Annotated in this window: 109 protein-coding genes and 1 tRNA gene (2 of these 110 running past the window's edge); 56 read left to right on the forward strand and 54 right to left on the reverse strand. The window is 34.0% G+C overall.

The genetic code is table 11. The annotated features are described in order from the left end of the window. The 34 genes from HAV12_RS00480 to HAV12_RS00645 all read left to right on the forward strand — a co-directional run. Positions 1-375: the 3' end of a WG repeat-containing protein gene (locus HAV12_RS00480; protein WP_171568005.1), read on the forward strand. The gene continues 837 nt to the left of window position 1, outside the view; the window shows 375 of its 1,212 coding nt (coding positions 838-1,212); the start codon falls outside the window, past its left edge; the stop codon is at positions 373-375. A gap of 75 nt (positions 376-450) precedes the next feature. Next, complete coding sequence (fabG, locus tag HAV12_RS00485; RefSeq protein WP_171568006.1) at positions 451-1,182, forward strand: 3-oxoacyl-ACP reductase FabG; 732 nt, start codon at positions 451-453, stop codon at positions 1,180-1,182. Between the two features lie 17 nt (positions 1,183-1,199). Further along, positions 1,200-2,423: a beta-ketoacyl synthase gene (locus HAV12_RS00490; RefSeq protein WP_171568007.1), complete on the forward strand. Its 1,224-nt coding sequence runs from the start codon at positions 1,200-1,202 to the stop codon at positions 2,421-2,423. Positions 2,424-2,426: 3 nt separating this feature from the next. Next, positions 2,427-2,681, forward strand: coding sequence for an acyl carrier protein (locus tag HAV12_RS00495; RefSeq protein ID WP_132032683.1), 255 nt, complete (start codon positions 2,427-2,429; stop codon positions 2,679-2,681). Next, the gene (locus HAV12_RS00500) at positions 2,681-3,562 is read left to right on the forward strand and encodes a lipid A biosynthesis acyltransferase (RefSeq protein ID WP_171568008.1); all 882 of its coding nucleotides are present in this window, start codon (positions 2,681-2,683) and stop codon (positions 3,560-3,562) included. The genes HAV12_RS00495 and HAV12_RS00500 overlap by 1 nt, the downstream gene beginning before the upstream one ends. 71 nt (positions 3,563-3,633) lie before the next feature. Then, the gene (locus HAV12_RS00505; RefSeq protein WP_171568009.1) at positions 3,634-5,283 is read left to right on the forward strand and encodes an NAD(P)/FAD-dependent oxidoreductase; all 1,650 of its coding nucleotides are present in this window, start codon (positions 3,634-3,636) and stop codon (positions 5,281-5,283) included. A 33-nt stretch (positions 5,284-5,316) separates the two neighbouring features. Next, positions 5,317-6,219 carry a dialkylrecorsinol condensing enzyme DarA gene (locus tag HAV12_RS00510; protein ID WP_171568010.1) on the forward strand — a complete coding sequence of 301 codons (903 nt, stop codon included), beginning with the start codon at positions 5,317-5,319 and terminating at the stop codon, positions 6,217-6,219. A gap of 16 nt (positions 6,220-6,235) precedes the next feature. Then, a complete protein-coding gene (locus tag HAV12_RS00515) occupies positions 6,236-7,369 on the forward strand; it encodes a beta-ketoacyl-ACP synthase III (RefSeq protein ID WP_171568011.1) in 1,134 nt (377 codons plus the stop codon). Next, positions 7,369-7,800, forward strand: a complete 432-nt coding sequence (locus tag HAV12_RS00520; RefSeq protein WP_171568012.1) for a hypothetical protein — start codon at positions 7,369-7,371, stop codon at positions 7,798-7,800. Before HAV12_RS00515 ends, HAV12_RS00520 begins: the two co-directional genes overlap by 1 nt. Positions 7,801-7,807: 7 nt before the next feature. Beyond that, complete coding sequence (locus HAV12_RS00525; protein ID WP_171568013.1) at positions 7,808-8,275, forward strand: ABC transporter permease; 468 nt, start codon at positions 7,808-7,810, stop codon at positions 8,273-8,275. A 23-nt stretch (positions 8,276-8,298) separates the two neighbouring features. Then, entirely contained in the window at positions 8,299-8,703 is a 405-nt protein-coding gene (locus HAV12_RS00530; protein ID WP_171568014.1) for a hypothetical protein, read from the forward strand. Further along, a complete protein-coding gene (locus HAV12_RS00535; protein ID WP_171568015.1) occupies positions 8,703-9,701 on the forward strand; it encodes a BtrH N-terminal domain-containing protein in 999 nt (332 codons plus the stop codon). Before HAV12_RS00530 ends, HAV12_RS00535 begins: the two co-directional genes overlap by 1 nt. Positions 9,702-9,708: 7 nt before the next feature. Continuing rightward, complete coding sequence (locus tag HAV12_RS00540) at positions 9,709-10,461, forward strand: ABC transporter ATP-binding protein (protein WP_171568016.1); 753 nt, start codon at positions 9,709-9,711, stop codon at positions 10,459-10,461. Beyond that, on the forward strand, positions 10,451-11,734 hold the full coding sequence (locus tag HAV12_RS00545; protein WP_171568017.1) for an ABC transporter permease: 1,284 nt from the start codon (positions 10,451-10,453) through the stop codon (positions 11,732-11,734). The genes HAV12_RS00540 and HAV12_RS00545 overlap by 11 nt, the downstream gene beginning before the upstream one ends. Then, complete coding sequence (locus tag HAV12_RS00550; protein ID WP_171568018.1) at positions 11,709-12,158, forward strand: thioesterase family protein; 450 nt, start codon at positions 11,709-11,711, stop codon at positions 12,156-12,158. Before HAV12_RS00545 ends, HAV12_RS00550 begins: the two co-directional genes overlap by 26 nt. Positions 12,159-12,261: 103 nt before the next feature. After that, complete coding sequence (locus HAV12_RS00555; RefSeq protein ID WP_171568019.1) at positions 12,262-13,398, forward strand: beta-ketoacyl synthase; 1,137 nt, start codon at positions 12,262-12,264, stop codon at positions 13,396-13,398. Positions 13,399-13,512: 114 nt separating this feature from the next. Next, a complete protein-coding gene (locus HAV12_RS00560) occupies positions 13,513-13,995 on the forward strand; it encodes a hypothetical protein (protein ID WP_171568020.1) in 483 nt (160 codons plus the stop codon). After that, positions 13,992-14,609: a 3-oxoacyl-ACP synthase gene (locus HAV12_RS00565; RefSeq protein WP_171568021.1), complete on the forward strand. Its 618-nt coding sequence runs from the start codon at positions 13,992-13,994 to the stop codon at positions 14,607-14,609. The genes HAV12_RS00560 and HAV12_RS00565 overlap by 4 nt, the downstream gene beginning before the upstream one ends. A gap of 2 nt (positions 14,610-14,611) precedes the next feature. Continuing rightward, positions 14,612-14,869: a phosphopantetheine-binding protein gene (locus HAV12_RS00570; protein ID WP_132032712.1), complete on the forward strand. Its 258-nt coding sequence runs from the start codon at positions 14,612-14,614 to the stop codon at positions 14,867-14,869. A gap of 112 nt (positions 14,870-14,981) precedes the next feature. Further along, on the forward strand, positions 14,982-16,181 hold the full coding sequence (locus HAV12_RS00575; RefSeq protein ID WP_171568022.1) for a beta-ketoacyl synthase: 1,200 nt from the start codon (positions 14,982-14,984) through the stop codon (positions 16,179-16,181). Continuing rightward, positions 16,178-17,239, forward strand: coding sequence for a beta-ketoacyl synthase N-terminal-like domain-containing protein (locus tag HAV12_RS00580; protein ID WP_171568023.1), 1,062 nt, complete (start codon positions 16,178-16,180; stop codon positions 17,237-17,239). Before HAV12_RS00575 ends, HAV12_RS00580 begins: the two co-directional genes overlap by 4 nt. Continuing rightward, positions 17,236-18,021 (forward strand): polysaccharide deacetylase family protein, encoded by a 786-nt coding sequence (locus tag HAV12_RS00585; RefSeq protein WP_171568024.1) that lies wholly within the window; start codon positions 17,236-17,238, stop codon positions 18,019-18,021. Before HAV12_RS00580 ends, HAV12_RS00585 begins: the two co-directional genes overlap by 4 nt. A 126-nt stretch (positions 18,022-18,147) precedes the next feature. Continuing rightward, positions 18,148-18,774, forward strand: a complete 627-nt coding sequence (locus tag HAV12_RS00590; RefSeq protein WP_171568025.1) for an outer membrane lipoprotein carrier protein LolA — start codon at positions 18,148-18,150, stop codon at positions 18,772-18,774. Then, complete coding sequence (locus HAV12_RS00595; protein WP_171568026.1) at positions 18,740-19,375, forward strand: hypothetical protein; 636 nt, start codon at positions 18,740-18,742, stop codon at positions 19,373-19,375. Before HAV12_RS00590 ends, HAV12_RS00595 begins: the two co-directional genes overlap by 35 nt. A gap of 37 nt (positions 19,376-19,412) precedes the next feature. Then, positions 19,413-20,030 carry a porin family protein gene (locus tag HAV12_RS00600; protein WP_132032724.1) on the forward strand — a complete coding sequence of 206 codons (618 nt, stop codon included), beginning with the start codon at positions 19,413-19,415 and terminating at the stop codon, positions 20,028-20,030. A gap of 6 nt (positions 20,031-20,036) precedes the next feature. Further along, entirely contained in the window at positions 20,037-20,657 is a 621-nt protein-coding gene (locus HAV12_RS00605; RefSeq protein WP_171568027.1) for an outer membrane beta-barrel protein, read from the forward strand. Between the two features lie 20 nt (positions 20,658-20,677). Continuing rightward, complete coding sequence (locus tag HAV12_RS00610; RefSeq protein WP_171568028.1) at positions 20,678-21,307, forward strand: outer membrane beta-barrel protein; 630 nt, start codon at positions 20,678-20,680, stop codon at positions 21,305-21,307. Positions 21,308-21,311: 4 nt separating this feature from the next. Next, positions 21,312-21,683 (forward strand): 3-hydroxyacyl-ACP dehydratase, encoded by a 372-nt coding sequence (locus tag HAV12_RS00615; RefSeq protein ID WP_132032730.1) that lies wholly within the window; start codon positions 21,312-21,314, stop codon positions 21,681-21,683. Positions 21,684-21,685: 2 nt separating this feature from the next. Then, complete coding sequence (locus HAV12_RS00620; protein ID WP_132032732.1) at positions 21,686-22,171, forward strand: hypothetical protein; 486 nt, start codon at positions 21,686-21,688, stop codon at positions 22,169-22,171. Positions 22,172-22,189: 18 nt separating this feature from the next. Then, positions 22,190-23,371 (forward strand): DUF2062 domain-containing protein, encoded by a 1,182-nt coding sequence (locus tag HAV12_RS00625; RefSeq protein ID WP_171568029.1) that lies wholly within the window; start codon positions 22,190-22,192, stop codon positions 23,369-23,371. A 2-nt stretch (positions 23,372-23,373) separates the two neighbouring features. Continuing rightward, entirely contained in the window at positions 23,374-27,054 is a 3,681-nt protein-coding gene (locus tag HAV12_RS00630) for a 1-acyl-sn-glycerol-3-phosphate acyltransferase (RefSeq protein ID WP_171568030.1), read from the forward strand. A gap of 1 nt (position 27,055) precedes the next feature. Then, positions 27,056-28,573 (forward strand): NAD(P)/FAD-dependent oxidoreductase, encoded by a 1,518-nt coding sequence (locus HAV12_RS00635; RefSeq protein WP_171568031.1) that lies wholly within the window; start codon positions 27,056-27,058, stop codon positions 28,571-28,573. 8 nt (positions 28,574-28,581) lie between these two features. Beyond that, positions 28,582-30,243, forward strand: coding sequence for a C45 family peptidase (locus HAV12_RS00640; RefSeq protein WP_171568032.1), 1,662 nt, complete (start codon positions 28,582-28,584; stop codon positions 30,241-30,243). A gap of 2 nt (positions 30,244-30,245) precedes the next feature. Continuing rightward, a complete protein-coding gene (locus HAV12_RS00645) occupies positions 30,246-31,538 on the forward strand; it encodes a phenylacetate--CoA ligase family protein (protein WP_171571607.1) in 1,293 nt (430 codons plus the stop codon). A 90-nt stretch (positions 31,539-31,628) separates the two neighbouring features. Here the strand turns inward: HAV12_RS00645 and HAV12_RS00650 are convergent, their stop codons facing one another. Continuing rightward, positions 31,629-32,738 (reverse strand): hypothetical protein, encoded by a 1,110-nt coding sequence (locus HAV12_RS00650; RefSeq protein ID WP_171568033.1) that lies wholly within the window; start codon positions 32,736-32,738, stop codon positions 31,629-31,631. A gap of 210 nt (positions 32,739-32,948) precedes the next feature. Between HAV12_RS00650 and dusB the strand changes: the two genes are divergently transcribed. Continuing rightward, positions 32,949-33,941 (forward strand): tRNA dihydrouridine synthase DusB, encoded by a 993-nt coding sequence (gene dusB / locus HAV12_RS00655; protein WP_171571608.1) that lies wholly within the window; start codon positions 32,949-32,951, stop codon positions 33,939-33,941. A 136-nt stretch (positions 33,942-34,077) separates the two neighbouring features. Here dusB and HAV12_RS00660 read toward each other — a convergent pair whose 3' ends face one another. From HAV12_RS00660 to rbfA, 3 genes are all read right to left on the reverse strand, one after another. After that, positions 34,078-35,505, reverse strand: a complete 1,428-nt coding sequence (locus HAV12_RS00660) for an MATE family efflux transporter (RefSeq protein ID WP_171568034.1) — start codon at positions 35,503-35,505, stop codon at positions 34,078-34,080. 172 nt (positions 35,506-35,677) lie between these two features. Then, positions 35,678-36,877, reverse strand: coding sequence for an FtsX-like permease family protein (locus HAV12_RS00665; protein WP_171568035.1), 1,200 nt, complete (start codon positions 36,875-36,877; stop codon positions 35,678-35,680). Between the two features lies 1 nt (position 36,878). Next, a complete protein-coding gene (gene rbfA, locus HAV12_RS00670; protein ID WP_047774669.1) occupies positions 36,879-37,271 on the reverse strand; it encodes a 30S ribosome-binding factor RbfA in 393 nt (130 codons plus the stop codon). Between the two features lie 227 nt (positions 37,272-37,498). Between rbfA and HAV12_RS00675 the strand changes: the two genes are divergently transcribed. Further along, positions 37,499-37,912, forward strand: a complete 414-nt coding sequence (locus tag HAV12_RS00675; protein WP_132032752.1) for an HPP family protein — start codon at positions 37,499-37,501, stop codon at positions 37,910-37,912. A gap of 48 nt (positions 37,913-37,960) precedes the next feature. Here the strand turns inward: HAV12_RS00675 and HAV12_RS00680 are convergent, their stop codons facing one another. From HAV12_RS00680 to HAV12_RS00795, 24 genes are all read right to left on the reverse strand, one after another. After that, on the reverse strand, positions 37,961-39,214 hold the full coding sequence (locus HAV12_RS00680; protein WP_171568036.1) for a murein hydrolase activator EnvC: 1,254 nt from the start codon (positions 39,212-39,214) through the stop codon (positions 37,961-37,963). Positions 39,215-39,237: 23 nt separating this feature from the next. After that, positions 39,238-40,017: a DUF4292 domain-containing protein gene (locus HAV12_RS00685; protein WP_171568037.1), complete on the reverse strand. Its 780-nt coding sequence runs from the start codon at positions 40,015-40,017 to the stop codon at positions 39,238-39,240. Positions 40,018-40,031: 14 nt separating this feature from the next. Further along, positions 40,032-41,381: a lipopolysaccharide assembly protein LapB gene (locus tag HAV12_RS00690; protein ID WP_171568038.1), complete on the reverse strand. Its 1,350-nt coding sequence runs from the start codon at positions 41,379-41,381 to the stop codon at positions 40,032-40,034. Between the two features lie 48 nt (positions 41,382-41,429). Further along, a complete protein-coding gene (locus HAV12_RS00695; RefSeq protein ID WP_171568039.1) occupies positions 41,430-42,446 on the reverse strand; it encodes a sugar phosphate nucleotidyltransferase in 1,017 nt (338 codons plus the stop codon). An 89-nt stretch (positions 42,447-42,535) separates the two neighbouring features. Then, the gene (gene dut, locus HAV12_RS00700) at positions 42,536-42,970 is read right to left on the reverse strand and encodes a dUTP diphosphatase (RefSeq protein WP_171568040.1); all 435 of its coding nucleotides are present in this window, start codon (positions 42,968-42,970) and stop codon (positions 42,536-42,538) included. A gap of 44 nt (positions 42,971-43,014) precedes the next feature. Beyond that, positions 43,015-44,475, reverse strand: a complete 1,461-nt coding sequence (locus HAV12_RS00705) for a lipopolysaccharide biosynthesis protein (RefSeq protein ID WP_171568041.1) — start codon at positions 44,473-44,475, stop codon at positions 43,015-43,017. Between the two features lie 94 nt (positions 44,476-44,569). Then, complete coding sequence (locus HAV12_RS00710; protein WP_171568042.1) at positions 44,570-45,016, reverse strand: GNAT family N-acetyltransferase; 447 nt, start codon at positions 45,014-45,016, stop codon at positions 44,570-44,572. 595 nt (positions 45,017-45,611) lie between these two features. Then, positions 45,612-47,135 (reverse strand): AAA family ATPase, encoded by a 1,524-nt coding sequence (locus HAV12_RS00715; RefSeq protein ID WP_171568043.1) that lies wholly within the window; start codon positions 47,133-47,135, stop codon positions 45,612-45,614. A gap of 8 nt (positions 47,136-47,143) precedes the next feature. Beyond that, positions 47,144-47,974, reverse strand: a complete 831-nt coding sequence (locus tag HAV12_RS00720) for an ATP-binding cassette domain-containing protein (protein ID WP_171568044.1) — start codon at positions 47,972-47,974, stop codon at positions 47,144-47,146. 2 nt (positions 47,975-47,976) lie between these two features. After that, complete coding sequence (locus HAV12_RS00725) at positions 47,977-48,747, reverse strand: ABC transporter permease (protein WP_171568045.1); 771 nt, start codon at positions 48,745-48,747, stop codon at positions 47,977-47,979. Between the two features lie 49 nt (positions 48,748-48,796). Further along, on the reverse strand, positions 48,797-50,611 hold the full coding sequence (locus HAV12_RS00730) for a phosphate ABC transporter substrate-binding/OmpA family protein (RefSeq protein WP_171568046.1): 1,815 nt from the start codon (positions 50,609-50,611) through the stop codon (positions 48,797-48,799). A gap of 28 nt (positions 50,612-50,639) precedes the next feature. Further along, entirely contained in the window at positions 50,640-51,761 is a 1,122-nt protein-coding gene (locus tag HAV12_RS00735) for a hypothetical protein (protein ID WP_171568047.1), read from the reverse strand. After that, positions 51,761-52,438, reverse strand: coding sequence for a hypothetical protein (locus HAV12_RS00740; protein WP_171568048.1), 678 nt, complete (start codon positions 52,436-52,438; stop codon positions 51,761-51,763). The genes HAV12_RS00735 and HAV12_RS00740 overlap by 1 nt, the downstream gene beginning before the upstream one ends. A 286-nt stretch (positions 52,439-52,724) precedes the next feature. Next, positions 52,725-53,585 carry an ATP synthase F1 subunit gamma gene (gene atpG, locus HAV12_RS00745; RefSeq protein ID WP_171568049.1) on the reverse strand — a complete coding sequence of 287 codons (861 nt, stop codon included), beginning with the start codon at positions 53,583-53,585 and terminating at the stop codon, positions 52,725-52,727. Positions 53,586-53,675: 90 nt separating this feature from the next. Next, positions 53,676-55,253 (reverse strand): F0F1 ATP synthase subunit alpha, encoded by a 1,578-nt coding sequence (atpA, locus tag HAV12_RS00750; protein WP_072957706.1) that lies wholly within the window; start codon positions 55,251-55,253, stop codon positions 53,676-53,678. Between the two features lie 39 nt (positions 55,254-55,292). Then, positions 55,293-55,826: an ATP synthase F1 subunit delta gene (atpH, locus tag HAV12_RS00755; RefSeq protein ID WP_171568050.1), complete on the reverse strand. Its 534-nt coding sequence runs from the start codon at positions 55,824-55,826 to the stop codon at positions 55,293-55,295. Between the two features lie 4 nt (positions 55,827-55,830). After that, complete coding sequence (locus HAV12_RS00760; protein ID WP_171568051.1) at positions 55,831-56,322, reverse strand: F0F1 ATP synthase subunit B; 492 nt, start codon at positions 56,320-56,322, stop codon at positions 55,831-55,833. An 85-nt stretch (positions 56,323-56,407) separates the two neighbouring features. Then, positions 56,408-56,608: an ATP synthase F0 subunit C gene (gene atpE, locus HAV12_RS00765; protein ID WP_031453874.1), complete on the reverse strand. Its 201-nt coding sequence runs from the start codon at positions 56,606-56,608 to the stop codon at positions 56,408-56,410. Positions 56,609-56,648: 40 nt separating this feature from the next. Then, complete coding sequence (gene atpB, locus HAV12_RS00770) at positions 56,649-57,821, reverse strand: F0F1 ATP synthase subunit A (RefSeq protein ID WP_171571609.1); 1,173 nt, start codon at positions 57,819-57,821, stop codon at positions 56,649-56,651. 517 nt (positions 57,822-58,338) lie between these two features. Then, positions 58,339-58,560: an AtpZ/AtpI family protein gene (locus HAV12_RS00775; protein ID WP_171568052.1), complete on the reverse strand. Its 222-nt coding sequence runs from the start codon at positions 58,558-58,560 to the stop codon at positions 58,339-58,341. Beyond that, positions 58,526-58,936 (reverse strand): polymer-forming cytoskeletal protein, encoded by a 411-nt coding sequence (locus tag HAV12_RS00780; protein ID WP_171568053.1) that lies wholly within the window; start codon positions 58,934-58,936, stop codon positions 58,526-58,528. The genes HAV12_RS00775 and HAV12_RS00780 overlap by 35 nt, the downstream gene beginning before the upstream one ends. 4 nt (positions 58,937-58,940) lie before the next feature. After that, positions 58,941-61,562, reverse strand: a complete 2,622-nt coding sequence (locus HAV12_RS00785) for a lipopolysaccharide assembly protein LapB (RefSeq protein WP_171568054.1) — start codon at positions 61,560-61,562, stop codon at positions 58,941-58,943. Between the two features lie 88 nt (positions 61,563-61,650). After that, positions 61,651-62,346 carry an ABC transporter ATP-binding protein gene (locus HAV12_RS00790; protein WP_171568055.1) on the reverse strand — a complete coding sequence of 232 codons (696 nt, stop codon included), beginning with the start codon at positions 62,344-62,346 and terminating at the stop codon, positions 61,651-61,653. 146 nt (positions 62,347-62,492) lie between these two features. Next, on the reverse strand, positions 62,493-63,953 hold the full coding sequence (locus HAV12_RS00795; RefSeq protein WP_132032784.1) for a DUF5687 family protein: 1,461 nt from the start codon (positions 63,951-63,953) through the stop codon (positions 62,493-62,495). Between the two features lie 128 nt (positions 63,954-64,081). Here HAV12_RS00795 and HAV12_RS23010 point away from each other — a divergent pair, with 128 nt between their 5' ends. Then, positions 64,082-65,134: a ferredoxin--NADP reductase gene (locus tag HAV12_RS23010; protein WP_171568056.1), complete on the forward strand. Its 1,053-nt coding sequence runs from the start codon at positions 64,082-64,084 to the stop codon at positions 65,132-65,134. A 73-nt stretch (positions 65,135-65,207) separates the two neighbouring features. On the opposite strand, the gene HAV12_RS00805 is transcribed toward HAV12_RS23010, so the two are convergent. Both HAV12_RS00805 and HAV12_RS00810 read right to left on the reverse strand, forming a co-directional pair. Further along, positions 65,208-66,215: a glycosyltransferase family 9 protein gene (locus tag HAV12_RS00805; RefSeq protein ID WP_171571611.1), complete on the reverse strand. Its 1,008-nt coding sequence runs from the start codon at positions 66,213-66,215 to the stop codon at positions 65,208-65,210. Between the two features lie 43 nt (positions 66,216-66,258). Next, the gene (locus HAV12_RS00810; RefSeq protein WP_171568057.1) at positions 66,259-66,864 is read right to left on the reverse strand and encodes a DUF4254 domain-containing protein; all 606 of its coding nucleotides are present in this window, start codon (positions 66,862-66,864) and stop codon (positions 66,259-66,261) included. Between the two features lie 113 nt (positions 66,865-66,977). Between HAV12_RS00810 and upp the strand changes: the two genes are divergently transcribed. Then, positions 66,978-67,631 carry a uracil phosphoribosyltransferase gene (upp, locus tag HAV12_RS00815; RefSeq protein ID WP_171568058.1) on the forward strand — a complete coding sequence of 218 codons (654 nt, stop codon included), beginning with the start codon at positions 66,978-66,980 and terminating at the stop codon, positions 67,629-67,631. Here the strand turns inward: upp and HAV12_RS00820 are convergent. Further along, entirely contained in the window at positions 67,626-68,555 is a 930-nt protein-coding gene (locus tag HAV12_RS00820) for a DUF6427 family protein (RefSeq protein ID WP_171568059.1), read from the reverse strand. The genes upp and HAV12_RS00820 overlap by 6 nt on opposite strands. A gap of 140 nt (positions 68,556-68,695) precedes the next feature. Between HAV12_RS00820 and HAV12_RS00825 the strand changes: the two genes are divergently transcribed. Beyond that, positions 68,696-68,926, forward strand: a complete 231-nt coding sequence (locus tag HAV12_RS00825; protein WP_171568060.1) for a uracil phosphoribosyltransferase — start codon at positions 68,696-68,698, stop codon at positions 68,924-68,926. On the opposite strand, the gene purD is transcribed toward HAV12_RS00825, so the two are convergent. After that, positions 68,918-70,192 (reverse strand): phosphoribosylamine--glycine ligase, encoded by a 1,275-nt coding sequence (purD, locus tag HAV12_RS00830; RefSeq protein ID WP_171568061.1) that lies wholly within the window; start codon positions 70,190-70,192, stop codon positions 68,918-68,920. The genes HAV12_RS00825 and purD overlap by 9 nt on opposite strands. A 132-nt stretch (positions 70,193-70,324) precedes the next feature. Between purD and HAV12_RS00835 the strand changes: the two genes are divergently transcribed. Continuing rightward, the gene (locus HAV12_RS00835; protein ID WP_171571612.1) at positions 70,325-71,635 is read left to right on the forward strand and encodes a phenylacetate--CoA ligase family protein; all 1,311 of its coding nucleotides are present in this window, start codon (positions 70,325-70,327) and stop codon (positions 71,633-71,635) included. Positions 71,636-71,676: 41 nt separating this feature from the next. Then, positions 71,677-72,207 (forward strand): ORF6N domain-containing protein, encoded by a 531-nt coding sequence (locus tag HAV12_RS00840; protein ID WP_171568062.1) that lies wholly within the window; start codon positions 71,677-71,679, stop codon positions 72,205-72,207. 2 nt (positions 72,208-72,209) lie between these two features. Here the strand turns inward: HAV12_RS00840 and HAV12_RS00845 are convergent, their stop codons facing one another. From HAV12_RS00845 to HAV12_RS00905, 13 genes are all read right to left on the reverse strand, one after another. Next, complete coding sequence (locus HAV12_RS00845; protein WP_171568063.1) at positions 72,210-72,977, reverse strand: glycosyltransferase family 2 protein; 768 nt, start codon at positions 72,975-72,977, stop codon at positions 72,210-72,212. Between the two features lie 87 nt (positions 72,978-73,064). Then, the gene (locus tag HAV12_RS00850; RefSeq protein WP_171568064.1) at positions 73,065-74,048 is read right to left on the reverse strand and encodes a UDP-glucuronic acid decarboxylase family protein; all 984 of its coding nucleotides are present in this window, start codon (positions 74,046-74,048) and stop codon (positions 73,065-73,067) included. Beyond that, the gene (locus HAV12_RS00855; protein ID WP_171568065.1) at positions 74,048-75,175 is read right to left on the reverse strand and encodes a glycosyltransferase; all 1,128 of its coding nucleotides are present in this window, start codon (positions 75,173-75,175) and stop codon (positions 74,048-74,050) included. Before HAV12_RS00855 ends, HAV12_RS00850 begins: the two co-directional genes overlap by 1 nt. Further along, positions 75,168-76,361 (reverse strand): O-antigen ligase, encoded by a 1,194-nt coding sequence (locus tag HAV12_RS00860; protein WP_171568066.1) that lies wholly within the window; start codon positions 76,359-76,361, stop codon positions 75,168-75,170. Before HAV12_RS00860 ends, HAV12_RS00855 begins: the two co-directional genes overlap by 8 nt. After that, entirely contained in the window at positions 76,358-77,155 is a 798-nt protein-coding gene (locus tag HAV12_RS00865) for a glycosyltransferase (RefSeq protein WP_132032810.1), read from the reverse strand. Before HAV12_RS00865 ends, HAV12_RS00860 begins: the two co-directional genes overlap by 4 nt. Beyond that, positions 77,145-78,155 (reverse strand): O-antigen ligase, encoded by a 1,011-nt coding sequence (locus HAV12_RS00870; protein ID WP_205423343.1) that lies wholly within the window; start codon positions 78,153-78,155, stop codon positions 77,145-77,147. The genes HAV12_RS00865 and HAV12_RS00870 overlap by 11 nt, the downstream gene beginning before the upstream one ends. A 375-nt stretch (positions 78,156-78,530) precedes the next feature. Next, entirely contained in the window at positions 78,531-79,610 is a 1,080-nt protein-coding gene (locus tag HAV12_RS00875) for a glycosyltransferase (RefSeq protein ID WP_171568068.1), read from the reverse strand. Continuing rightward, complete coding sequence (locus HAV12_RS00880) at positions 79,597-80,901, reverse strand: flippase (protein ID WP_171568069.1); 1,305 nt, start codon at positions 80,899-80,901, stop codon at positions 79,597-79,599. The genes HAV12_RS00875 and HAV12_RS00880 overlap by 14 nt, the downstream gene beginning before the upstream one ends. Positions 80,902-80,970: 69 nt before the next feature. Continuing rightward, the gene (locus HAV12_RS00885; RefSeq protein ID WP_171568070.1) at positions 80,971-81,507 is read right to left on the reverse strand and encodes a hypothetical protein; all 537 of its coding nucleotides are present in this window, start codon (positions 81,505-81,507) and stop codon (positions 80,971-80,973) included. A 149-nt stretch (positions 81,508-81,656) separates the two neighbouring features. Beyond that, on the reverse strand, positions 81,657-82,643 hold the full coding sequence (locus HAV12_RS00890; protein ID WP_171568071.1) for a hypothetical protein: 987 nt from the start codon (positions 82,641-82,643) through the stop codon (positions 81,657-81,659). Positions 82,644-82,652: 9 nt separating this feature from the next. Beyond that, positions 82,653-84,332, reverse strand: coding sequence for a hypothetical protein (locus tag HAV12_RS00895; RefSeq protein WP_171568072.1), 1,680 nt, complete (start codon positions 84,330-84,332; stop codon positions 82,653-82,655). Positions 84,333-84,371: 39 nt separating this feature from the next. After that, complete coding sequence (locus tag HAV12_RS00900; RefSeq protein WP_171568073.1) at positions 84,372-85,856, reverse strand: GH3 auxin-responsive promoter family protein; 1,485 nt, start codon at positions 85,854-85,856, stop codon at positions 84,372-84,374. Positions 85,857-85,867: 11 nt separating this feature from the next. Further along, a complete protein-coding gene (locus tag HAV12_RS00905; protein WP_171568074.1) occupies positions 85,868-86,368 on the reverse strand; it encodes a peptidase in 501 nt (166 codons plus the stop codon). 210 nt (positions 86,369-86,578) lie between these two features. Here HAV12_RS00905 and HAV12_RS00910 point away from each other — a divergent pair, with 210 nt between their 5' ends. The 4 genes from HAV12_RS00910 (at position 86,579) to HAV12_RS00920 (ending at position 90,927) form a co-directional block, all read left to right on the forward strand. Beyond that, positions 86,579-86,758 (forward strand): twin-arginine translocase TatA/TatE family subunit, encoded by a 180-nt coding sequence (locus HAV12_RS00910; protein WP_132032828.1) that lies wholly within the window; start codon positions 86,579-86,581, stop codon positions 86,756-86,758. 105 nt (positions 86,759-86,863) lie between these two features. After that, positions 86,864-87,544 carry a glycosyl hydrolase family 8 gene (locus HAV12_RS22965; RefSeq protein ID WP_255539442.1) on the forward strand — a complete coding sequence of 227 codons (681 nt, stop codon included), beginning with the start codon at positions 86,864-86,866 and terminating at the stop codon, positions 87,542-87,544. Then, entirely contained in the window at positions 87,529-88,260 is a 732-nt protein-coding gene (locus tag HAV12_RS22970) for a glycosyl hydrolase family 8 (protein WP_255539590.1), read from the forward strand. Before HAV12_RS22965 ends, HAV12_RS22970 begins: the two co-directional genes overlap by 16 nt. A gap of 111 nt (positions 88,261-88,371) precedes the next feature. Further along, positions 88,372-90,927 carry a T9SS type A sorting domain-containing protein gene (locus HAV12_RS00920; RefSeq protein WP_171568075.1) on the forward strand — a complete coding sequence of 852 codons (2,556 nt, stop codon included), beginning with the start codon at positions 88,372-88,374 and terminating at the stop codon, positions 90,925-90,927. Between the two features lie 95 nt (positions 90,928-91,022). On the opposite strand, the gene HAV12_RS00925 is transcribed toward HAV12_RS00920, so the two are convergent. From HAV12_RS00925 to HAV12_RS00935, 3 genes are read right to left on the reverse strand one after another with little or no spacing between them, the layout of a single operon-like run. Further along, positions 91,023-93,146 (reverse strand): Tex family protein, encoded by a 2,124-nt coding sequence (locus HAV12_RS00925; protein ID WP_171568076.1) that lies wholly within the window; start codon positions 93,144-93,146, stop codon positions 91,023-91,025. Between the two features lies 1 nt (position 93,147). After that, positions 93,148-95,067 carry a DUF3857 domain-containing protein gene (locus HAV12_RS00930; protein WP_132032836.1) on the reverse strand — a complete coding sequence of 640 codons (1,920 nt, stop codon included), beginning with the start codon at positions 95,065-95,067 and terminating at the stop codon, positions 93,148-93,150. Then, the gene (locus tag HAV12_RS00935; protein ID WP_171568078.1) at positions 95,067-96,935 is read right to left on the reverse strand and encodes a DUF3857 domain-containing protein; all 1,869 of its coding nucleotides are present in this window, start codon (positions 96,933-96,935) and stop codon (positions 95,067-95,069) included. Before HAV12_RS00935 ends, HAV12_RS00930 begins: the two co-directional genes overlap by 1 nt. Positions 96,936-97,127: 192 nt before the next feature. Here HAV12_RS00935 and HAV12_RS00940 point away from each other — a divergent pair, with 192 nt between their 5' ends. Then, entirely contained in the window at positions 97,128-97,394 is a 267-nt protein-coding gene (locus HAV12_RS00940) for a DUF1294 domain-containing protein (RefSeq protein WP_171568079.1), read from the forward strand. Positions 97,395-97,538: 144 nt separating this feature from the next. Here HAV12_RS00940 and rpiB read toward each other — a convergent pair whose 3' ends face one another. Together rpiB and HAV12_RS00950 are read right to left on the reverse strand one after the other, a co-directional pair. Next, on the reverse strand, positions 97,539-97,967 hold the full coding sequence (gene rpiB, locus HAV12_RS00945; protein ID WP_171568080.1) for a ribose 5-phosphate isomerase B: 429 nt from the start codon (positions 97,965-97,967) through the stop codon (positions 97,539-97,541). A gap of 775 nt (positions 97,968-98,742) precedes the next feature. Continuing rightward, positions 98,743-98,976, reverse strand: a complete 234-nt coding sequence (locus tag HAV12_RS00950; RefSeq protein ID WP_132032842.1) for a DUF2007 domain-containing protein — start codon at positions 98,974-98,976, stop codon at positions 98,743-98,745. 173 nt (positions 98,977-99,149) lie between these two features. On the opposite strand from HAV12_RS00950, the gene rnr reads away from it, so the two are divergent. From rnr to HAV12_RS00965, 3 genes are read left to right on the forward strand one after another with little or no spacing between them, the layout of a single operon-like run. Continuing rightward, entirely contained in the window at positions 99,150-101,330 is a 2,181-nt protein-coding gene (gene rnr, locus HAV12_RS00955) for a ribonuclease R (RefSeq protein ID WP_132032843.1), read from the forward strand. Positions 101,331-101,354: 24 nt separating this feature from the next. Beyond that, entirely contained in the window at positions 101,355-102,023 is a 669-nt protein-coding gene (locus tag HAV12_RS00960) for a head GIN domain-containing protein (protein WP_171568081.1), read from the forward strand. Positions 102,024-102,037: 14 nt separating this feature from the next. Then, on the forward strand, positions 102,038-102,718 hold the full coding sequence (locus tag HAV12_RS00965; protein WP_171568082.1) for a LysE family translocator: 681 nt from the start codon (positions 102,038-102,040) through the stop codon (positions 102,716-102,718). 801 nt (positions 102,719-103,519) lie between these two features. Here HAV12_RS00965 and HAV12_RS00970 read toward each other — a convergent pair. Together HAV12_RS00970 and folB are read right to left on the reverse strand one after the other, a co-directional pair. Further along, a tRNA-Cys gene (locus HAV12_RS00970) sits at positions 103,520-103,590 on the reverse strand. Positions 103,591-103,683: 93 nt separating this feature from the next. Continuing rightward, on the reverse strand, positions 103,684-104,043 hold the full coding sequence (gene folB, locus HAV12_RS00975) for a dihydroneopterin aldolase (RefSeq protein ID WP_132032846.1): 360 nt from the start codon (positions 104,041-104,043) through the stop codon (positions 103,684-103,686). 118 nt (positions 104,044-104,161) lie between these two features. Here folB and HAV12_RS00980 point away from each other — a divergent pair, with 118 nt between their 5' ends. From HAV12_RS00980 to HAV12_RS01000, 5 genes are all read left to right on the forward strand, one after another. Next, the gene (locus HAV12_RS00980) at positions 104,162-106,279 is read left to right on the forward strand and encodes a glutamine--tRNA ligase/YqeY domain fusion protein (protein ID WP_171568083.1); all 2,118 of its coding nucleotides are present in this window, start codon (positions 104,162-104,164) and stop codon (positions 106,277-106,279) included. Between the two features lie 893 nt (positions 106,280-107,172). Continuing rightward, entirely contained in the window at positions 107,173-107,652 is a 480-nt protein-coding gene (locus HAV12_RS00985) for a hypothetical protein (RefSeq protein ID WP_171568084.1), read from the forward strand. Between the two features lie 91 nt (positions 107,653-107,743). Next, entirely contained in the window at positions 107,744-108,070 is a 327-nt protein-coding gene (locus HAV12_RS00990; protein ID WP_171568085.1) for a YtxH domain-containing protein, read from the forward strand. Between the two features lie 124 nt (positions 108,071-108,194). Beyond that, positions 108,195-108,545 carry a competence protein gene (locus HAV12_RS00995; protein ID WP_127338057.1) on the forward strand — a complete coding sequence of 117 codons (351 nt, stop codon included), beginning with the start codon at positions 108,195-108,197 and terminating at the stop codon, positions 108,543-108,545. A 2-nt stretch (positions 108,546-108,547) separates the two neighbouring features. Beyond that, the gene (locus tag HAV12_RS01000) at positions 108,548-108,802 is read left to right on the forward strand and encodes a DUF6327 family protein (protein ID WP_132032853.1); all 255 of its coding nucleotides are present in this window, start codon (positions 108,548-108,550) and stop codon (positions 108,800-108,802) included. Positions 108,803-108,824: 22 nt separating this feature from the next. Here HAV12_RS01000 and HAV12_RS01005 read toward each other — a convergent pair whose 3' ends face one another. Beyond that, positions 108,825-109,814 carry an SPFH domain-containing protein gene (locus HAV12_RS01005; RefSeq protein ID WP_132032855.1) on the reverse strand — a complete coding sequence of 330 codons (990 nt, stop codon included), beginning with the start codon at positions 109,812-109,814 and terminating at the stop codon, positions 108,825-108,827. 143 nt (positions 109,815-109,957) lie between these two features. Here HAV12_RS01005 and HAV12_RS01010 point away from each other — a divergent pair, with 143 nt between their 5' ends. Continuing rightward, positions 109,958-111,469 carry a hypothetical protein gene (locus tag HAV12_RS01010; RefSeq protein ID WP_171568086.1) on the forward strand — a complete coding sequence of 504 codons (1,512 nt, stop codon included), beginning with the start codon at positions 109,958-109,960 and terminating at the stop codon, positions 111,467-111,469. Positions 111,470-111,502: 33 nt separating this feature from the next. Here HAV12_RS01010 and gltX read toward each other — a convergent pair whose 3' ends face one another. Beyond that, positions 111,503-113,008, reverse strand: coding sequence for a glutamate--tRNA ligase (gene gltX, locus HAV12_RS01015; RefSeq protein WP_171568087.1), 1,506 nt, complete (start codon positions 113,006-113,008; stop codon positions 111,503-111,505). A 161-nt stretch (positions 113,009-113,169) separates the two neighbouring features. On the opposite strand from gltX, the gene HAV12_RS01020 reads away from it, so the two are divergent. After that, on the forward strand, positions 113,170-115,343 hold the 5' portion of the coding sequence (locus HAV12_RS01020) for a DUF4175 family protein (RefSeq protein WP_171568088.1). The gene runs 1,243 nt beyond the window's last position; 2,174 of the gene's 3,417 nt are visible here — the first part of the coding sequence; its start codon is at positions 113,170-113,172; its stop codon lies beyond the right edge, outside the window.

The following is a 115,343-nucleotide window of genomic DNA, read 5'->3' on the forward strand; positions in this document are numbered from 1 at the left end:
CCGCCAACTTACAGTGATGCCGAGGTTTTCAGTTCAAACGGACTGGCCCCCGTAAAAGAAAAAAACTGGGGATTCATCAATGAAAGCGGAAAATTAATAATCCCTACCCAATACGGTATTACTTCAAACGGTCTGATTATTGCTTTGTTCGTACAACAGGACAAAGGATTCATCGATGGTGTAGCAAGAGTGAAAAATGAAGGAAAATGGGGATTTCTTAAACCGGATGGAACGGTATTAGGGAATCAATGGTTTGAAAACGCTGAATTATTTTCAAAAACAACAGAAAAAAACAACACCAGTGAAATCGCTGCTGAGAAGCCAAAAGCAGAAACAAAAGCCGCGACAAAACCAGTGACCAAAAAGAAAAAATAATTTTATTTATGAAAGCGCCAATCCAAATAAAAGGGCGACAACAGGAATAAACTATAAAAAATAAATTTTACCTAAATGAAATGTGTATTAGTAACAGGTGGTTCCAGAGGAATTGGAAGCGCGGTTTGTAAAAAATTAGCCGTTGATGCCAATTATCATATTTTGATTAATTATCATTCTAACAAAACTGCTGCCGAAGAAACACTTCAGGAAATACAAAAATTAGGGGCAACCGGCGAAATTTTAGGTTTCGACGTTTCTAATTTTGAAGAAGTACAAAATACTTTAGCAAAATGGCAGGAAGCAAATCCTGAGGCAATTGTTGAAGCCATTGTTAACAACGCCGGAATTACAAAAGATGGTCTTTTTATGTGGATGACTCCCGAAGACTGGAACGGAGTAATCAATACAAGCGTAAACGGATTTTTTAATGTAACTCAGTTTTTCATTCAGAAAATGCTGCGCAACAAATATGGCCGAATCGTCAATATGGTTTCTGTTTCCGGAGTAAAAGGAACAGCAGGACAAACCAATTATTCGGCTGCAAAAGGAGCAATTGTTGCAGCTACCAAAGCGTTGGCCCAGGAAGTTGCCAAAAGAAATATTACTGTAAATGCAGTGGCACCCGGTTTTATCCGAACAGATATGACCAGTGCCTTAGATGAAAAAGAATTACTAAAACTAATTCCGGTAAATCGTTTTGGCGAAGCCGAAGAGGTTGCAGACCTGGTAAGCTTTTTGATTTCCAAAAAAGCAAGCTACATTACAGGAGAAATTATCAATATAAACGGAGGAATATATTCTTAAAATTACTTTGAAAGACGATGAATAAGAGAGTTGTAATTACTGGAATGGGAATTTATTCCTGTATCGGAACTTCTTTAGACGAAGTAAAGGAATCCCTATACAACGGAAAATCGGGTATTCAGTTTGACCCTGAAAGAAAGGAATTTGGATTTCAATCTGCCTTAACCGGTATGGTTCCTAAAACTGATCTCAAAAATTTACTGTCCCGCAGACAACGTATGAGCATTGGTGAAGAAACCGAATATGCTTATATGGCTACTATCGAAGCCCTGAAAAATGCCAATATCGATGATGCTTTTTTTGACGCCCGCGAAGTTGGAATCATGTACGGAAACGATAGTGTTTCTAAAGCTATTATTGATGCAACAGACATTGTCCGCGAGAAAAAAGATACTGCCCTAATTGGTTCCGGAGCCATTTTTAAATCGATGAATTCTACGGTAACCATGAATTTATCTACAATTTTCAAACTAAGAGGAATCAATCTTACTATAAGTGCAGCCTGTGCCAGTGGTTCACACTCCATTGGACTGGCCTATTTTTTAATCAAAAGCGGTTTTCAGGATATCATTATTTGCGGTGGTGCGCAGGAAATCAACAAATATGCCATGAGCAGTTTTGACGGTTTAGGGGTTTTTTCCTCAAGGGAAAATGAACCTGAAAAAGCGTCAAGACCTTTTGATGCAGACCGTGACGGATTAATTCCGAGTGGCGGAGGGGCAACTTTAATTTTAGAAAGTTACGAATCTGCAATAGCACGCGGCGCTACGATTATTGCCGAAGTAGCGGGTTACGGATTTTCTTCCAACGGAGGTCATATTTCGACTCCAAATGTAGAAGGGCCTGCAACTGCGATGCAGCGAGCACTTGACGATGCAAAATTAAAAGCATCAGATATCGACTACATAAATGCTCATGCCACTTCAACCCCTGTTGGAGATGGTAATGAGGCCAAAGCGATCTTTGAAGTTTTTGGTGAGAAAAATCCTTACGTTAGTTCTACAAAATCAATGACAGGACACGAATGCTGGATGGCCGGGGCAAGTGAGGTAATCTACTCTATAATAATGATGCAGCATGATTTTATCGCACCAAACATCAATTTAGAAAATCCGGATGAAGATGCTTCAAAATTAAATTTAGTTAAAACTACGTTAAACAAAAAATTTGACATATTTTTGTCCAATTCCTTCGGGTTTGGAGGAACCAACTCGGCGTTGGTAGTTAAAAAGTTTAATTGAGTGATGAATAAAGAAGAAATAATAGAAAGAATTAATAGTTTTTTGGTTGAAGAATTTGAAGTTGACGGAGACGATATTGAACCAAACGCTAATTTAAAAGACACATTAGGTTTAGATAGTTTAGATTATGTAGACTTAGTCGTTTCTATTGAATCTAACTTTGGAGTAAAACTGGTAGAAGTCGATTTTGTTGGAATTGCTTCTTTTCAGAATTTTTATGACCTGATTGAAACGAAACTAAAAGCCAAAGCTGTTTAATGAGCAAATGGGATGGTAAATCAAAAGGTACCGTTTTAGGATATAGAATATTTGTTTTTTTAATACAAAAAATGGGTATTCGATCTGCTTACGGACTTTTGTACTTTGTAGCATCTTATTATTTCCTTTTCCTGAAAAAAAGCAACAGTACTATCTTCTACTATTTTAATCAACGATTAGAATATTCCCGTTTTAAATCCAGAAAAATGGTTTTCAGCAGTTATTATACTTTTGGACAAACCATCATTGATAAAATTTCTATTTCGGCAGGAATGCGAAATAAATTCACCTATGAATTTGACGGAATCGATGTTTTAAAAAATCTTTTGGCAGCAAAAAAAGGCGGCGTACTTATTAGTGCACACGTTGGAAATTTTGAAATTGCCGAACATTTTTTAGGCGATATTAATCTTGATTTTAGCATTAATCTTGTTACTACGGATTTAGAACATTCTGCCATTAAAAACTACCTTGAAAGTCTTGCTCAGAAACCTACCGTAAAATTTATCATCATCAAAGACGATTTGTCTCATATTTTTGAGATCAACTCGGCCTTAACCAATAATGAATTGGTTTGTTTTACCGGTGATCGTTATTTTGAAGGAACAAAATCCCTTTCTGAGAAAATGCTGGGCCAGGAAGCTCATTTCCCCGCAGGTCCCTTTTTAATCGCTTCCCGTCTACAAGTCCCTGTTGTTTTCGTTTATGTCATGAAGGAGCCCAACTTACATTATCATTTATACGCAAGAGAAGCCACTGTAAAACATCGTGACGAAAAGGCTTTGCTGAAAGAATATGTACAAAGTGTAGAAACTATTCTACAGAAATACCCTTTGCAATGGTTTAATTATTTTGATTTTTGGAATCAGCTTAAAAAATAAAGATAAAATAAAACAACACGCTGCTTTTGATGGGCATTCTTTTATACTTTTAGGAAATCTTAAAACAAGGCATGAAAGAATACGACACGATTATCATTGGTTCCGGAGTTGGAGGTTTAGCGACAGGTATTTGTCTGGCAAGAGCAGGACAAAAAGTTTTAATTCTGGAGCAGCACTATGTTCCCGGAGGCTGGAGTCACAGTTTTACCCTAAACGGACAACGTTTTAGCCCTGGTGTACATTATGTAGGACTTCTTGAAGAAGGTTCCTCTACCAATGAACTTTATCGCGGTTTGGGAATTGCCAATGATCTGGTTTTTTTCCGAATGAATAAAAATGCCTACGAACATTGCATAATTGGTGATCAGTCTTTTGACCTGCCGGCCGGAATTGATAATCTTAAAAAAACACTTGCTGCCCATTTCCCTGCTGAAGAAAAAAACATTGATGAATATCTTTCCTTAGTCGAAAAAGTAAGTTATGAACTTCAGCTAATTCCAAAATTAAAAGGCTGGTGGCAAAAAATAACGGTGCCGTTCCGAACCAAACATTTTGGAAAATTTGCCTTATTCCCCTTAAAAAAGGTAGTGGCATGGCATGTTAAAGATCCGATGCTGAAAGCCGTTCTTAACATTCAGTGTGGAGATCACGGCCTTCCTCCAAGCAGAGCCTGTTTCCCGGTACATTGTTCTGTAATGAGTCATTATTTTGATGGCGGTTATTATCCGATGGGCGGCGGCGGCGGTATCGTAAAAGCGATGACAAACGGAATAAAAAGACATGGAGGCGAAGTTCGCATACAGCAAAATGTCAGTAAAATTATCATAGAAAATAAAAAAGCCATTGGTGTTGCATTTGAAAATGGCGAAAAAATATTTGCTAAAAATATCGTTTCGAATGCTGATCCTTCGATTACGTATTTAAACCTGATCGAAAAAGAACACCTTAGCAATTCCCTGCTGAAGAAACTTCAGAAAACAAAATACTCGGTTACTTCATTGATTTTATTTCTGACACTGGATATTGATGTTACCCAATTTAAGATTGATTCCGGAAACATCTGGATGATGAAAGATGAAAATGACGATGATAATTTTGAAGATTTAATGAATAATGATATTGCAGAAGGCGATTCGTTTCCTGCTGTTTTTATAAGCTGTACGACCCTTAAAGATCCTGCAAGTTTTAATGGAAGATATCATAATTTCGAAATTGTCACGTATGTCAATTATGAACATTTGGACGATTTTAACGGCCTGGACGATTACCACAATGAAGCGTACAAAATCTTCAAGGAAAAAGTCACCAATAAACTGATGAACAATGTCGAGAAAATAATCCCGAATGCCAAACAACATATTATTCAGGCTGAATTGGGAACGCCAAAAACCAATGAATTTTATATTAATTCGACGAAAGGGAATGTTTACGGAACTGAAAAAACGCTCAATCAGGTAGGCCCTTTTGCTTATAAAAACAAAACCGAGATCGCTAATTTATTTCTTTGTGGGGCCTGTACGCTTTCACATGGTGTCACCGGTGCAACTTATTCCGGGATTGCGGCAGCCGCATTAATTTTAGACCGCACACCGGATGATTTGCTAATTGAAGATCCTGAACAAAAAATACGAATTTATGATGCCGAAGATGCTTCCACATGGCCGCAATGGGTACATACAAAACGGTCGGACAAAATCAGGAAATTCATTCCGAAAAATTAACTACTTTTGCGATAACCAAAGCCAGAAACCGAAATGAAAAACGTTCTTGTCATTTATTATTCCCAATCCGGACAACTGGAATCGATTGCACAAAATATTGCAAAACCATTCCTGAATTCAGAAGAGATCCGGGTAACTTTCCATAAAATACAATTAGAGCAGCCATTTCCGTTTCCATGGGATAAAACTTCTTTTTTTGATGCTTTCCCGGAAACTTTTCTTCAGATACCAACAGCATTAAAACCGGTTCCGGAAGAAATTTTAAATACAAAGTATGACTTGATCCTGTTTCATTATCAGGTTTGGTACTTATCCCCTTCTATTCCCATCAATTCATTTTTGAAAAGTGATTCAGGCAAAAAAATACTGAATAATACGCCTGTCATAACTATCAGCGGTTCCAGAAATATGTGGATCATGGCGCAGGAAAAAATCAAGGTTTTATTGCAGGAAGCAAATGCAGAATTAGTTGGAAATGTAGCTCTGGTAGACCGTGTCGGAAATTTAATCAGCGTGATTACCATTGTAGAATGGATGTTCTCCGGAGTAAAGAAAAAGTATTTGGGGATTTTTCCGTTACCGGGAGTTTCAGACAAAGACATTCAGGAATCAGATAAGTTCGGAGAAGTGATACTTTCCGATTTTAATCAGAATAAACTAAACGAATTGCAGCCCAGACTAGTGGCCATTGGAGGAGTTAAAATTAGCCCGTATCTGGTAACAGTAGATAAAACGGCCAATAAAATTTTCAATAAATGGTCAAACCTGATTTATAAAAATCAAAAAAACAGAAAAAAGCTGCTGAAACTATTTTATGTTTATTTATTCCTCGCGATATGGTTAATCTCACCAATAGTATATATATTGCACCTTATTACCTATCCCGTTAAGTTAAAAAAAATAAAAAAAGAAACTCAATATTATCAGGGAGTTTAGTAGACGAAATTAGATTATGTTTGAAGTATATATTACCAAGGCTGCAAAATATTTGCCAAATGAAGCTGTTTCTAATGACGAAATGGAAGATTACTTAGGACTCATCAATGATGCCGCTTCAAAAGCAAGACGCATTATTTTGCGCAATAATAAAATTACAAGTCGTTATTACGCCATAGATAAAACAGGAAAGAGTACACACAACAATGCCGAATTAACCCGAAACGCTGTTGTGCAATTGTTTGATGAAAACTTCACTGCACAAGATCTTGAAGTGCTTTCCTGCGGAACCTCAACACCTGATGTTTTCCTGCCTTCGCATGCTGCAATGGTACATGGTTTATTAAAAAATAAATCAGTAGAATTAAATTCATCAACCGGTGTTTGCTGCGCGGGAATGAACTCCTTAAAATTTGGTTTCCTTTCCGTACGATCAGGAAATTCCAAAAATGCAATTTGCACAGGATCTGAAAGAGTTTCGACCTGGCTGAATGCCCAAATGTACAATCATGAAGCAGCCAATCTGAAAAGCCTGGAAGAGCAGCCAATTATTGCGTTCAAAAAAGACTTTTTACGCTGGATGTTATCTGACGGAGCCGGAGCTTTTTTACTGGAAAATAAACCAAGAGGACCTATTTCCCTGAAAATCGAATGGATGGAAGCTTTTTCGTATGCATACGAATTAGAAACCTGCATGTATGCCGGAGGTGATAAATTAGAAAATGGCGAAATCAAAGCATGGAGCGATTATGCCCCTGAAGAATGGCTGAAGGAATCTGTTTTTGCCATCAAACAGGATGTGAAAATACTGGACGAATTTATTCTTTCCAAAGGAGCCGAAAGCATGAGAGATGCCATGGTGAAAAATAATATTACAGCAGATCAGGTGGATTATTTTATGCCGCACGTTTCTTCTAACTTTTTTGTGGAAGGATTAAAAAAAGGTCTGACGGAAAAAGGAATCGGAATGGCCGATGATAAATGGTTCATGAATCTTTCACGAGTTGGAAATGTAGGTTCTGCCTCTATTTATTTAGCTTTGGAAGAATTAATGAATTCCGGTAATTTGAAAAAGGGAGACCGTATTCTTTTATCAGTTCCCGAAAGCGGAAGATTTTCTTTTGCATATGCCTATTTAACCGTTTGCTAATGGAAACCATTTTACTTTTAGAAAAAGAAGCTGTCGAGAATTTATTGCCACAAAAGTTTCCTTTTGTAATGGTAGACAAAATGTATTCGTTTACCGAAAACTCGTTGGTTTCCGGACTGAAGATTAAAGATGATAATATATTTGCTGACCATAACTTTTTCCTGGAAGCAGGTTTAATTGAGCACATGGCCCAGTCTGTCGCATTACATACCGGATACGACTTCTTTTTGAAAAACGAAATAGCACCAACAGGTTATATTGGTTCTATAAAAGAAATTAAAATTAAGAAATTACCTAAAGTCAATGATACGATTCAGTCTACGGTAACCATTATACAGGAATTTGCCGGAATTACTCTGGTCGATATCGTAACGACTTTGAACAATGAAGAAATCGCTAACGGACAAATGAAAACCGTTTTAGCTAAATAATATCGGTATGAGAACTGCTGTTGACATCCAGAATTATTTACCGCACCGGGCACCTATGCTCATGGTCGATTTAATTCTGAATGTAGATGCCAGCTACGTAGAAACCGTATTTTTGATAAAAGAAGACAATATATTTGTCAGTAACGATGTTTTTATCGAAGCTGGTCTCATAGAAAATACAGCACAAACCTGTTCTGCTATAGTCGGGAAAAAATATTTTTTTGACGAGAACGGTTCAGAAAATGAAAACATAAATGTAATTGGTTTTATCAGTGCTATAAAAAACCTAAAAATACACGAACTGCCAAAAGCTTACGATACCATTATTACCAGAGCAAATCTGGTTTCTAAATTTGAAGGTGACGATTATACTTTATGTACGATGAGCTGCGAAAGCGTACTGGGAGAAAAAAAACTTTTAGAGTGCGAAATTAATTTATTCATTCAAAAATCAATTTCGACTGTAGTATCCTAATTTCAATAGAAAACTAAACTGTCATGGAAAAAGAAAAAGTACCACAGGACAAAGGCAATTTAACCAAAAACAACCTGAAAGAATTGTTATACGCGACCGACGAAAACGGTGATTATACAACGACTTTAAGTACCGGCTGGGAACCAAAAACAATTGCACTTTCCAATTCTATTGATGATATTAACGAAAGGATTGCCGAAGCAAAAATGCAGGTCGAGACTGGTAAAGCAAGTCCGATTTGTTATTATATGGAACGCAATAAAATGGATCTGACCATTTTGGCAAGTTATGTCGGAATGTGGAAATGGCGTGTGAAAAGACATTTTAAACCCTCCGTTTTTGCTAAATTAAACGATACTATTTTACAGAAATATGCCGACGCTTTTGAAATATCAATAGCCGAACTAAAAAATATCAAAAAAGACTAATGCAAACTAATTTCACACATCATCAATCTGCCCATTGCGAGAATGGAGTAGCTTCGAATTTGTTAAAAAACAACGGACTGAGCATCAGTGAACCGATGGTTTTTGGGATTGGTTCCGGGCTTTTTTTCGTATACCTCCCTTTTATAAAAGTCAATCACGCCCCGGCAATTAGTTACAGAACATTGCCCGGACAGATTTTTAATAAGGTGGCAAGCCGTTTGAATCTAAAAATTAAAAGACAAAAATTTTCTTCCGTAGCAACTGCCAATGCAGCATTGGATGCGAATTTAAAAAACAATATTCCAACCGGATTACAAGTTGGTGTGTATCATTTGAGTTATTTTCCTGATGAATACCGCTTTCATTTTAACGCGCACAATTTAGTTGTTTATGGCAAAACTGATACCGATTATTTAGTAAGCGATCCTGTAATGGAAACCGTTACTACTTTAACGCATGACGAATTAGACAAGGTGCGTTTTGCCAAAGGTGCGTTTGCGCCACGCGGACAAATGTACTATCCGATTCAGGTTCCAAAAGAGGTAGATTTAAAGAGTGCCATCCTCAAAGGCATCAAAAATACCTGTCGCGACATGCTGGCTCCCATGCCCATTATTGGTGTCCGCGGAATTAAATTTGTATCCAGGCAAATTAGAAAATGGCCACTAAAACACGGCACTAAAAAAGCCAATCATTACCTGGCGCAAATGGTACGCATGCAGGAAGAAATTGGTACCGGAGGCGGTGGTTTCCGTTTTATTTATGCTGCTTTTTTACAGGAAGCTTCAGTGATTCTGAATAATGAAGAATTAAAAGTGCTTTCTAAGGAAATGACCCTAATTGGCGATTCATGGCGTGATTTTGCCGTAGAAGCATCGCGCATTTATAAAAACAGAAGTGCCAAAGAAGATGCCTACAATACTATTGCCGATGAACTTCTGGACATTGCCAACAGAGAAGAACTCTTTTTCAAAAAATTAAAAAAAGCAATTAGCTAAACATATTTTGCATCCCATTATAAAAATAGAATCCCTTTCGAAAAAGTACAAAAATGCAGAACTGTATTCTTTGAACGATTTCTCGCTGAACATATACGAAGGCCAGATTTTCGGATTATTAGGTCCGAACGGAGCCGGAAAAACCACTTTGATTTCCATGCTTTGCGGATTAGTAAAACCAACCTCAGGTCATTTTACTATTCATGATCTGAACTACACCAGTCATGCTTCAAAAATTAAAAAAATCATAGGCGTTGTACCGCAGGAATATGCGTTATACCCAACTTTAACCGCCAGGGAAAACCTCCATTATTTTGGAAGCATGTACGCTCTGAAAGGTTCCTATCTGAAAGATAAAGTAATCGAAACGTTAGATCTTTTAGGGCTTTTGAAATTCGCTGATAAACGCATCGAAACCTTTTCGGGCGGGATGAAACGAAGAGTAAACCTGATTGCCGGAATTCTGCACAATCCGAAAGTTTTGTTTTTAGATGAACCAACCGTAGGCGTTGACGTTCAATCCAAAAATGCGATTATAGATTATTTGAAACTCTTAAATCAAAACGGAACTACCATTATTTATACTTCGCATCATTTAGCCGAAGCGGAAGATTTCTGTACCAATATTGCTATTCTGGATCAGGGAAGTATTTATGCGCAGGGAACTCCTTCCGGTTTGATTGCTGCTACTGCCGGAGCCAGAAATCTCGAAGAAGTTTTTATTTCATTAACCGGTAAAAACTTAAGAGATGGTCTATAAAATCTGGATGTCAGTCGTAAAAGAATTTTTACTGCTCAAACGCGATTTAGGCGGTTTGATTATTTTGTTTATCATGCCCTTGGTACTTGTCATCACGGTAACTTTAATACAGGACAGTACTTTTAAAACCATTAGCGATACTAAAATTCCGATTTTACTGGTCGACAATGACAAAGGTTCTGTTTCTAAAACTGTTTTTGATAATCTCGAAAAAAGCAATTTGTTTAGCGTTGTCACTCAGATTGACAACAAACCCATTACGGAAGAAGTTGCCAAAGAAGCCGTTTACAAAGGAAAATTTCAATTGGCGATTGTAATTCCGAAAAACCTGAGTGTCGATTTACAAACCAAAATTGATCAGAATGTAGCCAAAATTGTCAGCAGTATGGGTTTAACCGACAGCACGGCAACGGCGGAACCTTCTAAAATAATCAAGGAAAAAGAAGTGAAATTGTATTTTGATCCGGCGGTTCAGATGAGTTTCAAAAATGCGGTCATGAGTTCTATTGATAAAATGATTTCACAAATCGAGACTAAATCAATTTACACCACTTTTCAGAATCAGTTAGGAGAAGGCACTGCTTCATTCGAACAAAAGAGTTTTATTACGTTTAAAGAAATCATTCCGAAAATAAACAACAAAGAAATTCGTCCCAATTCGGTGCAGCATAACGTTCCGGCCTGGACGCTTTTTGCCATATTCTTTATTGTAATTCCGTTGTCTATCAATATCGTAAAAGAAAAATCACAAGGAACATTCGTACGATTGTTAACCAATCCGGTTTCCAATCTGATTGTCATCATCGGAAAAACCATTACGTATTCTGTGATCTGTATGATTCAGTTTTATATGATGGTTGCGGTTGCGATTTTTCTGTTTCCGCATATTGGCCTGCCTCCTTTAAATATCGAAGGGCATTTGCTTTTAATGAGTGTCGTGGCGCTATTTTCAGGATTTGCCGCCATCGGATTCGGAATTTTATTAGGAACTGTTGCCAGCACCCAGGAACAATCTGCGCCGTTTGGTGCAACGAGTGTACTCATATTAGCAGCGATTGGCGGAGTCTGGGTTCCTGTTTTCGCCATGCCGAAAATCATGCAGGTCATAGCCAAATCGTCTCCTATGAATTGGGGACTGGAAGCCTTTTACGATGTCCTGCTGCGCAACGTAACGTTATTAGAAATCATTCCAAAAATAAGTTTATTGTTTTTGTTTTTTATCATCACAACCTCCATCGCATTATTTTATGACAAAAAGAAAAGAACAGTTTAACGAAGCAACTGACCTGACGGTAACGCACGAAATCAGAATTCGTTTTAACGAAACTGATCCGCTTGGCATTGTCTGGCATGGAAATTATATTACCTATTTTGAGGACGGACGGGAAGCGTTTGGCCGTCAGCACGGACTTACCTACCTGGATATTGGCAACACAGGTTACACGACCCCGATTGTAAAATCAAAATGCGAGCATAAATTATCCCTTCGTTACGGCGATGTGGTAACGATAGAAACAACCGTAGTAGATACTCCGGCTGCTAAAATGATTTACCGTTTTAAAATAATCGATGCAAAAGGCGAAGTAGCCTGCACCGGAGAAACCGTTCAGGTATTTTTAGACGGCGACGGAAATTTAATGCTGACCAATCCTCCTTTCTACGAAGAATGGAAAAGAAAAGTAGGGTTGTTGAAGTAACACGAATTTCACGAATTAGCACAAATTAAAAAAATAAAATAATCGGTGTAAATCCGCTTGATCTGCAAAATCCGTGTGCAGTTTTGCATTACAAAAATTAGAAATGAAAGAAGTATTTATCACCGAAACCAATTGCATAACACCTCTAGGATTTGATGTTCAATCGAATGTCGAGGCAATTCTTCGTGGTGATTCCGGTATTCAGTTGCATGAAGATGCGTCTTTGATGCCGATGCCGTTTTATGCTTCAATTATAAACTATGAAAAACTAAACAGTGCTTTTGAAAAAATCAGCACTGATACAAAATATTCCCGTCTGGAGAAAATGATGATTCTGGCTTTAGAACCTATTATCAAAAATTCAGAAATTGAATTAAATTCCAAAACAGCATTTATCCTTTCGACTACAAAAGGAAATGTTACAGCGCTAAAAAAGGATTCAGACGACAGTTTTAACAATGCACATTTAGATGTCCTGGCAAAAAATATTGCCGATTTCTTCGGATTTCAAACGCAGCCAATTGTCGTTTCGAATGCCTGTGTTTCCGGAATTTTAGCGATTTCCGTTGCCAAAAGATTAATTCAGTCGGAGCTGTATGACAATGCTTTTGTCATTGCCGGCGATGAAGTTTCGGAATTTGTTTTATCCGGGTTTAATGCTTTTCAGGCCATGAGTGATTTGCCATGCAAACCGTATTCTAAAAACAGAACCGGAGTAAGTTTAGGCGAAGCAACAGCAGCGGTTTTAGTTTCAACGGATGCCACAAATGCAAAAATAAAAGTGATTGGAGACAGTTCGATAAACGATGCCAATCATATTTCCGGTCCGTCGAGAACAGGTGAAGGTTTGTACCGAAGTATTCAGAATGCGTTGAAAGAAGCTCAAATTGAAGCCGACAAATTAGATTATATTTCAGCACACGGAACCGCCACTCCATTCAACGACGAAATGGAAGCCATCGCCTTAAACCGTTTAGGTTTACAAAATGTCCCGATAAACAGTCTGAAAGGATTTTACGGTCACACTTTAGGAGCTTCAGGATTATTAGAAACCGTAATGGCGATTGAATCCGCAACTCAAAATATGCTTTTTGAATCGAAAGGTTTTGATGAAATTGGTGTAAGTGAATCTATCAATGTGATTCAGAAAAATGATGAAAAGAATATTGAATTTTTCCTGAAAACAGCTTCCGGATTTGGTGGTTGTAATACGGCTGTTATTTTTGAAAAGATAAAATAAAGAGTAAACACGAATTGCACTAATTTTCACGAAATTATTCAACTGTTCGAAAATTCCAAACAATTCAAAGTATCAACTTGTAAAGGAAATTTACATATTCAAAAACTTAAACAAATGAATTTAGATCATTCACTTTTTAAAGAAGCTTTGAAAAATCAGCATTTTGATTTTAATAGCGATGTAATCAAAGTCACTGACAAAACAATTGAGTTTTTAGAGAGCATTGATTTATCTTCTGAAGTAATAGAATTTTTCAAAACGTTTTCCTTTAGATATGAAATTGAGTTTGGAAATGTTTATTTCAATTGTACAAATAGAATCAGGACTGAGAATTTGGAAGAAGCAAATAAAGAAATCTATAAAAAACATTTATTAATTATTGGTTCAGGTCTTAACGGCGATCCAATTGTTTTAAATACAAAAACATTGAATGTCGGATATCTTTTTCATGATATTCTTTGGGAGAATGACAATATTGAAGATTTAGACAAAATTTATATTGACCTAAAAATGAGTATTGGAAATTTCTTTTATAAATCGGTTACAGAAAAAGATTTTCCTATTGATGCTTATGAAGCAGAAGATTATATAAAATGACTCAAAACAAAACTCACATACAATCCTATATCACCATCCAAAATAACGAAATTGTTTTGAACGGATCTTCGGTATTCAAAATCGAACCAACCGATTTTGCGGATTTCTCCAAACAAGCCTATCGTAATTTTGATATGCAATACCCAAAGTTTTTCAAAATGGATGCCTTGAGCAAACTGGCTTTTTTAGGATCAGAATTGCTTTTGAGTCCGATAACATCAGAAGAACAGGAAAATAATATTGCTTTGGTTTTGGCCAATAAATCCTCCAGCTTAGATACCGATGTAAAATATCAGGAATCGATTTCAGACAAAGAAAACTACTTTCCGAGTCCGGCGGTTTTCGTTTATACGCTGCCAAATATTTGTCTGGGCGAAATAAGTATCCGCCATCAGCTGAAAAGTGAAAATTCTTTCTTTATATTTGATGCCTTTAACACTGAATTTATGTCGAATTATTCCAATATTCTTCTGAATACGAATAAAGCAGACCTGGTTCTTTGTGGCTGGGTAGAATTTTTTAATGACGATTACAAAGCGTTTCTTTGCACTATCAGTAAAGAAGAAAGCACAAAATATACAAACGAAACTATCAATACATTATACAATCAATAATCATGGAAGCATTAAAACTGGAATTAAAAAATAAAATCATTACCACGTTAAACCTTGAAGATATCGCTGTTGAAGATATTGCAGATAATGACGCTTTATTTGGAGATGGTTTAGGTTTGGACTCGATTGATGCTCTTGAGTTAATCGTGATTTTAGATAAGGATTACGGAATTAAACTGGTAGACCCGAAAGAAGGGAAAACCATTTTTCAATCGATCGAATCTATGGCGGCTTACATTAGCGCTAACAGAACAAAATAAGACTCACTTAGACTTGCTTAGATTTTTAGACTTTTAGATAAAAAAGTCTAAAAATCTATGTAATCCAACAATCTAAGAAGTCTAAAATTCTAACAATCTAAGAAGTCTAATAATGAAAGGTGTTGCAATAACGGGAATGGGGATTATCTCTTCGATTGGAAATTCCGTTGAGGAAAATTTCGATTCATTATTACATGAAAATCGTGCCATTACCCGTGTCCAGAATATTTCGACTATTCATGCTGACGTTAATAAGGTAGGGGAAATTAAAAAAACCAATTCGGAACTGATTGCCGAATTGCATCTTCCTGCGGATAATAATTTCTCGAGAACAGCTATGATTGCCACTTTTGCAGCAAAACAGGCTGTTGAAAATGCCGGAATTACAGCCATAAACGAATTCAGAACCGGACTCATTTCAGCTACAAGTGTGGGCGGAATGGACATGACGGAGCAATATTATTATGATTATTTCGAAAAACCGGAACTTGTAAAATACATCAGTTGCCATGATGGCGGTGATGTTGCCGATAAAATCGCTTCAGAGTTAGGTTTAAAAGGAATGGTAACCACAATTAGTACCGCTTGTTCCTCGGCAGCAAATTCCATTATGCTGGGCGCGCGACTGATTAAAAGCGGAAAACTGGATCGCGTTATTGTGGGCGGAGCCGATGCTTTAGCAAAATTTACCATCAACGGTTTTAAGACCTTAATGATTTTATCTGACGATTACAACAAACCTTTTGACAACAACCGTAAAGGCTTAAATTTAGGAGAAGCCGCAGCGTATCTGGTTTTGGAATCGGATGAAATTGTAAAAAAACAAAACAAAAAAGTACTCGCCAGAGTTTCCGGTTACGGAAATGCTAACGATGCTTTTCATCAGACTGCTTCTTCAGAAAATGGAGACGGTGCATATTTAGCGATGAAAAAAGCTTTTGAAGTTTCCGGATTGCAACCTTCTGAAATAGATTACATCAACGTACACGGAACGGCAACTCCCAATAACGATTTGTCAGAAGGAAGAGCGATACTTCGTATTTACGGAGATGAAAAAGTGCCTGATTTTAGTTCAACAAAACCTTTTACCGGACACACATTGGCCGCAGCAGCAGCAATTGAAGCGGTTTACAGTGTTTTGGCCATTCAGAATAATGTGGTTTATCCGAATATGAATTTCGAAACTCCGATGGAGGAATTTGATTTGCAGCCACAAACTTCCTTAAAAAATAAAAACATCGATCACGTTTTATCTAATTCTTTCGGATTTGGAGGAAACTGTTCCACCCTTATATTTTCAAAAAGCGAATGAAGAAAACATATATAAATGGAGTAGGTTGTATTTCGACTCAAAAAACATTTGATACTGTTTTTTTAGAAGACGCCGTATACAATCAAAATGACAACATTCTTAGCGTTGTCTCCCCTGTCTACAAAGATTTTATTGCTCCCGCTGCTGCCAGAAGAATGGCAAAAGGGGTGAAAAACGGAATTGTAGCTTCGGCACTTGCGATGAAAGATGCACATGCTGAAAATGTAGACGCTATTATTACCGGAACAGGATTAGGCTGTATTGAGGATTCTGAAAAATTCCTGAAAAACATCCTGGACAATAACGAAGAATTTTTAACGCCAACCGCATTTATTCAATCCACCCATAATACCGTTGGGGCACAGATTGCGCTGACGATGCAATGTAAAGGGTATAATTTTACCTATGTAAATGGTGCGGTTTCTTTTGAATCTGCCCTTCTGGATGCTAAAATGCAACTGGAAGAAAACGAAGCCAATTCGATTTTGGTGGGCGGTGTAGATGAGAACGGTGATTACACCATGGAACTTTTTAAATTGGCAAAACGTGTTAAACAGGAAAGCGAGCAGCCGTTTACGCTTTTAGCTCCAAAAACAATTGGATCCGTTCATGGTGAAGGGGCCAGTTTTTTTGTTTTGGAAAGTGAAAAAAAAGACACTACTTACGCCGAAATTCTGGATGTTCAAATTACAAACACTTTAGAAGAAAACGAAATTGAAAAGGAAATAACTGCTTTTCTAAAAGCTAATAACGTTGAAGTTTCAGCTGTTGATGCTATCGTTTTAGGTTTTAACGGTGATGTAAAATTCGATTCTTATTATAAAAGACTGACCGAAAATACTTTTTCAGATACCCCTCAGTTGTATTACAAACATTTGTGCGGCGAATACGATACGGCTTCTGCTTTTGGATTATGGATGGCGTCAAAAATTATAAAACTGCAGGAAATTCCGGAAATTGTAAAAGTAAATTCAGTTAAAAAACCTGTTTACAACACCATTCTATTATACAATCAGCTGAGCGGGAAAAACCATAGTTTTACGTTACTGTCAAAATGATAACGCATAGAAACATCTCGTTATTTTTTATTTTTGTACTGCTTTTACTGCTTCTTCTGAACTCGTATACCGCAATGAACTGGATGTGGTTTCTTGCCATTGTTCTACTTTGGCTGGGCATTAATGCTATCGGTTCTGCCAGAATTTCTTCTGATTATCATGTAAAAGCTTTCTGCAATAATCCTTTGGAAACCGAAAAAAAAATAGCCCTTACTTTTGATGACGGACCCAGTTCGTATACTTTGGAGGTTCTGGCCCTTTTAAAAAAATACAACGCAACCGCCACTTTTTTCTGCATTGGGAAAAATATCGAAATGCATCCGGAAATTGTAAAACAGATTATAGCCGAAGGACATTTAATTGGAAATCATTCCTACGGCCACTCGCCTTTTTTTGATTTCTATACTGCAAAAAGAATTACCGAAGAAATTCAGAAAACAGATTTATTGCTGGAAAAGCTTACTTCCAAAAAAATAAATTTCTTTCGTCCTCCTTATGGTGTAACAACGCCTTCCATCCGAAGAGCCCTAAAAATTACCGGACATAACGTTATTGGCTGGAATATCAGATCACTTGATGGCGGCACAAAAGACCAGAATTTAATTTTCAATCGCATTATAAAACGTGTTTCTCCCGGGGGAATCGTACTTTTGCATGATACAGCGTCACACTCTGTTTTGGTACTGGAACGGTTTTTGCAATTTTTACAGCAAAACAATTACAAAGTGATTTCGACTGAAGAGCTTTTGAATCTTAAAGCGTATGAGACGGAACGCGGATAAAACAGATTTGCTAAAACAAAAACACGGATAAAACAGATTTTATCAAAATGCTTAATTCAAATAATAATCTGTGTAAATCATTTTAATCTGTGGCAAAATGTTTTTAAGCACAATTTTAATAAAATTATGAAAACTAAAATAGCACTACTAATTCTATTTATTTCAGGCAATTTATTTGCCCAGGAACAAAAAATGTCTGAGGCAGAAATTGCCGCTTTCAAACAGGACGTCAATGTATCCGCAAAAAAAATCAAAACACTGACTACCGATTTTGTACAGTACAAACATTTGGACTTTTTATCGAAGGATATTGAAACTTCCGGAAAAATGATTTTTAAGGAACCAAACATGCTGCAGTGGCAATACAAAAAGCCATACAATTATAGTATTGTTTTTAAGAACGGTAAAATCCTGATTAACGACGAGGGAAAGAAAAGTGCCGTTGATGTTGGAAACAGCAAAATTTTTGGCCGCATCAATAAATTAATTGTGGGCAGCGTGAGCGGAAATATGTTTGATGACAAAGAATTTACGATTTCATACTTTAAATTGAAAGGGCAAAATCTGGCCAAATTCATTCCGAAAGATGCAACGCTGAAAAAATACATCAAACAGATTGAACTGACTTTCGATAAAGAAGAAGCAACTGTGGTTCAGGTAAAATTATTGGAATCCTCTGAAGATTATACCCGAATTGTACTTAAAAATAAAGTGATCAATGCAAAAATCGACGATTCCCTTTTTACTAATTAATTGCGTACTGGCAATTGTTTTGATTTCTTGTGGCTCAGTCACAAAAAATTATTCCCCTAAAAAATTAGACAAAACGTCTTATAAAGCGCCGTATTTTTCAAATCCAAAAACAGATTATGTTTATAAAACCAACATTACGGTTTACGGAAATGAAATGAGCGGAATTTTCATTGCTAAAAAAATAAATGATACCGTACACCGAATCGTTTTTACCACTGAATTTGGTAACAAATTGCTGGATTTTGAAATTTCGGAAAAGAGTTTTAAAGTCAATTCGATTGTTTCAGAATTAGACCGAAAAATATTAATTAATACCTTGAGGGAAGATTTTCGATTATTGCTGAAAAAAGAATATTTAATTCAGGAACAGTTTGAAAACGAATCAGATAACATCTACAAATCGGCTGATGGCAAAAGAGATAATTATCTGTTTCTATCCAAAAAAGACCAGAAATTAGAGAAAGTGATTCATGCATCTCAAACAAAAGAAAAAATAACACTCCTATTTAGTTCAGAAAACAATATTTTTGCCGAGAAAATTCAGATTATTCATCAAAATATTAAGTTGAAAATTGAGTTGAATTATTTTAAATCGGAATAAAAATTTAAACTAATCATAAACTTTAAATCAAACCAAAATGAAAAAATTAACCTTAATTGCATTTGTTTTATTTACAGGTCTTGTAACATCAAATGCGCAGGTAACTGTCAGCCCGGGACTTCGCGGAGGTTTAAACCTTTCGAAATTGTCGAATATTGATGATAATGGTTTAAAATCAGATTTTTATGTTGGTGGTTTAGTCGATATAAAATTCAATAAGTATTTTACACTTCAGCCTGAATTGACCTATTCAAGACAAGGTTCTGAAGGAAGATATTTTGATGATCAAAACCCGAATTTTGGCGTACCTGCAAAATACGAATTAGATTATCTTACGGTTGGTGCTGTTGCTAAATTTTACTTCGGCGGAAAAGGCTTTCACATTTTAGCGGGGCCGTCAGCTGATTTTAAAACAAGTGATAATTTTGGCGAATACGGTTTTGACCCGATCGATTTTGACCTTTCTATAGTTGCCGGATTAGGGTACACCTTACCAAACGGATTAACTTTTGAAGCAAGATTTAAACAAGGATTAATTGATATTTATGGGTATGACGGTCTTGATTACGATGATAACGGAGATTATTATTATGATGATGTAATCTTAAATCAGGTATTCCAGATTGGTATTAGTTATACATTTAAAACGAAATAAAAGTTTTTGAGTCCAAACAAAATATTTATCGCCATAGTCGCTTTTTTTGCATTGCAGCAAAAACAAGCTCAATTTACTTTTAAACCCGGTTTGAGAGGAGGTTTTACATTTTCGACTATTTCAGAAACGCATGCTGATTATAAACCAGATTTTTATATTGGTGGATTTGCAGAAATAAATATAAAAAAACATTATGCGCTGCAACCTGAAATCACCTATTCCAGACAAGGCTCTAATAATGTAACCCGGAATTATTTTGACGATAATAGCGGCACAGAAAGAGTCGAACGCCGTGATTTAAAGATCGATTATTTATCGTTTGCCCTTATTAATAAATTTACATTTGGACCCGGCATTCAAATACAATTCGGACCCGCTTTAGATGTTTTATTATATGATAATTTAGTGAGAAGAAAAACGTATAACGATGTAGCCTTTATTACTGGTATCGCTTATAAGTTGTCTTCCAATCTAACCCTTGAAGCGCGATTGAAAAAAGGGCTGCTTGACGTATTAGACAGCGATTATTATCACAATGATCATAATGATTATTATTTATTTGGAGATTATAATACCAATATGAATTTTCAATTAGGGATTTCTTATTCTTTTGAAGAAAAAAAATAAACCATTTTAAAATAAATATCTTGAAAAAAACATTTTTACTTTTTGCCATTATCTTTTTAAGCTTTACAAAAACACAAGCACAAGTAACTTTCAGACCCGGAATTCAGGCTGGAGTTACTATCTCTAAAATAGAAAAAACGGAGCTGGATCTAAAAAGCAAAACAGATTTCTACATTGGTGGTTTTGGAGCGCTGAAACTTGGTAAAATTTATACTTTACAGCCTGAAATAACCTATTCGAGACAAGGATCAAAAGGTTCTGTTGAAGGATTTTATTATGGCCAATCACAAACTATAACTGAAAAAAGAAGCCTGGATATTTCGCTTCAGTATTTGTCATTTATAACCATGAATAAATTTAATCTCACGGAAAACATATATCTGCTGGCTGGTCCTTTTGTTGATTTTATGGTGGGTGATGAAGTGAAGTACGATAAATCAAATAATTTTTTTGCACCGATTTCAAAAGGGGAAGATATTGATTTTGGAATTATCGGAGGAGTTGGATTTAGCCTTCCAAAAGGAATTGCTTTTGAAGCAAGAATCAAAAAAGGAACAAGAGATGCATTTGATGATGTGAACGGATCGGCTACGGTAAATACGAATCTGGTTTATCAAATAGGTGCAGCCTATACATTCGGAAAAAAATAAAATTATGGTTTTAAAAGACTTCTATAAAGTACTTTCAGAAGAAGAAACAGGAGATGCCAAATATAATATTCGTATATTGGTTAATGCCAATCATGATGTTTTTAAAGGTCATTTTCCTGGAAACCCAATTATGCCGGGCGTTTGCATGATTCAGATTATCAAAGAACTGACAGAATCTATTACTAAAAGTACTTTGATGATTCAGACACTGACCAATGTAAAATTCATGGCATTAATAAATCCTGAAACGAATCCGGAATTGCGTTTAGAACTTGATATAACAACTACAGATGATGATTTGGTAAAGGTGAAAAACACCACCTATTTTAACGATACGGTTGCTTTAAAATTAAGCAATGTGTATAAAAAAATATAATTATGAAATTACTACTGTCAGTACTGCTCTGGATAAATTTTGCCGGAACCCCGGATTTGGCAAGCATTCGCAAAATGTATACTACTGCTCCGAAATCAGAGGCTTCTGCCAAAGATTTTGTAGAAAAACTTTCAGGCATTTCTACGACTGATGAAAAAATATTAGTGGCTTATAAAGCGGCTTCGATTTTACTGGATTCTAAATTCGAAAAGAAATTAGGCCAAAAAATGGAGCGTTTTAAAGAAGGTGCGAAACTATTGGAATCGACTATTGCGAATGAACCAAACAATATCGAAATCCGAATGATCCGCCTGAGTATTCAGGAAAATGTACCCGGAATTACAGGTTACAAGAAAAACATCAAAGAAGACAGAAAATATATCACTGACCATTACAGCGAGCAAAATGCTGCTTTAAAAGGATATCTAAAAGACTTTGTTCTGCAATCTAAAAGTTTCTCTAAAAAAGAGAAGCAATTTGTGCAGTAGACGAAGAAACCAAATGCAATGAAACCTGTAATACCACAACAAGAACTCCTTCCTACTATTAATTTTTGTGTCATTGTGCCCACGTACAATAATCACAAAACTTTAAAAAAGGTGCTGGATTCTATTTTAGATTTCACTCCAAATGTCATTATAGTTAATGATGGATCGACTGATGAAACAAGTGAAATCCTAAAACAATATACGCAGTTAACTCAGATTCATCACACCAAAAATTCCGGGAAAGGAATGGCTTTGCGAAACGGTTTCAAAAAAGCAATTGAAATGAATTTTGAATACGCCATTACAATCGATTCCGACGGACAGCATTTTGCTTCCGATATTTCTAATTTTATTGTTGAAATTCAAAATCAGCCGAATTCTTTATTAATCGGAAGCCGAAACATGACACAGGAAAATGTGCCTAAGAAAAGTAGTTTCGGCAACAAATTTTCGAATTTCTGGTTCTGGTTTGAAACCGGAATTAAGCTGGAGGACACACAATCGGGTTTCCGATTGTATCCGTTGCAGCTGATTCCGAAAAAATATTACACCAATAAATTTGAATTTGAAATTGAAGTTATCGTCCGCTCGGCCTGGAAAGGAATTGTCGTAAAAAATATTCCAATTCAGATTTTATACGATCCTGCCGAAAGGGTTTCCCATTTTCGTCCGTTTAAAGATTTTACCCGAATCAGTATTCTGAATACTGTTTTGGTTATCAATACGCTTTTGTACATTAAACCCAGAGATTTTTTCAGAAGAGCAAAAAAAAAAGGATTTAAGAAATTTTTCCTGGAAGATATTTTAGAAAGCAGTGATTCCGATTTCAAAAAAGCAGCCGCAATTGCACTGGGAATTTTTATTGGAATGTCTCCTTTTTGGGGATTCCAGACCATTTTGCTTTTGTTTTTCGCTACTTTATTTAAGCTTAATAAAGTCATTGCCTACCTGTCATCAAATGTGAGCTTTCCTCCTTTTATTCCCTTCATTATTTATGGTTCCCTGAAAATGGGAAGCTATTTTGTGTCCAGTGAAACTCCTTTAGTTTTAGACAGTTCGCTTACACTTGACGATATTCAGAAAAATGCAACGCAATATATCGTAGGAAGTCTTATTTTAGCAACCGTTTCCGCGTTGATTACAGGGCTTTTAAGCTATTTGCTTTTAACCTTTTTTAGTTCAAGAAAAAACAAAAAATAAACATGCATCATTATTTCTACGCTATTCATTTATTTGTAAATCGAAGAAAATCGCTGTCGGTTTTGTTTGCAGTTGCGATGCTTTTCCTTTTTGGTTTTTTTGCTTCCCGTATAAAATTTGAAGAAGATATTACCAAGCTTATTCCAACAAACGATAAGTCTGATGTTACGGCAAAAGTGCTGAAACAACTCAATTTTGCGGATAAAATTACCGTTATTTTCAAACTGGATAAAAACGGAACTCAGGAAGATTTAAAAGAAATGGCCACTGCTTTTTCAGACAGTGTTGCTGTATCGTGCAAGCCTTATATAACAGGAATTCAGGGAAAAATAGACGAAGAAAATATTCAGGAAACAATTGATTTTGTTTACGGCAATCTGCCTTTGTTTCTGGAAAATAAAGATTACACCGCTATTCAGGATAAACTGCAAAAAGACAGTATTGCAGCAACTGTTCAGGGAAATTACAAATCGATTATTTCACCGTCTGGATTCGTAACCAAAGATTTTATCCTGCAGGATCCTTTGGGAATTTCTTTTATTGCCTTAAAAAAATTACAACAGCTCAATGTGGGCGATGATTTTACGATCGATAATGGTTTTGTAATGACCAAAGACAAAAAGAAATTACTGCTATTTATTACGTCTAATCTTCCCTCCAGCGAAACTGAAAAAAACACCCTCTTTGCTGCCAGGCTTCAATCGATTCAGGAAAATTTAAATCAGAAATTCAAAACCAAAACGTCCATCAGTTATTTTGGTTCCGCTCTGATTGCTGTTGCCAACGCCAATCAAATTAAAAGTGATATTATCTTAACGACATCAATCGCGATGATTACGCTGATGTTGATTCTGATTTTATTCTACAGAAAAGTATTAATACCGTTAATCATTTTTCTGCCGACCGTTTTTGGTGCTTTGTTTGCCGTCGCTTTTTTATATTTTGTAAAAGAACAAATCTCCGCTATTTCTCTGGGAATCGGTTCTATTTTATTGGGAATCACGATTGATTATTCCATTCATATCCTGACACATTACAAACACAACAGCGATGTAAAAACATTGTACAAAGACATTACAATGCCGGTCATCATGAGCAGTTCTACTACTGCTGTTGCCTTTTTATGCCTGCTTTTTGTAAAATCAGACGCATTGAATGACTTAGGAATTTTTGCAGCTGTTATCGTTATGGCTTCTGCTTTTTTCTCCCTTTTGATTGTTCCTCATTTGTACAGGCCGAAAGAAAATAATTTCGACCACAAGAAAAATGTGATCGATAAACTGGCTCATTTTTCATTCCATAATAATAAAATCCTAATTGGTTTTTGTGTACTGATCACGATTGTTTGCTGTTTTACTTATAATAATGTGGGCTTCAACAATGATTTGTCGCAATTGAATTTTGTTCCGAAAGAAATAAAAGCTGCCGAAAAAGACCTGGAGGAAAGTACCAGTTTAACCTCCAAAACCATTTATGTTGCTTCGTACGGAAAAACGATGGAGGAAGTACTGCAAAACAACAGCCGCCTTTTTACTGATTTGTCTAAAGAAAAACAACAACAGAAAATATTAAATTTCAGCTCCGTTGGCGGAATCATGCTTTCGCAAAAAGAACAACAGCAGAAAATTGACCAATGGAATTCCTTTTGGGATTCGAATAAAAAACAGCTTCTAAAATCCCAATTGATTTCGGAAGGTTTAAAATTGGGTTTCAAACCAACGACTTATTCCAGCTTTTTTGAGCATTTAGATTTAGATTTCAAACCGATTTCAGCAACTGAATATCTAAAAGTTCAGGCTTTGCAATTGCATGAATTTGTCACAGAAAAAAATGGTTTTTTTACGATTTCCACTTTAGTAAAAGTAGGTCCCGGACAACGTGATGCATTTGTAAAATCGGCTGAAACCAAAAAGAATCTGATCGTAATTGACCGTCAGCAGATGAATGAAACTTTTTTCAGCACTTTAAAAACTGATTTTAATTCGCTCGTCAATTATTCTTTTGTTGCCGTAATCCTGATTTTGTTTTTCTTCTTCAGAAGAATCGAACTGGTTATTGTAAGCTGTATTCCGATTGCTTTAACCGGAATTGTAACGGCTGGAATTATGGGCATTTTTGGCATTCAGATGAATATTTTCAGTATGATTGTCTGTACGCTTATTTTTGGCCACGGGGTAGATTTCAGTATTTTTATGACAAGCGCATTACAGAAAGAATATACCAACGGAAAAAACGAAATTGCCATTTACAGAACGTCCATTATTCTGGCCGTCATTACCACTATTTTAGGAATTGGTGCCATGATTTTTGCACAGCATCCTGCCCTGAGGTCTATTTCTTCGGTTTCTTTAATCGGGGTTTTTGCAGCGCTTATTATTACGTTTATTTTCTATCCGATTCTCTTCAAAGTATTTATCTCCAACCGTTCAAAAAAAGGAAATGCTCCTTTTGAATTGCGAAGCTTACTTCATGGAATAATATCCTTTGCATACTACGGACTTGGCGGTATTCTAATGTCTGTTTTCAGCATGACTATCATGCCGATTCTTCCGGTTCGGGAAAAACCAAAAATGAAAGCATTTCGATATGTGATTTCAAAATTTATGAAATCTGTCCTCTATTCAAGCCCGCTTTTACATAAAAAAATCATTAATAAGTGTAACGAAAATTTCGATAAACCGGCTATTATTATTGCCAACCATTCGTCCTTTATCGACATTCTGGCGATGGGAATGCTGAGTCCAAAGATTATATTTTTGGTCAATGACTGGGTGTACAACTCTCCTATTTTTGGCGGTACCGTCAGAAAAGCAGGTTTTTATCCGGTTTCAGAAGGAATCGAAGGAGGTGTTGAGCATTTACGCCAAAAAGTAAACGAAGGATATTCCTTAATGATTTTTCCGGAAGGAACGCGTTCCGAAAGCAACCAGATTAATCGTTTTCATAAAGGTGCCTTTTATCTTGCCGAAGAATTTAATTTAGACATTGTCCCTGTCCTGATCCACGGTGCTTCAGAAGCTATTCCGAAAGGAGATTTTGTCATTCATCACAGTTATCTCACACTTTCTATTTTAGAAAGAATCACGCCCGAAAATCTTTCGTTTGGAAAAAATTATGGCGAAAGAACCAAACAAATAGGAGCCTTTTTCAGAGAGCAGTTTAGCAGCCTTCGTCACGAATTAGAAGGTCCGGAATACTGGAAAAAAATGCTTCTTCACAGTTATGACTATAAAGAAATTGAGGTCATCAAGAGTGTTAAAAGTAATCTGAAAACTCATTTTGAAACGTATCATAAACTCAATAAATATCTTTCGGCGAAAGCCAGAATATTACATTTGTCGGATGATTACGGGCAACTGGATGTCTTATTGACTTTACAGGAACCGCAGCGAAAAATTTATTCTTTTCATCATGACGAAGAAAAATCAGCCGTTGCCAAAACCAATTATATCGTTACAAAAAGAAAGATTTCTTATCTGGAAAATAGAGAGACCGCATTCGAAAATCAATACGATGCCGTTTTAATTTCCGATGAAAATTATAAAACTGATCTTGAAAAAATTATTTCCCTTACTTCATTGGTAATTTTAATTGATAGCTCGGGTTTAAAAAACACTTTGACTAACTTTGGTTTTCATTCTGTTTTGGATGAAGGTGCCCTAATTGTATTAAAGAAAAACTAGGATGAAAGAACATTACGATGTAGTAATTGTAGGTAGCGGTTTAGGCGGATTGGTGTCGTCTATAATTCTGGCTAAAGAAGGCTATAGCGTTTGTGTGCTTGAAAAAAACAATCAATATGGCGGAAACCTGCAGACTTTTGTACGGGACAAAACCATTTTTGATACCGGGATTCATTATATCGGTGGATTAAAGGAAGGACAAAACCTGTATAAATATTTCAAATATCTCGGAATAATCGATCATTTAAATTTAAAAAGATTAGATGAAAATGGTTTCGATATGATCTCTTTTGAAGACGATAAAATCGAATATCCCCACGCGCAGGGGTATGATAATTTTGTAAAACAATTGCAAAATTATTTCCCCGAAGAAAAAACAAATCTTGAAGCGTATTGCCGGAAAATAAGAACCATCTGCGATTCGTTTCCCCTTTACAATTTAGAGTGGGAAGGTAAATATGATAATGCTATTTTAGAATTAAATGCCAAAGCAACTATTGACGAATTTACAGAAAACGAAAAACTAAGAGCGGTTCTTGGCGGCTCTAATTTTTTGTATGCCGGAATTGCCGACAAATCACCATTTTATGTTCATGCACTTTCTGTAAATTCCTATATTCAGAGTTCATGGCGTTGCATCAATGGCGGAAGTCAGATTACAAAACAGCTCCTGAAACAGCTCAAAAAACACGGAGGAGAATTTTACAAACACAAAGAAGTAACTCATTTTCCCTCTGAAAATAACAAAGTAACTGCTGTAAAAATGAAAGACGGAACCGAGGTTTCCGGCACTTATTTTATTTCGAATATTGAACCGAAAACGACCTTAAAAATGGTCGGCGAAGAAAATTTCAGGAAATCATTCTACAGTCGCATTCAGAGTCTTGAAGGTGTGATTTCTGCCTTTAGCCTTTATATTGTTTTTAAACCTAAAACGTTCCACTACATCAATCATAATTATTATCATTTTAAAAAGAGTACAGAAGTCTGGACCTCTCATGAGTATGATGAAGAAACCTGGCCCAAAGCGTATATGGCGTCAATGAATGCTTCTAAAAAGGAGGAAGAATGGGCAGAAGGAATGACTTTTATTACCTACATGAAATTTGATGATGTCCTGCCGTGGACGGAAACTTACAATACGGCAGCTGATAAAAATGACAGAGGCGAAAGTTACGAGGAATTTAAGTCCCGAAAAGCCGCTAAATTTTTAGATGAAATTGAAATAAAATTCCCCGGAATCAGAGACTGCATCAGATCCGTACATACTTCCACACCGCTTTCGTACAGGGATTACATTGGTGGCGACGGAGGTAATATGTATGGTTACGTAAAGGATTCCAATAATCCGATGAAGACACTGATTGCCTCCAAAACCAAATTAGACAATCTTTACCTTACCGGACAAAGTATCAATATGCATGGCGTTTTGGGAGTTACCATCGGAGCGGTCGTAACCTGCTCTGAAATTATTGGAAAAGAATATCTCATTAACAAAATCAATCAGGCATCTGAATAATTAGTATCATGAAAAACCGGATCCATCTACTTATCTTTATTGGTTTATTAGGAGTATTGGTTTCTTGTGGTATCTCAAAATCAAAAAATCACCTGCCGGATATCGCGCATTACGAAGCCGCAAAACCGATTGTTACAAAATTCTCCGACAGTGTATTTCTTTCGGGTAAAAATTCCCTTTTAAAAAACAAACAAGGACTTTGGGAATTATACGTTGAAGGTAATCCGCTTGAAATTGGTCTTGTAACCGGGGCTCTTTCCGATTCTCTTTTAAAAAAGCAGGAGCAGATTTTTTTCTCCCGAATTGAAGATTTTGTTCCTTCAAAATTCCAGCAAAGGCTTCTTCGCAATTTTCTAAAATGGTACAACAGAAAATTATTCCAGAATGTACCTGATGAATATCAAACGGAGATTTACGGTGTTTCCCAATATGCTTCTCATGATTTTGACAACTTAGCCCCGCAATACCTGCGCAATTTATATTTGCATGCCGCACACGATATTGGTCACGCTTTACAGGATCTGGCTTTGGTAGGCTGTTCCTCTTTTGCTGCCTGGGGTGACAAATCTGAAGATGGTCATTTAATTCTGGGCCGTAATTTTGATTTTTATGTGAATGATGCTTTCGCGGAAAATAAAATCGTGGCTTTTATAAATCCGAAGGAAGGCCATCCTTTTATGATGGTAACCTGGGCCGGTATGATCGGCGCTGTTTCCGGAATGAATAATGAAGGACTGACAGTGACCATAAATGCAGGGAAATCTAAAATTCCAATGACGGCCAAAACACCCATCTCTATTCTGACGAGAGAGATTTTACAGCATGCACAAAATATTGAGGAAGCGATTGCGATCGCCAAAAAAAGAAAAGTATTTGTTTCAGAATCTATAATGGTAGGAAGCGCTCAGGACAACAAAGCGGTTTTAATTGAAGTATCACCGGAAAAAATGGATGTATTTGATGCTCCAAACAGCAGTCAGTTAATCTGTTCGAACCATTTTCAGAGCGATGCTTTTAAAAATGACGAAAGGAACCAATTGCAAATTGCCAATAGTCATTCGAAATATCGCTTTGACAGAATGCAGGAACTTTTTGCAGAAAGCCCAAAAATCAATCCCGAAATAGCATCCCAAATTCTAAGAAATAAAGAGGGCTTACAAAATATCGCTTTGGGTTACGGCAACGAAAAAGCACTAAATCAATTGATGGCGCATCACGGAATTATATTTAAACCGAAAGAAAAATTGGTCTGGGTTTCAGCAAATCCTTATCAAATGGGAGAATTTGTCTGCTATAATTTAGATTCTGTTTTTAAAGAAAGAAAAAACGAACATGTCGTTTCATTTGAAGAAGAAAGCCATAACATTGCCAAAGATCCTTTTCTGGAAACTACCACTTTCAAAAACTATCAGAAATTTAGAATTGAAGATCATAAAATAGATTCCTACCTGAAGAATAAAACCGAAATTACTTTTGATTTTATTCGGAATTACCAATCTTTAAACCCGGATTATTGGGTTGTGTATTATAAAGCAGGATTGTATTTTTACCAAAAGAAATACTTCCGGCTGGCTCAGATTAATTTTGAAAAAGCATTAACCAAAGAAATCACAACTGTTCCTGACAAAGAAGCAATTGAAAAATATTTAAAAAAACTCAAAAGAAAATGAAAATGATTCCATCAATAGAAAAGGATTCTTTAGAACAGATTAAAAATTTTCAGGAGCAGAAATTAGCGGAACTTTTAACGTATATCAGTCAGAATTCCCCTTTTTACAAAAGACTTTTCGCAGGGCAAAATATTGATCTTTCAAAAATAAAAACCCTGGAAGATTTACAGCATCTGCCTGTAACAACAAAAGAAGATTTACAACAGTACAATGATGATTTTTTATGCGTTCCGCAACATAAAATTATTGATTATGCTTCTACTTCAGGGACTTTAGGAGATCCTGTTACGTTTGGTTTAACTGATGCGGACTTAGACCGACTGGCGTATAATGAAGCCATTTCGTTTGCCTGTGCGGGAATTGAAGAAGGCGATGTCGTACAGTTAATGACTACAATTGACCGAAAATTTATGGCTGGTCTGGCTTATTTTCTGGGATTGCGAAAATTAAAAGTCGGCGTAATTCGGGTGGGTGCCGGAATTCCGGAATTGCAATGGGATTCTATTTTAAAATACAAACCTTCATACTTAATTACGGTTCCTTCTTTTTTACTGAAGTTAATTGAATATGCCGAAGCACACGGAATTGATTATAATAATTCAAGTATAAAAGGGGCCATTTGCATTGGAGAATCGCTAAGAAATCAGGATTTTTCGATGAATATCCTTTCCAATAAAATCACTGAAAAGTGGAATATCAGGTTGTTTTCGACTTATGCTTCTACCGAAATGAGCACTGCCTTTACGGAATGCGAACATGGCGTTGGCGGTCATCATCATCCGGAATTGATCATTGTTGAAGTCCTGGACGAAAATAATATTCCTGTAAAAGAAGGAGAAATCGGTGAATTGACTTTTACCACTTTAGGTATTGAAGCTATGCCTTTATTGCGTTTTAAAACAGGCGATATTGTGCAATTGCATAACAGCCCTTGTGCCTGCGGAAGAAATACGTTGCGCGTTGGTCCGGTTGTCGGGCGCAAAAAGCAAATGATTAAATACAAAGGAACGACGCTTTATCCGCCTGCCATGAACGATGTTTTAAGTGATTTCGACAATATCGAAAATCATATTATTGAAATTTCAACCAATGATTTAGGCACGGATGAAATTGTAATAAAAATTGCCGTAAAAAATCAAACTCCTGAATTTTTACAGGAAATAAAAGATCACTTCAGAGCCAAATTAAGAGTAACGCCAAGGATTGAATTCGCTTCAAAAGAAACTTTAAATCCTTTGGTTTTTAATCCAATGAGCCGAAAACCAATTCGATTTTTTGATTATAGAGTTCAATAGTAAGTTTCAAAGTTGCAGAGGTTCAGAGGGGCAAAGGCTTATAATCCGAATAAAAAAAGCCTGGTTGATACCAGGCTTTAGATTCAAAATTTACATGTCGAATAACTCTAATACTCCGGTAGACTGAATTATTTGTGGAGTTGTTGAATAGGACTGATTGTTCGCATCGATAACTCTGAAATACAAGTCGTAATAAGTTGATTTTACAGATGTTCTGGTAAATAAGTACAATGGATTTCCAGTACCAATCTGAGTGTAAAATGAAACTGGATCTTCATGACGCTTAATCCACCAGCTGTATTGCTGATAAGGAGTCGTTCCTCCGGAAACTGTTGCAGACCAGGATCCCATTGATGCTTTTGTTACATAACTGGAACCTGTAAAACTGGCTGTAAGTGCTGGAGGAGTATTTGAAGCTAACACAAAACTGTATGAACTTGTCACTGTTTTTGGAAATGATAAACCATTTATTACTACGCCTGCCTGATGTTTTGCATTTAATGTAATACTATAGCTTTTTGCTACTGCATTATCTTTTACTTTTAATGTAAGTGTGATTCCATCATTTGAGATTAGTTGTAAATTATCGGTATCATACACCCAACTATATTGTACTCCTAAAGAATGAGCATCGTGCTGAAGTGAAACTGAAAAAACCTCTCCTCTTATCGGAGCAGTAACGGGTTTATTTAAATCTACATTTAGAGAATAGGTTCGATAGTAACTTTTTGCAGTATTCAGGTAATAATATCCAATGCAATTTTTATATAAAGCATTTAAACCTTGTTTCGAATAGACAGTAGTATTTCCACTATCAGTAATTATGGCGGCGTGGTCAATCGCTTTATAATTACCTGTCTGATAATCTGTCAAATTATTCCAGTATAATACTTTTGTTGCTTTATTACTGTTGTCTTCCTTAAATATACCTGTTGCAATATAAGCTTGATATATTTCTGCATTGTCCATTGGTTTTTTTTCTTCTGTTTCGCTTAAAGAAAAAGCAAGTCCAAAGCAGTTATAAGAAGTATCAGCCGGACCAATTAAGGCAGGTGTACTGCAGTCTTCTGCTGCTATCTTTTTAGTGCTGACTGTGTTTTTTGTCACTGAAATTTCATCATTTTGCTTCATGGTTTCTTCAGAGCACGAAAGCATTGTTAAAGCCATAAATGACATGAAAATAAATTTTAAGTTTTTCATAGATTTTGATTAGTTTTTTGGGTTTAATAATTTATTACTCAAATATATGTGATTTTAAGATAAATACTACAGTATTAATTTTACAGAATAGCAAACTTTACTTTTTTTCGTACTGAGTTAAATCTTTGTCCCTCTGGACCTTTGCCCCTTTGAACCTCTAAATAGCAATCAATTAAACTAAATGTTGTAATTTTGCACAAAATATTGAAGATGGTCAAGATTGGCAACATAGAATTACCCGAATTTCCTTTACTACTCGCACCGATGGAAGATGTGAGCGATCCGCCGTTTCGCAGATTATGCAAAACACATGGTGCTGACATGATGTATTCTGAATTCATTTCGTCAGAAGGATTGATTCGTGATGCGATCAAAAGCAGAATGAAGCTGGATATTTTTGATTACGAACGCCCGGTTGGAATTCAGATTTTTGGTGGTGATGAAGAAGCGATGGCACTTTCGTCTAAAATTGTCACAACCGTAAAACCCGATTTAGTGGATATCAATTTTGGATGTCCGGTAAAAAAAGTCGTTTGCAAAGGTGCCGGTGCAGGAGTTCTGAAAGATGTTGATTTGATGATTCGTTTAACCAAAGCGGTTATCAGAAGTACTGATTTGCCTGTTACAGTAAAAACACGTCTGGGCTGGGATGATAACTCAATTAACATTGATGAAGTTGCCGAAAGGCTTCAGGATATTGGTGTTCAGGCTTTAACAATTCACGCCAGAACGCGTGCGCAAATGTATAAAGGCCACGCCGATTGGTCGCACATTGCAAGAGTAAAAAACAACCCAAGAATTACAATGCCAATTTTTGGAAATGGCGATATCGACAGTCCTGAAAAAGCACTAAAATATAAAAACGAATACGGCATCGACGGAATCATGATTGGTCGTGCTGCAATTGGTTATCCGTGGATTTTTAACGAAATTAAACATTACTTTAAGACCGGTGAGCATTTAGCTGCTCCAACGGTTGGTGATCGTGTTGAAGCCGCCAGAAATCATTTGCAATGGTCTATGGACTGGAAAGGTGAACGTTTAGGGATTGTAGAAATGCGTCGTCATTATACCAACTATTTCAAAGGAATTCATTCTTTTAAAGAATATAAGCAAAAACTGGTTACGACTGATGAACCTGAAATTTTATTCGCAATTATGGATGAAATAAAAGAGGTTTATGCCGGATACGAGTTTGTCTAAAAAATAATTTTAACCGCAAGGAACGCTAAGATTTATCCTGGTGTTATGATAAAAATTGCAAAGTTCGCAAAGCTATAATTGATATAGCCTTGCGAACTTTGCGGTTAAATTCTAAAATATTGGCTGTAATTTCATTTTACACCTGAGTTCGTTTCCACTTCCCTCTTTTGTAAAAGAAAATACCCGCCAGTGTTATGGCCGTTTCAGCAACCGGAATTGCTATAAAAACACCCGTTGGTCCCATCTGAAAATGTTTTGCCAATATAAAAGCCAACGGAATCTGAAACAACCAAAAGCCGAAGAAATTAATTCCGGTTGGTGTCCAGGTATCTCCTGCCCCGTTGAAGGTATTAATCAGTACCATTCCGATTCCGTAGAAAATAAAACCTATACTCATAATCTGTAAAGCTTCAACGGCAATGGTTTTCACCATTTCATCATTGGTAAAAAAGGAAATAATATATTTTCCGAAACATAAGGTTATGACCATAATGGTAGCCATAAAGATCACATTGTATTTGGCCGTGGTGTAAACCGATTTTTCTGCACGATCAATTCGTTTTGCACCTAAATTTTGTCCAACCAAAGTTGCGGCTGCATTGCTTAATCCCCAGGCCGGAAGTATAAAAAACATCATGATTCGCAGTGCCGTCTGGTATCCTGCAGATCCATGATCACCTCCGGTTGTTGCCACGAGTTGCGCCAGGAAAATCCAGCTGCAGGATGCGATTACGAATTGTAACACTCCGGGAGCAGCAATTTTTATCAATGCTTTTATTTGTTTAAAATCAGGAATAAAATACGATGCAATGATCTTTAAAACACCCTTACCAAAAAACAAATGGTACAATTGATACAGAACTCCAATGCTTCGTCCCAAGGTAGTCGCAATGGCAGCGCCCGTCAACCCAAAAGCGGGAACGGGACCAAAACCGTTAATTAATACCGGACATAGAATAATATTGCAAATATTGGCCAGCCAGAGACTTTTCATGGCAATGGCAGCGTTTCCGGCTCCGCGAAAAATTCCGTTAATCAGAAATAAAAGCATGATGCACAAACTTCCTCCAATCATAATCTGTGTAAATCGGTAACCGTGTTCCGCAGCATCAAGAGACGCACCCATCAATATCAGAATATCTTTGGCATAAATAAAACCCAGAATACTCATTACACTATTGATTACAAAAGCTATAATGATGGCCTGCATACCTGCTTTTGCGGCGGCAATCGGATCTTTCTCTCCGATTCGTCTTGCTACAACTGCTGTTGCGGCCATACTAATACCAATCGCAACCGAATACACTATTGTAATTACAGATTCGGTTAAACCTACTGTCTGTATCGCAAAACTGCTATGCTTCAAATGCCCGACAAAATATAAATCGACCAGTGCAAACACCGATTCCATCATCATTTCCAGAACCATAGGAATGGCCAGGAGAATGACTGCTTTTTTAATGCTTCCGGTAGTATAATCAAAAGATTCGTCTCCTTTGATCGCTAATTTTAAAGTGGTGAAAATTTTAGAAAATAAACTCTTTTGTATTGTTGTTTCTGTCATGATATAATAGGATAAATGATAAAATTAGCCCAGATATAATAGATCTGAACTGAAGAAAAAAAAACGTAAGTATCCTAATTATTCGAAAAATAAAATAGGATTAGGCAGAAACAATCATAGACATGAGTTTTTAAGGGGATAAATATAGGTAATTATTTTATACGGAAGGGTACTAATCTAACAGCTTTTTACTTACCCGGCTGCTGGCAATTAAAGAAGCCACAAAGCCAAGAGAAACAATAGTTCCCATCACAATAAGTACATTTTCTAAAGTAAAAACTACAGGATATGCCAAAGTTGGCGTAATCATAATCAACTCATATTCCTGTTGCAGCAGTACTAAAATAATCCCCAGAACAAGACCAATAATACCTCCGAAAACACTTAGTAAAGTGCCCTGAAGCAAAAAGATTTTTCTCAGATGACTGATTTCCGTTCCTAAATTAAAAAGGGTTTTCAGATTTCCTTTTTTATCTAAAATCATCATGATCAAAGCACCAATCAAATTAAAAAGTGCGACGATAATAACTAAGGTGAAAATCAGGTAAACGGCAATATTTTCGGTGTTGAGCATTTTATACAAAGACTCATTGAGTTGTGCCCTGTTCTTTAAAGTAATCTTATTTTTAAAAATCTTTTCCAATTGAGAATTGATAGCCGCTTCATCTGCATTCTCTTTCAGATTCAATTCAATTCCCGAAATCTGATTGGGTTTGTACATCAATAATTCCTGTGCCAGTGCCAAATCGGTAAACACATATTTCGAATCCAGATCCTCACTAATCGAATAAATCCCAACTGGTAAAACATCCGTTTTATTAAATGCTTCCTCCGGATTTTCAAAGGCTCCTTTTCCGGGTTTAGGGGCAAGGATCTGCAATGGATTTTCAAAATCCAATAATCCCATAGAAAAATCTCGGGCAATTCCATAACCAACAACAACCTGATAGGTATCCGGTTTCAGCCATTGTCCGTTAAACAGCTTTTTTTTGATGTCGTTTACCACTACATAATTGCTGTCAACTCCTTTTATGTAAGTAACCTGTTGCTTGTCTTTAAAAATAAACAAAACACGTTCCTCGATAATTTTAGTATATGACGCTACACCGTTAATTTTTTTAATCTGAATTTCCTGATCGGGTGTCAGTAAAAATGATTTTCCATACGTACTGGTCATTTTTAAATCCGGATCGATTTCATTTGTAAACGAAAGACTAAAAACTTTTAGCCCGCTAAAAACAGATAATACGACAAACAAAGCCATTGTACCAACAATAATTCCCATGCTGGCAATACGATTGATAATATTTATAGCATTGTTTTTACTTCTGCTAAAAATGTAACGTTTGGCTATGTAAAGCGGAAAATTCAATTTATGACTTTCTTCTTTTTTCTAAAAGATCACGATTTTCAATTGGGTTTTCTCTGTTTGACAATGCGTTGTCAATTTTCTCAATATAATCTAAAGAGTCATCAATAAAGAATACCAGGTTTGGTACACGACGCAATTGCAAACGTACACGCTGAGATAAATCGTGTTTGATTAAAGTACTGTTCGATTTAATTCCTTCTAAAGTTTCTTTGGCTTTCTCCTGAGGAAAGATGCTTAAATATACTGTTGCCACTGATAAGTCTGAAGTAACACTAACTTTGGATACCGAAATTACTAAATTATTAATTCCGTTTTTTCGCACTTCACCTTGCAAAATATCAACCAAATCTTTTTGGATGACACCGCCTATTTTTTTCTGTCTATTTGTTTCCATACTGCAAAAATACTATTTTAAATTTCAATCAATACAATTTCAAATAAACAATAAAGTGATTTTTAAACTCTTCTTTATTTCAATTTCGATTTTAGACTCTTTTTTTTAGTTAAATAAAAAGTAACAACTTTATAAAAAGCCAAAAACTACTGTTTTGAAGGTGACAAAAATCATGTTTTATATAAGAAATATTCTACATATTTGACGCGAACAAAACAGCTTTAATTATGAAAAAAAGAGAACCAGTCAGTCACATCATGACTAAAAGTGTCATTACCGTAAATCAAATGGATGACCTCAAAGAAGTAGTCGCAAAACTAAAATCAAATGCTATTCGGCACATTCCTGTTGTTAATGGCAACGAAGTTATTGGTATTATAAGTCGTTCGGATATCAACAGACTTACTTTTGGCGCTTTATTTGAAGGCCAGGAAGGTGCTGATGAAGCGATCCTCGAAATGCTTTCCATTGCACAAATAATGACTTCCAAACCTAAAACTGTTTCACCTGAAACCAGTATTCGGGATCTCGTTGAGATTTTTGCAAAAGAAGAGTTTCATGCTTTACCAGTAGTTGATAAGGGAATCCTAAAAGGCATTGTCACCACAACCGATGTGATGCACTATTTTTTAGAGCAATAGATTGAAAAAATTGAAAAAAAAAAGGAGCTTCACTGAGCTCCTCTTTTTTTATCTGTTTTGTAACCATCCTTCCGGATTATTATTAGATGTGTTTTGAAGAATCAAAAACTTAATAATTGTTTTACCGGTATCTCCGCTGGTTCTTACTTTTCCAATACTTTGTTTAATATTTACCTTATCTCCTTTATTTACAAATACCTGACTCAAATTTTGATATACGGTAAAATAATCTCCGTGCTGTATCATAACGGCCCTGTTTATTGGAGATAAAACCATAATAGTGGAAACTTCACCTTCAAATACCGCGCGGGCATTTGCGCCTTGTTCGGTTGTGATCTCTACTCCAGAATTATGAACCGTTAGTGACGGATAAAGCGGGTGAGGCTGATCTCCATAACCCAGCGAAATAAATCCTTTTTCTACCGGCCATGGCAATTTTCCACGGTTTGCCTTAAAGTCTGCCGCTAAAATTTTTCCTTCCGGCGTTAATGCAATTTTAGAAGAGGAAACTGGTGCATTTGATGGTGCCGATCCCGGATTGTCTTTTGCTTTTTCAAGAGCGGCTTTTCTATTAGCCTCAGCAATAGCTTCGCGGATCAAACGATCAATTTGTCTGTCAATTCTTTTCGCTTCCTGCTGTTTGCTTCTTGTATCTGCAATGATTTTATTTTTATCTTTTTTAATGGAGTTCACCAGCTTTTGCTGCTCTTTTTTCTCAACTTCCAAAGCCAGTCGCTCTTTTTGATTTTCAGCAATAATTTTCTTCTTGTCTTGTCGCTGACCATTCAGTTTTGCATTGAAATCGACCAATTGTGCACTTTTTGACTGAATTTCTAATCCTTGGTTTTTTCTGAAATTTGTATATTGCTTTAAATACTGTGCTCTTTTATAGGCCTGTAAAAAACTTTCCGATGATAAAATAAACATCGCTCTGCTTTGCTCTGAACGGCTTTTATAAGATTTAAGGATCATTTTAGCATAATCTTCTTTTAAAACTGTCAGTTCTTTTTTTAACTTATTTACCTTAACCTGGTTAATGTACATATCATTGCTCAGCAATTTTTCCTGCTTGGCTGTTGTATTGATCAGTTTTTCCTTCAGCTTGATTTTGTTTGCCTGAATTAAAAATACATTTACCGCTGATTTTTCTTTTTTCTTTACGGATTGCAACATTTTTTCGTTGTCTCTAATTTCCTGCTGAATCTGAGCTTTTCGCTGTTCAAGTTTTTCTTGTTGCGAATCTTGTGCCCACAACATTGTAGTGGCGCATATAAAAATTAGGCTTAGGAGAAATTTTGGCATGTTTCTGTTTTCTTTTTGCAAATTTACTTAATTATAACCTTTTTATAGCCACTTGGTACACTATAAGGAAAAGAAAGTTCTTCGTTGAATGTAATATTGTTGTAATTTAAATTAATGTCTGTTTTTCCTTTTGGCTGAACCGCATTAATTTCGATTGCTGTTGGAATTGTTCCCTGGTCAAACGTTTTATTATCAGAATATCTAATTTCTAACATTCTGTTTTCCGAAGGCTGTGAAATTTGTTCTTTTTGCAGCAAATATTTTTCCGGTTCCAGAAAGAACGTTTTTTTAATATTGGTTTCTTTTTCATCATCCAGACGGAAAAGATTTTCTACAATTGCCTGCGTATATTTTCCTTTTCTTAAATCGTCTAAAGCTTCTCCGATTAATAAATTTTGCACTTTGCTGTAATCCAGTTCTGTTCCCAGCCATTTGCTCAGACTCGTAAAATCACCTTCGTAATATGTGCTGTTTATTTTTTCATAATAACTTACGGTTGTTGGTGTAATCAAAGCTTTTGCCATTGTAATTCCAAGAAATCGAACACTTACTAAAATCTGCTTGTCTTTTTCAATTTTAATTTCGGCAGAAACATTCTGGCTTTGTTTCTCATCAACATATCTGGCACTCGATTTTATGTATAATGTCTTGAAATTTAATTTATTTTCGTAATGTTTATCAATTGCTTTTTTGTCCGTTTTTGTCTCAACAACTGCAGCACTATTATTTTGTACGGCAACCGCTTTAGATTTGCAGGAAATCACAAAAATGGATACCAGTAGTAAGGCTATATATTTTTTCATCTAATCTTAGTCTTTTATTTTATTTTCTTTAATACTTCATTTGCCTTCAAAAAGTATTCCTCTTTTTTCTTAGCGTCTCCCAGCCCATTGTAAGCCTCACCTAGCTGAATATTAAAATTTGCTTCCAGCTTTATATCATCAACAACATAATCAAGTCCCATTTCTAAAACGGTTTTTGCATTCTTAAATTGTTTCAACTGATTATTTCCCAAACCGGCATAGTAATAAAACTGTGGCTGACTCGGATAAACTTCAATCATATACATCGCCCTTTTTGTCAAAGGTTCAAATTGTTTTGCCTGCGTATACGCTTCAAGCAAAAGTAAATTGGTCTCCCGATCTGTATCTGAATTAGATTTCAACTCTTTCTCATAATACTTAATCGCATTTTCAAATTGATTTTTACTGTGATAAAATTTTCCGATTTCTTTCGCAACGTCGATTTCCTTATCGTTGTCAAAATAAGAAATTGCTTTTTCCAGATCCGGAGCGTACTGTGGATTTTTATTCACATAGATCAAAAACTCATTTAAGGTACGATGTTTTATTTTGGAATCAATTTTGGAACTTGACAAAATTACATTCATCGCCTTAATGGCTTTATCAGCTTGATTGGCTTCCAAATATCCTTTGAACAGGCTCACCTGCGCCCATTCAGAAGTTGGAATTTCTTTTGCTAACTGCTTTGCAACATCTAAGGCTTTATCTGTTTCTTCTGCTTTCGAATATAAAAAAATCAGGTTGACATAATTGGATTCTTCTTTTGGATTTTTCTTAATCTCACTGATCAAATTACCAATTTCAGCATTCTGATATTTCCCCTGGGATAAAATCTGGTTTTTATAAATTTCCCGATCTGATGATTTTCCAAACTTATCATTCATTTCGTTAATCGCAATCAATGCTTTATCCTGTTGATTGGTAATCATATACAACGAAATCAAATCATCTTTATACTCTTCATCAAAAACAATAATTTTCTGAATGGTTTCAATTGCCAGAGGATAGTTTTTGGTTTCAAAACTTACATCATAAATTCCTAACCAGAACCATTTGTTTTTTGGGTCTAACTGAGTCGCTTTTTCGAATGAATCCTGTGCGTTTCTGTACTGTTTTAAAGCCAGATAATTTTTGCCTAATTCGAAATAAGCAACAGCATCATTCGGTTTTAGCTTAATACATTTCTCTAAGGACTGAATGGCTTTATCGTAATTTTCAATTCCTTTTTGCTTTAATGATTCATAAAAAGAGTCCAGATATTGATCGGTAGCCATAGCAATATCTTCCGGTTCGGTCTGAGCCATAACAGAAGCTGTGTTGCTAAACAGAGCAAAAAATAAAATTACCCAAAACCCTTTTTTCATCCTTTTTATAATTCTATTCCTAATTAAAAGAATTTTTAAATGCCTAAACTATTCTAAAACAGAATAATCACCAATACTGATACTGGTAAACTTACCATCATAAACAACGTGATTTCCTATCATCGCATTGTCTAAGTTAGCATTTTTAATTTGTGAATAGGTCTGTACTAAACTATTTTTAATAGTGCTGTCAATAACATGGCATCCTTTTCCCAAGGAAACATTAGGTCCTACAGTTGCATTTTTCAACACTACATTTTCTCCGATATAACATGGCGGAATAATTGTCGCGTTTTCTAATACTACATTATAATCAACTAAGTGTTCTCCGTCATTATGTAAAAAACCCAGCATTCTTGTATTCGTTTCAACGGTTACATCTTTGTTTCCGCAGTCCATCCATTCATCGACACTACCGGTTTTAAAAACTTTTCCGTTAGCCATCATGGCCTTGATTCCATCATTGATCTGATATTCTCCTCCATTTTGAATGTTATTATCCAAAACATTCTGAAGTTCTTTTTTCAAATCACCAACTTCTTTAAAATAATAAATACCAATAACTGCTAAATCGCTTACAAACTCTTTTGGTTTTTCAACCAGTTCTGTGATTTCATTATTTGCATTTAATTTTACTACTCCAAAAGCTTCCGGTTGTTCTACCTGTTTTACCCAAATTACAGCATCTGCTGCCGGATCTAATTCAAAATCTGCTCTGATTAAAGTATCAGCGTAAGCAATTACGGCTGGCCCTGACAGAGATTCTTTGGCACACATAATAGCATGTCCGGTTCCTAAAGGTAAATCCTGACGGTAAATAGATGCTTTCGCACCTAAGCTTCCGGCTAATTCTTCTAAACTTGCCACAAGATCATCTCCAAAAAAAGCAGCATCTCCCAGTATGAAAGCAACTTCTTCAATTGGTTCTTTTAATATTTCGGCAATATCTTCAACCAATCGATGCACAATTGATTTTCCTGCAACCGGAATTAATGGTTTGGGAACAGTTAAGGTATGTGGTCTAAGTCGTGATCCGCGACCCGCCATTGGAACTATTATCTTCATTTGTCTTTTTATTTTTTATGGGAAGATTTGAAAATCTTCTATTGGTTTGGTTTGTTGTAAAGTTTGAGACTGAAAGCTGGGACTGTAGACTATTTTACGCCCGTACTCCCAAAACCACCTTCGCCTCTGGAAGTTACTGAAAGTTCTTCCACTTCAATCCACTCCGCTCTTTCATGTTTGGCAATAATCAATTGTGCAATTCTTTCCCCGTTTTCAATTACAAAAACTTCATTGGACAAATTTACTAAAATTACCCCTATTTCTCCTCTGTAATCAGCGTCTACGGTTCCGGGTGAATTTAAAACAGTAACTCCTTTTTTGGCTGCAAGACCACTTCTTGGTCTCACCTGTGCTTCGTATCCTATTGGTAATTCAATGAAAAGTCCCGTTTTTACAATGGTTCTTTCTAATGGTTTTAACGTAATTGATTCATTCAGATTAGCACGTAAATCCATTCCTGCCGAAGCAATAGTTTCATAATTTGGAAGGTCGTGCTGTGATTTATTGATAATTTGTATTTTCATTTTTATTTAAAATCTTAAAAACAAAACTGGATTTAAAACCAATCTTATTTCCTATTCATAATTCCTTTGATGGTGTCTTTTTCGTTGTGATAAACAAAGTAAATAAAGACTAAAAGCAGCGGGATGCCAACATAATATTTTTCCCTGAATCCATAAAAAGAAACAGCAGAAAATAGAATTGAAATCCCTAAGTAAGCGCCTATTTTTTTCATATCATACGGTATTGGATAATACTTGTTTCCTAAAACATAGGATATTAACATCATTGAACCGTAGGCAGAAATAGTAGCAATTGCAGATCCGTAATAACTGTATTTTGGAATCAGCAAGTAATTCAAAATCAATGTCACAATTGCTCCAACAATAGAGATGTAAGCTCCGATTTTAGTTTGATCTGTAAGCTTGTACCAAACCGATAAGTTATTGTAAATTCCTAAAAAGAAATTTGCCAGTATGATTAGGGGCACCACTTTCATAGCTTCCCAATATGCTTTATTATCGAGTAAAAGAAACTTTAAAAAGTCTGCAAATACAATAACACTCAATAAAATCATCGAGCCAAAAATCACAAAGTATTTCGTGATAACAGCGTAGGTTTGAGGTGCGTTTGCATTTTTAGAATGGCTAAAAAAGAACGGTTCAATACCCAGTCTAAAAGCCGTTGCAAACAAAACCATAAACAAACCTAATTTATAACAGGCCGAATAAGCCCCAACTTCCGATTTCGCCAGATTTTCCGGCAATAAATAACCCAATAAAATTTTATCAAAATGTTCGTTAACGGCAAAGGCAAGTCCTGCTACAAGAATTGGCAAACCGTATTTCATCATTTTCTTCCAAAGAACAGGATCAAATTTTCGTCCAAGCGAAAGATAATTTGGAGATAAAACCACAAAAGTGGCCAAACTGGCCAATAAATTAGCAATAAAAATATAAGCAATCTGAAAGTTCTCTACATATAAGTTATCCCAAACAGAATTAGGATGAGATGCTGCCAGTTTTGGTAAGTAGATTAAAAAGAAAAAATTCAGTACCATATTAATTACCACATTCCCAATTTTTATGGCCGCATAAACCATTGGCCTCTGATTAGCCCTCAGCTTGGAAAATGGAACTAAAACCAATGCATCCAGAACTAAAATCCAAACAGAATAGGTAATATATTGCGTGTCGACTTCAGCCCAATTGGCCAGCGTATTTCTAAAAATTAAAGCAGCAAACAAAAATCCTATTGAAGACCAAAAAATAGATATCGTAGCCGTTGCAATGACATTTTTCTTATCTTCTTCGGCACTGTAAAACCTAAAAAAAGCAGTTTCCATTCCGTAAGAAAGTACTACATTAAAGAATACCATCCAGGACAAAACAATGGAAACTTCCCCGTATTCTGATGTTGGTAAAATACCGGTATACAATCTTACTAATAAAAAACTTAGCATTCGCGGCAAAACCGTTGCTAGTCCGTAAATAGCAGTTTGTTTAAATAGATTCTTATATAATCCCAAAATATATTCGTAATAAAGTTTGTGAAACAAAAATAACCATTTCTTTGGTTAATTATTGCTTTTCTTGATTCAATAAAAAAACTTACATATGATTTTATACCGTTAATTTTTTTTCATCTAAGATTTTAACAAAATGAAATCCTTTTGGACCATATCCCTGATTGTAATAAAATCGGTGTGCAGCAAAATTTCCTGTAAAAGCATCCAAAACGATGCTGCTGCACTCCAGAGTCATAGCTTTTTCCTCTATATAATCGGTCAGTAATTTTCCGATTCCTTTAGAGCGATGGTTTGGATTAACAACAAAATTGTCAATTTCGAGATATTTACCGGTCCATAATTTAGTAGCCGACCAGCAACCTGTTATTCCGACACAGCTTTCACCTTCAAAAACTCCAATCTGAATATAATTATGCGGTACCATCTCAGCAAGATAGGCTTCGTATTTTTCAACAGATAAGTTTGGGTAAAGAAATCTCATGGTTTCAATCTGCATCAGCATTTCCGGAACAGTCGCTAATTCTTGTATGTGTAAGTTCATGATTTTAAAAATAGATCATCAAAAATACTTAATTTATTTTTCATTGTTCCTTATATAATTCACAACTGCGTATGTGAAATATATAAATTATTCCCAAAAATTATGTAAGTAATTTTGACTGACTCTTTCTTAAATTTGCTAAACAGGGATTGAGAAAGCTAAATACAACCCTTATAAAAAAGGAAGCACTGGGACTGATAAAGCTTGTTTGTTCCCATAAAAGACAAAGCACAAGGGATTGATTCTGCTGATATGTAACCCTACAAAAACAGAGCATTGGGACTAATAAAGCTAGTTTGTTCCCACAAAAGACAAAGCACAGGGGATTGATTCTGCTGATATGTAACCCTAAAAAAAAACAGAGCATTGGGATTAATAAAGCTAGTTTGTTCCCATAAAAGACAAAGCACAGACAGAGAGTGATAACTCTGTTTAGTAATTTTATAAAATGGTACTGATTCTCAGTTTTTGGATAAAGTGGGAATCACCATTTTATAAGTATTGTTTTAGACTATAACTACTCTATATATAAAGAGCCAGCAATTAATTATTGTTGGCTCTTTAGTTTTTTATAATTTTTTAGAACTAAAAACTTCTACTTTTCTAAGTCAAGATTAACATGTTTTTCTGTTTCTTTTGGTTCTGGAATATCTTCTTCAGTAAGTGTTTTTAATGACTTATTGGATATTTTTTTTAATTTAACAATTCTGTTGGCTTGATTCTGAACACATTTTTCAAATAAATTTCTAACAACTCTGGCATTTCCAAAGCTTTCCGTTTTACTTTCGTAAAGTAATTCAAAAGTATCCATCAACTTTTCTTTTGCATCTACAGCCACTATAAAATCCGATTTCTTACAAAAAGCTTCGAAAATTTGAAAAAGCTCTGCAGCAGAAAAATGATTAAAATGAAAATATCGATTAAAACGTGAGCGTAATCCTGGATTCGATTCGATAAAATTTTTCATCGGTTCCGTATATCCTGCAACAACAACAGCTAAATCTTCACGATGGTCTTCCATTCTTTTTAGCAGCGTATTTACGGCTTCAGCACCGTAATCGTTACCAAAGGCGTTTTGACTTAGAGCATACGCTTCATCAATAAACAGAACACCGCCAAGGCTTTCCTCTATAGCATTATCTACTTTTGTCGCTGTCTGGCCCACATATCCGGCTACCAAGCCTTCACGGTCTGTTTCATACATCTGGCCTTTGGATAGAAATCCCAGATGTTTAAAAATTCTGCTTAAAAGCCTCGCCACAGATGTCTTTCCAGTTCCGGGAGGGCCTAAAAAAACAGTATGTAATGTAATTTCAACATTCTTTAGTCCTTGCTGAGAACGTTTTTTTTGTATTTCTAATAAATTAATAAGTTCAGAAACATCCTTTTTTACTTCTGCTAAACCCACTAATTCATTTAATTCTTTCAGTACTTTTTCTAGCGTATCCTGATCCGGAAGAGAATCAATATTCTTATTATCGTTTTTTGAATTGTTTAATTTGAGCCCCATTGAATTACTGAAAGCGGTTGTGTTTTCAAACTTTTTTCCGAACGCAAATTGAATAAAGTTTTGATACTTCTTTAAAATTTCTTCCAGCTTAATATGCTTTGTTTGAGACAACACTTCAGTCAATAAATACTGACTTTGCTGTGCGCTTGCAGGTATTATTTTGTTGTCTTTTTTTATTTTTAAAAAATGGCTTTTAAACTCTTCTGAAAAAACTAATTGATTCAATTCATTGATCGAATTTTCATCTGCAAAGTGTTTGTTGCGCAACGCATCATAATAATAGGCTAAAACAAACTGCGCTTTTTCACTTTTTTTCTCGGCTTCTTTATTATAAAGATCAATACAATCCGAAAGAAAAAAGTGCTCTGCTTTAAACAATAATCCTTTAGAATAAACTGGATTTACATCTTCATTTATTTTTTGAATAAAGGCGATATCCTTATTTAATGCATCGCAAGTTTCAAGAATGCTTTTTGTTTCTTTGTTTAAATCGCTAATAAATGAAGCCGTAAAAACGGCTTCATTAGTAGTACTATTTGTTTCTAAATATTTTTTTAGAGACAAAAATGATTCTTCTATAATCGATATTGGATTGTTCTTATTTGACATATGCTGTTTTAAGAAATCATCATTTGATGAATAATTTCCTTTGATAATTTTTGATGATCGTCACAATAATCTTTCCAGGCTATTCCCATGTCTCTTAGATCATATTTGGCTACAATTGTACCGTAATGTTCTTTCTTTCCATTAATGGTCGGATAACCTATCACATAAATTGTCTGCGCTAACTCAATCGCTAATTCAATATCATGTGTAGAAAAAATAACAGTATTAAAATCAGAAGAATTACTCAATAACTCAAAAGATTTTTTTACTTCTGCGATGTTTCCGACATCCAATCCTGAAAATGGCTCATCTAAAACAATAAATTGATCCGAAGAAAATAATTGTTCTATAATAGCTGTTCTTTGCCTTTGTCCGCCGGAAAGTTCGTTAGGATACTTGTCTTTACAATTTTCTAACCCCCACTCTTTTAAATAGTGATTTATTTTCTCGTCTTTTTCAGTATTCGAAAGCGTTGTTTTTCTCAACGAAAATTTCAAGGCCTGAGTAACTGTTTTATGTCGGAACAAAGTATATTTCTGATCTACAAATCCAATGTCGCCTTCATTTACAGATTTTGCGGCATTGGGTTCTTTATTTTCGAAATCTCTAATTAATATTTTCCCCGAATGTATCGGAGTTAATCCTGTCAAAGCTTTAAAAAAAGTCGATTTTCCTCTGCCAGATCTACCCACAAATGCTACAACTTGCCCTGTACACTCTATTCCATCGCGAACTACGTCTTTTTCAATAAGATTTATATCTTTTATGATAACGGTATTATCATAAGCAACGCTAAGATTTTCAACATACAAAAGTGTCTCTTTATATTCGTGTTTCATGTTTATATTTTTGAATATCTAAAAATTGCTTTTCTTAAATAATTGATTCCTGCATCTAAGCCAAGTCCTATTAACAAAATAATGATTTGAAGGGCTATAATTCTACCAGTATTCATGAATTTATCAGAATTTTTTATCAAAAATCCTAAACCTCCCGAAGCCACAACAATAGATTCGACTGTTACGAGCATCATCCAGGTAATTGCAAGGTTTTGTCTGATTACATCAATTACATAGTCTATTCTTCCTAAAATAATTACTTGCCAAAGCACTTCTAATCTGGTACATTTCAGCATTTTTGCGTGATCAAATTCTTCCTGTGGAATATCTTTGATAACGGCAATTAAAGATGTTGTTAAGAATGTTGTTAAGAAAATAACCAAAATCCAGACCTGCATTGTTCTTGCTTCATGAACTACCATTGTAATATAAAATGACAGACCTGTAAAAGGCAAAAATCTAAATTTTGTAACGAATTCAGAAATTGATTTTAATAGCGGAATTGGCCAAGCGTAAGCAAAGAACAAAGAAATTATCGTTGCTAAAAAAATTGAGATAAAACACAATTGCAATGAATTGAAAATATGGACTACCAGACCTTCTCTATACAAATCCTGAAAACCAATTAAAACCTGACCCGGAGAAGGAAAAAGATGTTTTTCACCAGCGGTAGTTGCAAACCAGATAATAATCAAAAGAACCAGCCAGCCTATTAAAATAAGCGTCTTGTTTAATTTTGATATTTTTTCAAAGGGCGTTAGAAATTTTATCATAGTTATAATAAAAGGCTACCTGTTAAGATAGCCTTTGTTTATTTGTTTTTTATTTTAATAAAGTGATAACTACACGTCTGTTTAATGCTTTTCCAGATGCAGTATTGTTATCTGAAACGGGATCACTTTGACCTTTTCCGTCAACTAATTGAAAACGGTTTTCAGGAATTCCTTTTTGTTTTAGGTAATTCACAACAGCTTCTGCTCTGCTTTTTGACAAAGCTAAATTAGCAGCAGCATTTCCAACATTATCTGTATGTCCAACAATAGTCAATTTTGTATTCTCCGCTTGTACTAAAAGGTTGTAAATTTTTTCTACTTCTTTACTAGAGGAGTTTGATATCTCAGCACTTCCAGTATTAAAATTAATTTTCCATTCTCCTGAAGCTACAACTTCAGTTGCCTGATTGCTGTAATCTGCCTTATCTGCAGAGGTGGATTCAATATCATTGATGTTTTTCAGGAAAAATAAATTAACCGCCTGATCGTAAGGAACTACGGCTCCAACATTTTCATTAAATCCAAACGGATTCAATTCTGTTAAATATCCAGAAACTTGATTATAAACCGATTTGTATCTGTTTACACCATCTGATAAACCAAAATATTGCATCGCATCAGCATAATTAAATACTTTAGATCCACCCATATTATAAGTTAATCCGCCTTTTGTTCCTTGTTGTCCTTTGAACATTTTATACCAATACTCCGGAGTTTCAATTTTATAAGTATCTGTAAGTGCTTGTGATGCTCTTACTTTCCAATCTTCATAATTTTTCATTTGGTTTGAAGCTGTCAATGCCGATTTCAAAATATTAGAAACAATTTCCGGATTTTTCACTGCCCATTCTTTAACACCTATAATTGCCGTTGGCATTTGATTGTTGAATTCTTTTGTTGAAACAATATCAACAAAACCAGTCAATTTATCAAAAACAGTTTTATCTCCAGGTGTCCAGGTGGCACAACCGTCAATTTTTCTGTTCACAGATTTTCCAGTTAATTTTCCGTTTACTACTTCTTTCAAAGTAACAGTCCATCCTGTTGTTTGTGATTTGATTAATTCCTCAGCCGATTTAATATAATCATCATTTTCAGATGGATAAATATTTACCGCTTCTGCATCGTACGTAGCTGGATCTGGATTTACTTTCAATCCGTTTGCAAAACAATAGTTTACTGTAGTTACCCAGTCACCATCACCAAGAACAGCAGATATAACTGAACCTTTCATTGATTTTGGATCTGATTTCCAGCTTGGCGGTCCAATTAATTTATCTTCACCATAACTCATACCTACAACACCCATAACCTGCAGGTGGTATTTGTCTTTCCCGTATTTTTCGTCTAATGATTTTTGAACAGAACTTATATAAAATGGCGCACCGTCGCCCATGATCATAACGGCAAAAACGCTTTTATCTGAAGTTGGAAAAGCTTCGCCTTTATCAAATTCTTCGATAAATTTCATTTGCATATTACGCAATTCCGAAAGCCAGTCCTGACGAATAATTTCAAGATTAACTCCGTTTTTTTCCATCAATGATCCCTTTGTTGTTTTCGGACCACCGTTAGAAACGATAATTCCAGACTGCGCATTCCAGGCATACCCGGCTATTCTTACTAAAGGTTTATCGGCCACTTCTGAAGAAATTTCAGTTGATGGAAGCGCAATTTTTTCCGCATTCGTAACATTATTAACATCGGTCTGGTTTAACTCAATACCGTCTAATTGTTTTGAAACTGCCGTTTTAATTCCAGGAGATAAATAGTACACTCCTCCCAAAATTGCTCCAATTCCCGCAATAACGATTAGTAATTCAGAAAATGTCGTTAACTTTTCTGTCTTTAAAATTTTTCCCATTTTTATTTATAAAATTAAATTTATTGTATTAAAAAATATCTCCAAAACCACCACCAGATAATTTATCATCTTTGGTCATTTTATAATTCGGACTTGTATATTTTGTTGAATCCGGAATAGTATTGTCGCCTGTTTTAATTTCGTCTGCCAACGAATCTAATCTTGAATACAATTCATCATTATCAACTGAGTATTTAGAAGTCAATGCATCAATGTCAATTAAATTTTCAGAAGTCCTGGCAATATCCTGAGCAATAGTAGAGGTTACCACTTCTAATGCGTATTCTAGTTCCCAATCTTTAGTAAACAACATCGCGCTTTTTGCACTTTCTGTTGCTTCTTTAGCATTTTTGGCAAATTCATATTCTTTCTGAAGCATTTTAACGGTAACATCGAAATCTGCTATTTTAATATCAATTGCTGTTCCAGCCAAAGTCAGTTTTCTATCCATTTTCCCTAAAACATTAGCACGAACGCCATATTTTTGAATAAAACTTTTACTTTGTTCATATTGTGTTGAAACACGTTGAGAATCACTTAATTTTCTTGCTAATTCACTTTGAAGCGCTACATATTCATCTGTATCTTTTGCCGCAACGCCATTTTGCTTTACCATTTCGTCCATCGCCGATTTCAACTTTTCAGACTGACGCTGTAAACTCAAAACGTCTTCCTGAAATGCTTTTGCCTCTTTTTCAGATTTACTGGCTTCAATTTCCATTTCATTTTTAAGGCCTTTCAGCTTTGCTTTTGTGTTCTTAAAAACTTCACGGTTTTTAATCATTTTTTGCTTTTGCTCTTCTAACTCATTAAAAGGATTACTCTGAATTAACGCTTTATGAATATTTTTAGTTGTAAAACGAAGTGCCTTCATTATAACTGGTGCCATCATTACCAGAAAAACTAAAAATACTCCGGTTGCAGATAATGCTATAGCTTGTCCAAGCATTGTAAATAATGGCGGAATAATATAAGTCCAGATTAAATAACCTCCAACTCCTAATAAACCTAATGCCAAAGCTAAAAACAATGACTTTTCACCTTTCTTAAGTGCACCTGTTTTTAACGCAATTTCGCCCTTAGACTCGTCAAAATGTTTTAGGATTGGAAGCGTTAAAAGCGTACTTCTTTCTTGTTCGTATTTATCCATTATTGTAAATATTGATTAATTCCTGTGATTACAGTATTGATTGATGTTAAAATTTTTTGTTTTGCTAAGTTATTGGCTTCCATTTTTAACTGAATTTCCGAAAGCTGCTCCATATTTTGCGGATCAATTTTTTGAAGTTCTGTTTTTTTGACTTCGAGTTCTTTTTGAAGTTCGATGATTTTGGCTTCCAGATCAGCAATATTTTTAGATAAATTATATTTTTCTTTGGTTATAGTATTATCTAATTCTGTTTTTTTAGTTTTACCAATAGTATCATATTTGGCATATACTTTTTCAATTTCTGCTGTATAATAACTGCCTTTTTGCAAAAGAAATTCCTTTGTCAAATCAGGTCTTAGTGACTTACCCATTGCAAAAGCCATCTGGTAACTTTGCGGATTTGTTACTCCAACTGCTAAAACAGATTTATAAAGTTCAAAAAAGTCAAAGCCAGATTCGTTTAATGATTCAAAACCCTTGTCGTAAACTTCAAAGATTTCATTCAAAAAAGGGTTTGTCAGCGAATTTGTTGGAAATGATTCTGTAACTTCATTTGGAAATCTTTTCTCACTCGTTGGTGATGCTGGGGCCGATGGTTGATTTATCGCTGCAGCTTCCGAATTATTAGTCTCATCATTAATGAAGAGGCTTTTCCAATTAAAACTTTCTTTTGCCATTGTTTTTAATTAAGCTAATTTTTTTAATAACTTTTTGGTTGTTAAATGTTATACGCAGAAAGTGTTAAAAAGTTACTAATTTTAAAAATATAAATATATACTTTTTTACAATTAAAATGTAACTATTTTAGTACTAGATCATTTATCTGTTTTTTTTAAAAATAAAATATTTAAAATATTTTAATCAACAACAAAAATAATAATATAGGTTTTTATTTACAAATAAAAAAAGGTCATAAAAAAAGGTCAACTATTTGTTGACCCTTTTCTATGATTTCAAAATAAATTATCCGTTTAAAGCTTCTGCTCCACCAACAATCTCTAAGATTTCGTTAGTAATAGATGCCTGACGTGCTTTATTGTAAGTCAATTTTAATTGGTTTCTTAATTCAGTTGCGTTGTCAGTTGCTTTATGCATTGCTGTCATACGCGCTCCGTGTTCTGAAGCGAATGAATCACGAATACCTTTATATAATTGTGTTTTTAATGATTTAGGAATCAAAGTCAACACAATTTCTTCTTTAGAAGGTTCAAAAATATAATCAGCAGAAGCTACTGGAAGATCCGTTTTAATTGGAGCTAACGGTAAAAACTGCTCTACCTGAACAATCTGAGTAGCAGCATTTTTAAACTGATTGTAAATCAATTCAATTCTATCGTACTCTCCAGAAAGGAATTTTTCAGTTAATTTTTCTGCAATTGCAGCTACATTATCAAAAGTTAAATGGTCAAAAATTGCATTATGATGACCGTGAACTTTATGCGTTTTAGCCAGAACGTCGTTTCCTTTTTTACCTATTGGAAAAATATCAACTTGTTTTCCTTCATAAAACAAACTACGATTTTTAGCTTCTTTAATAATATTAGTATTAAATGCCCCACATAAACCTCTGTTTGAAGTTATAGCAACAAGTAATACTTTTTTTACTTCACGCTGTGTTGTGTAGTCACCTCCAACTTCACCATCAAGAGAAGCAGAAAGGTTTTGCAACAGCTCTGTTAATTTCTCGGCATAAGGGCGCATTGCAGTGATTGCATCTTGTGCTTTCTTAAGCTTTGCAGCAGAAACCATTTTCATAGCCGATGTAATCTGCATCGTCGATGAAACGGAAGTAATTCTATTACGTATTTCCTTTAAATTTGCCATTTGTTAATTAAAAAATGTGACAATTTGAAAATTAGACAATTAGAAGTATCCTGAGATATATTCTAATTATCTAATTTGCTTATTATCTAATTAGATATATTTTGCTGAAATTTCTTTTGCTGCTTTTTCAATAACATCAGTAATGTTATCATCTAACTTACCAGCTTTCAACGCATTAAGCGTATCTTTATGTTTACTGTTTAAGTAAGCTAAGAAATCAGCTTCAAATTCTTTTACTTTATTTACAGGAACGTTTCTTAATAAGTTTTTAGAACCAGCGTAAATAATAGCTACTTGATTTTCTACTGTGTAAGGATCATTCAAACCTTGTTTTAAGATCTCAACGTTTCTTTTACCTTTTTCAATTACGTTTAAAGTAACAGAATCTAAGTCAGAACCAAATTTAGCGAAAGCTTCCAATTCACGGAATTGAGCCTGGTCTAATTTTAAAGTTCCGGAAACTTTTTTCATAGATTTAATCTGAGCATTACCTCCAACACGAGATACAGATATACCTACGTTGATCGCAGGACGAACTCCTGAGTTGAACAAATCTCCATCAAGGAAAATCTGACCATCTGTAATCGAAATTACGTTTGTTGGGATATAGGCAGAAACGTCACCAGCCTGAGTTTCGATAATTGGTAATGCAGTTAATGAACCGCCACCTTTTACGATAGACTTGATTGAATCCGGTAAATCGTTCATATTTTTAGCAATTCCATTATCTGCAATTACTTTACATGCACGCTCTAATAAACGGGAGTGCAAGTAGAAAACGTCTCCAGGATATGCCTCACGTCCCGGTGGTCTTCTTAATAAAAGAGAAACCTCACGGTAAGCAACAGCCTGTTTAGATAAATCATCATACACGATAAGTGCAGGACGACCTGAATCTCTAAAGTATTCTCCAATTGCAGCACCTGCGAAAGGAGCATAAACTTGCATTGGAGCCGGATCAGAAGCATTAGCCGCAACAATAACCGTATAAGCCATTGCACCTTTTTCTTCTAACATTTTAGCGATTCCTGCTACAGTTGAAGCTTTTTGCCCAATTGCAACATATATACAAAATACAGGTTTTCCTGCATCGTAAAATTCTTTTTGATTTAAGATTGTGTCGATACAAACAGTTGATTTACCTGTCTGACGGTCACCAATTACAAGCTCACGTTGTCCACGACCAACCGGGATCATAGCATCAACCGCTTTAATACCTGTTTGTAATGGTTCCGTTACCGGCTGTCGGAAGATAACTCCAGGAGCTTTTCTTTCTAAAGGCATTTCGTATAAGTCTCCGCCAATTGGTCCTTTTCCATCAATTGGAAAACCAAGAGTGTTCACTACACGTCCTACCATTTGCTCACCTACTTTAAGAGAGGCAATACGTTGTGTTCTTTTTGCTGTTGAGCCCTCTTTGATTCCAGTTGATGGTCCTAAAAGTACCACACCAACATTGTCTTCTTCAAGGTTCAATACAATAGCTTCAAGTCCGTTATCAAATTCAACTAACTCACCATATTGTACATTCGATAGCCCGTAAATACGAGCAATACCGTCTCCAACTTGAAGTACCGTTCCTACTTCCTCTAGCGTAGCACCAGATTCAAAACCTTCTACTTGCTTTCTTAATATTGCTGAAATTTCAGCAGGTTTGATTTCCGCCATCTTAAATTTATAATTTAGACACTTTTATGTGTAATAAAACTAATTACTTAACTCTCTTTTTAATACCTGCAATCTGTTTGCAACAGATGCATTGTATTGTTGATCCCCTATTCTTAAAATAAATCCTCCGATAATTGATGGATCTACGATATTTTCTATTGTTATTTTTTTATCTGATAGAGTTGCAACTTTAGCCAGAACTTTAGCTTCTAGTGCAGCATCCATAGGAATAGCAGTAGTAACTTTTGCTGTTTCAACACCATTACTTTCATCAAATAATTTAATGTATTCTAATGCAATTGCCTCCAGAATTTCAAATCTTTTGTTTTCAAATAATAAATGAAATAAACCTTTCGTTACACCATTTACATTTGCAAAAACTTCTAAAAGAGCACTTTCTTTCACTTCAACTTTTGTAGTCTGGTTTTGAATAAAGGTACTCAATTCTGCATTATTCCCAATTGTTGAAGCAATCAATTTCATGTCATTATTGACAGTCTCCGCAACACCTTTAGAGTCTGCTAAGTCCAGAATTGCTTTTGCATAACGAATTGCTGCTCTTGTACTTGCCATAATCTTAGTTTAACTTTACATCACCTAACATTTTCTCCACTAATTTAGTTTGAGATTCTTTGTTAGATAATTCATCTTTCAATAATTTTTCAGCAATGCTTAATGATAAAGTTGAAACTTGTAATTTCAATTCAGCCATAGCAGCATTTTTTTCATTTTCGATCGCCGCTTTTGCTTGTGCGATCAATTTTTGACCTTGCTCCTGCGCTTCATTTTTAGAATCAGCAATTATTTGCTCTTTCATTTCACGAGCTTCTTTCAACATAGCATCACGTTCTGCACGAGCTTCTCTTAAGATACGCTCATTATCAGCAGTTAAATTTTGCATTTCTAAACGTGCTGCTTCTGCAGATGCCAAAGCATTGTTAATAGATTCCTCACGGCTTTTTACAGCACCTAAAATAGGTTTCCAAGCAAATTTTGCCAAAAGAATGAAGAAAACAATAAAGATAATTGTTGTCCAAAAAATTAAACTTTCTGGTGAAGTTAATTGCATAACAGTATATATTTAAAAATTGTTTTGTAGTTTTTTTTTAAAAAACTTCCTGAAGCCAACCGCTACAGGAAGTTTTAAATGTAAATTATTTTGCGATTAACGCAACAACTACTGCGAAAAGAGCAACACCTTCAATAAGTGCAGCAGCAATAATCATAGCAGTCTGGATTTTTCCAGCAGCTTCTGGTTGACGAGCAATAGCGTCCATTGCAGAACCACCAATTTTTCCAATACCAAGACCTGCACCAATTACAGCTAATCCAGCTCCGATTCCAGCTAATACCATAATAATAAATTTATATAGTTAATAATTAATAAAACTCTAATTAATGATGATCGTGCTCTTCAACAGCCTGACCAATAAATAATGCTGAAAGCAAAGTAAATACATACGCCTGCAAAGCAGCAACTAACATTTCTAAAACACTCATGAACAATACGAATGCTCCGGCAACAGGTCCAACAGCAATACTTTTGAAAATGAAAATCAAAGAAACTAAACTCAAAATGATAATGTGACCAGCAGTAATGTTTGCGAATAAACGAATCATTAGTGCAAATGGTTTAGTCAACATTCCGATAATTTCTACAGGAATCATAATTGGAGCCAACCATACAGGAACTCCTGGTGTGTTGAAAATATGTCCCCAGTAAGATTTGTTTCCGCTTAAAGTTGTAACTATAAAAGTAATAAACGCCATTACAAATGTAAAGTAGATATTACCTGTTAAGTTAGAACTGAATGGGAAAAAAGGAATTAATCCAATAAGGTTATTAATCCAAATAAAGAAAAAGATTGTCAAAAGGTATGGCATATATTTTCCAGCCTTTTTTGTACCAATATTTGGAACAGCAATTTCGTCTCTAACAAAAGTAACTAACGGCTCTAAAAATCCTGCTAATCCTTTTGGTGCATTTGGGTTTTTCTTATATGATCTTGCAACTGCAAAAAACAAGAAAAACAAAATAATTGCAGACATCAACATTGAAAACACATTTTTAGTAATGGAGAAATCTAAAGGTCTTGCATCAAAAGCAAAAGCTCCATTGTCTCTTTGATCTGCTGTCATTTCTTCAAATTTTTCAGCATAAAAAATTATTTCTTTATAACGAACTAATTTCTGACCATTAATATCAACTAAATGCTCACCTGAATTATCGTGGTGAAATTTTGCAGATGAAAAAATTTCCAATCCGCTATTTGTCCATAAAATAACTGGAAGGCTAAAAGAAACAGGATGACCATCCCAGTCAGCAATATGAAAATCGTGAGAATCTCCAATATGCGAATTGATCAAGTCACTAGCATTGAATTCTTTTTCTATTTCGTGACCAACAGATTCTCCATGACTACTTGCTGAATGACTTGCTTCTGTTGACTCAACAGTTTCATGTTTCACAGAAACAGTATCAACAGGAGTTGAAGCGAAATTAATCGACGAAGTAAGTGCTAATAAGCTAACTAATAAGTACTGGACTGGTTTATTTGAAATTATCATTATTAAATCTGTATCTAATTTTAGGTTCCAAAAATTTTTTGCAAAGGTACATTTAAAATTGAAAATTGAAAATTTATGGGTGTAATTTTTAATATTTAGATTTTTTACAACCAACCTTACTGCTAATAAAGCAATTAACCTTTGTTTATTAAGCGAATTGTGAAATATGTTTCGAAAAGCAAAAATAAAAAATAAGGGATAAAGAATGTACTTAAATCTACAATCGGACTTTTTACATCTCCCTTTATTAAAGGAATTAAAAAAATGATGGCCAACATCATTCTAAAAAAGCTGGCACCAAGGAAAGCGAATCCGGTATAATTTGCAAAGTTATTGTTTACAAAAATCAAAAATAGATATACCAAAAAAGTTGCGACAATATTAAATAAATAAATACTCCACGCGGAATACAAGAACACAAATTTGTCTGATAAGAATTGCATGGCAAAATATTGCGCAACAAATAATACAATAGAGAAAGGGAGGAAATACTTTAGAAAATCGATAGTTTTGTTCATTATTTATTCAAATTTTTTACTTGTCTTAAAACATTATAAAGTGCTAAAAAAACCGAAAATAAAGAAAAAATAATTGTCCACAAAGAACCACCATTTGAATACTTCTGATCTAACTTCACTCCCAAATAGGAAAATATAAAAATAATGATTCCCATTTGAATGGGGATATTAACAAATACTAACCATTTATTGCTTGAGCTTTTCTTCGGTTCCTTTTCCATCTTTTATAGATACTTCTTTATTATTGGTTAGCATGGTACAAGTAGCAGTAAAATCGGCTCCTGGTTCTATAGATAATTTTCCAACAGCAACTTCTCCATGAATATGCGCTGTCGCTTTTATATTAAGGATTTCCAAAACTTTTATTTTTCCCTGAAAAACTCCTTCAATATCAGCATTATTACAAACGATTTCTCCTTTCACAACACCTGACATTCCAATAACCAGTTTTCCTTGCGACGTAAAATTTCCTATCAATTCTCCATCCAATCTAAAATCAGCTTTTGATACTATATCGCCAATAATCGATGTGCCTTCTACAATCCTATTGGTTTTTCCTAAAAGTTCGGTTCCGTTTTTTTTGGCTTTATCAAACATTATATTATGGATTTTTCGGAGCTAAATAAGCTTCAAGATTCTTTTTAATTTGAATTATTTTATAGTTGTCACTTGAAATAATAATGGCCGGATTTGCGATTTTATACTTTTTATCATCTCTGAAAACACCTGCAAGATCATTAGCATAAGCTTCAGACTTCATACCATGAATAACTACAAATTTTTGGGTTTTATTGTATTTATCCACAGAAGTTGTAAGTCTCTCATAATTTTCAACTAACAAAAATACTTTCAGTGCTTCTTCAATTTTTTGAAGCGATTTCGAATCGTTATTAGAAATTAAATATAAAATTTTCCAGTTTTTACCATCAACTGCTGTAAAATCAAGTTTTTCTAATCCCGGAACCTGTTTCTCTAAAATTTCACGCGCATTTTTGCCTTCAACACTATTCGGATAATTATCTGCAACTGATTCTAACCCTTTTTTATAAGCCGCCAAACCGTTTACTTTCCCTAAAGTATTTGCTTTCAGTAATTCATATTTAGAAACAATTTCGTCTCCGGAATATTGATTGATTAAGTTATCTATATTATCCAGTATCACATCAAATTGTTCTTCCTGAAAAAGTTTATACCATTTATGATATTCCTTTTCCGGTGAGGCTAAATCTTCGTTATTGGTATTGTTTAAAATCTGGGCATATCTCGAATTCGGATATGTAGCTGTAATATTTGCTTTTATCGTTTGCGCTTTTGCCGGATCTGTAATTTCATAAATCTTATACAAATTATACATAACCGGTAAAATTAATTTTTCCTCCGGATTGTTTTTTAACAATTGCTCCAGCTTGTCACTCGCTAATTTATTTTCTTTAAATTTTTCTTTATAAATAAGTCCTAACTGATAGTAGGCAAAATTGCGTTCTTTGCCAATACTGTCCATTGCGGGTTGAGTTGTTGGGAGCTGTTTTTCATAAAATGCTGTGGTATATTTTTCTATAATTATAGAATCTTTTTTTACTGCATTTATAGAATCTCCATTGATTTCCGCGGCTTCTTTTAATAGTGCATCATCATTTGCTGCTTTTGCCGAAGCCATCCTCCAATACCCTCCTAAAATTCTGTTTCCCCAGGTTTTTTTAAATTGCAATTTACCGTAAGCCACTGTTGTTGGGTTATAAAAATAAAAGGTGCTTGTCGGCTCGTTCCCTGTTGGAGGATTAAAAGCTCCGACTCCGGGTGGCGTAATTCCGGGTTGGGATTGAGGATTTAAGGCAGTTGGACCGCTGTCTTCTTTGGTATTGCGTTCTATATTTGCAAGTTTTTCTTTTTCCTTTTCTTCGAGAATGCGTTTGGCTTCGTCTTTTTTCTTAAGCTCGGCAATGTAATTTTCAAAATAAATTTTTCTGTCCGGAGCAGGCAAACCATACACCATTATAATACTATCATTGCGTTTTGCAATTCCTTCGTATCTAATAACGTCATCCAGGTTTTTTCTGTTTTTTTCTATAAAAGTATACTCCCTGCTTTTTGGATCTAACTTTACCAAGGTGCTGTCGTAGTATTTTGCAGCCATCGTATAGTCTGTATCTTTAAAATACATATTTCCAATATTTCGATAAGCGGAAGCCACTAAATAAGGGTCTTTCGATTTTCTGGCCAATGATTTATTATAGAATTTCAGCGCATTTTCCTGTTCTTTCTTTTTATCATAAAAAACCCCCATTTCATAAAACAAGACATCGTAATAGGGTCTGTTTTCCCGATCTGCCGTCAGTTTGTTGTAGGTTTTTAGGAATATGGTGTCATTACCGTTTTCATAATCATACAACTGCGCTTTTTTAGCGTAGGCATGCATCATGTATTTACGATCTGCTTTTCGATTCATATCAATGACTCCGTCATAATAATAAATGGCACTGTCTTTTTTTCCTTGTTCCTGATACATTTGCCCCAAAATAAAACGGTAACGGGCTTTGTCTTCGTTTATCCTGCTAAAATCTTCTGCAATTTTAAGTTTGGTAACGGCACTGTCTTTTTCTTCTAAATTTAAAAAAGCCTCGGCCAGCAAAGCATTGGCATCCGAAAAAGTCTGCTTGTCTAAGTCCGTATTTTTTAATAAGAGTTTAATGTTTTTAATTACAATTCCATCATTTCCCAGACGCATATTGGTTTTCTCGCGCCAGATTTTTGCGGTATAAATATTACTGCTGTTTGGATATTTGTATAAAATATAATTGAATGCTTCTAAAGCCGGAATAAAACGCTGATCATAATATCTGGCTTTTCCGAGCATCAGATAAGCTTCATCCATTTGTGAGTTTTTTTCCCTTCCGCCAATGTTCATAGAATGCTTCTGAATGGCTTTTGTTGCCTTTGTTTCCGCTTTTTCAAAATCAGGATTTTTAGCCTTGTTCTCATCCGCAAAACCTTCGTCAACCTGCATTTTTTCAATCGGCAGCATTTTCCAGAAATTATCCTGATTATTGCCCTGAATAGATTTTAAACCCTTGTCCAGACCAATACCGCCATTGTACAAAATATTATATTTTGTACTTAAAGCATGTGAATTCCGCGATAAAAAAGTGTTTTTTTTGGTAGAACAAGCTATCAAAAAGAAGAAAAACACCAGGTAAAAACTATATTTAAGAGTATTCTTTTTCAATAGAAAAGAGTTTAAATCATTTAACTTCTAAAAACGATTTTTAGTATAATGACTTGTAAAAATACGCTTCTTTTTGTAATATGGAAACTTATACCGCAAAAAACAATTCCAGTTCCTGTAAGGTTTCTTTTGATGTCTGAATATCTTTTACAATTTCTCCTTTATTCAGTGCTACAATTCGATCACAAACCTCTACTGTATGCTGTAAATCATGACTTGAAACCAAAACGGTTACGTTTGGATCTTCAGCCAGGTCCTTGATGATTTTTTTTAATCTGCTTACCGTAGTCGGATCTAAATTAGCAAAAGGCTCGTCCAGAATAATTACCTCGGGATGACCAATAAGGGTTGCAATTATCCCTACTTTCTTTTGATTTCCTTTTGACAAATCACGCAAATATTTTTTGTTCTTCAGGATTTCTCCATTAAAAAACTCTTCGTGTCTGGCTAATAAAGCATCAACGTCCGCTTTATTCTGATGACGTAAATCGCCAATAAAATAAAAATATTCTTCTGGAGTTAAATAACCGATCAGAAAACTTTCATCTAAAAAAGAGCCTGTAAAAGATTTCCAGTTTTCATTTGTATTCACCTGAATATCGTTACTTCTAATATTTCCTGTTGAAGGCTGGATCAAGTCTAACAATAAACTGAAAAAAGTGGTTTTCCCGGCTCCGTTATTTCCGACTAATCCGAAACTCTGCCCTTTTGGGATTTCAAGATTATCTATATTTAAGACTGTTGTTCCGTTATATATCTTTGAAAGTTGATTTACTTGTATCATGGTAATTTTAGATTTTAGATTGTTGATTTTAGATTACTGATTGCTGATTATTGATTTTAGATTAAAAATCTATCGTTAATTTTGTTTTGTTTCACGATAAAAAATTATCTAATTATCAAATTGGCACATTTCCTAATTTACTCTTTTTAACTCTTCTGTTTATAAGCACTTATCGTACTGTATTTCTCCATTTTGTATCTTTTTTCAATTAAGGAGAAGACCTTGTTTCTTAAGATAAAACCTAAAAATCCAGCTCCTGCCACTAACAATAATCCGAGTGTTTTATCCCCCAGATAAAGTCCTAAACCATACAATGCTACGGGCAGTAATAATTTTGGTAAAGTCAGTAACATCGCATTAACGTTGAAAGCTTTTTTGTCACCAAAAGCGCCTCCGGCATTACTTAAATCAATTGGAGTTTTGGTAAATGCTCCTCCTAAAAGTACCAGATGTGAATTAACTCCAATATTATAAATCGCCCCGACAACAATCGTTAAATATATTTCCCATCCGTAAAAAAGATAAAATGAGGCTAAAATTGTCGAAATAAAAGTGGCAATAACAACCAGCCACCATTTTGAAGTAATGTACCCGCGATACGGTATATTCTGAGTCATCATTAATTGGTAATAAGAGCTATCCCAGCTGGGTACAAATTGTCCGAAGACAAACAGAAATCCACCGGAAACAAATATTCCGGCAAAAATATGCATTACTGCAGGCTGGTGAGAATTTCCAAAGAATATCAAACCATAAAACAAAAAGAGGACACTCATCAGGATGGTTGTTTTCGATCTTTTGTTTCTTTTAATCAGTTTAATATCATTTTTAAGAAATGTTCCCAGGGTTCCAAATTGGTTTAGCCAGGAAAGGTTTTCGGTTGTCGCGATATCTTCTTTTTTAGAAAGTCCGGCATCCAGATATAAATTGTTTTTAAAATATTTAAAGGTAAAGGCGTACAATCCAATTAAGATTAAAACAGGAATAAAAACAAGCCATTTGATGTTGTAAAGTCCTTGAAAAAAAGGTGCAGTAAAAGTGGTTATATCAAATATCTTATAATATTGTGCGGCTCCTAAAGCCAAAATGATTCCGATAAAAACCACAAATAATTTGTCGATATTACTCAAAATAATATTCAGGAAATTGTTGATATAAATCAGGGATAAAATAGCGAAGTGCCAAACAATAATTCCCACTATATCGTATCCTTCAATAGCCAGTACGATCGAGAAAGGAAGGAAGAAAAAAGCATGCACCCAATTGAAAAAAGATAAGGCTGTTTTTCCCAGCGAAAAATGAACGATTGTTGGTTTTTTGAAAGGCAGAACCAACAACGGTTTTATGTTCAGTACCGGAATAGCCTGCATCAGTAAGCGAATTACTAAATCAAATAAAAAATAATAAATCAGAAATTTATTGACTGTACTTAATGGTTCAAGATTCAATTTCTTTAGGATATAAAAGGCTCCAACCCCCATTCCGATAAAAATAATAGAAAAATAAATCATCAAAAACCCTATCAGAATTTTCATTGCCAGATTTGCGCCAAACGAGGCAGATCTGGTAAAGGCTTTCCATTCGAGGTAAATAAACTTTTTAATCATGGTTCTTTGGTTTTCAGTTTTATAGTAAGAGATCAAATATATGTAAACGTTACAAAAAAAGTTAAAAAAAATAATTAAGTAACCGTCAATTAGGTCTTCTTTGCTATTTTTGCAGAAAATATAACATCATGCCTTCATTTTTAAAACTCATAATTAAAGAGGTAAAACGCGAAACTGCCGATGCGGTTTCTGTGCTTTTTAATGTTCCCGAAGAACTAAAACCGGATTATAAATTTATTGCCGGACAGTATATAAACTTAAAACTAACTCTTGATAATCAAGAAATTAGACGTGCTTACTCTATTTGTTCCGCGCCAGAAAGCGGTGAACTAAGAATTGCCGTAAAAGCCGTTAAAAATGGTTTGTTCTCGCAATTTGCAAATACCAAATTAAAAGCCGGAGATGTTCTTGAAGTGGGCCATCCGGAAGGAAAATTTACCTTTGAGCCGGATGCTGATAGACAAAAAAATTATGCTGCTTTTGTAGCAGGAAGCGGAATCACTCCTGTTCTTTCCATAATAAAATCGGTTTTGAAAAGTGAACCGAAAAGTTCATTTGTATTGGTTTACGGAAACAGAACTCCGGAAGAAACAATCTTTCACCAGGAATTACACGATCTGCAATTACAATATGTAGGACGTTTATTTGTACATTATGTCTTTAGTCAGGCCAAAGCCGAAAATGCATTGTTTGGCAGAATTGAGAAATCGGCTGTGAATTTTGTATTGAATAACAAACACAAAGAATTACAGTTTGATAAATTCTTCTTATGTGGTCCGGAAGAAATGATCGATACTGTGTCGGGAATTCTTAAGGAGAAAAACATAAAAGAATCAGCCATTAAATTTGAACTTTTTACGTCTTCTACTCAGGAAAATCAAATCAGTACTTCATTAGAAGGTCACACAAAAATTACCGTTTTAGTGGATGATGATGAAGTTACTTTTGAAATGTCTCAAAAACAAACTATTCTTGACGCCGCCTTAAAACAAGGAATTGACGCTCCCTATTCCTGCCAGGGCGGAATTTGCAGCAGCTGTCTGGCCCGAATCACATCCGGAACTGCCGAAATGACTAAAAACTCCATTTTAACCGACGGGGAAATCGCTTCGGGATTAGTTTTAACCTGTCAGGCGCATCCAACATCAGATACTATTTACGTAGATTTTGATGACGTTTAGTTGTTGAAATTCCAAAATAAAAAAAAATCCAAATTCCAATCTAAGTTGGAATTTGGATTTTTTTTATTGAAATTTAAAGTAAATTTTGAATCTTCTTAACTATTTTCTTTGGAGAAATAGTTCTCATTGCTTCTTCATAACCTTCCACTACTTTATTTCCATAAACAGATGTTGGTAATTGTGGGTACGCATTTCTATCTGAAAGCAAAGCATTTTCAGGACTTTGATTGAACGGTAAAAATCCCGCGTAAGGATGCGTGGCGCCCCAAAGCGTAATCACTTTAACGCCCAACATTGCAGCAATGTGCGCATTTCCGGAATCCATTGAAAGCATGACATCGAGATTACTGATCAATTTTAATTCCTGTTGAAATTTAATTTTACCGGCAACGTTTATTACATTTTTAAAAGGTTCCGAAAGTGAATCCAGGATTTCAATTTCTTTTTTCCCTCCTCCGAAGAGCAAAACAGTCTGCTCTTTCGTTTCCGCCAATTTTGAAATGACTTCCTGCATTAAATCCAAAGGATATACTTTAGAATCGTATTGTGCAAACGGCGCAATTCCGATTAGTTTTTGATAATTTTCTCCAACTAAATTTGTGATTTCTGCGCTTAAAACCGCTTTTTTTGGAAACTCGGGATGGGATAAATTTACAGGAAAACCAATTTCTTCAAACACTTTTGCATGTCTTTCGAACATGGTAGGCAGTTGTTTGAAAATTTTATTTTCTGCACGGGTTAGTTCTTTTTTTCCGTCACGGCCTTTGTCAACTGTGGCTCTTTTTTTTCCGCTTAAGGCGAAAAGTAAACTCACTACTTTAGATCTCAGCACATTGTGTAAATCAGCAAAAGCATCGATTTTGAGTTTTTTGATGTCTTTAAATAATCTCAAAAGTCCTGGAAAACCTTTGTGACGCTCTTTTTCATCAAAAGCAAAAAATTCAAGATTTGGTATTCCTTCAAAAAAAGGTTTAAAAAAAGGGCGTGAAATTACGGTAAGTTTCACCGTCGGATACTGTTTTACAAAAGCGCGTAAAACAGGAACCGTCATGGCGACATCTCCCATTGCGGAAAGTCTCATGACGGCTATATGTTGGATAGTCTTAGGCAATTTTGCTGTCAAACTATTTTTTGTTTTGGTATAAAACAGGATTTAATTCATCATCATTGTACATTTTCATTTGTTTGTACACTTTCATGAATTTATCTCCATTTTCGATATCTGTCAACAGATCATCTATTGCCGTAGACAAATCGCTTCTTTGTTCCAAAAGAATATTTAATTTTTCCTGACATTTATCTCTGTGTTCCTGTGAAGCCTCTGCACGAGTGGCTTCTTCATGCATGTGATAAATTTTTAATGCCAAAATAGACAATCTGTCAAATGCCCAGGCCGGACTTTCAGAATTGATTTTTGCACCATCTTTTACTTTTACATCACTGTATTTTTGCAGAAAGTAACTGTCGATATATTCTACCATATCTGTACGTTCCTGATTAGAAGCATCAATTCTTCTTTTAAGCGTTAAAGCTGCTACCGGATCAATCTGCGGATCACGGATAATATCTTCAAAATGCCATTGTACAGTGTCAATCCAGTTTTTTAAATACAATAAATGTTCGAATTTATCTTTTGGAAAAGGGTTGTTTACAGGTTGATCAACATTATCAAACTGGTGATAATCTTTGATGCTTTGTTCGAAAACCGAATATGCTAATTTTGAAAACATGTCTTTATTTTTTAGAGATACAAAGATACTTTTTATACTTTTATAGTGCGAAAAAAACGTTTAATTTTTCGTTATTAATAAAGATTACTCCCTAACAATTCTAAAAATTCAATATGAAAATTCATTATATATCTGAAGAAAACAGTGTGCTGAACCATTTTTTAGGTCAAATTCGAAATATAAATGTTCAGAACGACAGTATGCGTTTCAGAAGAAATATAGAGCGAATTGGCGAAATAATGGCTTATGAACTGAGCAAAACTTTATCGTATAAAGAGGTTGCGATTCAGACTCCGCTGGGTATAAAAAAAACAACCGAAATAAGTGAAGATTTGGTGTTGTGTTCTATTTTACGAGCCGGATTGCCGCTGCACAATGGGTTTTTAAATTATTTTGACCATGCTGAAAACAGCTTTGTTTCGGCCTGCAGACATCATCCGAATAATGATGATACTTTTGAAATTTTAGTTGAATATCAGGCACTTTCGAACCTCAACAATAAAACCGTTTTGCTTCTGGATCCTATGCTGGCAACGGGTCAGTCTATTGTTGCCGTTCACGAAAAACTGATTGAGAATGCAACTCCAAACGAAATTCATATAGTTGTCGTTATTGCTGCGCCGGAAGGAATTGCCTACCTCGAAAAAAATCTTCCCGAAAATTGTCATCTGTGGGTTGCTTCTTTAGACGAAAAACTGAATGAGAAAAATTATATTGTTCCAGGCCTTGGAGATGCAGGCGATCTTGCTTACGGAAGCAAATTATAGTTGTGAGAAAAATGTAAATAAACTGCAGGCAATCAGTACATAAAATACAATTTCGTTGTTTAGTTTTTGCTGCATATATTCTACATGACTCGATGCCATAATGGTTAACGGGGCGATACTAAACAGCAACAAATCATTGCTTTTATTCGGAGAAACAATAAAAACAATTACGGCTATGAAAAAGCAGGCAACGACTTTTTTGTAGGAGGAATGCACAATTTGAGGCCTGTTTGAAATGGTTGTTACGATTGAAAACACAAAAAACAAAGCGACTGCCGTGTATATCGAAAGTGCTCCGTTTTCGTAATTGTTCTTAAAATAATCAAGACTAAAATCAACGACTGCACGTTTCTCGAAAAATTCAATGGCATCAATATGAAAGATTAATGATATCAGTAAAAAAATTACAGCAACGGCCAAAAGTGCAATAAAAGGCAATACCCAATTTCTGTAATCACGTGAAACGTGAAAAATAATCGATATAAAAACCAAGATCAGGAAAAGAATACACCAAAATTGAAATAAAGAAGCTACTAAAATCCAAAAAGAAGCATCGAATATTTTTTCTTTTGATGCTTTCAGAGATTGTAAAGAAATCAATCGTCTGAGAGCTAATAAAATAAAAAAGTTCGAATATATTACGTTCGGATTATTGAATATGGTGGGGAAAAATAATAAAAACAATAAGTAAAAAAATATCGCGTAACCGTTGTCTTTACTGAGTCCGTTCTTTTTTACGATGAAATTAATCAGAAAAAAAGAAGCGAAAACAAAACACAAAATACTCATTTTCTGAAACGCCAAAAATGAAGAACTCGTCCATGATGGTTCCTGAATTTGAAAGAGAAAAAAGAAAACCAGTATTAAAATTACAACCAGGGAATAATTTAATGGTGTAGATTTTTTAAAAACACTTGTTATCATAAGGATATTTTATACTTTTGTGATTGTAAATATAATACTTGTTTAAAAAGGAAAACCAACAAGTTGAAAAAAGATTCTATTAAATGGATTTTGTCTTCAATGCGTTACAAAACAATAAATAACATATAATTTTATAAATTATGACAGCTTTTTTTGAAGGAATACAATACTTATTCGTTAACATTTTATTTGCTCCACTTGACTTTTTACGTCATTTAGAACTAATTACCTGGTTTGGTGCAAACACAATTAACTGGATATTCATGATTATTTGTTCTGCAGCAATCGTATATTGGATTAAACAATTACGCATTTTTGATGCTGCAGGAACAGAAAACCAGGATACTACGGCTCACTCTTTTTTAAAGTAAGTCGAAGCCGATATCTTTTCTAAAATACATCTTATCAAAATTTAGTTTATCTATGTTTTGGTAAGATTTTTTTATGGCTTGTTGAAAGTCGTCTCCATAAGAAGTTACAGTTAATACACGGCCTCCGTTACTTAAAACACTTCCGTCTTCTAATTTTGTTCCCGCGTGGAAAACAATAGAATCCGTAATATTTTCTAACCCTGAAATTACTTTTCCTTTTTCGAAATCTTCAGGATATCCGCCAGAAACCACCATGATTGTTGTTGCGCTTCTTGCATCAACCTCCAATTCAAAAGTATCTAATTTCTGGTCTGCAACAGCCAAAAACAATTCTACTAAATCTGATTTTAACCTCGGTACCACAACTTCGGTTTCAGGATCACCCATTCTTACATTGTATTCAATAACGATTGGCTCATTTTTTACATTAATCAAACCAATAAATACAAATCCTTTATATTCGATTCCGTCTTTCTGAAAACCTTCAATTGTTGGTTTTACAATGCGTGTTTCGATTTTCTCCATTAAAACAGCATCAACATAAGGAACCGGAGAAACAGCTCCCATTCCGCCTGTATTCAATCCAGTGTCACCTTCTCCTATTCTTTTGTAATCTTTTGCGGTTGGCAAAATTTTATAGCTTTTTCCATCCGTCAGAACGAAACAGCTTAATTCGATTCCGTCCAGAAACTCTTCGATTACTACTTTTGAACTCGCTGCACCAAATTTCTGGTGCACCAGCATATTTCGTAATTCTGTTTTGGCTTCTTCAAGGTCCTGAATAATCAACACTCCTTTTCCGGCTGCCAGTCCATCTGCTTTTAAAACATACGGAGGCTGTAACGTTTCTAAAAATTCACATCCTTTTTCAACTGTTTCAGCAGTAAAACTGTCGTATGCAGCAGTTGGAATGTTATTTTTCATCAGGAATTCTTTTGCGAATTCTTTACTTCCTTCTAATTGTGCGCCTAATTTAGACGGGCCAATAACCGGAATATTTTTTAAACTTTCGTCGTTTTTAAAATAATCGTAAATGCCTTTTACTAATGGGTCTTCCGGGCCAACGACAACCATTTTTACATTTTCTTTTAATACAAATGCTTTTATGGCATCAAAATCGGTTGGAGACATTGCAACATTAGTGGCGATGCCGGCAGTTCCCGCATTTCCCGGTGCAACAAAAAGTTTTTCGCAAAGCGGACTCTGAATCATTTTCCATGCAAATGCATGCTCTCTTCCGCCTGATCCCAATAATAAAATTGTCATGTGTTGTTGTATTTAGTTGTGGTGCAAAAATAATTGCTTTTGTACGTAAAAAATAATTAAATCTTAAAAAGTTCTCGATTCTTCCCCGATAGTAATTGTATAATATTATTTTTGATGAAAATTATCCCTCAAATGATTTCTCTTTTTGATATTTCGCTTCAATTAAATGGTTTTCCGATCAGGAAAGCAAAAGCCGATTTGGATGCCATTACGCGTCTTTCGGAAGAAGAATTTTTAAAATTTATTGAAAGACAAAAACATGAAATTGTTTATTTCCATTTGCACAACAATCCATTTTATAACGAATTAACGGGAAATAAAATTGTTCAGCGATGGGAAGATTTGCCTGTTTTAAACAAACAAAACCTCCAAAAACCACTGCAGGAAAGACTTTCAAAAGGATACATCTCAAAAAATGTCTACATCAACAAAACTTCCGGATCAAGCGGAACTCCCTTTGTTTTTGCGAAAGATAAATATTCCCATGCCTTAACCTGGGCTTCGAATAGTATGCGTTTTGGCTGGTTTGGAATTGATTTCAACCATTCATACCAGGCAAGATTTTATGGTATTCCAATGGATTTTTTAGGGTACCAAAAAGAACGTTTTAAAGATTTTTTGAGTCGCCGTTTTCGATTCCCGGTTTTTGATTTATCGGATGAAGTTTTAGAAAAGTTTCTTCGGAAATTCAGAACAAAAAAATTCGATTACCTCAACGGTTATACAAGTTCGATTGTTTTATTTGCTAAATTTTTAGAACAAAAAAATATAGTTCTGAAAGAAATTTGCCCGACCCTGAAAGCTTGTTTTGTTACATCGGAAATGCTTTTTGAATCGGATAAAAAACTCCTTGAAAAACAATTCGGAATTCCGATTATTAATGAATACGGAGCTTCCGAACTGGATTTAATTGCTTTCGAAAATCCGAAAGGCGAATGGCAGGTAAATTCGGAAACTCTTTTTGTTGAAATTTTAGATGAAAACGATCAGGTGCTGCCTTATGGAAAAGAAGGCCGAATTGTGATTACTTCTTTATTCAACAAAGCAAATCCCTTTATCAGATATGATATTGGCGACATTGGAATTTTAGATGAAAAAAGTACGCTTCAAAAACCAATTCTGAAAAAACTTACCGGAAGAACCAACGATATTGCCATTTTACCAAGCGGAAAAAAATCACCCGGACTGACTTTTTATTACGTTACCAAAAGTATTATTGAAGATGACGGAAATGTAAAAGAATTTATCATCAAACAAACTAAATTAGATACGTTTGTAATTGAATATGTAAGCGCAAAAGAGCTGGATTCCAATCAGATTAAAAAAATAGAAGAAGCTATTGCTTTGTATTTAGAACCTGATTTAAACTTTACTTTTACCAGAAAAATGGTTTTAGAAAGAAGTAATCGGGGAAAGTTAAAGCAATTTAAATCATACTTGTAATATAAATAAAATCTTAGATTTGTTTTTTTTAATTAAAACTTATGGACAACCAATCTTTACTTTCAGAAGAGACTATTTCTGATAAAATATACTTTATCCGCAATCAAAAAGTAATGCTTGACAGCGATCTCGCCATGTTGTATGGTGTTGAAACTAAAAGATTAAATGAACAGGTAAAGAGAAATTTATTGCGATTTCCATCAGATTTCATGTTTCAACTTACTGAAAATGAACACGATTCTTTAAGGTCGCAATTTGCGACCTTAAAGAAAGGACGTGGAGCACATCAAAAATACTTGCCTTTTGTTTTTACGGAACATGGAATTTTAATGCTGTCCAGTGTTTTGAAAAGCGACAAAGCTATTCAGACCAATATTCAGATTATGCGAATTTTCACGAAAGTGAGACAAATGCTTTTGGACACCCCAGAAATCAAAATCGACATTCTCCAGATTCAAAAGAAACTGGAAAATCACGATAAAAATAATGAATTGGTTTTTTCTTATTTAGATGAGATGACAGAGAAAAAGGAAAACAAAATTGAAAGAGTCAAAATTGGATTTAAGAAATAAATTTAAATCTTTTTTATATATCCTGGTTTTATAAACAACTGCGTGATTAAAAAACGAATCATCAGGAAAACAGCAGACACAAAATTATAACCATGGAAATCTCGATAAACGCCAAAGTTGTGTTTAATCAACTTGAATTTTGAAGACGAAATGGAATCTTTTCTGATTCTGTAAAAGGCCAAAGGTTCGGGAACGGGTTTAGTCGTTTTAATTTGTTTTACAATCGTAAGCCACAATCGCCAGTCCTGTCTTTTTTGAGACGCCGGTAAAGTAATTTTTCCGAAATATTCGGCATCGTAAATCGCGGTTAAGTTCCCCACATAATTACAAAAAAACAGTTGTCTGTACGTTAGATTCAATGGTGCTTCTACTCTTCTGTGTAAGTTATTCCCCTCTTCATCAATGCAATCATAAAAACTAAAGGTAAACGGTAAATTATTTGCTTTTAAAAAGTCTATTTGCTTTTCTAATTTTTCAGGAAGCCATACATCATCGGCATCGAGATAGGCAATATATTTTCCTGTGGCTTTTTCTACAGCAACATTTCTTGCAAAACCATTTCCTGAATTTTTGGATAATTTAAATAGTTTTATCCGATCGTCTTTTTGAGCATATCTCTCAATTATTGCAACGGTCTGATCTGTTGAAGCATCATCTACCAAAATCATTTCCCATATTTTATAGGTTTGTTTCTGAACAGATTGCAAAGTCGATTCGATGAACTTTTCAGTATTATAGGTTGGGATTATAATTGAAACTAATTCGCTCATTTGATGGTAACTGCTTTGAAAATTTATGCTTTGACTAAAAATAATCAGCCCGGATTTCATTACGAAATCCGAGCTGTGGGAAAGTTATTATTTTATAAAACTTGAAAAATCTTTGTGTTCTTCTTTAGAAAGTTCTTCTTTAGAAAGTGATCTGAAATAATCGTAAGTGATTTTCATTCCTTCGGAACGATTTACTTTGGCTTCCCAGCCTAATAATTCTTTTGCTTTTGTAGTATCCGGCTGACGCTGTAAAGGATCGTTTACCGGTAAGGGATGATATACTACTTTTTGGTTGGTTCCTGTCAGTTTTATGATTTCTTCGGCAAAGTCTCTAATGGTGATTTCGTCCGGATTTCCAATATTTACAGGATACACATAATCGGAATGCAACAATCTGAAAATACCTTCTACCTGATCATCGACATAACAAAAGGAACGCGTTTGCATTCCGTCACCAAAAATGGTTAAATCTTCACCGCGTAGCGCCTGACCGATAAATGCCGGAATAACACGGCCGTCGTTTAATCGCATTCTTGGTCCGTACGTATTAAAAATACGAACGATCCTGGTTTCTACTCCGTGAAAAGTATGATAGGCCATCGTAATCGATTCCTGAAAGCGTTTTGCTTCGTCATAAACACCTCGTGGACCAATTGTATTTACATTCCCGTAATATTCCTCTGTTTGAGGATGAACCAACGGATCTCCGTAAACTTCAGAGGTGGATGCTATCAGGATTCTGGCATTTTTAACACGTGCCAAACCTAATAAATTATGTGTTCCCAATGATCCGACTTTTAAGGTCTGAATTGGTATCTTCAGATAATCAATAGGACTCGCCGGTGAAGCAAAATGCAATATATAATCTAAATCGCCAGGGACATGTACAAACTTGGTAATATCATGGTGATAAAATTCGAAGTTTTCTAATTTGAATAAATGCTCAATATTTTTAAGATCTCCCGTAATCAGATTATCCATCCCAATAACATAGTAACCCTCCTTGATGAATCGGTCACACAAATGCGATCCCAAAAATCCTGCTGCGCCGGTAATAAGTATTCTTTTCATTATCTCTTTATTTGGTCTCTGTAAATAAATTCTAAATCATTAATTTTTTCTAAAATATTATGATTCATCTCAAATGTCTTTTTTGCGTTTTTTGAAAATTCATTATATTTATTTTCATCATTTAGCAACGTAATAATTTTTTCGCAAAAATTAATTGTGTTATTATCTTTTACTGTATACCCATTAAAATCATCTTTAATCAAGTCTTTGTTCCCATCGCAGTCAGAAACCACACCAGGTATTGACAAAGCTAAACTTTCAATTATAGCATAAGGTAATCCTTCATATCTCGCTGTAGATAAATATAACTTTGATTTACTAATTATATTTAAAACATCTTCACGTGAAGTCCAGTTTAAAAGCGTTACGTTCTCTATTAAATCTAGTTTAGAAATTAATTCCTGAACTTCTTCTAACTGATCTGCATGGTGTCCGACTCCCAGTAATACCAAATGCATTTTTTTTGTTTTGTTAATTTCATATAAAATACGTATTAACTCCTCTATATTTTTCTGATAACAGGGTCTGCCAACCGTGCAAAGATACTCGTCCGGCCATGTTTTTGGTATCGAAAGTTCTGATATATTTTTAATTGGTTCAATTGCATTATTAAAAAGCAGTGTTTTTGCTACCGGAAACCCAACATCTTCTCTGGCTCTGTTTAATTCTGACTCAGAAGAGGCCAGTAAAACTGAATTTCCCTTTGAAAGTATTTTTTCTACCGTTAGAAAAACAGATCTTTTTAATTTACTGTTTGCGCTCAAATAAGAAAATGCCTGTGGAGTATGAAGTACTTTTATTCCTGTTAAAAGTCCAACAACTCTTCCGATAACTCCTCCTTTTGTACTATGGGAATGTATAAGATCCGGTTTCTCCTTTTTAATTATCCTTAAAGCTCTTACAATGGCGAGATAATCATTTTTTAATGATATTGATCTGTATATTGGAAGCTTATAATCGATAATGCTTTTTGAGTTTTTGTCTCTGAATTGCTCTTTTATATCTGTATCGCCATGAATTACAAAACATTCAAAATGTGAAGGATCAAGATTTTGGAGTATTTGTCGTAATGAAACATCAACACCGCCTACGGAATGAAGAATATGCGCAACTTTAATTTTATTCATTACTACCTTTGTTTTGGGGAACCAAATTTAGAATAAATATCGCAAACAAATAACATCCAAACTGTCTATAAAATATGTTTTCTACAAAAAAGAATAATAAAAATGAAATTGCGATTGCGATTGAAAAAAAGTTTGATTTTGCTTCATAAAACAATTTTATGAAAAAGCTTATAAACAATACCAGACCCAAAATACCACCAATTAAATAAAAATCTATAAACTGATTATGTGAGTTAAATTTCTCAGACAGGAAATATTCTTTTTTCGATTGGTTTTCTATTGTTGTGGCATAACAATCCAGGAAATTATTTGTGATGGTCTCGTATCCACTGAATCCGGATAATAAAAGAAAATCCTTTTTTAATGTCATATCATTGGCACAATTCCAAATCACAATTCTTGGTTCATAATCTGATGCTACTTTTAAAGATTCTTCTATATTGTTTTTAATAAAAAATCTTTCGGATATGTTTTTGTTCGTCACCACAATAATTCCAAATAAAACGATGATCGACGCTGTAAATAGTATTTTCTTATACCATTGAACTTTGTAGTAAAAAAGAAAATAAACAACAGCAATGCAAAATATTGTAATAATGGAAATTCTAGCAGAAATTAATATAATAAACAGCAGTAGTACTATGGCGTTTAGTATGTAAATCCATTTTTGTTTTATTACCAATACTGCTTTTTCTACTGACAATAAAAATCCTAAAACAGCAACAAAACCAATATAGGGGCGCTCCAGAAGTAATAAATTATTAACCTCAGCGGTATTTGCAAATGGTAATGTATGGTTTTTATAAAAAAACATTCCGATTAAAAACAAGGAGCTAATGATACAGGCGTTTATTCCCAAAAGGATGAAAAGTTTAAACTTTTCAATATCTGTAATTTTATGCAATATAAGTGAGAACCAAAAAAGTAACAGCATACCCTTGTAAAATTTCAAATCGTAGACGATAGTACCATAAAAAAGAGATTTAATAAATAGATATAACAGTAATATAAATAAAATAATTCCGGCAGAAAATGTCTTCTTATAGTCTTTTAGGTTGAGATCTTTAAGATACAAAACAGATAAAAGTACCAATAGGATATTGGGCAGCGCTTTTGAAAAAAAAAGCGTCAAAATCAATATATAAATAAGATAGTCGAAAGCATTCTGTTTAATTACATTCTTCATTTTCTAATTTTTTTTATAGACAAAATCAAATTATAAGGAAGAAACAAGAGTACATAATTTCTAAGCAATCCGTAAATTGGATAGAAACCAAAATAGAAATGTTTTTTTATAATTGTAATTCTGCTTTTAACCTGCTGTTTCCTTTTTTTTAATGAAATTCCGTTGGCATTGATTTCAATTTGTGTAAGATATTCTTCCATATTTGCCATTTTGTATTTCCGGGAAATAGTAAAGAAAAAAGCATAATCTTCTGCGAATTTATGGTCTAAAGGATATAAACTGACGCTATCTAAAATTTCAGAACAAAACATCACGGCAGGATGAATCAGCATCGAATTCAAATACATTTTCTTTTTTATATTCCTGTCTTCCAGTGGTAAATTGATCGAATATAGAAAATGACCATTTGTGTCGACAGCCAACACATTTGATCCCACAATTTTTACCTCCGGATTTTCTTCCAGAAATGCTTTTTGAACAGCGAATCTCTTTCCAAGACAGCTATCTCCGCAATCTAATCTTGCGATGTATTTATATTTTTTTTCAATACTAATTTTTAATCCTGAATTTAAAGCTGTTTCAATTCCTTTATTACTTTTCAAATATTCGAATAGTATAATTCCTCTTGCTTTAAAATTAGACCGGACAACAGCTTCATCAAATTTATCTGTAACACTTCCGTCATCAACAATTATGACATCAATTTCCTCGTCTGGATCAATAGAACGCAATGATCGAAGTAATCCTTCAGAATTATTAAAATATGGGATTAGAAGGACAGCACTATTGTTCATTTTTCAATGCTTTTAGTTTATATCTTAATTGAATTAAAATAGCAATACTTAGCCAGACAACATACATTCGAAATGTATCAATCTGAAGCCAGTTTATGTATAATCCTATCAGTGTAATTAGAATAATTACGGTTAATGTTTTTTCTTCATTCTGAGTACTTTTCATTATGCTTATCGTTTCTCTTAAAGAAAAATATAGCAACATAATAAACAAAAGAAAGCCTAATAATCCTGTTTCTGCCAATAATCTTGTATATAAATTATATCCCGGAGGAAAAGTTTTTTCTTTCTTGTTTTTGTAATACAATTTAAACTCGTAATTGTTTTTTGTTGCCCAACCCGGATAATGGGTTCTGTTATGATAGGCTTGCTGCCCAAATCCAACTCCTGCGATTGGGTTTTCCTTAAAAACCTGTATCGACGCATATTGGATTCCAAATCTTGACTGGTTAGAAATGCTTTTAGTCAAATTATTTTTAAAATCTAATGATTCCATTTTAGTTGCAACGGACTTCATTACTTTTTCTCCATTAAAAGCTAACAGCACAGAAAAAATTACAGCAAAACCAATCAATGCTTTTTTTATATAGGTCTTAAATCGAATGTCTTTGTATAAAAAAATTGCAAAAATCAGCAACTGAAAAAATATTACAATTAATCCTGTTCTTGATCCCGAAAAGTACGTCAGGAGTAATACTGCAATGGCCGGTAAAAATTTGGTTGGTTTTTTGTTTGTCAAAATATAGCTAAACATCCAGCCGGCAATACTTATTAAGTAAATGGCAAGAAAGGGAGGCTCGTAAGAAACAGAAGAAATCCTTCCTTCAGGATGAAGATGTACTTCTGAAAAAGGAAAATAATCAAACAGATTTAAGACCGGATAAAAGATTCTAAACCCAAAAACAATTACCAAAGTTTCGAGAAAACCATATACGGAAGCAATAATTAAAGAGTATAAAAAAACTTTTCTGATCTTGAAAAGCATTTCCTTTACTTCCATTTTTGCTAAAACATTTATATATAAAATCAGGAATATGAAACTTGAAATAATTAACGCAAAATACTGTCTTATAAAGCGGTTTATTCCGGTGGTGTGTTTAAAATAATTAGTAGTAATTGTATCCAGGTTTACTATAAATGTTATGATGCACCAAGCCAAAAACAAGATTACACACTGAAAAAGTATGTTTTTATAAGGGATCATAATTTTTTTAGAATAAAAGGTATCTGCCACTAAAAATAAAAATCCGCTAAATAGAAAGAGAGCCCCTGATTCACTTTTAAATTCACCCAGGGCAGAAATACCCTCGTATTCATTAAAAGGAAAGAAGAACAAACCTAAAAAAAATAAAACTGTATAAATTTTTTGAAGCACTTAATTGTTTTTGGTTAATTTATTTAATTTTCTAATCGTTTCAGAAATAACGGGATGATACCCTATTTGAATCGTCAGTATTAAAAAAAACAGCAGAATCGAAGATTTTTTAGTAATTACCTTTAAAACTATTCTCTCATATATTCCTTTATCAGCAATTACTTCCTGATTGTATTTTTTTGCTATTTCGTAAACTTTCGCATGAAATACCATTCGCTTTATATAATTATATTTTATCTTCAACGAAGTTTTAGTTACAGCACACTTATATAACAGATAAAAGACTCTCTGAATAAATCGTACCGCTTTTAATTCCTCTATTTCGCTATCCGGAAGGGTAAGATTATATTCTTTTTTATAATCGAAATAATATTTTTCAAGCGCTTTAGAAAAATAATCGTTTTCTATCGTTAATCTGGATTTACTGGTAGCAACTTCCCGATAATAATACCCCGCGTAATCAATAAATACTATTTTTTCAGCTTTATTGAAAGCTTGTATATTAAACATATTATCTTCTTCAATTACTCTGTTTTTAGGAAAATGTATGTTATTCAAATCAACAAAACTTCTTTTATAAATTTTATTCCAAACTGCAAATAAATCCTCTGTCTTCAATAGATTAGGAATTATTTCAGCTTGAATAAAGGGCTGTGCGTAAAGAATACCTACATCAAAAACCGGATCTTTAATAATATATTTACCATCTCTTCCTAAAATAGTTTTAGAAACTACAATGTCTAAATTATCATGTTGAGCAGTTTCATACAAATGTTCAAACATATCGTCTTTTACAAAATCATCATTGTCTAAAAAGCCGATATATTCTCCTTTAGCAACTGCAATTCCAGTATTTCTTGCCTCGCTGATCCCTTTATTAATTTGGCTGATTACTATAATTCTACTGTCCTTTTTTTGGTATCCCTGAATAATGCCAATACTATTGTCTGTAGATCCATCATTAACAAAAATAAATTCGCATGCAATTAACGTCTGATTTATGAGCGATTTTATACAATCCTGCAAAAACGCTTCCCCATTATAAACGGGAATGATTATACTGACTTTAATTGAATTCATTCTTTCCCCCTTTTTGAGCTATCATATCAATCTCTCTTTTTGCAAAATACCACATCCCTAAAGCAATTAAAACCTGAGTGATAATGAGTGTAATAGCTGTTCCTAACTCTTTATAATAATAAGTAAGCAATAAATTAATACCCAAATTTAGAATTGTAGCGTACAATATAACCCGGAAATATAAATTATCTTTTCCCAAATTTAAAAGGATTTGTTTTCCGTACATGGAGTCTAAAAAGGAAAGCAATGGTATGAGTATTAAAATTTTAAAGAGAATTACAGCCGAAACCATTTCAGCTCCGTAGATTATTTTTATAATTTGTTCTGCAAAACAAAAGCATATCACAATAATGACAGAAAATATAAAAGCACCATACATCGTGATTTTTTTTATTTTTTGAATCGTACTATATTTATCCAGACTCATCTCTTTGGAGAGGTATGGAAAAAGTGTATTTGAAATTGGTGTCTGCAAATTTCCTATTGCCCTCGCCAGTTTTTCTGCTGCTGAAAAAAATCCTACCGCATGATTTCCTGCAATAATTCCCAAAATTAAAGTATTGGTATTGGTAAATAAAGAGATTTTTAATTCTGATAAAAAAACATATTTACCCTTATTTAATTGTTCCTTAATTTTTTTAAATGATTGAACCTGGAACCTGATATTGAAATCTTTCCGGAGATAAAACAAAGAAAAAATTCCCGCAGAAATAAAACCTAATGCATTAAAAACCGGAACAAGATAATAATCTGATTTCTGTTTTATAAAAATAAAAAGCGCAATTGTAAAAATGATCTTCGTTACTAAATTCAGATACGTAATATATTTCATTTTTTGAATTCCCTGAAAATACCACACCGGAAAAATTGCCTGACCAAGAATAGATCCAAATGAAAATAAATAGACCATCCAATAGGTCCTGAAAATTTCAAAAGCAAAAACAATTCCTGTCATCAGGATAAAACTCAATACTACCAAAAGCAATTTGGCTGACATAATCTGGTTGAAAATTTCATTTTGCTTTTGCACATTATCAATTACCATTGAAACATCTCTTGTACCTGTAGCATTAAAACCATAATCGGTAATAATTTGAAAATAGGTTATAAAGGCAAATGAAAAAGATAATAAACCAAAATATTCAACTCCCAGAACCCTTATCAAATAAGGCAATGTAATTAATGGTAAAATTAAATTTAGACCCTGTAATACAGATAAGTAAACAAAATTTGAAGCTAAAATTTTGTGTTTTTTATATTGTTGAAATATATCAAAAAGTTTTAGCTTCAAAATTTTAATTTAGGTTATAAAAAAAGGCTATGATCAGATGAAATAGCCTTAAAAATTATTAGGAAGAATTTACATTTTAGCGCCTCTGACTTTTTCCAGTTCAGGATAAATTGCCGGCTTAGTTAAGAAAAACGGATCATAGTTTTCACCTTCCTTAACAAATGTTGCTGTCCCTGATGCGTCATCAAACTTTATAAATTCGTTTGGAGTGAAATATTTGGATAAATCTTTTTGCTCTATTTTAAAATTTCTTCCTTCAAAACTTAATGTTACAGAATTGATTTTAATTGGCTCCTGATCTTTTTTTGAACTGATATCAAAACGGATATCATTTGGTAAAATCCCCTCAGGAACACTAAATGTTATCGTTTGCGGTTCATTTTTTCCCTTTACTCCATAATAAACGGTGTTTTTATCATCGAAAAAAGAAATTGAAGGATCTTTGTAAAAAAGTATTAATTCATCATCTTTTTTGATGTCTAAATCTACAATTACATCAAATGTATTTGCTTTAACTTCTTCTACAGGTTTCTCTTCCTCTTTGTTTTTACAGGAAATTAAGGAAACTATAACTAATAAATTTAAAAGAATTAATTTTGTTTTCATTTGTAATTTTTTTGGCAAAAATATATTTTTTTTAATATTAAATTATAAAAATGTTTATATAATTCATTGTTATTATACTTCAGAAACAACTATTGCTTCTTTTATTAAATAATTATTTGTTTTTCAACTCCTTATAGTTTATAAATAATTTAAAGTGTTGGAAAAATTTTAAGTTTCTGTCTTTTATAAAAAGAATTAAAAACAGTCAAAAGTACAAATACGAAAATAAATACCAGCGGTAATAAAAGTTTTAAATTTCCATTAATAAATTTAGGTGCTTCAATGTTCATCGTTACACTGCTTTCTTTAATAATTTTATCAAATCCAATTAATTCAATTTTATGAGTTCCCTGCTCACTCAATAGCAGGTCTTTCGTTTTTATTATATCGTTTAGCTGTGTATTCTCGTTGTTATACAATAACTTATCACTTCTGTTCGAATATTTAGTTGCGCTTGAGAAATTACTCAAAACACCATCGATCTGCTTAATTATAGAGTCGTTTTGTCTAATTTTTGAATTTGTATTCGTACAAACCTGTTTTTGAATTTTTTTGAAATAATCCGATTTATTCAAATAAGCGAACAATGGTTCTATAAGTTTTTCTTCAGATGCTTTTTTCTTCGTATAAATAATTATTTTTTGAAAAGGATAGTTTTTACTTGTTGTACTTTCTTCAATAACTTTGTTGACATCTCCATCTTCCGCTAATAACTTGAGTAGTTCGAAATTTTCTGGTTTATTCTTAACAAAATTATAGACGTCCGTAATTGGTTTTATTTTAATTTCATTCAGATTTTTAGGCTCTTTAATACCTACAATTTCTTTAAGAAAAACAGTATCCCCGGATATAATTTTTGATTCTAATAAATCAATTTTCGAATATAAATAATCAACACTTCCGAAATTTGGCGTTACGATGATTTCATTACTATACGCTTTTTTAGCGTCGAAATATAACCCTACAGCAAACCCGGCCACTATTAAAATTAAAACAATAATCCAGTTTCGGACAAAAAACTGGATTCCATTAAAAATAGAAGCATTAACCGATTCAAAAAAGCTGCCGATTTTTTTAGAAATCTGTGCTAAATCAATTTCCTGATCTTCTTGATTTTGGGGTACTTTTGTACTCATTTATTAGGGCTATTTGAGGTTGAATATTTGTTCTAAAATTTTAATGGTAATCAAGTAGGTTGGTTTTACACCTGTTGTACCTAATCCCCCGGAAGCCAGCGTACTTCCTGTTTCCAATGGATTATCTGATGCATAATAGGCGTATCGAACCTTCACGTCATGCGGCACACTTTTTCTGATTTTTGATGCTGACTGTATGGCCTTCTGATAATACGAACCTTCCATTTCAAGGCCAATTACACCCCAGGTCGATTCGTGAAAGAATTTTAATAAATCCCTGTTTTGTAATGATGTTCCTAAAACGGTAACCATAGCGCCCTCAAAAACCGCGATATCATTTCCTTCAAACATAGCTCCTGTCAATTCATTTTCGAAGAAATAATTATCGGCTGTTCCTTCATTTATATGAGCTGTCGGGATCATGATATCTCCTTTTCCTCCTTCTAAAATTCCGGCTTTACCCATTATCGAAACCGATTTTACTTCCAGTAAAGTGTCTTTTTTATACGGTTTCAAAAGTTCATCAATGGTTTCATACGCCTGTTCTCCAAAAGCATAATCCATTACAATAATAACCGGTTTTTGTTCGTCTAATTTTGCTTTGGGAAAAGCTGTTTTTGACCAGTCAATTTTAGCCGTATCAAAAATCTGAACGTCAATATTTGTTCCTGATGTATCCGGTAAAGAAATCATTCCGTTTTTCAGGGCAAGTTCTTCTACCAGATTTCTGGTTTCTTTTGCGCCTGACTTACTTAATTCCTCATAAATGAAAAAATCAGATTTGTCTTTGAATTTTGTTTTCAGCAACGGAGTCGCAAAAATAGAATTCATCACACTATGCATATTGGCACTGATTACGTGAATCGGTCTTTTTAAAAGACTGTTCGCTTTTAAAACTTCCTTGATGTTTGTCGCCCAGATTTCTCCATGAATATGGTGTCCTAAGCGTTCTCTCAAAACCGGACTAAAAGTAATCGTACGTTTATTGTTATCAATTACTTCCTCGATGGCTAATTTTCCTAACCAGTAAATTACATGCAGGAAACGATCCGGTGCATCATCAGACCCAAAAGTGTCATAAATGTCTAAAACTTCTTCGAAGGTTCTTGCCAAAATATTCGCAACGTGAGAAATTGCTTTTTCTTTTTCTATCAAAGACAATTTCTTGGTTTGCATAACTGCCTGCTCCAGCTTCATCCAGTCACGGGAAACTTCACCTCCGTCGTCTAATAAAACCCTGTTTTTTATTTTGTGGGATTCGATGAAGATAAAAGTCAAATGTGTCAAAATATCGTAAATGTCTGATCGTCCTCTGGTGATTTCAACATTCATTTGTTCCTCATCTATTCGGTAACAATTTCGTCGTCTTTTCGGAGGAACGATTGCCTGAAAATGTGATTTGGAATATCCTTCGTCTGACGTCAGATTAATAAATCGACATTGCTCAATTCCAATCGGAAGGCGCTCTATAACATACAGAAGTCCATTCAGTTCTACTTTTTCTTCTCCAATGTTTCCATAAATCTCAGGACGCAATGCCAATAAAGATTCACGTAAACTATCGCCCGAAACTCCCATTGGTTTGTAAAAACCACGGTTGAATAAATGGCGCATAGTGATGTACATTTTTTCTATCGCCGCAGATGATTCCTGTGCTCTTGATCTTGATATATGTTTGGTTTCTTTCATGTATTTTTATTTTCGAACTTACAAATGTAAGTTGTTTTTCTATTTCAAATTATCTGCAATATCTCTATTATTCGACAATCTCGGAATTTTATTTTGTCCGCCTAATTTTCCCTGCGATTTCATGTATTCCTGAAAACCATATTTGGAAACTTTGGTAACAACTACTTTTCGCAACACATTCCCTGTTATTAAATCGTCATAATAAATGTTTTGTTTTCGCATGGCGCTATCAATTGCTTCAGCAAAAATATCCATATTTTCGGGTTCATTTTCAAATTCTATAAACCATTCATGATAAGGCAATCCAGTTGATGGCGTAATTTGAGGTGCAACGGTAAATTCGTTAATTACAATCGTGGTTCCCTGGGTTGCTTCTTTCATTGCTTTTTCTACTTCACTCGCGATAACATGCTCTCCGAAAGCAGAAATATAATGTTTGATTCGGCCTGAAACAATTACCCGATGTGGAAATAACGACGTAAACTGAACAGTATCACCAATATTATATCCCCAGAGCCCGGCATTTGTTGATATTATTAAGGCATAATTTACGCCAACCTCAACTTCTCCAATTGTAAGCCTGTTTGGGTTTTCCGTAAAAAATTCGTCTGCTTTTATGAACTCATAAAAAATTCCGGAATTCAATAACAACAGCATTCCTTTCGTTTTCTGAGAATCCTGATAGGCAAAAAATCCTTCCGAAGCCGGAAACAACTCAATGCTGTCTACTTTTCTGCCAATCATGCTTTCGAACTTCGCGCGGTAAGGTTCATAATTAACGCCTCCGTAAATAAACAGGTTAAAATTTTTGAATAACTCCCCTATTTTTTTGCCACCACTTTTTTCCTGCAAACGCTCAAAATACATTTGCACCCAGGAAGGAATCCCGGAAATAATGGTCATGTTTTGGTCAATCGTTTCCCCGACAATGGCATTGACTTTGGTATCCCAGTCTTCAATACAATTGGTTTCTAAAGACGGCATTCGGTTTTTTTGCAAATACTTTGGAACAAAATGCGCTGCTATTCCGGATAATCTTCCAAATTTAATTCCGTATTTTTCAGTTAAAATTGGGCTTCCCTGCAGGAAAATCATTTTTCCGTCAACAAAATCGGCATTTCCGGTTTCATGTATATAATGCAAAATCGCATTTCTCGAAGCTTCAATATGATACGGCATTGACTCTTTGGTCAGCGGGATATATTTTGCCCCGGAAGTGGTTCCGGAAGTTTTCGCAAAATAAAGTGGTTTGCCTTTCCATAGAATATCTTTTTCGCCCATTCTCACCTTGTCTATATAAGGCTTCAGGTCTTCGTAATCTCTTACAGGCACCTGTTTTCTAAAATCCTGAAACGTTTTTATTGTATCAAAATGATGATCTGTACCAAAAGCAGTGTCTTTTGCACCACTGATCAAACTTTTAAATACGGCAAGCTGAGTTTCAACCGGCTTATTGGCCCAGGCTTGGGTTTGGTAGTATATTTTGGTTGCAAATAATTTTGCCGCTACTGATTTAATTGACATTTTTCTGAATCTTATTTTTTGTCACTTTTGTTTTTATTTTGGCCTTTTTCTCCCGACTCTTGCTCCACTTTTGCCACTTCTTCTCTAAGTTTGATTTCTTCTTCAGAAGCTTTCATATCAAGATCAGGAGTTTCTTCTGTTTCCGACAGAATAGAATCTTTATTAAACTTAGCATATTCCAGCTCTCCTCTTAAAACTTTTTGGATTCCTTTTATATAGAGTTCATTTTTCTTTAAAGCCCTTTCCAGTGAATCCGATTTTATAGCCAGTTCGGTTGCATTTTTCTTCAGTCCGGAAGAAGAATAACCGGGGATAAATTCTCGTAAAGAGGTAAAAGCAATGATGAAAGTGGTGATTAAAATTAAAAATATTCCTCCAAGTGAAAAAACAACAAAGACGTTCATTAACGTCAGTTTGAACGAAAAAATCTCTTCAAAAGTGTCTTCATTCAAAATTACCAATCGGTTTTTGATGAATAATTTTTTCCTGAAATTAAATTTCTTTTTAGCCATTTTAGGTTGTTTACACGAGCAAATATAAGAATTAATCACTGTGTTGCTGCGTATCAAAATTAAGGGAATGTTCTTAAATTATAATTTTAAAGAATATTTAACGCTATTAAAAACAAATATTTTGATCCAAATACTCTTCTTCCTCGTATATTCTATATACATTTGCGTTACAATTAGAAAACAATTTGCTTAGGCATTAAATATACAATCATGGGAAGATTAGGTCTTACAGAAATCCTCGTAATAGTTGGTATCATATTATTACTTTTTGGAGGTAAAAAAATTCCGGAATTAATGAAAGGTTTAGGAAGCGGTATTAAGGAATTTAAGAACGCTGCTAAAGACGATCAGACCGCAAATGCTGTCAAAAAAGAGGAAGAAGCAAAATAAGGAGTTATTTCTTATTACATATCCCAAGTTACAATTGTAGCTTGGGATTTTTTTTATGCCTAAAAATTCTTACTTTTAGAGTCCCAAATTTAATCAATAATAATTATGAAAAATCTACTTCTGATTAGTATTGCTTTCTTGTGTCTCAAAAGTCATTCACAAAAGCAATCTTTTCCTGCCAATGTTGTATTCAACAATGGTATTATGGCTTCGTCTAAAAATAGCCAGGACGCTTTAAACAATTACACCATCTGGAAAACCAATTTTGTAGAAGCCTGCTCTAATGGGCGATACAGAATAAAATTTGACAATCCTTCTGAAACTGTCTCCGAAGGTATCGGATACGGAATGCTGCTTTCTGTCTATGCAGCCGACAAAACACTGTTTGATGGTCTTTGGCTTTATTATAAGGACAATGTTAATTCTAATGGTGTGATGAATTGGAAAATCAACGGCTGTTCCGGAATTAATGGTGCCAATGGAGCTACCGATGCCGAACTGGATGCCGCTTTTGCTCTTATTGTAGCTGATTTCCAATGGGCAAGTACCGGAACAATTAATTATAAAAATGATGCCAAAACGCTAATTGCCGTTATTAAAACTCATGAAGTTGAAGCGAATACTTTTATATTAAAGCCCGGAGATCAGTTCGGCGGAAGCCAGATCACAAATCCTTCTTATTTCTCGCCTGCCTATTACAGGGCTTTTGGGAATTTTACGAATGACAGCACTTTTTTTGGAATGCCGTTGCAGCAAAATCATACACGGTCATCAACAATAATTTAACCCAAAACAATGCCGCCGGTGGTTTAGTTTCTGATTGGTGTCAGGGTTCAGGAGCTTATTCGCCAGATGCAGGCGGGTATAAAAATGCCGGTAAAACCTATAACTACGATGCTGCCAGAACGCCATGGCGTATTACAGTTGATTATGTCTGGTATGGAAATGCAGACGCAAAAACCTATGCCAAAAAATCATCCGATTTTGTGCGGGTAAATCTTGGAGGTTCTGCCAATATAAAAGATGGCTATAATCAGGACGGAACTTTGAACGGAAAATGGCATAATGCAACTTTTGTCGGCGCTTTTGCCTGTGCTGCAATGGCGGGAGAAAATCAGGGACATTTAGATGATTCTTATAACGATTTAAATGGATTAAACGAACCTAAGAGTTATTTTAATCAAACATTAAAAACGCTCTACATGTTCCTATTGACAGGTAATTTCTATTTGCCTCAAAATGCTACTTTATCTAACAGTGATTTCGAATTAGAAAAATCTACGGTTACTTTATATCCGAATCCAAGTGCTGATCGATTTACGATTTCTGCACCCGAAAAATCAACAATATCGGTAATTTCTCCACAAGGAAAAATTATTTCAGAACAGCAAACAACTTCAGAAAACACGGAGATAAATTTAGCCAGTCATTCCTCCGGTTTGTATTTGATCAAAATAACAGACGGAAATAAAAGCATTACAAAAAAGGTTATTTTAAAGTAATTCATAAAATTAAGAATCCCAAACTACGATTGGTAATTTGGTTTTTTTTATAATATTCTACTTCACAATATTTGTTAGGGAATCTTTATATATTTGTTGAAATTTATTTTTATGAAAAAAACTATACTCTTAATTTTCTTTTTACAATTTTTAATCACATTCGGTCAAAACCCTACTGAAATTGATACTAATTTTGGTGTTTTTCCAGGCTTCAATAATCCTGTACTTACCTCAGCATTACAAGCTGATGGAAAAATTCTGGTGGGTGGTCATTTAATTGCTTATCAAGGATTACCTATAAATTATTTAACACGTCTTAATCCAGATGGCAGGAAAGATGAATCATTTAATCTAGGAAAAGGTTTAAATGCAGGTGTTTATTCAGTAGCTGTTCAAACTGATGGAAAAATTCTTGTCGGTGGAAATTTTACTAAATTTCAAGATAGTAATCAAAATTATCTTATTCGTTTAAATCCAGATGGAAGTAAAGATAATTCCTTTGATATTGGAACTGGATTTATTAAAAGTAGAAATTATGATCGTGGCGGCGTGGTGAACACTATACTTGTACAGCCTGACGGTAAAATACTTGTTGGTGGAGGATTTAAATCTTATAACGGCATTAACCAAAATTATTTGATTCGTTTAAATTCTGATGGAACGAAAGATACCACATTTAACATTGGTGATGGGTTTGATGAAACCGTGTATTGCTTAAGCATACAGAATGATGGAAAAATACTAGCTGGTGGTGGATTTTCTAAATTTGAAGGACTATCGCAAAACTGTTTGATCCGCTTAAATAATGATGGTACTAAAGATACTTCTTTTAATATTATTACTGGATTTAATTCTGCAGTTAGAACCATCCTTATCCAACCAAATGAAAAAATATTAGCTGGAGGATGGTTTTTTGAATTTCAAGGAGAAATAAAAACAGGTTTAATTTCCTTAAATAAGGACGGAAGTAAAGATGTTCCTTTTAACTTAAAATTTGGCTTAAACCATAATGTTGAATCTCTTTGTCTTCAGCCAGATGGAAAAATACTAGCCGGAGGAAATTTCGTTAATTATAGTAAACCTGATGAGAATCATATAATTCGTTTAAATGTTGATGGAAGTATAGACGCTTCTTTTAAAACAGGAAGCGGATTTGGAATTGAGAATGGGAGCACAATCAATACAATAAATTTGCAAAATAATGGAAAACTTATAGTTGGCGGTGATTTTAGTACCTTTCAAGATATTAGAAACAATTATGTTATAAGTTTAAATGCTGATGGAAGTAAAGATGATTCTTTTAATAAAGGTAATGGTTTAAGCAATCTTGTTAATACAGTTGCCTTACAATCAGATGATAAAATTTTAGCTGGTGGAAAGTTTACCACACATAATGAAGTTTCTCAAAATTATATAATTCGCTTTAATTCTGATGGAAGTAAAGATTCTTCTTTCAATATAGAGACCGGATTTAATGGTGTTGTAAATACTATAAATCAACAAACAGACGGAAAAATAATTGTAGGTGGCGCTTTTACCAAATACAAAAATCAAAATAATTACTCTTTTATTCGTTTAAATTCTGATGGAAGCAAGGACAGCTCATTTAATACAGGAACTAATGGATTTAGTAATACTGTAAATTGTACTGCAATTCAGACTGATGGAAAAATTCTGGTTGGAGGGCTTTTTTCTAATTATCAAAATGTTAGTCAAAATCGTTTGATCCGCTTAAATACTGATGGAAGCAAAGATGTTTCATTTAATATAGGAACTGGATTTGATGCTGAAGTTTTATCTCTAAGCTTACAGATTGACGGTAAAATAATTGTCGGAGGAAAATTCAAAAACTATCAGGGAGTCGGTCAAAACTATTTAATTCGTTTGAATGCTGATGGAAGTAAAGATGCTTCTTTTAATATAGGAACTGGATTTGGAAGTATCTATACATTAGGAGATATTTTATCAATTGTAGTTCAACCTGATGGTAAAATAATTGTTGGCGGAAGGTTTAAATACTATCAAAACCAAACTCAAAATTATATTATAAGATTAAATGCTGATGGAAGTATAGACAGCACATTTAAAACAAATAACGGTTTTAGCTATTATGTCAATTCTATAGCTTTACAAAAAGATGGAAAAATAATCGTTGCAGGTGAGTTTTCAATTTATAATAATAATACAGCGAATAGAATAGCAAGGTTAAATTCTGACGGAAGTATAGATACGACATTTACCGGAAGTAGCTTTAGTCTAGTCTATAATTATATTTCTGATAATGATAAAGTAGGATTAAATTCTATCGCTTTGCAAAAAGATGGAAAAATTGTTTTAGGAGGAGCGTTTTCTAGTTTTAAAACAGATACTGCAGCTGCTTTCTTGATACGAATAAAAGGCACTGAAGTTGTTTTATCAAACGAAGATTTTATCAAAGAAAACAAATTGTTTTCTCTATGGCCAAATCCGGTAAAAAATACATTAAATATCAACTCATTAAACGAATCTAATTACTCCATAAAAATTTATGATTTGTTAGGAAGATTGATTTATACTAAAGAAAATGTAAATACCTCTATTGATGTCAGTTCTTTTATCTCAGGTTTATACTTAATCAAAATAAAAGCCGAAAGTGGAGAAACCTCCCAAAAATTCATAAAAATATAACTCTTCAAATTAATAAAATAGAAACTCCCAAACTACGATTGTAATTTGGGAGTTTTTTTATCTAATAATTCCAGCAATTCTGGAATTTGGAATTTTTACAAAACCATCGTAAGCTGAATACGTTTTCTGTCTTCATCAACTTCAGTAACCTTTACATCAACATGCTGATGTAATTTCACAACCTCATTTACATCACTTACAAAACCGGCTTTCAATTGTGAAATGTGAACCAATCCGCTTTCTTTGATTCCAATGTCAACAAAACAGCCAAAGTTGGTAATGTTATTCACGATTCCGGGTAAAATCATTCCGGTTCTCAGATCCTTGATCGATTTTACATTCGCATCAAATTCAAAAACCTTTGCGGACTTTCTTGGGTCCAGTCCGGGCTTTTCAAGCTCTTTTATGATGTCTTTTAAGGTTAACAGACCAATTTCAGGTGTAATATAGTTTTCGGGCTTAATCAGGGCTGTTTTCTCTTTGTTGGCGATGAGATCATTTACCGAAAGTTTCAAATCTTTTGCCATTTTCTCTACCACGGGATACGCTTCCGGATGCACGGCAGAATTGTCTAACGGATTCTTCGCATTAGAAATCCTGATAAAAGCCGCTCCCTGCTGATAAGCCTTATCACCTAAGCGGGGAACTTTTTTCAATTGTTTCCTGTCCTCGAAAGGGCCATTTTCAGAACGGTACAGCACAATGTTTTCGGCCAGTTTCTCTCCTATTCCACTCACATAACTTAGTAAATGTTTACTTGCTGTGTTAATATTAATTCCCACCGAGTTCACGCAACGAATTACGGTGTTATCTAATTCTTCTTTTAGTTTGGTCTGATCAACATCATGCTGGTACTGTCCTACTCCAATGGCTTTTGGGTCAATTTTTACCAATTCGGCCAAAGGATCTGAAAGTCTTCTTCCAATCGAAACCGAACCACGAACCGTAACGTCATAATTCGGAAATTCTTCACGCGCAATTTTTGATGCCGAATACACCGAAGCTCCTGCCTCAGAAACGATGAAAACCTGCAGTGGTTTATCGAATGCGATTTTTTTGATGAAAAATTCGGTTTCACGGGAAGCCGTTCCGTTTCCGATAGAAATCGCATCAATCTGATACGCATTGACCATCGAACGGATTTTCTTGATTGCCATCGCTTCCTCGTTTTGAGGGGCATGCGGGTAAATAGTTTCGTTGTATAACAGATCTCCTTTTTCGTCCAGGCAAACTACTTTACAGCCACTTCTAAATCCTGGATCAATGGCCAGAATTCGTTTTTCTCCCAAAGGCGGTGCCAATAATAACTGTCCTAAATTGTTCGCAAAAACCTGAATCGAATTGGCATCGGCTTTGGCTTTGGCTTCCTGCAGCGTTTCATTTCCAATCGCCGGATTCAGCAATCGTTTGTAACTGTCTTCAATCGCTAATTGCAAATGTGCCGTGGTGCTGTTTTGTTTTTTAATGATTATTTCATCAATAATATCATAGGCTTCATCAATATCAACATCTACTTTCATCTTAACAAAACCTTCATTTTCTGCACGAAGCATGGCTAATAATCGGTGTGAAGGTGCTTTTGTCAACGATTCTTCCCAATCAAAATACTGACTGAATTTTTGCGCTCCTTCTTCTTCGCTTTTCTTTTTTACGACTTTGGTTCCAATAGTTGCTTTTCGCTGAAACAATCTTCTCAATTGTTTACGAACATAAATATTTTCGTTAATCCATTCGGCAACAATATCACGGGCTCCTTGCATTGCCGCTTCTTCGTTAATCACATTTTCATTGATATATTGCGTGGAAATAAAGTCAATATCAACATCATTTTCAGACATTATAATTTTGGCCAATGGTTCTAGACCAAATTCACGGGCAACATCTGCCTTTGTTTTTTTCTTCTTTTTATAGGGCAGATAAAAATCTTCGATTTCCTGTAAATCAAAACTTTGTTCGATTTTTTGTTTTAATTCAGGCGTAAGTGCTTTCTGTTCTTCTATTGATTTCAGAACGGCTTCTTTACGTTTTACAATCGTTTCATACTCTTTCTGAAGTTTGGCAATCTGTTCGATCTGCACTTCGTCAAGATTTCCGGTGGTATCTTTTCGGTAACGGGAAATAAACGGAATCGTACAGTCTTCCTCTAATAATTTTACCGTATTTTGAATGTTGACCGCTGCTGTCTGAACAGTTCTGGCAATGAATTGAATATTAGTCATTTTATTTTTTCTTTATTGGCTTTAACACAATGCTTCCTTTATTAAAATCTGCTGAGGCATTAAAAACTTTTCTGTATTCCTGATAAACTTCTTTTGGATAATTTATCGCTTTGTATTTTTCATCTATTGTAATGATGACCTGATTGTCAACTATTTTTACTGTGGATTTAAAGGAACAGTTTTTAGTTTCATCGTACTTCATTGTTTTATCGATCACTAAATCGTCGTAATGATCCACCTGATATCCTTTAGGAATATTAAAGATTATCTTGTTGTGAAACTCTCTCGCATATTTCAGATCGACATCTGTTTTTCTGGTGTTTTCCTGATAAAGATTATTCTGGCTTCCTAATACTTTCCCGAGGTTAACCATAAGCAAATTACCCGCTTTTTCAGTAAACGATTCTACAGATTCTAATTTTGAGTTAATAATAAACGGTGTATTTGTAAAATTATTTTTAAACTCCAGATTCTCGGCTGTATGTTCCAGTAAATTAACCTCAACATCATCCATTGCGAGACTTTTAACCAAATCGGTAAGATCCTTTTTTTCTTCGTTATTGGCTACGTCATTATAAGCATATCTTATTAATTCGGCTGTATAACCTGTATTGGAAATCTTTTTTTCTATGGTTACTTTCGATAAATCAGCATTCAAAGTTACAATAGATTCTGTTTCGTTTTTTGTAAAATCTGATGCAATTACAGGTATAAAAATAGTCGTATTTTCCTTTTTCTTCGCATCATATCCTTTTGCTTTAGTATCCTGGAACTCATACGACGGATTTCCGTACGGGCTGTATCCTGTATTTGGAAAAATATATTTATTGGTTTCCCTGATGTAAAAATTAAAATCGGTAAACTCATAAAATGTCATCATTTCATCGTCGAGTTCTCCCATAAACCGATCTTCAGTGGCAATGATTTCGTAGGGTATTTTTAGTGTCTCCAACGAATACTTATATAAATACATAAAATCATCATGTCTCAGTTTACCTTTTCCATCCAGAAGCTTGACATCGCGTCTCAGAGATTCTCCTTGTGAATAAGACTCGTAATGTGATTTGATATAATCATCAAGGATTATTAATTTCTCGTCTGTCGTTTTATTTTTTAAATCTAATTTTTCAAGAAGTTTTTTAACCTCACTATTTGAAAAGGCATAAGGCTTAAATTTTATGTATTCCTTAAAAAAGATACCCCATTGTTTATCTCTCATCGCCTGAGGCGTTCCGGTAATTAAATAAAGTACCTTAACAAGGTTTTTAAACTTTTTTGAATTCTTTTCATTAACCAGCGGTGCTATATTATCGGCGGTAAAAAATTCCTTGTTCTTAATGTGATTGTCTTTGAATTCGGAAGAAGCAAAAACTCTTGACGCAGCTGTTCCTGAATCTGTCAGCGTAAATTCGGCGTGAAGGACGGGAGCATCTTTCTGATAAATCTCGATACCGTTTGATGTTGGATTTTCTTTTACAATAAAATAATATTCTAAAATATCTCCTTTTTCCACACCTTCAAAAACCGTTGATTTTACGTTTTTTATATCTGAATTTACAATCTGACTTTCTGATAAAACGCGTACTTCTCCATTGGGCTTGATTACACGTGCATGGAAATCTTTTGTGTCACGGATATCTGTATTATCATCAGCTGTAACTTTATTGTATTTGCTAATTTCTGATGCTTCGTTTATTTTAACGGCAAAATGTTCCATTTTAAATTTTGCAAATCCATACATATTGGTGTTAATTCTGGTATGAACCCATCTTTTGTCAAACAAAACAATAGCCGGCAGTTTTTTATATTCTTGGGGAATATTCTGAAAAGAGGGAACGGCATCCCACGTGTAACTTTTTATTTCCTGCGCCTGCACTTTTATAAAAAAGGAAAAGAGTAAAATCAATAATATTTTTTTCATTATTTTTTGGATAAGATTATAGATTGGTTGTATTGTTGGGTCAGTTCGTTTATTACCGTGTTCCAGCTTTCAAACTCGCTGGTTTCAATACGTAATTTTTTTAAGGCAATTTTTTGAGATACGATCAGGTTCTTTTTATCTTTTTTATAAGCGATCTCATAACTTAAATTTTCGTTTTCTTTTTTACTGTTTTCGGGCACAAATTCCAGTTGATAATTTTCCGGGATTTCATATACATATGTGAATTCATTTAGAAACGCAATATCATTTTCTATCGGCAGTTTTCTTTCTTTTAAATCAATTATATATTCTTTAAAAGGCGCCAATAAAATAGGCTTCATGATGATTTTATCTCCTATTTTCTTAACCCATCCGTCCAGTTTAAGGCTGTATGAAAGCTCTGTGTCTTTATTTTCGTATTCGTTTTTCTTTACTTCAGTGGTTTCTATTTCCAGTTTCTCATTATATCTTGCCATTCCGTTTTTCAAAATTTCATCTTCCTCGGGTTTATTCGCAGATAAAATATTCAGAAAATTACTTTTCTCATAACCGGTCAAAAACAATTTTGATGTTCCCGAAACAGCATTGTCTGCTATTTTCAGCTTCATTTCCATTTTCAGTCGATTGTCTTTTTTATCAACTACAGGAACTTTTTCAATAACAAATTCATCTTCCGATATTCCGATAAGACCTTCTTTTCCCTGAGTCATGGACGACGGAAAACCGAAAGGGCAATAAGAATCCGTTCCGTCTACAAAATATCGTTGTTTGTCAATTTTTACCGACGCGATCATATGATTGCTTACTAACGGCGTAGGAACATCTTCAAAACGATAGGGTTTATCCCTTGTGCCGATCCAAACCAAATTGGACTCTATGCCTGCATGTTTAAACATTTCATTCAATAAGTTGGAAATGTCCTTACAATCACCATACTTTTTGTCAAAAACAGACGCTGCGTCACGCGGAATAAAACCGCCCATCTCGTATTCAAATGCTACGTAATGAATGTTTTGCTGTACCCAATTGTAAATTTCTTTCGCTTGATCTTTAGGGTTTGTTTTGTCTTTTATTAATTCTAACGTTTTGCTTTTTAAAGCCGCCTGATCCAGTTTATTTACATGTTTCACCAAAGAATAATACCATTTGTACAAATGTTTAACATCGGGAAGCAATTCTTCCTTTTTGTTTTCTTTGGTGTAACTTTTAATGTAATACACAATATGCGGTAAAAAATAAGTGTAGTTTGGCGCTCTGTTTTCTTCTTCAAAAGCGGGCATATCTGCTATTTTCCAGGTGTAAACATCGATATTGCCTTCTTTCGTTTTTTCGAAAACAATTTTATCCTGGTTCTCTCCAAACAGTTTGTAACCAACTTCAATTGACGGATCGGATTTTATTTCAAACTTAGAAGCCACTGTCTGAAGTTCCTGCTGGAAAGCAAAATAGGAGAGGAGTCGTGGTTCATTTTGCTTTACTTTATACGAAAATTCTATTTTCGATTTATCTACGACGTAGCTGAAATCAAAATGTTTGTATTTATTATCACTGTAAAAAACATCCCTGCTTTTCAGTTCATTCGTACTGATATCATATTGTGATAATTTGTTTTTTTTGTTGGTTAAAGGATTAATTGCCATTCCTTTTATATTCGAAATCTCACTAAAATTGTCATACGGTATGTTGATAGAATATTCCCTGACATTTTTACTTTTGGCAATTTCTCTTTGTTCTTCAATAAAAGACTCAATCTCTAATTTGCTTTTATTGGTTAAGTACACTACTTCATTCCGGTAAAGTACTTTTGATTTTTCCTGAGCAGTTAAAAAATGAAACGAGAAAAATGCCAGATAAAATATTTTCTTCATGTAGTTTTATTCTATAAAAATTGACGTGTTAATTGTGACAAAAATAGACTTTTCAGGAAATAAATGACCATAAATTTTAAGCCAAAAAGAAGCTCGTTATTTATTAGCTATGATGGATGTAACAGAATGAATTTACACCGGTTCTTATTAGCACATGACTAAAATAATATCTTTGTTTCTAATTTTAAGCTAATGAAAATTGTACTGCTTTACTTTTTACTTATAAATACTACCGCTTTTATCCTCGCCGGATATGATAAATATCTGGCAATCAAAAGGAAAATCAGAATTCCTGAAAATACACTGTTTCTAAGTGCTGCCCTTGGTGGTTCAGCGGGATTAGTATTGGCGATGCTGCTTTTTAGACACAAAATCAGTAAAACGTCTTTTATTTTAAAATTATCAATAATTATCCTGATTCAGCTTTTGATATTCCTTAAATGGAGGAATAAAATCTAGTTATTAACAATGTTAATAAGTGTAAAAATTATTTTTAATTTACTGTATTTAAACTATTTACATAAAAAAACCGGGTGAATTTAAAAATCCGCCCGGCTTGTTATACTACTTGGTGCGAAGCACCCGATTTTTTTTGATTTTTTACTAACAGGCGATTTTATTCACTCTGTTTTGGTGTCTTCCACCTTCAAATGAGGTATTTAAAAAGGTTTCCACTATTTCTACAGCCTGTGGTATCGAGGTAAAACGTGCCGGAATACTTACAATGTTAGCATCATTATGCAAACGGGTTAAATACGCAATTTCTTTGGTCCAGCATAAACCTGCTCTTACTTTCGGGTGTTTGTTAACCGTCATCGCAATTCCGTTTCCGCTTCCGCAGATCACAATTCCAAAATCAGCTTTTCCTTCCGTAATATCATTCGCAACCGGATGTCCAAAATCAGGATAATCAACAGAATCTTCAGAATCTGTTCCATAATTAGTTACTTCATAGCCTTTTGCTTTGAGCATCGCAACAATTGCTTTTTTATAATCTGGTCCTGCGTGGTCGTTTCCTATCGAAATTTTCATTGTAATACTATTTAAGTTGTGTATTGCAAATTTACTTAATTAATAAATGTTGGCCACAAATTAGACTAATTTTCACAAATTTTATTCTGTAGACTTTAAAATTATGTTGTACTTTATCCAATATTAATTCGTGAAATTCGCTGCAAAACATATCAATATATAACTTACATCATATCAAAACCTTATCACTTATCAACAATCTTAACATCTATATAATAACCTGATAATCAATAAGAAATAAATAATCTTTTTGTTAAAATTTTAGAATGTTAATACCTAAACCTAATTCGTTGATATTCAGTTAACTTTAAATTAATATTATTTGTTAATAAGTTCGGATAGAATATTAGAAGTTTTTTTTGGTCGTGTCGAAAAAAAACCTAATCCAAAACCGGAATGAAATAACCTAATAAAGTTTGATGAATTTTTATAAAAGTTATCAATATCAAAAATGCCATTTTCAACAAAAGTCAACCTATGAACTTATCTACAAATTGAATGTGTTTTTGGTTGTCAACCATTGTTAATTAAAATTGAAAAACGCTTAAAAATTAATCCTTTAACCCAATATAAGTATGTTGATAACTCTATATAAGTAAGTAAAACTTCATTTCAATACATTTAAAAATAAATTTATATCACATATTAACACACTATAATAACCATCAAAAATTAATTAAATTTAAAATTTCTTTTTTGTTGTATTTAATATATGTTGACAACTTTGAAAGTTTAAAAGAGAAAAATTTTTTTTTGAGATTAAAAAAAAGACTGTTTAAACGATTTTAAGCGGGTTATTAAGATTGTCCAGAATTTCCTGTACCTGTTCGAAATCATTGGGATGGATTTTTAGTTTGATTCCGCCAAGCGCAGCAGAATAAAAAGGAACAACAGATAATGTCATTTCATTTTCAAAAAAATAGGGAATTCCTTCTTGCTCTAATAAATGTTTCAGGATAACCGTTTCGTGGTCATAATTGAATATGGCAATCGTTTTAAAGCTTTCCATAAAAGGTCTTTTTATAAAGATACGAAATGAGCATTACTAAAAATTTGTTGTTTGCAGTAACTAAATATACACATTACAAATGACCTTTGAAAGTTATAATTTTAATAATTCTATTTGTTAAAATCTATAATCTGGTATCTTATTTGTAATTTTAACTTTTTAAGAAAAGATATATGAATAAGAAAATTCGAAAGCCGATAAAAAATGAGACCGATCTCTCTAGTAAAATAATAAAAATTTTATCGCAAAGCCCTAATAAAGCATTTAATTACAAACAGATAGGAGCAAAGCTTGAACTTGATGATACAAAAAGCAGAAATCAGATTATAAAAGATTTAAAAATTCTGGCTGCTTCAAAGAAAATTACAGAATCTGAACCTGGTAAATATTTGGTAAAAGCCGAAAGTCAGGATTATTACGAAGGAACAATTGATATGACAAGCCGTAAAACAGCTTATTTTGTTTGTCCTGATTTTACAGAAGATGTTTTTATCCCGACCAATAATCTGAACCGTGCGCTAGATAAGGATAAAGTAAAAGTGTATGTTTATAACAGAAGAAAAGGTAAAAGACCTGAAGGAGAAGTAATTGAAGTTGTAGAAAGAAATAAAACTGACTTTGTTGGAGTTATCGATATTCAGGCCAATTTTGCTTTTGTATCTACAGCAAATCCTAAAATGTATACCGATATTTTTATCCCAAAAGATAAAATTGGAGAAGCAGAAAACGGAGATGTTGTTTTGGTTACGATAGAAGACTGGCCAAAAAGAGCCGATAGTCCGTTTGGATCTGTTGTTAAAGTTTTAGGAAAACCAGGAGAACACAACACGGAGATTCATGCCATTTTAGCCGAATATGGTTTACCATCAGATTTTCCGGTAGAAGTAGAGGTTTATGCACAAAAGATAGATACCTCAATTCAGGAAGCTGAAATTGCAAAACGTCGTGATATGCGTGATACACTTACGTTTACGATAGATCCAAAAGATGCAAAAGATTTTGATGATGCCTTATCTTTCAAAAAGTTAGAAAATGGAAATTACGAAATCGGAATTCATATTGCAGATGTTTCCTATTATCTCGAAGAAGGAACAATTTTAGATGATGAAGCGTATCAACGTGCAACATCGGTTTATTTGGTCGATAGAGTTGTGCCAATGCTTCCGGAAGTTTTGTCTAATTTTGCCTGTTCGTTACGTCCGAATGAAGAAAAATATACGTTCTCTGCTATTTTTGAAGTTTCAGAAAATGCACAGGTGATTAACCAGTGGTTTGGCAGAACAGTAATTTATTCCGATCAGCGATTTGCCTATGAGGAAGCACAATATATCATTGAAACCAAAGACAATACAATTCCGGTTGATATTTCAATCACTGGGGAATCTTATGTAGTTTCAGATGAAATTACGAATGCAACTTTAAAATTAGATGAATTAGCTAAGATTTTAAGAAAGAAAAGAATGGCCAATGGTGCTATTTCTTTTGATAAAGTCGAAGTAAAATTCAACTTAGACGAGCAAGGGGAACCGGAAGGCGTTTATTTTAAAGTTTCTAAAGATGCCAATCATCTGATTGAAGAATTTATGCTTTTAGCCAACAGAAAAGTGGCGGAATACATTGGTAAACAAAAGAAAACCTTTATTTACAGGATTCACGATGAACCGAATGAAGACAAATTAATTGCGATGCAAAGCGTAATTGCCAAATTTGGATATAAAATAGATTTCCGTAATAAAGGCGATATTTCGAAATCACTAAATGCTTTGATGGAAGAAGTAAACGGTAAAAAAGAGCAAAACTTAATTGATACTCTTGCGATTAGAAGTATGAGTAAAGCCAAATATTCGACAGAAAACATTGGCCACTACGGTTTAGCTTTTGATTATTACAGTCATTTTACTTCACCAATTCGTCGTTATCCTGACGTGATGGTACATCGTTTGCTGCAATATTATTTAGATAAAGGAGCATCTGTAAACGAAGAAGTTTATGAAACGAAGTGTTTACACTGTTCGAATATGGAAAGTTTAGCGACTAACGCAGAACGCGACAGTATTAAATATATGCAGGTGAAATACATGCAGGATCATCAGGATGAAGAATTCCTTGGCGTTATTTCCGGTGTTACCGAATGGGGGATTTATGTTGAAATTGTTTCTAACAAATGCGAGGGAATGGTAAGAATCAGAGAAATAAAAGATGATTATTATACTTTCGATGAAAAGCAATATGCCCTGGTTGGAGCAACTTCAGATAGTATTTTACAACTGGGAGATGAAATATATGTAAAAGTTAAAAATGCTGATTTAGTTAAGAAACAATTGGATTTTCATTTTTTAAGAAGAGCAGAATAGAAGTTTAATTTAAAAAATAAAAGTATGAAAAAGTTAATTATAGGAGCTGCAATTTTATTTGTTCAGATGTCTTTTGGTCAGGTTACCAAAGATTTAGGTGATTTTGATTCGTTAAAAGTATTCGATAAACTAAGTGTAAAATTAGTACAGTCTTCAGAAAATAAGATTGTGATCAAAGGAGCACGTGAGTCAGAAGTTGAAGTTGTTAACAAGAAAGGGTTATTAAAACTAAGAATGCCTTTTCCTAAATTATTATCCGGAGATGATTTGGATATTACTGTATATTATAAACATTTAGAACTTATAGACGTAAATGAAGGTGCCTATGTTTCCAGTACCGAAGCTATTAAAGCAACTGCTTTTAAAGTTAGCGCTCAGGAAGGCGGTAAAATTAATGTTGAATTAGATGTTAATAAGCTAAAAGTGAGTTCTGTTTCCGGAGGAGAAATTACTCTAAACGGAAAAGCCGATAACCAGGATGCAAGTTTAGGAGCTGGCGGATATCTTCTGGCAAGTAAATTAAGCACCGCACAAACTACAGTAAGCGTTTCTGCGGGAGGAAAAGCAGATGTGAATGCTTCTACGCTTGTGGATGCAAAAGTGAGCGCAGGAGGCTCTATTTACATTTATGGAAAACCGAAACAAATTAATCAAAAAACGGTTTTTGGAGGAAAAATTGAAGAAGTAAAATAAGAAATTGTGTTTGAATGATAAATGATATTTTAGCTGGACTGCCATGGGGACTTTTCCTAAGCTTCATGGTAGGACCAGTATTTTTTATACTACTGGAAACCAGTATTACAAAAGGATTCAGAGCCGCAATGGTCTTTGATCTGGGTGTAGTATTAGGTGATATTTTTTTTATAGGAATTGCTTATCTGGGAAGCTACAGATTAATTCAAAGCTTAAAAGATAAACCGGCACTTTTTGTTTTTGGAGGTATTATTATGCTTGCGTATGGTATAATTTCGTTTGTAAAATTAAAAAACGACGAAAAAATAAACGACGAAGAAATAGATCGTGATATTATAAAAAGAAACTATGGCAGTTTGTTTATAAAAGGCTTTTTACTTAACGTTATTAACATTGGTGTACTCGGTTTCTGGCTGGCAGTTATCATTTCTGTAGGACCAAAATTAGATATGCAAAATTCGAGAATGATTACTTTTTTCACATCAGTAATTATTACTTATTTACTGGTTGATTGTATTAAAATAATGTTAGCCAAACAGTTAAAATCAAAAATGACTCCAACGAATATTCTTAAAATCAAAAAAGCAATTAGTATTGTCCTAATGGTTTTTGGAGTGGTGTTAATAACTCAGGGTTGGTTTCCAAAAGAAAAAGAAATGGTTAGAAATGCCTTTGAGAAGATTGAGAAAAAGTAGTTGTTAATAACTCAAAATATAAATTAAAGAGGCTGTCCGGAAAACACGGATAGCCTTTTTTTTATTCGGGTAGCTATCGGACATTTTTTTTAAATATGCGATTCTCAGAGAGGTAATTTAGACTTTTCGGACAGCTCCTTTTTTATGTTTAATAGGTAAAGATTGTTTTTGCCGGAAATAATCTGATCACGCTCGGATTCATACAGTTTGTCAATTTCGACGAAGGAGAAATCACATAACGGGATTATATTTCATTGCTCTCTGAATGTGATTTCTCCTTCGTCGAAATGACACAAAATGCGAAAAAATTAACCACAAAAAAACCTCCAGGTTTCCCTGAAGGTTTTAGAGACTTCGTCCGGATTCGAACGTCATTCTTTATCTATTTTTTTCTAAAAATTAACCATAAAAAAACTCTAGGAAAGTTGAAGATTTTAGAGTCATCGTCGGGATTCGAACGTCATTCTTTATCTAATTTTTTCTAAAAATTAACCATAAAAAAACTCCAGGTTTTCGCGAAGGTTTTAGAACCAGCATCCGGATTCGAACGTCATTCTTTATCTAATTTTTTCTAAAAATTAACCACAAAAAAACCTCCAGGTTTCCCTGAAGGTTTTAGAGCCATCATCCGGATTCGAACCTATATCTTTATCTAATTTTTTCTAAAAATTAACCACAAAAAAACCTCCAGGTTTCCCTGAAGGTTTTAGAGCCATCATCCGGATTCGAACCTATATCTTTATCTAATTTTTTCTAAAAATTAACCACAAAAAAACCTCCAAGTTTCCTTGAAGGTTTTAGAGGCATCGTCCGGATTCGAACCGGAGTAGGAGCTTTTGCAGAGCCCAGCCTAGCCGCTCGGCCACGACGCCGTAGTTGAACGGATGGCAAAAGTAACTAAAATCTTTAAAATTCAAAACTTTAAAAGTAACTATTTTAAAAAATTAGTATTTTATCTCCGGAAATTACTCCCTGTTTTCCGTCATTTTTATAGTAACTGATTCAACATCACCACCAATAGGAGGATTTATTTTAGAAACCCAAACCGTAGTTTTTTCTATTGAATTGATCTCAGCTAAAACACGAATATTGATTCTTTTGGCTACATGTTCCAATAAATGCGAACGAATAGCCATTTCTTCGGTAACAATTTTATTCAGATGCACGTAATCAACAGTGTCAGCCAGATGATCTGTTTGTGCTGATTTTTGCAAATTAGTTTTAATTTTTAGATCGACAGTATAATCAGATCCTATTTTTCCTTCTTCAATTAGACATCCGTGGTACGAAAAAGTGCGAATGTTTTTTAGTTTTATAACTCCCATTTTAAATTTAGTTTCAGGTTCTAAGTTTCAGGTTTACTGAGAAGTTTCTAAAGAAAACGGTAAACTGTAAACCGAAAACTCTAAACTTTTTTATCTTTGCTAAAATTACTATAAAATAATGGCATCAGAAGAGAAATCACTCAATTTTATTGAACAAATCATAGAAGAAGATCTAAAATCAGGTCTGTCAAATAACAAACTTCATTTTCGTTTTCCACCGGAACCAAATGGTTATTTACACATTGGACATGCAAGTTCTATTGCATTAAATTTTGGTTTAGGAATTGATTATCAGTCTCCTGTGAATTTACGTTTTGATGATACCAATCCTGAAAAAGAAGAACAGGAATTTGTGGACGCGATAAAAAAAGATGTGGAATGGTTAGGATATAGCTGGTCAGAAGAACGATATGCTTCCGATTATTTTCAGCAATTATATGACTGGGCAGTTTTATTAATTAAAAAAGATAAAGCCTATGTTGACAGTCAGTCTTCTGAAGATATGGCAACTCAAAAAGGAACTCCCTCTACAGAAGGAGTTGATAGTCCGTACAGAAATCGTTCTGTTGAAGAAAATTTAGATTTATTCGAAAGAATGAAAAATGGTGGATTTGAGGCTGGTACTCATATTCTTCGTGCAAAAATAGACATGAAATCTACAAACATGCTGATGCGTGATCCAATCATGTACAGGATTTTGCACAAGCATCATCATAGAACCGGAGATACCTGGAAAATTTATCCCATGTACGACTGGGCACACGGACAAAGTGATTATTTAGAGCAAATTTCACACTCCTTTTGTACACTTGAATTTTTGCCGCACCGCGAATTATACGATTGGTTTTTAGATCAGATTTTAGAAGAAAACAAACTGCGTCCAAAGCAAAGAGAATTTGCAAGACGTAATCTTTCGCATACGGTTGTTAGTAAAAGAAAATTACAGCAACTGGTTAAGGAAAAGCATGTTAACGGTTGGGATGATCCAAGAATGTCAACCATTTCAGGATTAAGAAGACGTGGTTACACCGCTGCTTCCTTACGTAATTTTGCCAATACTATCGGAATTGCGAAACGTGATAATTTAATCAATGTATCTGTTTTAGAATTCTGTATTCGCGAAGATCTGAACAAAATTGCCCCTCGTGTCATGGCTGTTTTAGATCCTGTAAAATTGATTATTACCAATTATCCGGAAGGAAAAGAGGAGTGGCTGGAAGCTGAAAACAATCAGGAAGATGAGAGTGCCGGATTCAGAAAAGTGCCTTTTTCCCGTGAATTATATATTGAAAGAGAAGACTTTTTAGAAGAAGCTCCTGCAAAATTTTTCCGTTTAACTTTAGGAAAAGAAGTACGTCTTAAGAATGCCTATATTATTAAAGGTGAAAGTGTTATAAAAGATGCAGAAGGAAATATTACAGAAATTCACGTAACGTATGATACGGATTCTTTAAGCGGAAGCGGAACAGAAGCAAGCCAGAGAAAAGTATCCGGTACATTGCATTGGGTTTCTATTTCACATGCAGTTGAAGCCGAAGTTCGTATGTACGATCGTTTGTTTACAGATGAAGCTCCTGACAGTTATAAAGATAAAAATTTCCTTGATTTTGTGAATCCAAATTCATTAGAAGTGATTACCGGATTTGTGGAACCAAGTTTGGCAATTGCTCAAAATGAAGATAAATTTCAGTTTCAGCGTTTGGGTTATTTTACGGTTGATAAAGACTCAACTCCTTCAAAATTAGTATTTAATAAAACTGTTGGATTGAAAGATGCCTGGGAAGAAAAAGGTAAAAAGGAAGAAAACAGTATCAATAATTCTTTAAAAGAAATCAATAAATATTTTAAAGTTGAGACGAAACCGGAACGTATTGCAATTGAAAGTGCAATAGGGGAGAGCATTAGAAATGTTTCCAGTTTTTCTTTATTGCAAAATTCATTAAAAAAGAATATTAACAATAATAAAGGTTCGTTACTATTTGCTCAGTTTATTTTAAAATATTCAATTTTGAAATCTGCAGATTTTGAAGAAGACGATATCAAAAAATTGTACACGATGTCGTTTAGAAGTGAATCAACTTATGTTCGTTCAAAAGCACTTTTAAATTTACGGGATATTGAAAGTGTAAGTTTGAAAAATCAATTTGATGATGAAATTTTGAAACTATATTCTAATCCTCCAAAAAATGCCTCTGAAAGAGAAATTGAAATTCTTGCAGAAATGGTGAAGAAATAAAATCATTAAAATCTATTAAAAAGCGCTTATCATAAGCGCTTTTTTTATTATTTAAAATTTCTATTAAAAATAATAAAATTATAAATTTTTTAGATTAAAAGTGACGTTCATAAATTAATTTTAAGCTATCTTTTTATTTCTTCCACCTCGTTATCCTCTTTTAAAAAATCATTAAACAGAACGCTTTATTTTAGTTTTAGCTGTCATTTTTCCTTGTTTTTCGGGTTATTAACATATGATTGTTTATAACGTTAAATCAAGATGGATTTGTTATAAAATTCTAAATTTTACTTTTTACCTGAGCAATTTTTTGAAATACTAAGTTTTAGTATAATCAATTTTAACTATCGTATTTTTATATGTAATGTTTTTAATTATTATTTAGTAAAACTATCATTATTATAATTTTGATAATAGAATTCGATTAAAAGTAACCTTCATAAATTGATTTTAAGACGCTTTTTTACTTCTTTCATAACATTAATCATCTTTTGAATTATTGTTTATTTTTAAGCTTTATTTAAGCTTTAGACCTTATTTTTCTTAGTTTAACGGGTTATTAACATACAATTGTTTATAAAGTTGCTACTTTTATCCAAGGTCAAATATAAAGTGTCAAATTTCTGAAAAATACTTAGAATCGAATCTGAATTTTTCTAAAATTTAAAAATGAATAATTTTTTGGTTTTAGAGGAAATTCAAAATCTGAATTCAAAATTGGTTTTATGGTCAATTCGAATTGTGATCGTATTTTGATAATACTTATAGCGTAAAAGTATTTTTTTAGAAGATGTTTCATAATTTAAAAATTTCATGAAATTAATTTTACGGGTTATTTGAAATCTTGTCTTTTGCTTTGACATCAACAATTTTAATCCTTAAATTTTATTATTATGAAAATTCTATTTTTTACGCTATCCATTTTATTTGCCAATATGGCCATTTCTCAAACACACCAAATTACCAAACACAATGGTGAACAAGTTGATGTTAATTTTATAAAACTGAAAAATGATTTGGTTTATTATACTTTCGACGGAAGTGCCGAAGAACATAAAATTAGCAAATATGCTGTTTCAAAAATTACCAATAAACAATCTAATCAAACTCAAAAAGTATCTGATAAAGTAATAGTAGATTCAAAATCAGATTATAAATTAGTTACCGTGTTAACTCAGGAGAAGACAATAGGTTTAAAACAAGCGGCTAATTTTTCGGGAGTTTCGACAAAGACAAAAGGGGAGCCGCCAATTGCAAATGAGAATCATACGGCTATGAGAATCAAAACCCAATCGGCTTCTAAGGGATATCCGTTTATAAGTATTGTTCAAAAAGCAGATGGAAAGTATGAAGCTGTTGCCTATGCGTATTAAATTTAGTACTAATAGCTATTAAATTACAATTAATCAATAATTTATAATTCAAAAAAAGAGTACCTTTAGTAATCATTTAAATTTTAATATTATGTCAAAAAACGTAAATACAGTTGCAGCAATTTTGGCTGGCGCTGCAGTAGGAGCAGCGATAGGAATTTTATTTGCTCCGGATAAAGGATCAAAAACCCGTGCTAAACTTAAAGAAGGTTTGGACGATGCGAAACATAATTTGCAAGATTCCATTTCAGCAGGTTCTGAAGTTTTGCGTGAAAAATTTGCTCATGCAAAAGAAAATCTTGACGGAACTTATGGAGAGTTACTTTCGAATATGAGTTATAAAACGGAAGAAGTAATCAGTTTTTTAGAATCTAAACTGGCTGACTTAAAATCACAAAACGCTAAACTTCAAAAATAATAATCCGGAAAGCACAAAGCTCAACGTGATTTTGATGATTGTTCCCGTTATTTTAATTTTAGAATAATTAGAAAACAATTTTTGAATCATGAGTTTTGTGCTTTTTTTAATTCAAATTATAAATATGGCTTTTGAAGAATTAAAAGAAAACACTGAAAATATTCAGGATCAGGCTAAAGTTTATCTCGACAGTCATTTAGCGTATTATAAACTTTGGGGTTTTAAAGTGGCCATGAAATCCACCACTTTAATTTTTAAGTTTACTTTGATTTTATTGTGTTTTAGTATGGTTATGATTTTTGGATCTTTTGCAGCAGCGTATGCTTTTGGATCTTTGTTTGAAAGTACCGCACTTGGTTTTTTAACAGTAGGAGGGATCTACCTGGTCTTTACAATTTTACTTTTCTTCCTAAAAGACAAGTTTGTAGAAGGTCCGATATTGGAGAAATTTTCAGAAATCTTTTTTAATGACTAATTATGGAAACAAAAAAATACTCGTCATACGCAGAAATCGAAAGAGATTTGGAAATTTTGAAACTCGAAAAAGAGATTAATTATCAGAAATTGGTTTTAAATTTTCAAAGAACAAAAGAATCTATTACACCGCAATATATCGTAAATGGATTTTTTTCTTCCTATAAAGAATATTTCTCAAACTCCTATCCACAGATTTTGCAATCCATTTTGCCTTCTGTAATCAGTTGGTTTATCAATAAAAAAAGAGGCAATTAAGCCTCTTTTTCGTTTTTGATATTTATTTAATTTCTGGAGTAGCAGTGTCATCTTCGTAACCAGATTGTGGTTCAATTGGTTTTGGTTTCGGCTTTTCGATTTTTTTATTGTTTTTCTTCATCATTTCACCAACCTGATTGGATGCAGAGAATGAAGCGACCATATTATTTAGCATATCACTTCCGGCTTGTGGTGAATTTGGAAGTAATATTAGGTTGGAATTGGCATCAGCTCCAATCGCTTGCAAAGTATCATAATGTTGCGTAACCACGATAAGGGCAGAAGCTTCCTGGGAATTAATTCCAACATTGTTCAGCACTTCAACACTTTCTACTAAACCTCTTGCAATTTCACGACGCTGATCTGCAATACCCTGACCCTGCAAACGTTTACTTTCAGCTTCGGCTTTTGCTTTTGCAACAATTCTGATTCTTGAACTTTCCGCTTCAAATTCTGCTGCTGTTTTTTCTCTGTCCGCAGCATTGATTCTGTTCATGGCATTTTTTACCTGGATGTCCGGGTCGATATCAGTAACCAAAGTATTGATAATGTCATAACCGTAAGTAGTCATGGCTTCATTCAATTCTCTTTTTACAGCAATTGCGATATCATCTTTTCTTTCGAAAACATCATCCAGTTTTAGTTTTGGAACTTCAGCACGAACCACGTCAAAAACATAAGCCGTAATCTGATCGTGTGGATATTCCAGTTTATAAAAAGCATCGTATACTTTTTCCTGAATTACTTTAAACTGAACCGAAACTTTCATTTTTATAAAAACGTTGTCTTTGGTTTTGGTTTCGATGATAACATCTAACTGTTGAATTTTAAGATTTACGCGTCCGGCAATTCTGTCAACGATCGGAATTTTAAGCTGTAAACCCGAATTTCTTACGCTTAAAAATTTACCAAATCTTTCGATTACAACAGAAGATTGTTGTTTTACAGTAAAAAAGGAAGACATAAAAATGAAGAATCCAAAGACTAAAAGGATAATTAATGCTGTGTTCATGGTGATATTAATTTTAGATTTATTAATTTTTTAAAAATACGAATAATATAATGACATTGGTTACTTATTAATTTATTTAGAAGATTTTAATTGTTAAAAATTATTCTACATTTGGTTCAAATTTTAAACCAAAAACAAAATTTATGAAAAGAATACTATTTAGTATTGCCTTATTTTCTTCTGTTTATTTATCTGCTCAAACTGTTATAGTTGATGAAAAATTTGAAGACAAAAATGAACCTATTACTTTTGAATACCTTCCAAATTCAAAGAAATTTGTTGTGTATAAAGGTTTTGGAATTACTATGACACTTTCTTACATCACTACAAATGCTTTAAGTTTTGATGTAGACGGAAAAAAAACAACTTTATTTGAAAACGAAAAATTAGTTAGCCCAACATTTTCCGTAACTGAGAACACTTATAAAGCATACGATGCTACAAAATTTATGCAGGCTAATTATAAATTTGTTCAGGATAAAAATGTTTTCCCTGTTAATCATGATGCACTTGAAGATTTAAATTCTAATTTCTTTGGGCGTTTTGATTATTACCATGTTTTGAATAATGTTACTAATAGATGGCCAAATGATTTTTTTAATGCTTCATTTAATGATGTTTATGATTTTGGATTTACTAATCAGAAACAAAAAGAAAAGATTGACTTCGAGAAAGATGATATATATCTTGAAACAATAGAAATTAAAACTAAATTGAGGAAGAGAATTAAGATTGATAAACCTGATTTAGCTTTACTAAAAGGTGATATGTATGCAAAAGCCGATCTTAAAACTTCTTTTAGTGCTAAACTGAATGGAAACGAAAATTTTGATATTATTACAAAATCCGTTTCAGCTGATTTTCAAACTTCAATATTGTATAAAACGACTTATGATTTTGAAGGAAAAAAAGTAAAGGAATTACCTCTTATTTTAAAGCTTAGTGATAAATTTTTTGTTACTTCAGACAATTATGGAGGACCTAAAGATTTTAATACTACTCCAGCAAACCCAGGATATCCTTTTTCTATAGTTAGAGTTACTCTAGGTACAATGTCTGTAAATCATTATTTCATAGATAGGGTAACTGAGGATATTTATGTCTATGGAATTTATAGTGAAAAAGCACCAAAACAAATTAATGGTGGAGTTTATCCTAGAGGATTTTATGTGTTTAAGTTTGATAAAAACGGAACAAAACTATGGGAATCTGTTAATAAGATTGACGGAAAAGAATTTTTTGAAAGAATAAACATGACCTCTAGACTTCAGTTGAATTTATTGGAGTATAATAGAAATTTGAGTTTTTCAGTTTCAGTTAATGATTTTACTGAGTTTTCATATTCTACAACTGTTGATAAATCGACCGGATCTATTTCAAAAATCAATTTTATAGAATACAATAACAATACAAGTAATTTAAAAAGTAAAGCTTTTGTAAACAATAGTTATGTAAGTGATGAATTTAAAAATAAGGTTTTTTCTCAAATGACTTTTGTCGCTATGATTTTAAATCCAAACGTTATGAATTATTTGAAAAGTGTATCAAAAGAAGGAAAGAAATTATATTATGAAAGTGTAATTTCTGATCAGGGAATTTGGTTAGTTCAAACGGATAATAAAGAAAATTATAAAATCCTTTTATTTAAGGAATAAAAAAAAGCTCCCAATTTGGGAGCTTTTTTGTTTTTATAAAGTTGCAATTGCTTTCTGTATTCTCGAAATAGTTTCTTCTTTTCCAATGATTTCTACGATGTCAAATAGGTGAGGGCCTTTCAAAGCTCCAACTAAACTCAAACGGAAAGGCTGCATAACTTTACCCATACCAATTTCGTTTTTCGTTAGCCAGTCCTTTACGATCGCTTCAATATTTGCTGAATCAAAACCTTCAATATATTCAAGAGTTGAAATCAGTTCCTGCATTAAAGCTGGTGTTGCTGTGTTCCAGTTTTTGCTTGCTTTTTCATCATAAGAGGTTGGAGCCTGGAAAAAGAAATCAGTCAAATCCCAAAATTCAGAAACGAAATGAGCTCTTTCTTTAATCAATGAAACGATTTTTGTTGTCACTTCAAACGGAATAGAGAAGCATTTTTCTTCTAAAATAGGAGTGAAGTCTTTCGCTAAATCGGCATCATTTTGTTTGATCAGATATTGATGGTTGAACCATTTATTTTTTTCCGGATCAAATTTTGCTCCCGATTTATGAACTCGGTTCAGGTCAAAAGCTTCTACCAATTCTTCTAAAGAAAACAATTCCTTATCCGTTCCGTCATTCCAGCCTAACAAAGCAAGGAAATTTACAACTGCTTCCGGGAAGAATCCTTTCTCCCTGTAACCGGATGAAACGCCTTCTTCCGTTTTCCATTCTAAAGGAAACACAGGAAATCCCAATTTGTCACCATCTCTTTTTGATAATTTACCATTTCCAACAGGTTTTAAAATCAAAGGTAAATGTGCAAATTCCGGCGCATCCCAGCCAAAAGCTCTGTACAATAAAACGTGAAGCGGCATCGATGGCAGCCATTCTTCACCACGAATTACATGTGATGTTTCCATTAAATGATCATCCACAATATTGGCTAGGTGATACGTTGGCATTCCATCACTTTTGAATAATACTTTATCATCAAGAAGATTTGTTTCGAACTTAACATCGCCACGAATGATATCTTTCAAGTGTAACGTTTCATCAACCGGCGTTTTAAAACGGATTACATAATGTTCTCCATTTGCAATTCTTTTAGCAACTTCTTCAGCAGAAATAACCAGGGAAGTATCTAACTTTTCACGATTGGTATGATTGTAAATAAAAGTTTTTCCTTCTGATTCTTGTTCTTTTCTAAGGGCATCTAAAGCTTCAGGAGTGTCAAAAGCATAATACGCCCAACCGGAATTGATCAGTTGATCGGCATATTTTTGGTATATTTCTTTACGGTCACTTTGTCTGTACGGACCAAATTTTTCGTTTTTTCCAACCGTTTCTTCAGGAGCAATTCCCAGCCATTCTAATGCTTCCATAATATAAGCTTCAGCTCCCGGAACAAAACGGGTCTGATCGGTATCTTCAATTCTAAGATAAAAAACACCATTATTTTTTTTGGCAAATAAATAATTAAATAGGGCAGTACGAACACCACCAATATGTAATGGCCCTGTTGGACTAGGTGCAAAACGCACACGAACTTGCTTTGACATTTGTTTAAATTTTGATGCAAAGATACGATTCTAATTAGAAAATTAGAGAATCAGTTTAATGAGATAATGTGTTGCTTATAGCTGAATTGGCTAATTTTCTCATTGAGAATTATCTAATTAAAATTACTACTTTTATAGGTTATAAATCAAACAGATTCATTTTGAAAACAACGTCTGCCATATATCTGAAGCTTGAAGCTTTTATCAAAAAATATTATACCAATGAACTCATAAAAGGAATTCTTCTTTTTACCGGTTTTGGACTTTTATATTTTTTATTTACGCTTTTTATTGAGTATTTCCTTTGGTTAAAACCGTTGGGAAGAACACTTTTATTCTGGCTTTTTATAGGAGTGGAAGTTTTCCTTTTGTTTCGTTTTATTTTGTTTCCTGTTTTTAAGTTATTTAAGCTTCAAAAAGGGATCGATTATAATCAGGCCTCTACTATTATTGGAAATCATTTCACGGAAGTAAGTGATAAACTAACGAACTTTTTGCAGTTGTCTGCTTCTGAAAATTCATCTGAAAGTTCAGAGTTGATGCTGGCTTCTATAGAACAAAAAGCAAATTCGCTGCAGCCAATTCCATTTGGAAACGCTATCAATTTTAATTCAAACAAAAAGTATTTGCCATTAGCACTTATTCCAGTGCTGCTTTTTGCAGTGTTTTATATTTCAGGAAACAGCAATATCATTTCTCAAAGTTTAAACAGAGTAGTGCATTTCAATGTTACATTTTTGCCTCCGGCACCTTTTAGATTTGTAGTGCTGAATCAGAATTTGCAAACGGAACAGAATAAAGATTTTATTGTAAAAATGGAATCAGTCGGTAAAATTGTTCCGGAGAATGTGATGATCCATATTGGTAACGAAAGTTATTTTATGGAAAGTTCTCAACCAGGGAAATTTGAATTTAAAATTGAAAAGCCAACAGAAAATGTCTCTTTTACTTTTGAAGGAAATTCCATTTCGTCTGAAGAATACGAATTGAAAGTAATCACAGTTCCGTCAATTGCCAACTTCGAAATGGTGTTGAATTTTCCATCCTACTTAAAAAAGAAATCCGAAACCATTCAGGGAACTGGAAACGCTATCGTTCCGGAGGGAACTTTAGTAACCTGGAAAATGAATACGCAGGCTACTCAGGAGATCGTTTGGAAGGACAACAATGCAACTTTTAAGTTTAATAAAGCCGAAAACGAGTTTAAATTAAGTAAAAATATTGGTCAAAATACAGAATATCAAATTCTTACTTCAAATAATAAAGTCAAAGATTACGAAAAATTAGACTATCAGCTGTCCGTTATCAGAGATCAGCATCCAACAATAACTGTTGCGCCTGCTCCTGATAGTTTAAAGCTAGATAAAAATTATGTCTTAGGAAGATTAGGAGATGATTACGGATTATCAAAATTACAGATTGTTTACTACGAACGTAACAAACCACAAACGGCAAAGCGTGGAACCATTCCGGTAAAGCAAGCCGTGTTCGATCAGTTTGTTTTTTCGTTTCCAAGTAATCTGGCAGTTGAAGAAGGAGTGTCTTATGAATACTATTTTGAGGTTTTTGATAACGATGCCCCACACCATTTTAAGAGTACAAAGTCTTCTGTTTTTTCAGACAGAGTTGCTACAACAGATGAAGTTCATGATTTGGAATTGCAGCAGCAAAACCAGAACATAAATAGTTTGGAGAAATCTTTAAAAAACCAGAACAAGCAATTTTCTGAAATGGATAAGATTCAAAATTCCGGAAAAGAAAAAGATAATTTAGAGTTTAAAGATCAACAGAAAATCAATGATTTTATCAAACGTCAAAAGCAACAGGACGAATTGATGAAACAGTTTGCAGAGAAAATGAACAAGAATCTGGATAAATTCAAAGAAGACAAGAAAGACAAAAGCGCTGAAGATTTGCAAAAACGTTTAGAGAATGCGGATAAAGATCTGGAGAAAAATCAGAAATTATTAGACGAATTGAAAAATCTAAATGATAAATTAAATAACGAAGACTTGTTTGATAAGATGGAAAAGTTCAAACAGATCAGTAAAAACCAATCTAAAAATTTAGAGCAGTTAGTAGAACTTACGAAACGTTTTTATGTTTCTAAGAAAGCAGAACAAGTTGCGGATAAATTACAGAAACTTGCCGAAAAGCAGGAACAGCTTTCTAATAAAGAAAAAGAAAATACGGCTGAGAAACAAGACGAGATTAATAAATCTTTTGATAAAATTCAGGAAGACTTAAAAGAATTGAAAGAGGAGAATAAAACTTTAAAAGCTCCTTTAGACATTCCTTCAGATCCTTCAAAAGAGAAAGAAGTAGAAGATGATTT

This window comes from Flavobacterium sp. CLA17 (genome assembly GCF_013112255.2).
Classification (GTDB): Bacteria; Bacteroidota; Bacteroidia; order Flavobacteriales; family Flavobacteriaceae; genus Flavobacterium; species Flavobacterium circumlabens.

Coding starts and splice junctions, on each gene's coding strand:
- fabG (WP_171568006.1), top strand. CDS start 451: ATGAAATGTGTATTAGTAACAGGTGGTTCCAGAGGAATTGGAAGCGCG.
- HAV12_RS00490 (WP_171568007.1), top strand. CDS start 1,200: ATGAATAAGAGAGTTGTAATTACTGGAATGGGAATTTATTCCTGTATC.
- HAV12_RS00495 (WP_132032683.1), top strand. CDS start 2,427: ATGAATAAAGAAGAAATAATAGAAAGAATTAATAGTTTTTTGGTTGAA.
- HAV12_RS00500 (WP_171568008.1), top strand. CDS start 2,681: ATGAGCAAATGGGATGGTAAATCAAAAGGTACCGTTTTAGGATATAGA.
- HAV12_RS00505 (WP_171568009.1), top strand. CDS start 3,634: ATGAAAGAATACGACACGATTATCATTGGTTCCGGAGTTGGAGGTTTA.
- HAV12_RS00510 (WP_171568010.1), top strand. CDS start 5,317: ATGAAAAACGTTCTTGTCATTTATTATTCCCAATCCGGACAACTGGAA.
- HAV12_RS00515 (WP_171568011.1), top strand. CDS start 6,236: ATGTTTGAAGTATATATTACCAAGGCTGCAAAATATTTGCCAAATGAA.
- HAV12_RS00520 (WP_171568012.1), top strand. CDS start 7,369: ATGGAAACCATTTTACTTTTAGAAAAAGAAGCTGTCGAGAATTTATTG.
- HAV12_RS00525 (WP_171568013.1), top strand. CDS start 7,808: ATGAGAACTGCTGTTGACATCCAGAATTATTTACCGCACCGGGCACCT.
- HAV12_RS00530 (WP_171568014.1), top strand. CDS start 8,299: ATGGAAAAAGAAAAAGTACCACAGGACAAAGGCAATTTAACCAAAAAC.
- HAV12_RS00535 (WP_171568015.1), top strand. CDS start 8,703: ATGCAAACTAATTTCACACATCATCAATCTGCCCATTGCGAGAATGGA.
- HAV12_RS00545 (WP_171568017.1), top strand. CDS start 10,451: ATGGTCTATAAAATCTGGATGTCAGTCGTAAAAGAATTTTTACTGCTC.
- HAV12_RS00550 (WP_171568018.1), top strand. CDS start 11,709: ATGACAAAAAGAAAAGAACAGTTTAACGAAGCAACTGACCTGACGGTA.
- HAV12_RS00555 (WP_171568019.1), top strand. CDS start 12,262: ATGAAAGAAGTATTTATCACCGAAACCAATTGCATAACACCTCTAGGA.
- HAV12_RS00560 (WP_171568020.1), top strand. CDS start 13,513: ATGAATTTAGATCATTCACTTTTTAAAGAAGCTTTGAAAAATCAGCAT.
- HAV12_RS00565 (WP_171568021.1), top strand. CDS start 13,992: ATGACTCAAAACAAAACTCACATACAATCCTATATCACCATCCAAAAT.
- HAV12_RS00570 (WP_132032712.1), top strand. CDS start 14,612: ATGGAAGCATTAAAACTGGAATTAAAAAATAAAATCATTACCACGTTA.
- HAV12_RS00575 (WP_171568022.1), top strand. CDS start 14,982: ATGAAAGGTGTTGCAATAACGGGAATGGGGATTATCTCTTCGATTGGA.
- HAV12_RS00580 (WP_171568023.1), top strand. CDS start 16,178: ATGAAGAAAACATATATAAATGGAGTAGGTTGTATTTCGACTCAAAAA.
- HAV12_RS00585 (WP_171568024.1), top strand. CDS start 17,236: ATGATAACGCATAGAAACATCTCGTTATTTTTTATTTTTGTACTGCTT.
- HAV12_RS00590 (WP_171568025.1), top strand. CDS start 18,148: ATGAAAACTAAAATAGCACTACTAATTCTATTTATTTCAGGCAATTTA.
- HAV12_RS00595 (WP_171568026.1), top strand. CDS start 18,740: ATGCAAAAATCGACGATTCCCTTTTTACTAATTAATTGCGTACTGGCA.
- HAV12_RS00600 (WP_132032724.1), top strand. CDS start 19,413: ATGAAAAAATTAACCTTAATTGCATTTGTTTTATTTACAGGTCTTGTA.
- HAV12_RS00615 (WP_132032730.1), top strand. CDS start 21,312: ATGGTTTTAAAAGACTTCTATAAAGTACTTTCAGAAGAAGAAACAGGA.
- HAV12_RS00620 (WP_132032732.1), top strand. CDS start 21,686: ATGAAATTACTACTGTCAGTACTGCTCTGGATAAATTTTGCCGGAACC.
- HAV12_RS00625 (WP_171568029.1), top strand. CDS start 22,190: ATGAAACCTGTAATACCACAACAAGAACTCCTTCCTACTATTAATTTT.
- HAV12_RS00630 (WP_171568030.1), top strand. CDS start 23,374: ATGCATCATTATTTCTACGCTATTCATTTATTTGTAAATCGAAGAAAA.
- HAV12_RS00635 (WP_171568031.1), top strand. CDS start 27,056: ATGAAAGAACATTACGATGTAGTAATTGTAGGTAGCGGTTTAGGCGGA.
- HAV12_RS00640 (WP_171568032.1), top strand. CDS start 28,582: ATGAAAAACCGGATCCATCTACTTATCTTTATTGGTTTATTAGGAGTA.
- HAV12_RS00645 (WP_171571607.1), top strand. CDS start 30,246: ATGATTCCATCAATAGAAAAGGATTCTTTAGAACAGATTAAAAATTTT.
- HAV12_RS00650 (WP_171568033.1), bottom strand. CDS start 32,738: ATGAAAAACTTAAAATTTATTTTCATGTCATTTATGGCTTTAACAATG.
- dusB (WP_171571608.1), top strand. CDS start 32,949: ATGGTCAAGATTGGCAACATAGAATTACCCGAATTTCCTTTACTACTC.
- HAV12_RS00660 (WP_171568034.1), bottom strand. CDS start 35,505: ATGACAGAAACAACAATACAAAAGAGTTTATTTTCTAAAATTTTCACC.
- rbfA (WP_047774669.1), bottom strand. CDS start 37,271: ATGGAAACAAATAGACAGAAAAAAATAGGCGGTGTCATCCAAAAAGAT.
- HAV12_RS00675 (WP_132032752.1), top strand. CDS start 37,499: ATGAAAAAAAGAGAACCAGTCAGTCACATCATGACTAAAAGTGTCATT.
- HAV12_RS00680 (WP_171568036.1), bottom strand. CDS start 39,214: ATGCCAAAATTTCTCCTAAGCCTAATTTTTATATGCGCCACTACAATG.
- HAV12_RS00685 (WP_171568037.1), bottom strand. CDS start 40,017: ATGAAAAAATATATAGCCTTACTACTGGTATCCATTTTTGTGATTTCC.
- HAV12_RS00690 (WP_171568038.1), bottom strand. CDS start 41,381: ATGAAAAAAGGGTTTTGGGTAATTTTATTTTTTGCTCTGTTTAGCAAC.
- HAV12_RS00695 (WP_171568039.1), bottom strand. CDS start 42,446: ATGAAGATAATAGTTCCAATGGCGGGTCGCGGATCACGACTTAGACCA.
- dut (WP_171568040.1), bottom strand. CDS start 42,970: ATGAAAATACAAATTATCAATAAATCACAGCACGACCTTCCAAATTAT.
- HAV12_RS00710 (WP_171568042.1), bottom strand. CDS start 45,016: ATGAACTTACACATACAAGAATTAGCGACTGTTCCGGAAATGCTGATG.
- HAV12_RS00715 (WP_171568043.1), bottom strand. CDS start 47,135: ATGTCAAATAAGAACAATCCAATATCGATTATAGAAGAATCATTTTTG.
- HAV12_RS00720 (WP_171568044.1), bottom strand. CDS start 47,974: ATGAAACACGAATATAAAGAGACACTTTTGTATGTTGAAAATCTTAGC.
- HAV12_RS00725 (WP_171568045.1), bottom strand. CDS start 48,747: ATGATAAAATTTCTAACGCCCTTTGAAAAAATATCAAAATTAAACAAG.
- HAV12_RS00730 (WP_171568046.1), bottom strand. CDS start 50,611: ATGGGAAAAATTTTAAAGACAGAAAAGTTAACGACATTTTCTGAATTA.
- HAV12_RS00735 (WP_171568047.1), bottom strand. CDS start 51,761: ATGGATAAATACGAACAAGAAAGAAGTACGCTTTTAACGCTTCCAATC.
- HAV12_RS00740 (WP_171568048.1), bottom strand. CDS start 52,438: ATGGCAAAAGAAAGTTTTAATTGGAAAAGCCTCTTCATTAATGATGAG.
- atpG (WP_171568049.1), bottom strand. CDS start 53,585: ATGGCAAATTTAAAGGAAATACGTAATAGAATTACTTCCGTTTCATCG.
- atpA (WP_072957706.1), bottom strand. CDS start 55,253: ATGGCGGAAATCAAACCTGCTGAAATTTCAGCAATATTAAGAAAGCAA.
- atpH (WP_171568050.1), bottom strand. CDS start 55,826: ATGGCAAGTACAAGAGCAGCAATTCGTTATGCAAAAGCAATTCTGGAC.
- HAV12_RS00760 (WP_171568051.1), bottom strand. CDS start 56,322: ATGCAATTAACTTCACCAGAAAGTTTAATTTTTTGGACAACAATTATC.
- atpE (WP_031453874.1), bottom strand. CDS start 56,608: ATGGTATTAGCTGGAATCGGAGCTGGATTAGCTGTAATTGGTGCAGGT.
- atpB (WP_171571609.1), bottom strand. CDS start 57,821: ATGATAATTTCAAATAAACCAGTCCAGTACTTATTAGTTAGCTTATTA.
- HAV12_RS00775 (WP_171568052.1), bottom strand. CDS start 58,560: ATGGAAAAGGAACCGAAGAAAAGCTCAAGCAATAAATGGTTAGTATTT.
- HAV12_RS00780 (WP_171568053.1), bottom strand. CDS start 58,936: ATGTTTGATAAAGCCAAAAAAAACGGAACCGAACTTTTAGGAAAAACC.
- HAV12_RS00790 (WP_171568055.1), bottom strand. CDS start 62,346: ATGATACAAGTAAATCAACTTTCAAAGATATATAACGGAACAACAGTC.
- HAV12_RS00795 (WP_132032784.1), bottom strand. CDS start 63,953: ATGATTAAAAAGTTTATTTACCTCGAATGGAAAGCCTTTACCAGATCT.
- HAV12_RS23010 (WP_171568056.1), top strand. CDS start 64,082: ATGCCTTCATTTTTAAAACTCATAATTAAAGAGGTAAAACGCGAAACT.
- HAV12_RS00805 (WP_171571611.1), bottom strand. CDS start 66,215: ATGAGACTTTCCGCAATGGGAGATGTCGCCATGACGGTTCCTGTTTTA.
- HAV12_RS00810 (WP_171568057.1), bottom strand. CDS start 66,864: ATGTTTTCAAAATTAGCATATTCGGTTTTCGAACAAAGCATCAAAGAT.
- upp (WP_171568058.1), top strand. CDS start 66,978: ATGAAAATTCATTATATATCTGAAGAAAACAGTGTGCTGAACCATTTT.
- HAV12_RS00820 (WP_171568059.1), bottom strand. CDS start 68,555: ATGATAACAAGTGTTTTTAAAAAATCTACACCATTAAATTATTCCCTG.
- HAV12_RS00825 (WP_171568060.1), top strand. CDS start 68,696: ATGACAGCTTTTTTTGAAGGAATACAATACTTATTCGTTAACATTTTA.
- purD (WP_171568061.1), bottom strand. CDS start 70,192: ATGACAATTTTATTATTGGGATCAGGCGGAAGAGAGCATGCATTTGCA.
- HAV12_RS00835 (WP_171571612.1), top strand. CDS start 70,325: ATGATTTCTCTTTTTGATATTTCGCTTCAATTAAATGGTTTTCCGATC.
- HAV12_RS00840 (WP_171568062.1), top strand. CDS start 71,677: ATGGACAACCAATCTTTACTTTCAGAAGAGACTATTTCTGATAAAATA.
- HAV12_RS00845 (WP_171568063.1), bottom strand. CDS start 72,977: ATGAGCGAATTAGTTTCAATTATAATCCCAACCTATAATACTGAAAAG.
- HAV12_RS00850 (WP_171568064.1), bottom strand. CDS start 74,048: ATGAAAAGAATACTTATTACCGGCGCAGCAGGATTTTTGGGATCGCAT.
- HAV12_RS00855 (WP_171568065.1), bottom strand. CDS start 75,175: ATGAATAAAATTAAAGTTGCGCATATTCTTCATTCCGTAGGCGGTGTT.
- HAV12_RS00860 (WP_171568066.1), bottom strand. CDS start 76,361: ATGAAGAATGTAATTAAACAGAATGCTTTCGACTATCTTATTTATATA.
- HAV12_RS00865 (WP_132032810.1), bottom strand. CDS start 77,155: ATGAACAATAGTGCTGTCCTTCTAATCCCATATTTTAATAATTCTGAA.
- HAV12_RS00870 (WP_205423343.1), bottom strand. CDS start 78,155: ATGGAAGTAAAGGAAATGCTTTTCAAGATCAGAAAAGTTTTTTTATAC.
- HAV12_RS00875 (WP_171568068.1), bottom strand. CDS start 79,610: ATGAATTCAATTAAAGTCAGTATAATCATTCCCGTTTATAATGGGGAA.
- HAV12_RS00885 (WP_171568070.1), bottom strand. CDS start 81,507: ATGAAAACAAAATTAATTCTTTTAAATTTATTAGTTATAGTTTCCTTA.
- HAV12_RS00890 (WP_171568071.1), bottom strand. CDS start 82,643: ATGAGTACAAAAGTACCCCAAAATCAAGAAGATCAGGAAATTGATTTA.
- HAV12_RS00895 (WP_171568072.1), bottom strand. CDS start 84,332: ATGAAAGAAACCAAACATATATCAAGATCAAGAGCACAGGAATCATCT.
- HAV12_RS00900 (WP_171568073.1), bottom strand. CDS start 85,856: ATGTCAATTAAATCAGTAGCGGCAAAATTATTTGCAACCAAAATATAC.
- HAV12_RS00905 (WP_171568074.1), bottom strand. CDS start 86,368: ATGGCTAAAAAGAAATTTAATTTCAGGAAAAAATTATTCATCAAAAAC.
- HAV12_RS00910 (WP_132032828.1), top strand. CDS start 86,579: ATGGGAAGATTAGGTCTTACAGAAATCCTCGTAATAGTTGGTATCATA.
- HAV12_RS22965 (WP_255539442.1), top strand. CDS start 86,864: ATGAAAAATCTACTTCTGATTAGTATTGCTTTCTTGTGTCTCAAAAGT.
- HAV12_RS00920 (WP_171568075.1), top strand. CDS start 88,372: ATGAAAAAAACTATACTCTTAATTTTCTTTTTACAATTTTTAATCACA.
- HAV12_RS00925 (WP_171568076.1), bottom strand. CDS start 93,146: ATGACTAATATTCAATTCATTGCCAGAACTGTTCAGACAGCAGCGGTC.
- HAV12_RS00930 (WP_132032836.1), bottom strand. CDS start 95,067: ATGAAAAAAATATTATTGATTTTACTCTTTTCCTTTTTTATAAAAGTG.
- HAV12_RS00935 (WP_171568078.1), bottom strand. CDS start 96,935: ATGAAGAAAATATTTTATCTGGCATTTTTCTCGTTTCATTTTTTAACT.
- HAV12_RS00940 (WP_171568079.1), top strand. CDS start 97,128: ATGAAAATTGTACTGCTTTACTTTTTACTTATAAATACTACCGCTTTT.
- rpiB (WP_171568080.1), bottom strand. CDS start 97,967: ATGAAAATTTCGATAGGAAACGACCACGCAGGACCAGATTATAAAAAA.
- HAV12_RS00950 (WP_132032842.1), bottom strand. CDS start 98,976: ATGGAAAGCTTTAAAACGATTGCCATATTCAATTATGACCACGAAACG.
- rnr (WP_132032843.1), top strand. CDS start 99,150: ATGAATAAGAAAATTCGAAAGCCGATAAAAAATGAGACCGATCTCTCT.
- HAV12_RS00960 (WP_171568081.1), top strand. CDS start 101,355: ATGAAAAAGTTAATTATAGGAGCTGCAATTTTATTTGTTCAGATGTCT.
- HAV12_RS00965 (WP_171568082.1), top strand. CDS start 102,038: ATGATAAATGATATTTTAGCTGGACTGCCATGGGGACTTTTCCTAAGC.
- folB (WP_132032846.1), bottom strand. CDS start 104,043: ATGGGAGTTATAAAACTAAAAAACATTCGCACTTTTTCGTACCACGGA.
- HAV12_RS00980 (WP_171568083.1), top strand. CDS start 104,162: ATGGCATCAGAAGAGAAATCACTCAATTTTATTGAACAAATCATAGAA.
- HAV12_RS00985 (WP_171568084.1), top strand. CDS start 107,173: ATGAAAATTCTATTTTTTACGCTATCCATTTTATTTGCCAATATGGCC.
- HAV12_RS00990 (WP_171568085.1), top strand. CDS start 107,744: ATGTCAAAAAACGTAAATACAGTTGCAGCAATTTTGGCTGGCGCTGCA.
- HAV12_RS00995 (WP_127338057.1), top strand. CDS start 108,195: ATGGCTTTTGAAGAATTAAAAGAAAACACTGAAAATATTCAGGATCAG.
- HAV12_RS01000 (WP_132032853.1), top strand. CDS start 108,548: ATGGAAACAAAAAAATACTCGTCATACGCAGAAATCGAAAGAGATTTG.
- HAV12_RS01005 (WP_132032855.1), bottom strand. CDS start 109,814: ATGAACACAGCATTAATTATCCTTTTAGTCTTTGGATTCTTCATTTTT.
- HAV12_RS01010 (WP_171568086.1), top strand. CDS start 109,958: ATGAAAAGAATACTATTTAGTATTGCCTTATTTTCTTCTGTTTATTTA.
- gltX (WP_171568087.1), bottom strand. CDS start 113,008: ATGTCAAAGCAAGTTCGTGTGCGTTTTGCACCTAGTCCAACAGGGCCA.